Origin of the sequence: Chryseobacterium culicis (genome assembly GCF_900108365.1) — a bacterium.
Lineage (GTDB): Bacteria > Bacteroidota > Bacteroidia > Flavobacteriales > Weeksellaceae > Chryseobacterium > Chryseobacterium culicis.
Genome location: NZ_FNWQ01000001.1, coordinates 1,038,087 through 1,153,429 on the forward strand (window position 1 = coordinate 1,038,087; position 115,343 = coordinate 1,153,429).

Consider the following 115,343-nt stretch of genomic DNA (forward strand, 5'->3'; position numbering starts at 1 on the left):
ACGTGTATATATTTATTACTGTATTCAGAATTTTGAGTAACACTTAAAAGAACCAGATTTCCAAAAGCGTTTAGTAATTCCTCCTTTAATTTCATCGCTCCCGGTTTGGGAGTTTGCGGATTTAAATGTTCTACAGAGTTTTTTGATGAGATTCTATATCTTTTAAATTTTTCATCCTCCCGGTCTTTCCAGTTTTTCCAGAGTATATACTCTAATTTCTGAAACCAATAATGCTGAAATCTTACCCCATGCGATTGATATAGATACAATTCGTAATCCACGTGATAATCTATATCTTGCGAAAGTTGTGAAAAACTTGTATTCTTGTTCTTATCTTTAGTAAGAGACAATTCATTGTCTATTTCTTCAAGCCGTAATAAAGCCTTAGCCTTATCATATTGTGTTTTGTTTTCGAGAAGAAAATGCAGATAGGGTGTTAACCAATATTGTCTCAGATAATCCCCTGTAAAGTAAAGCATACTTTGTAGTTGGTGAAAATCATCCACTGCATAGTTGGTTTTGGAATAATAATCATTAGAATTTTTATTAAAATTTACAAGCTCCAGAGATTCCTGTTTTGTGCTCAAATCAACAACCCATTTTATAATATAGAGGTCAAAGACCTGCCTTACGTCCCAAAGCAGTTCCAGAAAACGTTTAATTTCCTCTTTATTGCTATTAATTAAAGGGTCAAAAATTTCTATAATCCTGTTGGCATGAAAGGTTCCTTCAAAATCAGCTTTAGACTCTTTTGCAAGGTGGATCCTGTAAGTATGTATCAGCAATTGAGGAAAAGAAATTAGTGACCTGCAGTAAATTTCATCTGATTTCAGATTATCTTTTTGATCCGTTTCTTCAGTTGTGGTTAACGCTATGCTTGTATTATTAATAATATCTGATATTGTAAGACCTTGTGCCTGTTCTTCTCTGTTTTCTGCATGTGCATAAAAAATATCCCTTCGAAATGCAACCCAGCTTGTAAGGTCCAGCTTTTTAGTGAGTTCTCCGCCAAATGAGTCCCTAACATTTTTTTCAAAATAAGAAAACATATTTTCACAAACCTCCCACAATTTACTGTAGAGCACTTTTTCGTCGCCTAAATGATTCAATAGTTTTGACTTGATAATATCCGTCTGTTCTAATTGTATTCCAGAGCTATTGATGGTTGTAAAAATCTTGTTAAGATCAACATTATCAGGCGTATTGTTTTTGACCAGATGTACATTTTCAAAAATAAAATCTCCAAAACCTGCCTGTTCATCTATAAGCCTCAGGTAACTTTCTATGGTTGATACCGCTTTGGCAATATGTTTTACAAATTCCTGCCGATTTACATCAGGGTAAACATTTTCAATATGTTCAGACGAATTATTCAATAAGTAGTAAAGATAATTTTCTACTTCATTTCTTATCTCGAATGACAGTTTCATTTGATCTCCCACTTTTAAAAATTCAGTCAATCTTGTAGAAACATTTAATTTTTTAAAACAATAGGCAATCAGCCATAATGTAGTAAATCTCTGTTGTCCGTCGACAAGTTCAATCTGGTTTGAGGTACTTTCCTCCTTGGTTATAATTGTGCCTATATAGTAGTTTTCATTAGCATTACTGGTAAACGAAAGATGAAAGTCATCCAGCAGACTTTTAATTTGCTCATCATCCCATACATAAGGCCTCTGATAGGTGGGAATTAAGAACTTATATGATAAAATATCCTTTAAAGTTATGATTGCAGTCCCAAATTTATTCTGAGTCATCTTAATTTTTCTTTAATTAGTAGTACAAATTGTTTATCAAAATCATAATTCTCCTGATAATCGGAAGCCTGTTTAAAATAACCGAAATAGCTTTTGAGTGTTTCTATATGTTTGGATTTGGAATGAGAACTTTCTGTATAATTTTTATTGAATTTAAAACGATCTTTCTTAAGTCTTTTAATCAAATCTTCAGGAGTATAGATGTCCAGAATTGTATCAATAAGATGAGTATCTTTTACCAGTTTGAATACGCTGTCTTCCCTTACGTTTCTGTCAAGGGTAATCCGTAATGAAAATATTGTTCTGTACATCCAAAGGGAAGTTTCATACAGCCGCTCATACCCAAACTTACTTACATAAGCAATGACACAGGCTTCAAAAAGATCCTTTAAAAATATCGTGCCGTCTTTACCATGAACTACATCTTTATAAAAAGTATAAAAATCTTCCTGAATGCTATGGTTATTTTGGTCTATAAACAACTCTGTATACAGTTTCAGATAGTCGTTTATATAATCCAGCGTATTATTTCCATCATGTAAGGGCTGTCTTACCTGTTTAAATCTGCTGAGAGTGGAAGTGTAGATGTTTCCATTCCTCTTTTCGCTGATCTGATAATGGTATGAAATATCTTGATCCGTTTTTTCCGTATCAATACAGAATTCATTGATTACCGTGTTTTTCTTTTCAGCTGGCATCCGGTATCCGGGATATTGCCTCCAGTATCTGTTGTCCCAATATCTAAGTTTACCCAGATAACCAATAATATCTTCAACATGTTTCTGATTTTCCTCCCAGCGTTTCGCCTGATAGGCAACTATTTTACGATTGTCCACAGCTCTCAAATGATGAGCTTTTATAATGTCACTTCCTGAAAGACGCACCCCTCCCGTATTTTGAGTTTCAAAAAAGGTATACGCCAAATCTTCACTTTTTGTAATGACAAGGGTTATATTAATGTTTTGAAATTGCAGGCTTTCCTTAACATCGACCAGATCAATGTAATCAAAATAGTCTCCATCAAACAAAGCCTTCAGAAATTCATAATTTGATTTTATCTGATGTATGCTAAGAGGATTAGAATAATGTACTGTTGTAATGTTGGTATTCAAAAACTGCTGTAGCAATAGCATGGTTGTTATTCTCTGCTGGCCATCAATAATCTGAAGTCCATCATTAGTTTGATGAATGATTATACTTCCCAGATAGTAAAGTGGCTTATCGCTGCTACAGTCTTTTTGTGATGCTTGCAGATCAGATAATAACTGTACTATCTGTTTTTGTGTCCATACATAGGATCTCTGGTATTCCGGAATTAAAATTTTTTGTGAACCCTCTAATCCTTCAATGGTACCGTTAAATAACTGATCTAAAGTAATGGAATAAACTTTTAAATGATCCATATTCATTATATGATTTGAGTACTTCCGCTAAAATGTCTTCCCAACATTCCTTCCAAAAGCTGAAATGCTCTTGATTCAGCAAACTTATTTCCGTCAGAATACAAAATAAACTTCAGTATACCTCTGGCATCATCTACCTTTACCTTAAAATAAATATGATCTATATACTGAGGCCCTTTATGATAAAAGATTTCATCCGTTTCATTATACATCCAAGATCGGATATTATTGTTGTTGATCTTATCAATAATCTCACTGATTAATGCATGCGGGTTTTTTGTTGAAACATTGAGTTCATCCATTGTTTGTTTTTTAGATTTATATTACAGATTTAAAGGACTCTATTAATGGGAAACAACTGCTTTTTTGAGAGCAAAAGTCAGTAACTAATCTTCTTCAAAAAAGTCCAGATCTATTTCTTTAATTTCGATTTTATCCTTTATTTGTACTCCTATATTATTTTGAACGGCCAGTTCGGCCAGTCTTTTCCCATCAATCAAAACAATCTTATAGTTAGGATTTTCTTTCGCAGTATTTATAGCGTCGGCTGTAAAGTCTCCTACAGTTAAAATTACTCCCTTATTAGAACCTTTATTGGCAATTGCCCCTATAAAGTTGCGGATTTCCGGTGATCCTACTTTTGCTTCCCATCTTTTTGCCTGAACATATATTTTTTCAAACCCCAGCTGATCCTGATAGAGAATGCCATCAATTCCACCATCTCCAGAGCGTCCGACTACTTCAAAATTTCCTTTTCCTTCTCCTCCATAACCCAGCTGATCAAGCAGCTTTACAACAAACAGCTCAAAATAGTCTGCCGTTTTGTTCCGCAAAATATTTAATAGCTCATACTCAAGATTGGAATTGATCTGGTTAATAGATTTACCAATAATCACTTCAGGAGTTTCACTGTCTTCATCCACTGTTGAAACTTCAGTCCTGTCTGCTGGTGAAGCTCCATTACTTTTATAGCTTGCTTCCCATTCCTTAAAGGGATCAAACTTTTTCAAAAAACTTATATTAATATAGTGAGCGGTGGCCATTTTTAGAGCTTCTTTTCCCAATGGTGTAATCTGATAGTGTGCTCTTGCCGGATAAGAAATTAAGCCTGCCTTTTGCAGGTAACTTCTGCTCCATCCTACACGGTTTCTAAACAGTGTCTGCTGGCCGCTGGGAACTTTAAGGGCAAGATCATCTTTAGTTAAATTAAAATGTTGTGTGAGAAGCTGCATCACGCGATCTAAAGAATATACTTTATTATCCTGTAATAAAGATAAAAACGGATACATTATGCTTTGAAAATCCGGTACTGGCATGGTTTATTGTTTATACTTGGCAATTATACCGAAATTATTTTAGTCATGCCTACGGGAACCCGTAATTTTCAAAAAATCATTACTAATTTTCGCCCCTTCCCAAGTGCCTCCAGATAGTCCCATAAGCCCGGTCAGGCACTTTCGAACGGCGCTTTTAAAAAATACCATCAGGTCTGCATATTAAATAAATAAAATTCTGGTATCTTAAAAACAGGCTGCTTGATACAAAATGTGCAATCATAAAAAAAGCACGTTTTCACGTGCTCTTGAGAAAAAAAAATTTATTTGCTTCAACATCATTTATTCAGGTGGTTGTTGTGGGCCGGGAGGGAGTGCCTGCAATTACTGAGGAGTATTGATGACGGCATAACTGTTTCATATCCTCATATATTTGTCTTCAGAATGGATTCTGACGCTGATTAAATTGTCTAATGCCATGCTATTGTGTTTTTATTACTGATTCAAATATAACAAGTAAAGTGATAGAAAATCAACACAAAGTGATTTTTTTGGTAGGCGTTCATGAGATAATTAAAACAGGATGAAGGAGTTTTGTTTTTATCACTTTTTAATGAAAAAAAGAGAGCGTAAAGCACAAAATTGCGAAAGAGTGAGAAATTTCAGTTTCTGAAGAAAAAAAGGAAGAGCAGATCTTGTAATTATACTCTATTTCAAGGGAAGTTTTTCTAAATATTTTTCTATATTTAAAACTTCATAAATGTTGATTTATCATGGAACATAAAATACATCAGGGACGCAATGTAAAACGATTCAGAGAAATGCTGGGCATCAAGCAGGAAGCATTGGCTCTTGATCTTGGGGATGACTGGAATCAGAAGAAAGTTTCTCTGCTGGAACAGAAAGAAATTATAGAAGACCCCTTACTGAAAAGAATTTCTGAAGTATTGAAAATTCCGGTGGAAGCGTTTCAGAATTTTGATGAGGAGCAGGCGGTGAATATTATTTCTAATACGTTTGGTGATAATGCTTGTGTTGGAAATCCTAATTCAATCTTCAATTTTAGTCCAATTGATGAGATAAAGAAGTTGCATGAAGAAAAGATTGAACTTTATGAAAGGATGCTGAAAGAGAAGGATGAGATGATGGGGAGACTGGAGAGGTTGATTGAGAATAGATAACTTAAGATATAGAAAAAGGTTCAGCATGTGCTGAACCTTTTTATTTTTTTAAGACTTTTACAAAAATACCTAAAACCTTAAAGTCGACTGTTTCTTCGTCTCTAAGAAATATTGGTTTGAAGTGATAATTATTTGATTTTGGTAATAATGTTATTTCTTCATGATGCCAGCCTTCTTCATCAATTACCTTTTTGCTTGAATATTCTTTAATAGTATAATTACTTCCAAATTCTAAATCGGTGATATTTCTTCCCTCCACCAGAGTGATTAGACCATTACGAGAACCTCCGGTATATTTTTTAAACAAACATATGCTTCCATTAGGAATAATTTTATTCATTGACTCACCAATTACATTACATGCAAAATAGTCATCTCGATTGTCAAGATTATCCAGTTCAATATATTTTACGTTTTCTAATTCTTGCAATTCAGAGAAAGTGCCTGCCGCAATATTTAGATCATAAAAAGGGATCGAACTTTCTGATGGAGTATTAGAAACTTGTATTAATTTGTCCTCTGTGGAAGAATTATAATTTTGAATAAACTGATGAAGAAAACGTCTCAGGTTTTCATTACATGCATAAATGTAAGTACCTTCTATTCCTCGTAACAATATGGTTTTATAAATATTGATAATAAAATCTAGCAATTCTTCTTCTTTATGAATAGAATTTTTACCATTTTTATCTTTATACTTTTGCTTATCAACAGTTAGTTTTCCAGATATAAAATCGTAGTCCAATTCCGGACCTATAATAACTCCTGTATAATTCAAATCATAACCTTGGGTTGTGTGAATGCATCCAACCTCGTGAATAGAATTGGGAGAGTTTACCCAATCTACAGAAATGCTGTTCCACTTTAAGTGATTGTCACCAATAATGATATCATAAGCTTCAGTATCTTTGTTTGAAACCCATTCCCATGCATATCCTGCTACCATTCTAGACAGACCATGTACCTCGTTTTTCTTTTTTATTCTTTCAATCATCTCTGACAAATCGTCGAAAAGATAAAGTTCGTAATCATCTGTTTTATAGTGTTGTAAGGGAGGGGTAGACGGTGCGTCAAAAATTTTATGAATTAACTTTATATAATTGTTTCCACCGCGTACTCGAAGCTGTGTTTTTAATTTTTCAGTACGTGTTGAAGATTGCGACTCTAACTTTTTAAAGCTTTCTTTAAGAGTATCCGAAGGTTTTATGGATTGGTACTGATCATAAAAAATAATAGATTTTTTACTTTGTAAAATAACCCAATCCAATTCTGATGCTGTAAATTTATCTAAACCTAGTTTTTCACAGTTGCGATCAAATGTTCCAAAATATGAACCTAAATTTACTCTTCTTCTTAGGCGATGCCCTTCATCCACTATAATAAGATCATATTTATTTTGTGCTAAATCTGATGGACCTATCACCATTTTATGTGATAATCCATTTATATTCTTAAACACGTTAGAAATAGTTTTTCTGAATGATGCCATCGGAATAACTAGTGCCATATTTAAATCAGTAAACTTTTCCTTTACTTTTTTTAATAAAATGAAAAGTTCATCATCATCCTCATCAAAATCAGCATAGTTAAAATCTTCTAAATTAGTTTTTAATAATTTAAATAAAAATATTGCTAAAATAGATTTACCAGTTCCGGCTCCTCCGTGAATAAGACTTACCTTCGCGTTATCATCCAACAAACAATTTAGAATCATTTTCAATCCCTTGATTTGTTCTTTTGAAAGAGATTTATAGGGAGAGTATTTAAAAAGATCTGAGTTATTAATAAAATCAAGAGAGTGTCGGGATATACCTAGCTGTCTCAGTTCATCCCATATATCTTTGAATAAATCCCAATACACTTTCTTTTCATGATACTGGTGATTAGAAATACCAAGGTTACCATTCTGTAAAGAGTATTGCCCGTCTGCAGAAATGTATTTGATAAGATTAGACTCTAAGTCTAATGTGGCAGATTTGTGGAATAAATCACTTAAAATAAAATTTACGGATGAAAGTTGTTTCTTTTTTTCTGACTTTAAATGTGTGTTTATCCTAGTTAATATATCTGTGGTTTCTCCAACGTAAGCAGTTTTGTTTTTTTTATTTTTTAAAAAATAGACTATTGGCCAAGATAAGTAATCTCTGTGATCTTCATTTATTTTTGCTTCTATGAGGTGATCAAAATCGTATTCCTCTGTAATTGTAAAATTCTTCATTCTTGTACTACAAATCATCGTACTTATTTGATTTTCCTTTTGCTTTTTCTACAGGATATTTTTCATTGTTTTTCTGTAATTTTTTTACGATAATGTCATTAATATCGATATTGTTTTTATTTGCAAGCAATAAACCAAACATAAATACATCGGCTAACTCTTCTTCTAATTTATCTTTATCAAAATCTTCATTCTTTTTCCACAAAAATATTTCTAAAAGTTCAGATGCTTCAATAGATAAAGCTAAAGCTAAATCTTTTGAATTATGAAACTGTTCCCAGTCTCTATCATCACGAAATTTTAGAAGCTTTTCTACTGTAATTTTATCTATCATGACTGTTATTTAATAAAGTGAATTTAATTCAACATTAAAAATAAAAAAAACTTTAGCATTGTAACACTGATAATTTAAGTTTATTATGCAAATTTTGAATTTTTGATTTACAAAATTTTCAGACACTAAGTATGATAATGATTTATACTCCATCATTTACCCCCCAAACTTCTTCACCCTAATCACCTTCTCCCTTACTTTAATCACAAAAGGTTCCACGTGTACTATTTTTCCGGCTTCCACTTTGAAGGTATCTGTGGAGCGTTCGCAATAGGTATTGGATGGCAGAGAGTTTTTGTTGAGCTCAATTCTGTAGTTTCCGGAGGGTAGGAAAGAAGCAAATTCGCCATTGTCATCCGTGATGATGCGCTGCACTAATTGGTCATTGCGGTAGATGTTGAAAAGGATGCCTCCGGTTTTGGGTGTGAAGTCTACCGCTGTTTTAGCATCGAAATCATAGGTTACTTTTCCCTGGGTTGTACCGTTTTGATGAAGCGGAATTTCCAGCGTGTAGTGGTGCTTGTTTACGGTAAATTCGGTTTCGTCATAATACCAGCCCTGCTGGATCACCTGCTTCAGGGCATATTTCCCGTAGGGGATAGAACGATAGCTGATAAAACCTGATGCGTCAGTTTTAAACGAAATGGTATTCAGCATGATGAGATAGCCAGCGGCCTCTTTGTCGCCTTCATCGTAGATATTGTTTTCGTTCAGATCATAATAAACAAATGCTTTGATGTCTCCTTTTTTACCCGGATCCAGCGTGCTGTTTCTTAGGTTGACGGTAACGCCGGCTTCAACTGTAAAAAAATTATTGGTGAAGCTGCCGGAAGAATAACTGAAATAGGAAGAATTCAGATAAAGAGCATATCTATCCCGGGCATATTTCAGATTCATAAATCCGGACGGCGATTTTCCGTACAGAACATCATTGGTGTAAGAGATTCCTGAAGTAACGTTCAGTTGATTATCAAAGAAATTTTTATTTACAAAAGCCGAAAGAGATAGCTTTTCGTAAGGAGTGCTTTTGTTCATCAGTCTTGAAAAAGCGTATTCGGAGAGGAAATAGCTTCCATGCTGATAAATACCGTTTACCGTAAGCCATCGGTAGCTGTAGGTTCCGCTCACTTTCATCTGATACTGCAGCTTATCATTGTCAGGATAACGTACCAGTCCGGTTTCCATGCTCAGGATAGAAGAGTGCTGCTTATCAGGGCTCAGCCAGGTAAGATATTCGGTAAGGCGTTGTGTTTTCAGCTGTTTGGTTTCTTCGTAAGGCTGCGCATTAAAGAAATTATTGTAAGAATTGGAATTTTCTTCCTGATACTGATAGCCAAGCCCCATTCCAACGTTTCCTCTTTTAGGAAAGTTGATACCCGTATCCAGCCTTATGTTGCTTGAATTCAGATTGTTGCTGTAAAAATAAAATTTAGGTGAAAAATGAGAAGCCATAATGTTGGCATATACATAATGGTCCTTGAAAATCATTGTAGAAAAATTCTGCTGAATCTGCAAAATTCCTCTTCTGTTTCCGGGATAATAATCTGTGCTGTAAAAGTAGTTTCCGTTCAGACTGATCTTTCTGATCATTCCTGAATACTGAGATTCCAAGGCAAGGGAGGGCTTGGCAGACTGACTGTTTTCATAAAAGCTCAGGCCGCCATATACTTTGGTGTTCGTTTTCCAGTCCTTTCCAAAGGCATACTGGAGGTCTGTTCCGGCTACATGATGCCGCGCTTTCTCATACGGGTCATTCCTGAAAATATAAGTTCCTGCAATGTTCCGGGAGGCGTTCTGTGCACCGATAATTCCTCTGGTATAAAATCCGTAGCCGTACTTCAGAAATGAATTTCTTTCTATCAGGCTGTAGGTCTGGTCTACAAATCCTGCTTCAATTTTTTTATTTTTATCGGGAGACGTGTAGGCATATTCCAGCCCTCTTCCAAACATAGAAAGCTCCAGCAGTTTGTTGATGTTCCCGATCGTAAATTCGTTGTTCTCTCTTTTATAGGTAAGGTAGGTATTGTTAACAATGGGATCACTCTGATGGGTCATTGTGTAGATGTTTCCACGGATGAAAACATATCCGGAAGGAAGATTGAAACCTCCGGATCCTGCCAGCTGGTACATATCCAGGTTTTCCCCGGCGTGCCTGTAGCTTGCGGTGATGCTGTTTTTGGTGAAATTTGAAAAGGCTGTGGATTCCAGATCTTCATACCGCTGTACCGAAGAAACATTCTGCACAGATACCGAAGTACTACCGAATATCTCTCTGTCTGGCTCCCTGAACCCTGCAATATTGACAGAAAGCTGAGTACTGCGCGATTTAATCCTGGACGGCATAAATCGGAATACAAATACCGAATCTTTCTGCACACCAATGCTTCCTTTTTTTTCTATGAAAGCATTCCCCTGATCAGCTTCCGGAATTTTGAACACCACGGTTACATTCTGTTTTCTGTTGCCCAGATTGGAAACTCTGGCTCTCACTTCTACAGAATCTGTAGCTTTGCTTACATAGATCACAGGGCTTTCCGCAGCGATTCTTATAGTATTGTTTTCAGCGACGGTATACAGCATTTCTTTCTCTGCAGCCATCTTATTCTGCAGATCCGAAAGTCTGAAAATCAGCCTTGCATCTCCGGAAACCGCATTGCTGCTCACTACAATTTTTACCGGCAAGAAAAGACGTTCTCCGGGTTGTATATCTACCTGAAGAGTATTTCCTGAAATATTCCTGAATCCCTGCGGAACAGCAATTTCTATTTTTCCTTTGAATGAAGTTGCCGCTTCGCTGCTCAATACAGCTATCAGATCAAGGATCCCTGCTTTATCTGCTCTGGATTCGTTGCGTATATCGAGATGTATTCCGGAACTGTTCTGTGCCGGAATCCAGATCTGAAATGCAATTAAAAAAATGAAAATGATTTTTTTGAACAGGTCCTGAAGCATCATCTATTGGGGGATAATCTCGTATTGAAGCGTTGTGGAATATTCTTCTGACTTGGCGTTGATTACCCTTTCATCATTGGCTTTTGTAGAATATTTTATATCATAATACACACTTGTATTTCCGGTAGAACTTCCTGATGCAATAAGCTGTGGAGAAGCACTCAGCAGAACAGGATATACATTACCGCTGTTTCCTGAAACGGGAACAAGATTAAGTTTTACGGTTTCCAGAGGAATAAAGTTGCCCGCGGGAGAACTGAACTGTCCCTGCAGAGAACGTAATTTGATCTGATACTGCGTATTGCTTTTTACAATCAGCCCGTTAGAATAGAGCACACTTACTCCGTTTACGTAATCTGACAGGCTTTTGAATTCCAGAGCGCCGTTAACCGCTTTCGAAGAAAACTGCAGAGACATTTCAGGCACATCAGTCGGAGTTCCGCTGAGTGTACCGATCTGAAACTGAAAATTATGATCTGTTCTTCCGATTATATTATTGTATTGGTCGTACGCTGTAAACTGGACAGGAGCAATAAAGCTGATCCATGCCGGATAGCTGCCCAGGTAGGAACCTCCCATTACATTCATGCTGAATTTTACCTGCAGGCTGTAGTAGCCGTTGGGCTGTACGGGCTGATTATACAGTGGCGCATTGGATTGTGGAATTAAAAAAACTTCCTGTTTTTCCTGAAGAAAGGTATTGAGCGGCATGCCGATCTGAGGAATGGTGGGCACAGGACCTGGATAAGCCTGTCCTGATGAGGAAACCGGCTGCAGTGATATTTTACTGGCTGGTATTGTATATTTTCCGTCAGTAGAGGTAATAGGCTGTTTGAGCCTCATGGATATTTTCCAGTAAGGAATATTAAAGGCGCCATTACCGGTCAGCATAAAAGTATAGGCATCCGGATTGGTATTTCCACTGTACGAGTTGATCTGAAGGTAGCTGTTTACCCAGGAGGTGTAATTTACCTGTGAAAAGCAGTTCAGGGAAATCAGCAGGAAGAGGCAGAAGAATTTTTTACTACTCATAGCTGAAGCTTAATTCTCCCAGTTCCAGGTTGTTATTGTCACCGTAATCAATCATGACCGAGGCCGTGTATTTTCCTTTTTCGAGTCCTGCCGGCAGCGGAATATTCATTTCCCTTTTGTTTCCCGGCATGGTATAAAAAATAACAGGGTCTAATGATATTTTTTTTCCGGTTTGTGTGTTGACAAAATCGGTGTATATTTTCCCGTCTGCCCACACATCACCATGGTTTTCAAAAAAAACATTGATGGTGCCGGTGTTTTTTCCGTAGACCAGATTCTGGATCTCAAGTTTTTTCGTTTTGGCTGCCGGAAGCTTGTGAAATAGCTTGATGCCGGAACGGATGCTTACCTTGATGTTGGCTCCTTTATGATCTACATCATCCACAGGATTCATCTGGCTTACATAGAGAACAGCCGTATGTACAGATTGTGCATCTGAAAGGACATTGGGAACCGTAAGAGTAACTTCAATATCTTTTTTCTCCCCCGGAGCCAGCGTGAAATAATTATCTTCCTTTTTTACAGAAGCCCAGCTTGCACAGGAAGAGGGAAGGGTATTGGCAGCGTACGTTACATTTTCTCCTTTGCCATCATACTCCCAGTCTCCCAAACTTACAGCAAGGTCCAGAGAATTTTTTGCACTTACATTGGTTACCGTTATTTTCTGGGTATTGCTGTTTCCGTTTCCCGATTCGAAATAAAGTCTGGGTGGTGAAACCGAAACTCCCGTTTGTGCTTTTCCGTAAAACGAAAGCGCGAAAAGAATGCTGAAAAGGAGAAAAGAGAGTCTGCTCATGACGGAGATTAGTTTTTAGAATGAAGATAAAATGCTGTGGTAGGTACAACACTTTATCATTGCATACTGCTGAATATTATTGAGAAATAATTGTATACGTCAGCTCAGTAGTGTATACCGTAGGATCCTGTCCCGCAATATAATTGTCCAGATATGTATTGGCTCCTGCACCTTTGTATTCAATATTGATTTTTTTGTCTACACCTCCGTTCGAAGAGCTTACCAAAGTAGTTTCATTAGGTGATAACTGTACGTTTTGTGCATACTGTGCTCCGTTTACGGCTTCAGAACCTGCACTTGCCTTAATCTGAATTGTGTTGGACTGGATGTTTTTTCCTCCGCTCTGTAATGCAGCGTTCGCACTTTTTACTTTTACCTGAAATCCTCCTGTGCTGTAAATACTTAAGTGGTCTGCATTCACGGAAGTTACACCATTTGCATAGTCGTCTTTAGTAACGTAGTCTAAGTTTACTGTTTTCTGAGCGTTGTTCACTACAAGGGTCTGAATCGGTTTCAGTCTTACGTTCAGCGTTACATTCTGTGCTTTTAAAGTTGCGAATCCCAAAAGGGCAAAAGACGCTAAGATCAAATTTTTCATAGGTTTAATGATGTTTTCTTGTATTAATAATTTTTAAAATTGCGGATGCAAAGGTAAATACAAAGACCATCAGCGCTTTTGTGAAAAAACACTTATTATTTGTGAATTTTTACGATGAAATCTCCATTCAGCAGAAATTGCTTTTTATGACTGGAAGCATAAAAAGTAGCAATAAGGCAATAATAAAATTGCCATAAAATAAAAGGAATGCTTTATTGATCTTAAATATCAGTTTTACTTACCATATTGATAATAAATAAATTGCAAAATTGCTATTCACTGCATATTTATTTTTTTAGCTTTCCATATTTTTTTACTGAGAAATTAGAGTTAATATTAAAAAATTATGGGCGTCATTGCCTTCGGCCTCTTCATTTTTTACGATGTTTTCTATTTCGTCAGCGATGGTATATATCTTTTGAACCACCCCTTTGTGATGGCTGATAAGACGATATTCATCTGAACCTTCTCTGTTGTTTTGGGAATTGCCGTTGATGTTTCGGTATTCATCATATTGTGCATTGAGCTGAAAGCCTGACGGACTTGAGATCGTCACAGACTGCAGCTCACGGAAGGAAGATCCGCTCCCGTCATCTGAAAATCCGTTTCCCACAGCGAGCATCTGTACCGGAAAAAGCCTTACATTAAGTCTTAAACCGTCTGTTGTCTGTGCAAATGATTTTGTAAAAGCAAAATATAATACAATGAATAAAATGTACCTTGCAAACATATAACCTGTATTTTTCCCCAAAAGGTTACTTATGTAAATATACAAATTATTTCATTTCCGAGGGATTTTTTCCGGTATGTTTTTTAATGAAATTTGTAAAATTTCCTTCATTGCTGAAACCCAGATCATAAGATATTTCAGAAATGGTGGAATTAGAGAAATGTAAGGCTTTTTTACACTCTGTGATCAGTTTTTCGATGATGATCTGCTTGGCAGTTTTGTCCAGAACATACTCTGTCATCTCCGTCAGCTTTCTTGATGAGATATTGAGCTCGCCGGCATAATAAGCTACTTTTTTAGCTTTTTTGTAATCTCTCTGCAATAATACCTTGAACCGGTTGACACAATACATATAGTCAAACTTGATATCTTTCTTGATTTCTTCGGTAGGAATATGTAGAAGCGCATCAAGCATCAGCCTTTCTATCGCATTATGGGCAGCAGCGATATATAAGCTTTCATCCTTTTCCCTGAAATTTTCCATCCGTTCCAAAAATACCACTCTCATCTGCTCTATATTGATGAAAGGAGCGATGAATATTTCAGCATTATAATTGTAAAAAAGCTGTGAATTGATAAACAGGCTGTCTTTGGTTGATCGCTCATAAAAACTTGATGAAAAAGCAATTGAATATACGTCTGATCTTTTGGTATCGCCAAAAACAATCTTTTTTTGCGGCCCAACGAACGCAATATTTCCTGCTTTTAACGGATAGGGAACATTTTCAACCGTTAATACGATATCTTCAAGAATGATATAGATACAAAAATAGTCTAAGGTATTGAATGCTCTTTTGTTTTTATTTCTAGTGATTAGATAATCTAAGCGATTGATACTGAATCCTATATTTTTTAACTGATCCGTTATTTTATACATACCCTGTGGCTAATGCTGTCCTGAGAAAAATTCTTAAAAATTATTTATATAAATATAAAAAATTTATCAAATATCCCATTTTAAAGGAAAAAATTAATTTGTGTTGCATAATAAAATAATGAATACCCTGATAATCAGCCGGACAATATCGCCTGCCTAGCAGGGACCGGATTCCTGTAATACCTGTCATCAAAGATACTGTTAATTCATTAAGAATTCAGATCTCCTGCAACGGTTTGTGTTCGCTCACACATCCATCGCTTTAATCTCCACACCGGCACATACACAAAAACGACAGACAAAATCCCAGCGAGAACACCTACCGCTAAAGCCATTGCGGTAGCGTCCAGCTTATAATCTTTTGAGAAATTGTACTGTCCTATAAAAAGCAGCGAGAGTACCAGCGAACCTGTTATCAAACCGTGTAAAATACTCAGCCTGGTCATGAGTTTTTTAATATTCAGCTGTTCATCTATTGTAAATTCTATGGCGTCCTGGCTGGCCGCATCCGTTACTCTTTTGATGATATCAATGGTAAGGACTACCGGAAGAAAAACAGCCATCGGCAGGGTAAGACGAGCCAGGTTTTGGGTTCCTGCGAAAAAATGGGTGTAGCCCAGCTCTTTGAAGCTGGCATATGCGATGATGAAATTAAAAAATACATTCGGAAGGACATAGTAAATCGTACGCTTGATGAGAAAGCGTTTCAGGGTTGTTTTTCTGATGGGTTTTGGCTTTGGAGGCTTTATTTTAAATTTCATAGGGAGGTGGTCAATAGCTCAATGGCTTTATCTTTTATCAGACAGGCTTCTTCTTTCGGAAGAAAATTTTCATTAGACATGAAGGTAAAATCCATTTGCTGGTTGTAGGTACTGGTCACCAGGGTATTGGAGTTCAGCCATGGGAAAGCCACGGTTGGACTGATTACTGTTTCCAGGGTAAAGTTTTTGTAATCATTCGGGATGTTCACTTTTCCCATATTGGATAAGGTGATATCATGCCCGCCTTCGCTGGACTTCAGCATATGGATCATACGTTCTACAACAGGGTGCATGTGTTCGCCCATCCAGAGAAGTTCACGTGCTTCCATCTTATTAATTTTCTCCGTAAGTTCTTTTTTGATCTGTTTGGCATTGTTCATTACATCCCTGCTGTTTTTTTTCACAGAAAGCTCTACCGTTGGGGCAAAAGCAAATAAATGGTCTTCTTTAATTTCAGGAATAAAATGGCGCACGTCTACCGGACTGATCACTTTTCCTTTTGCGCGCTCTCCCTGAACATCCCGGAAAGCCTGCATTACGGAAGAGCACAGCAATGCATGCACAGAAATTCCGTTGGATTTACATTTTTCAGTGATAAGCTTGGTGTCTTCCGGAGTCATTTTCCAGTGAATAGCATAGTTTCCGAGATTTCTCTTTTTGCTTTTTCGCTGGATAGAAAAAAATATTCTGGCCAAAAGGAGATAAATGCCGGCCTTATATTTTTTGATTCCTGCATTAAAATCCGAAGGCAGGAAATCATTTACCGATTCGAATGCAGCATACGGGATGAGCGGATAATAAGGATTGTCCAGTAAGCCAAGGAGTTCACGCATTAACGTAACTCCGGTTGTACCGTCTGCAATACAGTGAGGTATGATCCAAAGAACTTCGGAAGCATCCTGTCCTTTCACCCATACGAGTTCAGCTAAAGGCTTTTTGGGATCTTCAAACAGCTTAAACCATCCTTTTTCAGATTCTTTAAACCAATCTTCGTCTGTCTTTCGTTCCACAATACGAAGGGGAATAGGCTCAATATCCTTTTGCCCTACAAAATAAGGGTATCTGCCATTTTTTTGATCAATGGTGGCTCTCAGTATAGGATGTTTCTGCTGAATTTTGAGTAAGGCCGTTTTAAAATTTTCTTCAGGAATCTCTCCTTTTATTTTTGCTGTATAGACACAGTTTACAGGAGTTTCAGGATCTGCATACATGATCCTCTCTACCATCATTAAAGGTCTTTTGATCATAATACTGCCATTTGTTTTAATTGTGAATGTATAATCTGTATCACCTCATCACGCACTGCCAGAGCATCTGCGTAAGGCAGATATCCTTCGCTTCCCATAAATGTAAAATCCATTTCCCCACGGTAAGTAGAGGTTACCATTGTGGTGGTATTACCCAACGGACCTATCACTGTCGGACTGAAAATAGTTTCTACAGAGAATTCTTTGTACTCATGAGGAATCTGAATGCGTCCCAGATTAGAAAACATACAGTCGTTAGAGGATTTCCCGTTCTTTAAAAGTCTGGTGAAATTCTTCAGCGCATCATGCCCGGATTCCATCACCATCATGGTAATGTAAGGATTAAGCCTGCCTGTTTTTTGTGCCACAGATTTCTGCATCGCACGAAGATTGTCATCAAAGCTTAGCTTTTCATCCGAAGAAACCACAATCATAAGTCCGAAAGCAAAAATATGATCTTCCTTAATCTGATGGGCAAAACGTCTGATATCCACCGGACATGAAACCTTGTTGAAAGATTTCTCACCTCTTACTTTTTTAAAGGCCTGCAATACTGCCGCACTCAAGAAGGTATTTACAGTTACTCCCTGAGATTTGCAGTAAGCAATTACTTCTTTGCTCACCGTTTCATCCAGTTTCCAGTGGATCAGATAGTCGTTCTGTCTTTCTATAGCTTTTTTGCCTACCGGAATGCATTTAATTGCGGTAGCGGCAAGTCTTCCGATAAACTTAGCTTTGAGTTTCTGTCTTCGGCTGTTCAGGATTTTTGCAGGAACCACATCCTGTATTCCTAAGATGGGATTTTCTGTGCCGATATCAGCGGCGGGATGATCCAGTACCATTAGGAATTCTTTCAGAAAAGCCATTGCAGAACCGCCATCACAAAGACAATGATGGAATGTAAACAGCATGTCGGAAACATTTTCCCCTTTGATCCATACAAAACGGATCAAGGGCAGTTTTTCATAATTAAAGGCAGTGTTCCATTCTCTTCTGGATTCTTCCTGCCACTGGTCTTCATTCTGCCGGGTAATGATTCTTACAGGAATAGAAACAGGGTTTTCCGGAACATTATACCAGGGAATATTTTTTTCATCATGACTGATCAGTGCTCTCAGCCATGGATGTTTATTTTGAATCTGAGCGAGGGCATGCTGGATATCCTTAAGAGCAAAGGTTCCTCTCAGTCTGAACGAAATGATTGCATTAAAGGGTTCTGTACCGTCCCCCAGTAACATGCGTTCACCAAATAGCAGTCTTCTTTTCATAGGCAGAGTATGAGCTATACTGAAGTTAATGTTGAATGTTCCGTTACAAAATTTTCCAGCAGTTCTACTGCTTTGTCGTTACCGCCGGCAAGGGTAAATGTATTGCGGACTTCCTGGGCGGCTAATCTGTATTTCGGATTTTCCAACAATTCAAAAACTGTTTCACGAAGAGCTTCTGTACGAAGTCTTTTGTACCGGATGCTGATTCCGCAGCCTGCCTGTTCGATCAGTTTTGCAATATGGAAGTGATCATACGCGATAGGAGTAATCAACATCGGCAACCCATTACGGAACGTATCATTAACGGTATTGAACCCTCCGTGGCAAATCACCATGTCCATTTGCTGCATCACTGCAGACTGAGGAACAAAGCTGTTCACAATAAAATTCTCCGGCCATTCTTCAAAGATTTCCGGTGGAGTAGCGGCAATTACTGTAACAGGCTGGTCTTTAAATGCTGCAATGATTTTTTCGAAGAAAGCTTTTCTGATATCTACCAGCAATGTTCCCAATGATACAAAGATCTTTGGAGTTGTTGAGGCATTCAGTTTATCCCAGTCAAATGGAGCATCGTTGGGACGGCCTTTCACCGGGCCTACAAATTTCATATGAGAAGGAACCGTTTCAAAACCGGCAAATGCCTGCGATGTAAATACCATATTCAGTTTGTGAGAATGGATGTAAATTCCTTCTTCATGAATACCTACTTCCTTTTGAAGGTCTTTGATCAGGTTTTGCTGCCATTCCCAGATTTTAGGAGCACTTTTTTCCGTATCTCCCATCACATCCGGCGGAACAGGAGTGGTAGTTACGCAAGGAATATGATGTTTATGAGCAAAAAGAGCTCCTCCGAAAGTGATGCAGTCATTTACGATTACATCAGGCATCCAGTTCTCTGTAAGTCTGGTTAATCCCGGCATCATCATTTTCGCGAAAGGAACATACGTTTCTTCCAGTGCCAGTTTCATCACTTCAGGTCCTGAACATGCGGGTCCGTCATCCTGTCTTTTTAAAATGCGGGCAATTTCCTCCTGATAGGGAATAAGATCTTCTTCGGGATAGAAATAAGAACCTCCTTCAGGAATATGTTTGTTGTCTAAAGGCGTAATCCCGAACCATTTTACTTCGTGTCCCCGGGCAATTAAACTGGCTCCAACACTTAAAGTAGGGCTTACATGTCCGAAAAACGGCGGAACCACGAATAAAAATTTAGACGGCTTTTCAGGTTTTGAAGCCTTTGATATAGCCTGTTCCAATAGATTGGCTGCTGTAGCTGAACCTCCGGCTTCCACAAAAGACTGGCCTACTTTCTGAGCGGCTTCACGGTAGCTTGGGTTATTTAAAATCTGTTGTACAGCTTCTCTGAGATGATTGGCTTTAAATCGGTTAAAATTAAGACGTTCACCCGCTTCGGTACGTACTACACGTCCTGCAACATGCGACTGGTCATACGCAATCGGAATTACGACCAAAGGAATACCATGGGATAAGGTTTCAGATACGGTGTTATGACCGCCATGGCAGACTACGCCGTCAAGATGAGGTAACAGATCCAATTGCGGAACCTGCTGATACACCATAAAGTTGTTCGGCCACTGCTCAAAAAGCTGTGGATCGGAAACCACTACAACAGTTAAGTTTTCGTCTTTAAAGGCATCAATCACTTTTTGAAAAAATGCTTTTTTATGATCATGATCGAAGGTAGTTCCTATACTAACTAAAATCTTTTTGTTGTCTTTGCTTTTTAATTTTTCCCAGTCGAATTCACATGAAACACGTCTTTCTGTAAGAACCGGACCTGTGAATTGATACTGTGACGGCAGATCCTCCATTTCCCCAAAGAAATAATTCGATGTTAAAACAAGGGTCAACAGATCTGAAGTTGCCAAAGAGCGTTCTTCCGGGAAACCCAGTTCTTTCTGCAAGTCGATGATTTGATTCACTTCCCATTCGTGTACTTTCGGAAGCTCATTCATGATTTTGATGGCTGCCGGAGCAGTAACGGAAGTCGCATAAGGAATTTCAAGAGTTTTAGCTGCAACCGGAGCTGCAAATAACTGATGATCTCCGATAATCAAATCGGGCTTATATATTTTTAATAATGAAACAATACCCTTATAGCAGTGTCTGTTCAATGGGATAAGAACCTCTTCGTAAAGGAATTTCACGCTGTCTATGCCATACACTACTTTTTTGGAGATAATATCGAGATATTGTTCACTTTCTTTCTTTTCTTCGTCGGTCTGATCGTATTGGATCAGTAATAATTTTCCTCCCTCGGGAAGTTTAGCTTCTAACGTAGGGTCTAGGGTGATCCAGGCTACTTCATGTCCTCTTTCCAGCAGCGTTGCACCGATGCTTAGAGTAGGGTTGACGTGACCTGTCAATGGTGGAACTATAAATGCAAATTTAGCCATGGTTTTGTGTTAAAATTTTAGATAAAAATTGAGCAATCGTTTCAGCAATGCGCTGAGGTTCCTGGATAGGAATATTATGATCGCCCGGAATTAATTCAAGTTCAGACTGGCTGATTTGAGATTGCAGCCACTCACCGGTAGGTCTGCAGTTGGAATCAGCGCCATAAAGCAATAGCGCAGGAGCTGTTAATTCATTAAAACGGGCTTCACCAAGGAAATGTTTTTCCCTGATCATGTCTGCTTTAATGCTGGTCTGATTAAACAGAAATTCATACATACGGTGGTTCTTCTCCATTTGTCTTTTGCCCATCTGTACTTTGGTGGTGTCTGTAAAGTTGGCCACGTAATGCTCAAGAAACTCTTTGCTGTATTCATCAATGATGTTACGGGCTTTTTCGTCCTGGGGATCCGGCGCTTCGATTACCACTAGCTGATTCACGCGGTCCGGGTATTCTAAAGCTGTTTTTAAAGCAATAAGACCTCCGAAACTATAGCCGACAAGGTGTACTTTTTCCAGTTGAAGGTGATCTATCAAACCTATAAGATCGGATGACATGTTGTCAAGATCGTACCCATCCAGAAAACGCTCACTCATTCCGTGGCTTTTCAGATCGTACATCACCACATGGAAATGCTTTGCCAGCAAAGGGGCAATATTAAAATAATAAATGGACAGGTTGCTGAACATACCGTGGATGAGTACCACGGTTTGTTCGGCTCCTCTGTTTAGTTCCTGTATGTGAACTTGTCTGTTATTGACAGTGATTATTGGCATTCGTAGATATAATTGATGATCATACTAAGGTCAAGATTAATCAGCTGGTCAAGATCCATAGAAGATAACCAGCCTGTAAAGTCGATCTGATCACCAAAATGCGCCTTGATCTTTTCAGAGAAAGAAACAATCTCGATGCTGTCCATTTCAAGATCTCTGGTGAATGAACTTTGAGGAGTAATATCCATCTCTTCTACAAATTCAGCACCTATCACTTCAGTAATAAAACCTTTTAATAAAGTAAAAAGTTCTTCGTGGTTCATTTTTAATGTTGCGTTTACAGTGTCCATCCGATAATATAATTTTTATGTTTAATAGTTTTTATTTCAATGTTATTGATCCACAGGTGATCGTCTTTTATCATTTCGACTTCGAAGGCTTTAGGGTTTCCCTTCAGCCCTGTTCCCAGGAACTTTCCGCAGGCTTCCTTGGCTACCCAGAATCGGGTGGTCCATTCTGCCTGATCTCTGTCTTTTAATAAGATTAATTCTTTGTCCGTAAATACCATGTCGTAGAATCCTGAACTGCGTTCTTCCATCTGTTCCATATCAATGCCTACCGGTTTTCCATATCTCGCGATTCCTACGGCTTCTTTGCCTTTATGGGCCAGCGAAATATGAATATCTTCTGTGAAATCACTGATGAGGTAAGGTTTTCCCACTTCATCGGACCGGATTTCAAACGTGATCGGGAAGCAGGCGTGATCTTTTTCTTTCCGGAGAAGATTTCTTACAGCGTCTTTTACTGCTACCCGGCTTACCATCCAGTTTTTCTTTTTGTTAGGTAGTAGCTGCTGGTGATGCTGCTTTTCTGTCTGGTTGAAATATCTTTTCAGGATAAAATCCCAGGAAGCTACTCTGGTATACGCCTGATGGAAAAAGAAAACTTCAGGGGCAATCTCTTCCGAAAGGCGGTTGTGCAGCGGTGACATGGAAACATTCCATAAGGCGGTATCAATTTCCAGTCTTCTGTTCTGCCAGCCGGTAATGGCGCACCATACTTTTCCGTCTCTTTTCAGGATGATATCGGCGATGGCAAATTCATCATTCAGCTCGGTGAGCATGCAGGTACATTCAAAAATACCTTCCTGATCATGCATATCTCCGAAGAATTCAATATCTCTGATTTTCACAGGGAATGCAATACGGTCTTTCACCAAAGTAAGCTGAAGCCAAAGCCCGAACAGCTGTCCTGCATTATCAAGCAAAGAACCTTTACCACCATTTCCTTTTATTTTTCCGATAATACCTTTGTCTCCAACGGCTGACACTTCAGTAATTCCCTGGTACTGATCTCCATGGAACATGTGCATGTCGTAGATTTCTTCAGGGGTTCTTTCGATAGGTAAAAGATTACCGATGGAAAGATTGAAATCAGGGGTTGGAACAGGAGCAGATTTTAAAACCACTTCTGCGTTGGCAAAGTTTTCAATATCGAGATAAGCGTGATTCGGTGAGCGCCATTCTCCTTTTACGGTTTTTTCGAAAGGTTTAGCGACGTTCATCCATTGGAATACACTTACGTTCATGATTTTATGAACCAGTGTTCCCGGAATTTCCGCTTCTGCGATTTCTGCAAGCTGTTCAAAGATCATCGTCATCGGAATAACCGGTTCCATATCTGCTACATGAGCCCATCCTTTTGGCTGTCTCAGTAAGCTGTGGTCGATCAGGTAAGGATGACTTTCCAGGCTAACGGACAGGTCTTTTGAGAAGGAACTGCTTCGTGGTGCTGCCTGAGCAACAGTAACTACAGGTGCGGGGCTTTGAATTTTGATTTCCGGACGGTTTTGGAATAAAGTCAAGACTTCTTCCTGCATTCTGATCATCTCCGAAACATTTTCCTGAAATGCCTGTACCAGTGGATGACCGCTTTTAGCAGCAATGGCTGATGCTGTGGCTGTATATTGTTTTGGCGTATCAAAAGACTGAGCCAAAGCTTTCACTTCTATAAAATTACGGATAATAGGCGAACCTAGCTCAAGCTTAATACCTTTTCCTGATGCTCTTTGGGAATGATTCTGAATCTCCAGAAAGTCAAGAGCAATTGTTTTTCCTTCTACAAATAACGAAGCTACAACACGTTGTAACTGAGCTAAAGCAGAACGGGTTGGAACGCTGGAAGCGATGGTACTGAAAGCTTTTCCTTTCAAAGTATCATCAATAAATCCAATCAGACCGCCAGTTCCGACTTGAATGAAAACTCTTGCGCCTTCTTCATATAATTTGTCTGTCAGCTCACGGAAACGGACAGGTTCTACCAAATGCTCTGCACTCAGTTTTCTGATCGCTGCCTGATCTGCAGGATAAGGTTCTAAGGTGGTAGCAGACCATAATGGTATTTTTGTCTGCTGGAATTGTGCTTTTTCCATTCCCGCAAGGATCACATCCAGTTTATCTGCGATAAAAGGAGAGTGGAATCCGGACTGGAACGGCAGTATTTGATGGAAAATCTGTCTGGCCTTTAACAAAGGCACCAATTCATCCAGAGCTGCATTGCTTCCGCAAAGAATCACCTGATTAGGGCAGTTGTCATTGGAAATATATAGGTCTGAAATTTCTGAAATGAAAGGCTGTACCACGTCAATTCCGGCTCCTATAGCAATGAACCTGGAATCTTTTAATTCAAAAGTCTCAGGATTCAGTACATCAATTAAAGCTTTTACAGAGTTGGCCTCCGCTAATTCCGAAGAATAACCTGCCAGCCATTCTCCCAAACTGTGTCCGGCATTCATATCAGGAATAATTCCCAGTTTTTTCAGTGAATTATCAAGAATACTGCAGTTGTTGAAAATGTTCAAAGCATCGGTTAAAAGTCCTTCTCCTTCTGTTTCGATAGGTGCTGTTAATCCGAAATAACGGCCAGCCGTTTCTACTTCACCTTTTGCCAGACCATCTAAACCGGGGAATACGAAGGCTATTTTACCACCATCTTTTAATAATGGAGCAGCGGTGTACCAGATATCCTGTTTGTTCTTCCATGTGATATTTTTGGAAACAATTTTAATGGCTTTTTCCAGTCTAGCAGGGGTGGGATCAAATATCGCAACTCTGAAATCTCCTTCACCAATTGCTGTTTCATTATTTTGTAAAGCTGAAAGCAGTTCTTCATGGGTAGGTCTGGCCAAGATCAATACCTGATCTTTTTTAGGCATATCATACCCTTCCAAAACCACATGAGCATTGATTCCCCCGAATCCGAAAGCATTTACTGCGGCTACTTTCGGAAGTCCTGTTTTTGACCAGTTCTTGGCTTCCTGTACAGGTTCAAACCTTGTATTCTGCATCTCCGAAGTTGGATTTTCGCAATATAAGGTTGGCGGTAAAGTATCGTGATGTAATGCTAAACATGTTTTAATTAATCCTGCAATTCCTGCAGCCGGCATAGCATGACCGATATTGGACTTTACAGATCCGATACCCGCAGCCGGAGCCGCTTCTTCTTTTCCGAAGAATTGGGCTAAGGTCTGAAGTTCTGTTTTATCTCCAAGAGGAGTTCCTGTGCCGTGCGCTTCAAGATATCCCACTTTATTTTTATCTAAATCAGCGTTGATCCATGCCTGTTCCAGTGCTTTCAGCTGACCTTTTACTGATGGGCTCATCACACTGGTTCCGTTCCCGTCACTGCTTACTCCCACCCCTTTGATCACAGCATAGATTTTATCCTGATCACGTACAGCATCTTCCAGTCGTTTTAATACTACGAAACCACAGCCTTCGCCAATGAGTAGTCCGTCCGCATCCATACTGAACGGTTTGATCTGCTGCTGGCGGGACATGGCTCCCAGCTGGGCAAAAATACTCCAGAAAGCGGCATTCTGTCCTGTATGTACGCCTCCTGCGATCATGATATCAGAACGACCTCTCTGAAGTTCCTGTACAGCATGATCTACGGCGATAAGAGCAGAAGCACAAGCGGCATCTACCGTGAATGCAGCACCCCCTAAATTGAACCGGTTGGCAACAAGAGAAGCGACAAGATTAGGAATTAAACCCATTGCGGTATCGGCAGCAAAACGTCCTTTGCGCTGTTGAAAAGCATGCTTTACTTTTTCAATATCCGCAGAAGAAACCTGTGGCAGCAACTCCTGTAAGAGGGAAGCAATCTGTTCTCCTGTTCTTACAATTTCTATGGCACGGGTAGCACCCGGACCGGTGTAGTTTCCTTTACCAATGATGATTCCCGTTTTTTCAAGGGAAATATTCTTCTGAAATATGCCTGCATCTTCCAGTGCTTTCTGTACCAGATCAAGGGTAAGCAAATGATCAGGCTCCGTTCCTTCAACAGCCAGCGGCAGAATACCAAATGCGGTAGGATCGAAAGTATAATCAGGGATGAATCCTCCACGCTGACAGTAAAAACGGTCAACAAGGCTTGTGGCATCACTGAAATGAACCGGATCTATCCGATCCGCCGGAGCGAGCTCGGTAGAATCGACTTTATTGACAATATTCTGCCAGAAAGTGTTGGCATCCTGTGCCCCGGGAAAGACACAGGATAAGCCAATTACAGCAACATCTGTTTTTTTCATACTTTGTTTATACAGTGTTTACCAATTATTTCCTGACATGATCAGCACCTGGCTTTCCGTTCCGTATTTAATCTCGTTAAGGAAGATTTCTTTTCCCTCATCGAGTGGAATCATCGAAATACCTCTGCGTTCATATTCTGATTCAAGGGTAGAAGAAACCATTCCGGCTCCTTTCCAGGGTCCCCAGTTGATCGAGATTACTTTTCCTTTTAATCTTTTATTTAAGGCATTAGCGTAGTCATCCAGTACACTGTTGGCCGCAGCATAATCTGTCTGTCCTTTGTTACCGTATACAGAGGCAATACTTGAGAATAATACTACAAACTGGCAGTCTGAACGAAGCTGCTCTGCCAATACACGAAGAGGTTTCACTTTCGTATCAAATACGCGTCCGAAAGAGCTTGTAGTCTTTTGTTTGAATAACTTATCCTCTAAGAGACCCGCTCCGTGAATCACTCCATCAAGACGGTCGTATTTTTCATAGATACTGCTGATCAGTTTGCTCAGTCCTTCTTCATCACAAAGATCGAGTGACTGGTAAATGATGGTATTTCCAAGGTTTTCCATATCACGGATGGTGCGCAGGATCTGATTGTTTTTGAAAATCTTCGTGGTTTCTTTTTCTATTTCTGCCGGAGATGTGAATTGACCTGACTGGATTAAGAAGCTTCTGATTTCTTCTTTGGTTTTCATGCCTTTAAAGTCTTTAGCAGAAATATCATTTCTCGGATCTGCTGATCTTCCCACCAGAATATAAGTACAAGGATAAGCCTGAGACATATGTTTTACCAGTTCGGCAGTGATTCCCTGTGCTCCTCCCAAGACCAAAACCACAGATTTTTGATCTAACTGGATATGGGCCTCACGTAAGCTTGTAGATAATGGTGAAGGGATGATGTCTATTTTATGTCTCTGCTCATTTTTATAAATCACTTCAGCAGGTTTATCGTTGGTAAGGATTTCTTTTAAAGTAATTTCCGCGATTTGATTTACTTCCTGAGGCGTACCAAGACTGATCAGTCTGCAGGTTGTATTGTCAAATTCTCTTGCTAAACTTTTGAAAAGCCCCGGATATCCCTGATGATGGCGCAATATGCTTGCCTCTGTAATTTCCTGGAGGTGTGCCGGGATATCAGAGATCAGGTACACCCATTTTGCTTTATCAAAATCCAGTCTTTTGATCAAATCTACATGATCAATAATGCTTGGTTTATCAGCTGAGGAGAATAGATCCAGCATAATTAATCCATCAACATCGGAAAGATCTTTTTCTGTATCTGCAAATTCTACAATTGCTCCATGTTTTTCCAGTGCTTCTTTGATTGCTGAGGTTTGTCTGCTATCGTCCTGCGTAATGGCAAAACGTTTTCCCTGCAATACTTCTGTGTTTTGTACTAAAGAAGCATCTGTGGGAGTGATATCGAAGCGAAGACGTGAGAGTCCATTTTGAGCCGGCTCTGCCGTGTTCGTTTCTTGTGATACATGAGCAGTTTCAGTGGTTTCACCATTCATTTCGCTGATCCAGCCTGCCAGACCGCGCAGGGTTTTGATGGCAGCCAGTTTCTCCATCACATCATCAGCCTGTTCAAGATTTTGACCAAATCCGATCTTGGCTTTAAGATCACCGATAATTTCCATACGTTTGATGGAATCTATACTTAAATCCGCTTCCAGGTCAAGATCAAGACCCAGCATTTCTTTTGGATATCCTGTTTTTTCGCTTACGATACTGAGAATGGCATTTTGAAGGTCTTCAAGGGAGAATGCCGGCTGAGCTTGTGATTTTGAAACTGTTGGTTCAGTTGCTGATCCGTTTTTTTCAGGTACAGCAGTCGTTTCAGCTCCAGAAAATTCAGTAAGCCATGAAACTAATCCGCTTAACGTTTTTATTCCTGCAAGCTGTTCCATAACAGTATCTTCACTGATATTTCCGTTACCCAGAGATCCCAGTTCATTACGAAGTGTTCCGATGATTTCAACTCTTTTAATAGAATCTATACTTAAATCCGCTTCCAGATCCATTTCCATACCCAGCATTTCCTGAGGGTATCCTGTTTTATCACTTACTACCTGCAGTAATAAAGACTTTATATCTCTTGAAGGAGCTTGTTTTACAGCAGCTACAGCAACTGGTTTTTCCTGATGCACAGGCTGAACCGGAATGGTAGAGATAGGCTGTTGTACAGCAGCTGATACCGGTGAATGGTAGACAGGAGCAGGGAATGCCTGTGGATTCTGTCCCATAAAGGAAAGCATCACATCACGCTGTGCCTGTATCATTAATTTCATGCTGTTTAAATATTCCTGCATCATGCGTTCAGCAGTAGACTGAGCTTCAATTGCAGGTGTCTGGGGATTATGATTAAAGTTGTTCATGGGAATAGGGTTTATAAGTGGTAATGCACCGTTGGCAGGCAGATTACCGGTAGTTGGGTGGGCAGTTTGCCCGTTAACACGCCAGATGGCAGGGCTTTTTTTGTAAAGCTCAGGCTGGTTAAGATCAATAATCGAAACGCTTCTGCCGTCAAATAGTTTATCAATATTAAAGCTTCGGCCAGTTCCTAAATATTGCGCCAGCATGCAAAGCAGGTGGCTGAATTTATTGCGGCTGTTATCTTCTACATATAAGGTCAGCTGATCTTTTTCCAGACAGGATTTGGCTAATCCGGTAAGAACTTTTCCTGGTCCTACTTCAATGAAGATTCTTGCACCATCATTGTACATGGCCTGAAGCTGTTCTACAAATCTTACAGGCTGTACCAGATGCTCGGTAAGTCTTTCCTTTATTTCTGACGGATTTGCGGGATAAACTTGCGCAGTAGTATTAGACCACACAGGGATCTGCATTTCCTGGAAAGGAACGTCTTTCAAAACTTCAGCATACAATTCCTTGGATTTCGACAATAAAGGGCTGTGGAATGCACATGCAACTTCCAGCTTTTTCGCAGAAATACCTTCCTGTTTAAGAACGTCCAGCAGTTTATTGATAGCGTCAGTGCCTCCTGCAATGACACATTGGGTAGGAGCGTTGAAGTTTACCGGATAACATCCTTCTACTTTAGCAATGATAGGCTGTAAACGTTCAGCAGAAGCGCTTGCTGCCAGCATAGATCCCGGATCTCCTCCTTCTACTGAATTCAGGATAGATTGAGCTCTTTTAACACTTAAGTCTACCAGTTTATCTTCTCCAAATACTCCTGCAAAGCATAAAGCGGGTATTTCACCATAACTGTGGCCGGCAAGCATATCAGGAATAATTCCCAATGATTCAAGGAATTTAGCCAATGCAAGGTCTACAATTCCTAAAAGCGGCTGCGCCAGACGGGTATCTTTAATAGTTTCTTTCTGTTTCTTTACATCAGCTTCATTAAAGGTTGTAGACGGGAATACCACTTTTTCAAGTTCAGGATATTCATCAATAATTTTACGCATTGCCGGAAACACAACAAATAAGTCACGAGCCATGTTGATTCTCTGGCTGCCCTGTCCCGGGAATGTGAATGCCACTTTACCCTCTTTTTTATTAACCGTAAAAGTATCTTTTGTCTCAATCCCTAGCAGGACCAGTTCGAGCTTCATCATCAGGTCTTCAGCGGTGTCTGCTACAATACTGAACTGGATTGGCTTTTCTGAACTGATGCTTAAACTGTAAGCGATATCTTTTAATGGAATACCATCATTAATCTCTAATAAAGCTTTAACCTGGCCTGACTGCACTTTGGCTTCTTCATAGGTGTCTCCACGGAAAACAAATAATTCTGAAGGCCAGGCCTGCATTGCAATTGAATGATCCTTCTTAGGATGATTGGCAATAACAGTATGGAAATTAGTGCCGCCAAATCCGAAAGCACTGATTCCTGCATAACGGTTCTTTTCACTCCATAAGCCGCTTTCCGCATGAAAGGCAAATGGGCTGGTTTCAGCATTATAATAAGCATTAGGCTGCTGAAGATGAAGGGTAGGTGGTTTTACACCATGATATACTGCAAGGGAAGCTTTGATTAATCCAGCTAATCCTGCTGCACACTTGGTATGTCCAATCTGTGTTTTCACAGAACCCAGATGCGTCTGTCCGGGCAAAGCTCCCGAACGGCTGAATAAGTTAGTCAGTGCACTTAATTCGGTTTTGTCACCTACTACTGTTCCTGTACCGTGAGCTTCTACAAGACCTACCGAGGCAGGACTGATCCCAGCCTGGGAATAAGCACGCTCTAAAGCTCTTACCTGGCCTATTTTTCTAGGAGCCGTTAATCCTAACGCTTTACCGTCACTGGATCCTCCAACTCCTTTGATCACTGAATAAATACGGTCTCCGTCATGTACAGCATCTTCATATCTTTTTAATACAAGAATGGCAATACCTTCTCCAAGAGCAATACCATCAGCATCACTGTCGAATGTAGCGCATCTTCCTTTTCGGGATAAGGCGTGCGTGCTGGAGAACATTAAATAGTCATTGATTCCGTTGTGTAAATCTGCACCTCCCGCCAGAACCATATCGGATTTTCCTAATACAAGTTCCTGGCAGGCAAGATCAATCGCTGCCAGAGATGAAGCGCAGGCGGCATCTACGGTAAAGTTTCTCCCCCCAAGATCCAGCCGGTTTGTAATTCTACCTGCAATTACATTAGCCAGAATGCCCGGGAATGAATCTTCTGTTGTATGTGGGAAGGCTTCTTTTACCTCTTCGTGAAGTTCTCCGAAAACCTGCTTATAATATCCTCTGAAACTATAGCTGTTGGCAAGGTCATTACCTCCTTCAGCACCTATGATCACAGAAATGTTATCTCTGTTGATGTGTTTTTCACCATATCCCGCATCTTCCATAGCACGTTTTGCTACCAGTAAAGTCAGTAATTGCGTAGGTTCAATGGCTGCAAGCGATTGTGGCGGAATACCAAATGCAAGCGGATCGAAATCAATTTTAGGAATAAATCCTCCCCATTTTGAATGAGAAACATCCGGCTCACCGGAATCTGGTTTATAATAAAGATCTTTGTTCCATCTTTCATCAGGCACTTCTGTAACGCTGTCTTTTCCCAGAATGATATTTCTCCAGTACTCATCAAGATTTTTAGCGCCGGGGAAAATACATTCCATTCCCACGATAGCAATGTCCAGAGGTTTTTCTACAGAAACAGGCTGTTCCGGAAGCGCTGCCTCCTGAATATGTTTGTCATTATCTATAACATTTTGATGAAGAGCTGCCAGTGAGATCACGCGGTTGTGCATGGTGGCTACCTGTCCTATCATGTACATTCCCAGATCCAGTTGATCGTCCTTTGGAATAGAAACCAATTTGTCACCCTGGCGTTCTATGCCTTTGGCGGCAATTCGTAAACGGCCTACATTTAATTTTTCGAGCTGTTCCCATACCTGCTTTTTATCCATTCCTGCAGCAAGAAGTTTTGCTTTTTCCGTATTAAAGTGGTTAGCAAATGCTGTGTTGAGACAACGGGTTTCATGTCCCGGAGCTGTTTCCAGTAAAACAGTATCTTTCGCCTGCATAGCCTGAGACTGAAATTCTTCCTGAATAGCTCCTGTCTCTACAGCTTCATGCGTATACAGATAGGCTGTACCCATCAGTACTCCGATTTTTACTCCTCTTGCAGCTAATGGCGCAGCCATGATAGAAACAAACGCGGCTGAAAATGCGTTATGAATTCCTCCTGCAAAGAAGACACTGATATTTTCAGGATGATCTTCCTTTAAAATACGTTCAATCTGTTTTTCCCAAAGAACCATGCTGGAAAGGGGGCCTACGTGTCCTCCGCACTCGCGTCCTTCAAAAATAAAGTTTTTAGCTCCTTCTTTCAGGAAAATATCCAGAAGAGCAGGGGAGGGAACATGTAAGAATGATTGTATTCCCGCCTTTTCAAATACTTTGGCCTGAGCGGGTCTTCCTCCGGCAATCAAAACTACAGGAGGTTTAGCTTCTAATATATATGATGTTTGTTCTTCTCTTAATTCTTGCGGAGCAAATCCTAAAATGCCAACACCCCATGTTTTTTCACCAGCCAGTTTCTTGGTATCCATCACCAAAGATTTTGCAGATTCTCCTTTTAACAGGGATAAAGCAACAAAGGGTAAAGCACCTGCCTCTGCTACTGCATTGGCAAATGAAGGGACATCGCTGACACGGGTCATCGGACCTTGAGCAATGGGGTATTGCAGACCAAGTTCCCGGGCTAACGAGTTATTTTTATCAATTACTTTTAGTGCTTTTGCCTGCTTCAGATGTCCATACATTGCTTCTTTAAATCCGAAAATAAGTTTTTTCAGTGTTTTAAAATCTTCATACAGATCTGTAGCCAATGAAATATCTTGTCCCATAGGAATATAGCAGGTGCTGAGATCAAGTCCGGTAAAATATTGTCCAAGATCTTCGGCTGTAGGATTTTCAGGTAAAGCCGGTGAATTGGGTCTTACCAATACACGATGGTTAGCAATCACCTTAGTTTCGGTACCATTCAGTTTTGAGCATACTTCCTTCAGGTCCTGTGGAACGGAACTCTCAGGGAAGAGGGCAAGCTGGCTGTCCAGTACAATTCCTGTAGCTCCTAATGCTTTGGATGCTGCTGCGGTATGGAGCCCTATTCCTCCCTGTACCCACACCGGAATGCTTTGGATTTCTTTGATCACACGCTGGAACAATACAAACGTGGATTCATACCCTACTAATCCGCCTGCTTCATTTCCTTTGATAATGATTCCTTCTGCTCCCGACTGTTCAGCTTGTCTGGCTTCTTCCAAACTGCTTATCTGATAAAATGCAGGCAGAGTGAAAGGATTAGACATTCCGGACGGAAGAATCGCAAATTTTACCTTCTCAGAAATTTGAAGAGAGGCGAAGCTGTCCTTTGAAAAATAAATACCATATGATGGTACGTCTATCTGGTCAAGTTGATGTAACGCTTCCTGTGCAGCTGTAATCTCATTTCCTAAACTCAAAACGGGAAATGCACCCGCCTGGTACAGTTTAGTAATAAGGGTAACGTCTGGTTTTTCAAAAGGCGTCAATCCAATAATGGTTAAGTTTTTCATGGCGTGATAATTATTGAATGATAGCAAAAGATTCATAGCAAAACGCTTTGTCTTTCGGTAATAAGACAATGGCTTTTTGTTATGATATGATAAAATTGGTTTTTGTTATATCGTTAACGATTTGAATCGTTTTTTGGTAATTATTCAACATTCTATTGTTTGGCAATAGCTGGGTTGATGTTAGGGTGATGTCCGGTTTTTCAATAGGCATTAGCCTGATTTTAGTCAAGTTTTTCATAGCATTTACGGTATAGAATGGTTAATGATATCTCATAACAAAACATTAATATCACCGATGTACACAGTGATTTCGTGTTATAAGTATATAAAAATAATAAAATGCTGATATATCTTTAATCATAAATACAATTTGATAATAATTTATTAATATAAAAACATCAATTGTTCAAATGTTATTAAAGTATATTTATTGTTTTATTATTCTTAGAAACGTGACGATACAATCTTGGTAATTTTAACAATAAATAGTTATAGTTAAAAAAATGTTAAGCAAATATAGGAATAAAAAATAAAATATTTCAAAAAACGGAGATTTGTTTTTCGGTATATTACAAAAAGATAATATACGGGAATAAGTTTCTGAAATGTGAAAATTACCTTTATCAATCTGATAAAACGGATGTGCTAATGTAAGTAAAATTAATCAATATACTGTGATTTAATTTAAACTTTTTATGAATTTTTTCTATCTTTTTGATAAATAAACAGATAGGGTATTTTAAGAATAATTAATATATGTTTCCGAAATTCATAAAAAAAAGTAAAATATATAAGATTTAGTGTTTTTTTATTTAAGGTAAAGTATCTCTTTATTACTGTGTTATTATCTTTAGGATTTAAAAACACTGCATGTCATTATAATTTGATAATATGAGTATTTTAAAATTTTTTGTATTTTTGCCCTCTCAAGAACTCAATCATAATTCAATAAAATTATGATGTCTATATGCCTGTGTTTATAAGAGTAAGCTCGTTTTCTATTTTTTCAATAATGATGATCTAGAAAGAGTTTCTAATCCCTCCATTACTTATTCGTATTAACTTTCTTTTTTGAAATTGATTAATTTCCAGTCGATCTTGAATAACTGTGATCAGATTCCAGAGAGCTGACTTTTTGATCACGTAATACAGAAATCTGTTTTGGATTAAAAAAATACAACAAAATAAAACAGGTAAATATGAAACAGACAACAGTTTTCAGATCAGAGATTCACAAAAAAAGGGTGCTGGAGCACTATGATAATGCGTTAGCAAATTTTAAAGGAAATATCCGTCAGCAAATGGTCTCCACAAACTTTGGACAAACTCACGTTCTGAGTTATGGAAATGAAGATCATCCTAAACTTATATTACTTCATGGAGCTAATTCTAACGCTGCATCCTGGATGAAGGATTTTGCTTTGTACAGCAAAGAATATAAAGTGTATGCTATTGATATTATCGGGGAACCAGGTAAAAGTGAGCCCAACCGGCTTCCTTATGATGGTAATTACTACAGTAATTGGCTGAATGAGGTTTTCCGACAGCTGAAAATAACAGAAGCCTCTTTGGTGGGACTGTCTCAAGGCGGATGGCTTGCGGTAAAGTTTGCTGCCAGATATCCGGAAAAAGTCAGTAAGCTTGTTCTTCTTTCTCCGGGTGGAATTGTAAAAACAAAGCTTAGCTTTGTGTTAAAAGCGATATTCTTTTCTCTACTTGGAGCTGCCGGGAAGAGAAAAATCAATAAGCTGATCACTGGTTCACAAAAAATAGATCAGCCTGTTCTGGACTTTATGAATCTTATGCAGTCTTCTGTGGATGCAAGGATCGATAAGGAGTATATTTTTTCTGATGAAGAATTGAAAAGTATGACCATGCCTGTCTTTTTTATAGGCGGAGCAGATGATGCGGTCAGGGATTCCCGACAAATAAAAGAAAGACTTGAAGGGTTGCTTCCTGATTTTGAATGCTATATTGATCCTGACAAAGGGCATGTGCTGATTGGTCTGGCGGACACAATAAATGCATTTTTACTAAGGAGAAGGAATGATTAATTCTTGATGCAAAGGCTCCAAAACAAAATGTTTTGGAGCCTTTGTGATATTGTATGTACTTGAATTTTTAAAAAATACTTAATCCGTACTGTTTTGCCAGATCAAGAATCATATGGTAACCCGCCAGTGAATTACCATGCTGGTCCAAAGCAGGACTGAATACCCCGATCCCCATTTTTCCCGGAACACTTACGGTAATTCCGCCTCCTACACCGGATTTGCTTGGTAATCCTACCATTCTGGAATATTCTCCGCTGAACTCGTACATTCCGGCTGTCAGCATTTGTGATTCTATCAGTTTGGCCATATCCGTATTTTTATAAGTGGAGTCTCCATCAAATCTTACACACTGGTTGGCAAAGAAATACCCGATTTTTGCAAGGTCTTCTGCAGTAAGTTCAATAGAGCACTGCTTGAAGTAATTATCCAGCTGATCTTCGTTCCCTGAAATCAGTCCGCTGTTTTTCATAATATAAAACATGCCGCGGTTGCGGTGTCCTGTTGATTTTTCGGATTCATAAACAGATCTGTTGTAATCTATTGAAGGGTTTTTGGTGATGTATCTTACCATATCCAATATTTTCAGGAATGGTTTTTCTCCGTCACCGGAAATGAGTGAAGTAGTAAGAATTGCCCCTGCATTCATCATTGGATTAAGCGGTTTACCTGTAGTTTCCAGGTTTGAAAAATGGTTGAAAGGTTTGTCGGAGCCGAAATATCCCATTTTATCAAAGATATGGGGTTCTCCTTTTTCATTGACAGCCACCATTAATGATATGATTTTGGAAATGCTCTGCATGGTGAATTTTTTACTTACATCTCCGGCATTGAATACTTTCCCATTTTTGTCTACCACTGAAAAGGCTATGGCTTTAGCATCCATTTTTCCCAGTTCAGGAATGTAATCTGCCACTTTACCCTGGCTGTAATAAGCTCTGTTCTTCTCCAGGATGCTGTTTAGGGTTTTGTCTGAAATGGTTGGGATATCTGCGGTTTTCTGAGCATAAACAATTGTGTTTAAGGAAATAAAAGCTGCTGTACAGATTCCTTTTGCAGAAAATAAAAAGCTGTTGTTTTTCATAGGTAGGTCTTCAAGTAAAAATGTTTATGATATGCCTGATGAAACAAAGATAAAATATTTTTGATATTCTGAATCATTCTCTTTTTGAGCATCCAAACGAGCTAATGCTATGCTGGTGCATTAAATAATGCAATATATGTAAAAGGATATCGCATTTGTCTGAAGCAGTGTAAAAATGTTTCAAAAAGAGTAGAATTTCATTTAAAATTTTTTTTCAATTCAAACTCTTTTCAGGTGTGATTAATTTTAATTCTTTGTTGATTTTTGATTAATAAAATTCACAATTTATATTTTTGTTGATTATTTTGGTTATTGATAATGCTAAAAATGTGGTATTTTATTTATTTTATACAGGTGGAAGACTTTTATTTTTTTATCAAAAGTTAAATTTTTCATAGAGCCGATACGCGCTTGAAATAACATATAATCAGGAATTCTTATATATTGTTCGTTTTCAATTGTGAAATTGTGTTATTTTTTCACTATTATATGATTTTTGTATTATTTTTTTTGTTAATTTGACAAAAAATTAATAACACTTTTTTAATAACTATGAAAAACAACACCTATTTTGGCAGGCAGCACGTCTTCAGATGGCTCCTGCTATGTTGGCTTCTGGTACCTTGGGTACTGCAAGCACAAGCTCGAATTACATGGACCGAAGAGGTAGGATGCCAGGAATTCCGCGGCGAAAAAGAAGGTCAGGTTCCTGACAACGGCATCGCCAGTTCCTACATCAATTCTGCGCAGTGCCTCCGCGTCTGCGAGAAATCATTAGACCCTGTTAAATATCTGGTTCAGGGATCCAACGTTTCTAATGTACAATGGTCAGTTTCAGGAGGAACTGCCACAATTTCCGGAACCGGAAATACCTTAGCGTATGTTACGTGGGGTGCCGCCGGTAATGGATCTTTACAGGCTGTTATTACCTACAATGACGGAACTGTGGAAACACAGACCATCTGTATTGAAAAAATCAACAGACCTATTGCTAAGTTTGAATTGCTTAATCTGGATTACACAGTATGTAATAATACAACGGTGTATTTTGATAACCTTTCCGAACAAAACGGAGGGTCAGATATTGTCAATTATTTCTGGCAGTTCGGAGATGGAACTACTTCCACTTCCACCGCTTTTGAGCCGTCTCATATCTACACTAATCCTGGTACTTATACCATTCAGCTTACCGTAACCAATAAGTGCGGATGCCAGAGCAGGTACAAAAAGGAAATCAAGGTAGTGAAATCTTATCCTGTACAGATCAATTGTGCTTCTGTAGTATGTGAAGGAAGTACCGAGAAATACAATGCTCAGGATGGATGTAACAAAGGACAATGGAAAGTTATTGGCGGAAACATTATAAACAATAACGGTAACGAAATTGAAGTAGTTTGGGATCAGGTAGATCCTCTGGACGGTTTCGGATATGTAATGTACATGTCTGAATGTGCCTGCCCTGAATGGACTACAGTTAAAATCCCGGTGATTTTAAAGAATGCAAAAGTTAAAGGACAGGATAAAGTATGCGCTGGGAAGCAGTATACCTATTCTATTCCTCAATGGCCTACAACAAAAGTTAACTGGAATGTATCCGGTCCCGGAACAGGTCTGCTGGTCAATACCCAGCAGAGAAATGAAATTGTTTTCTCGGCTACCCAGCCCGGAACATATCATCTTGAGGCAAGCTACTACAACACTTTATTAGCATGCGAAGGAAATGCTTCTATTGATATCACTGTTGAACAGCCGGTAACGATAAGCGGTGGTGCGGATGAAATCTGTGCGGGAACTAGCCAGACATTTACAGCTAGCCCTAACGTACCTGTTATCTGGAAAGTAACTACCGGAGGGTCTACTGTGACTTCGGGAGTAGTATCCGGACCATTCAGCTATACTTTTAACACTGCAGGAACTTACACTATAGTTGCTGTGAAGCAAGGAGGAGGTTGTGAAAGTAACCCGAGAATTATTAAGGTATTACCAATTCCGCAGCCACCTGCAGGAACTATTTCAGGAGAGAAGAAAGTATGTCCTGGAAAACCTTATGTGTATACCATCAGTTCTGTTGATGCAGGGATGGTACCTGTTTGGAGTGTTACCAACGGAACCATCCAGGGCAGTAATGCAGGATCTTCTGTAACGGTTATCTTTAATACGGGAGCTTCATCGTATTCAGTATCTGCACAGAATAAATCGATGAGTAATGCAGGATGTCTTTCTGCTCCAATTTCGTTCAGTGTAGCGCCATTGGATCTTAATACCATCACGGTTAATCCTAATCCGGGCGGACCTTTCTGTCCGAGCAGCACTCAGACATTCACTGCAAATCTGAACGGTATTGTTCCTGATTTTATGGAATGGACATTCGCAAGTCCTAACTTCGGAAGTGTTGTAGGAGGGCAGGGCACCAGTAACATCACGATAAACTTCAACGAAATCTCTACAACAAGCAGCACTATGCTGAATCTGAGAGTTGTAAAATGTGGAGTTACAAAAATCATCAGTGTTCCGGTATCGTTATTACCGCTTCCTGTGGTAAGCTTCACAAATGTTGGAGGAATCTGTTTAGGTTCCAACCTTACCTTCTCTGTTAACCAGGGATCAATCACTTCAGCAACGGGGGTAACTTTCACTTTTGCGAACGGAACTACTTATAATACCTCCTATAATCCAGCAGGAAATTACAGCTTCCCGAATAACGGATATATTCAAAACGGATCAGGAAGTAACGTTTCTCAAACGGTTACAGTAACTTATACAGGAACTAACGGATGTAACTATAAGCCTACTGCAAGCGCAAACTTTACAATCTATCCTGAAACTATTATTACAGTTTCTCCGGTATATAATATCCTGGTATGTGATCCTGCAACAATGACGCCGTATACGCTTACGGCAAATAGTTCTACAGGACTTACCAATATTACTTCTTGGCAGTGGTTCAAAAACAATTCACCTATATCAGGTGCTACAACCAACTCATACACCATAGGTGGTGCAGGTGCTTTTGGAACGTACAGAGTACAGGCTGTAGATATTAACGGTTGTGTGGTTTCTTCACAGAATATTAATGTGAGCCAGCTTTGCCCAAGCAGCGGAACTTGTAATGCAAACCCTCAGATCAACTTTACCGCTACGTGGTCAGGTTGTAATACAATTTCAACATCAGGGTTAACGTATAACGGAACTCCTGATCAGATAGAATGGTCATCAGACAGCGTACTTACTTTAACTTCTCCTCAGGGACAGCCTACAGCAACGTATCAGACTACACTTGCAGGAGCACATATTGTTTTTGTACGTTTAAGATATGGTTCTTGCTGGTACAGCAAAGCAGTAGAAGTAAGAAAGAACTACGAGCCTAAATTCAGTGTAAGCACGGTATGCAGCGGAGGCGGATATAACGTGACTCTGTTTAACAGCTCTACTATATTTGAGATTAACCAGTCATCTATTACGTATACATTCACCAGCCCGGGTCAGCCAACCCAAACAGGGCAGACGGCTACTTATAACAATCTTGCGCCAGGTACTTATACTTTCACGATTACAATGTCTGCGCCGGGAAAACCAGCGTGTACCACTACGCAGACGATCACATTAGCTCCTGTTCCTAGTACCAGCTTCCTGGTTCCGGCATGGCTATGTGTACGTGAACCTATTACATTCACTGCACCGGGATACAATTCGGCTAATACATACACATGGCTTTTTGACGGTACAGCGTATGTAGCTTCGGGAGCAACTGCTACCGTGACCTACAATACAAGTGGTGCCAAGACAATACAGCTAAAAGTAACTACTCCTAACGGATGTGTATATACTTCACCAATTGCAAACATTAGCGTGAATGAAGCTTTCATTGATGGTAATATTTCGCCTGTTAACGTAGTTGCCTGTGCAGGATCTGTTCCTACACTTGTATTTAACGGTTCGGTAGGAACTGCCAGCCAGTATATCTGGATGAATGGTTCCCAGCCAGTGTTGGGGGCACCAAATTCAATGACATTTACACCTACTCAGTCGGGAACTTACTGGCCGGTATTGGTATCACCTGATGGTTGTAAAACAAGCATCATGAGTACTAAACCTGCAACGGTAACGGTTAAAAATGCTCCATATGTAAATATTTCTGGTAAGGCTAATATCTGTGCAGGATCTTCTACTATACTGACTGGTCTTGTAACAGATAATACATTAGAATACCAATGGAAGAAAGCAGGTTCAGTAGTTATACCTTGGACTTCTGCTCCTTATCCGATCACTCTTAATACAGGATCATTAACTGCTGGTACCTATGTTTATACTCTTGAAGTAAGAACTCCGGGTACATCAGGATGTGTAAGCTCTAAAAACTTTACCCTTACGGTAAGTAATCCGCCATCATCTATTACGGCAACGTACAGTTTGGTGAGCTGCCAGCCTTATAAAATTCAGTTAACTGCATCAGGACCATCTACAGGAAATTATAACTGGAGCAATGGAATGTCTGGTCAGACAATTACCGTCAATGAAGGTGGTGTATTCCAGGTTACTTATACTGCGCCAAGCGGTTGTAAAGTATCTAGCTATGTGGAAGTACCATTAAGCCTTGAAAGCCTGATGTGGGTATTCCCTACAGGATGCTACGATGAATGTCTTAGAGAGAAGAATTACATCATAGGACCAAAAGGGGTATTTGATCATCATGATTGGATGTTGTTCGGAAACAGTATTCAGACCGGGAACAATGACTTTATCTTCCCGTTATACATTGGCTCTGCTGGTACTTACCAATTACAGGTAAATCACTTAGGATGCCAGTATACATCAGGAACCATGAATTACTATCCAGGTAAAGAATGCGGATACGAAACAGATTGTAAGATTGAAGGAGACATTAAACCAATGAAGTGGGTAGGAGACCATTACTCGGTTTCTGGTGTTATTCACAATGCTGGAGGACAGCCAATAAGTCTTAACGTTTCAAGTGTTAATGGATACGGAACTTATATTCCGTCTATTATTACCATTCCTGCAGGAGGGGTGTATGATATGAATGTTAATCCATTAGCTTTCTATCCAAATCCAAACTTCCAGGGTACAGACGAGGTCTTATTCTATAATGAGACATGTAAGTTTAGTACCAAGGCGGTAGATCCGGAATGGATGGGCATGAGAAGTGCATCAAGAAGTGTTACCGCTACTGCAGTTTCTTCTCTGAAAATGATACCAAATCCTGCGAAGGAAAAAGTGAAAATCTCATACAATACAGGTAACGAAAAATTACTTGCAAAACAGATTACAGTTTTTGATGCCATGGGCAATGTCAAATTCCGTAAAGAAGTGAAAGCGGCTTCCGGAGAGGTAGACGTGGAAGTTTCCAGCTGGCTGCAAGGCGTTTATATCGTTATTGTACAGACGGGAGATACATCATTACAAGGGAAACTAATTAAAAATTAGTGACTTATAAATCAGTGTTCTCTTCGGAGAGCACTGTTTTTTTATAGTATGTGATAATTAAATGAATTTATATGATACAACTAAAAAACAAGCTTTGGGGATTGCTATTGATGTTGCCGGTATTATCTTTTAGCCAGACTTACCAGTGGCAATGGGCAAAACAGGCCGGCGGACAATCTGGTTCTGCCGATCCGGGATTTAATTACCAATTTGATGAATCCATACGGGATATTGTTGTAGATAACAATAACAACACCTATTATCTCGCAAGTGTATGGAATGGAGATCAGAATCTGAATGGTGTGGCTGTACCCAATTACGGACTGCGTGATCTTATTTTGTTTGCTACAGACTGTCAGGGTAATGCACTGTGGTCTACCGTTATTGGTGGATCAGAAGATGGTGAAAATGCCTGGCATATTGAAGTGGATAATAATGGTGGTTTATATGTAATGGCTACTCTTTATAATAATTCTTACAGCGGCGATCCTACCGCTCTTCCTATGCATTTTGATGCGACTCACACCATGCCTTTGTATACCTATTATGATCAGACAGTAGAACCAGCACATAAAGCGGCATATCTGCTTAAATATAAAACTTCTGACGGAACACTGGATTGGAGTAAACCTTTGCAGGGAGATGTCAGCTATCTCAGCAGACGCTGTGATGTTCAGATGATGTATATGGATTCATCCAAAAATATCCATGCTGTTATGGGTTTCAGAGCAGGAACTCATTTAAATGGTTTAATTACCGTGCCTTCAACTTTCACTACTTCTTTTCAGTACTATCTGGTTAAGTTCAACTATGATAATGGGAGTATGACACCTGCAACGCCACTATTGCTTCCTATTAGTGGAGGATTGACTGCAGGAGGAACTGATGGTAAAGTAAATCTGCTGTACGATGAAAGCTTAAACAGATATTACCTGGCAGGTAAAAGAATGGTAGGAAACTACAGCAGTAACATGGAAAGTTTTTCGTACAATAATATTCCTTTTACAAAAAATGCCTATATACTTGCATTTAACGGAAGTACCGGAGCTGAATTATGGAGAAAAGAATTTGACAATAGCTTACCGGCATTTATGGATGATGAAATTCATTCCGTAATCAAAGGTCCAGGTTCTTCAGATATTTATATTTCCGGACGTTATTTTTCAGGAACAGTTCCTACCACTTTCGGAAACTATTCTTTTCCCGTACAAAATTATCAGGGACAGACTCCTTTTGTGATGAAGCTGAATGCTGATGGAGCTGTACAATGGGCAAAAGTTCCGGATGGGCTTACAAGCTTTTCTGCGTACCGTTTCATGAAAGGAAAACTGGCACTGAACGGAAATGAACTGGCCTTTGCCAAAGGAAGCTGGAATGAGATTTGGGGAAGCTTTTCAATGACACGTCCTAATTCAGATTTATCAGATCCTTTGCTGGTACGTTTTAATAAAGATACGGGTGCAGTAATTGGTACCGGAGAAATTCATAGTAATTTTCAGGTTCAGGATGAATTTACAGCCATTGCTGTAGATAAAGATGGAAATTATGTATTAGGCGGTCTTTTTCATGACCAGCTCTTTACAGATTCCAATGATAATGTCAATACCATGACAGTAAATGTGACGGGAGGAAAATCCCAGTCTTTCATTACAAAATATTCTAAATCAGCATGCAGTCAGATGTCGGTAGAGGAAACAGCCGTACAGGCAGGAATTCAATTATTCCCGAATCCGGTTCAGGATGTGCTTACCATCAGAAGCAAAGAGCCTTTGGTTTCTTACGAAATCTATGGAACTACGGGACAACTTGTAAAACAGGGAGCTTTGAGCATGTCGCAGGAACAGATAATAGTATCCTCTCTTCAGACAGGAGTATATTACATTAAACTTAAAACAAAATCTTCCACAGTAACAGAAAAAATACTAAAGAAGTAAAAAAATAAAACTGAAAATTAATAACCTTATATATAAACAGTGTTCTCTGATTGGGAACGCTGTTTTTTTATGCCGCTTTCACTTTGTCTTATTTATATCCTTGTAGTTTTATAGACTTTTTGAACAAGCTATTCCGTATTTTTGCAGAATATTGAACGATTTAAATCTTTATTCCGGCATATGAGTAATATATTTTCCGATAATGGTCAGATTGAGGTAGTCTCCTCCTTTTCTGAATTAATAGAAACCCGTTTTCGTGGAGCCACGAATGCCATCTGCTGGCAGCGGGACCTGAGCGGAGATTTTAAGGAAATCGTAACAAAACTTCAGCTGGAAGATAATATTACAGAAATTTTTCCGGAAGATCTTTTAGTCTTACCGCTTTCAGAACAAGGAATCATCGCAAGAGAAACAATCTTACATGATATCAGGTTATTGTCAGATTTTGGTGCTTCCCCATCTCTTAATCTGCTTAAAAATTATGATCGGGACACCGAGCTGGAATTTATCTCAACAGATGTATATTCATACCACGTAGATCGTTCACCCATTGCAACAGATACTTTTTTATGTACCTATCACGGAGCTGCCAGTGACATTATTGCCAATGATCAGGTTGAGCAGAAGATTTTGATCCCTGAAATCCGTGAAAAGCTGAGAAAACTGCATAACGGCCCCGAGGAAGAATTTGAAAATTTTCTGAAAGAGTATTTCTTCGATTTACACTATCAGCCAAAAACCACTGCAGAACCCGTTAATTTAGGAACAGGTCATCTCTGGCGTCTGGCGGTAGATCATCCCGGTCAGAAAGCCTTACCATGTGTGCATAGAGCTCCTGTTGAAAATGATAATGAATACAGACTGCTGTTGATTTGCTGATGTTAAGGACCCGCTGCATGGAAAAATCCATATTGATCATCATAAAGAAGGATTGAAGTGATAAAGCACCGTTCATACGGAAGCATTTTTTGTTCAACTTTCAAACAAACGGCTGTGATAAAAATATAATAATAATACTTATTTATTTCGATTTATATAATCCTTATATATTCTGCTTTTATATGAAAAATATCAATAATGACATCAGTAGTGAATAAAGGTTATATTTGTAACTTATTTGTAATGTGCATGTTGGTATCAGGAATTCGATCGCTTTATTCCTATTTATTGCATAGTTTTTTTGGTTAAAAAGTGTGAGGTTTCTTTTGCGAAATTTCTAAAAATGAAATTAAAAATATACTTTTGCACAAACACAAATGCATGGCAAAAATATATTCTATTTTTATTATGCTCTTATTTTTTGTCCCTACAAAAGCTAATAGTCATAATAAAAGTGATTCTCTGAGTTTATACAAAAACTTATCTTTTCCGTATCAACCTGATCTTCATTATTCTCTGTCAGAATTTCCCTCAGACCAGTTTTTTGCAGTTTCAGAGAATGATCCGGATACCGATCAGGAGATTGGCAAAGCAACAGCAGCATTCGATGCCCTAGAACAGACTGGGAATTTTACCAGTACCATCAATCCCAATGAACTTACCGAGTTTCCTATCGGGCTTAAAGAAAATATTTCCAGTGTAGAATACAGTCTGGTAGTGACCAAAGCAAAGTTTACCCCAGAATATGCCCTTATTAATGTCTATGGAAGAATAACGACTCCACAGCAGGGAGCAGAAGGGGGAAAGAAAACCTTATTCTTTGGTGCAGAGGGTATTAAGCTTTCCTATAATGGAAAAATCATTGGAGATGCCAAACTTTCTCTGCTGGGAGATGTCAGCATGCCTTTTAACCAGAACCAGTGGATGCTTACCCTTGAAGGGGGAAGACTTAACAGGTCTAATGGTGAAAGCGTAAATGATAATACCTATATCGTGATGGATTGTGATGGAATCAAAGAGCTTTCTCTGAAGGGAAATGTTCAGATTTCCAGAAATGTGCTGGTTCCTTTAGATGGTAATGGAGCTGTATTGCCGGAAATAGGATCGAACGGAATCACAAACAGAGTTAGAGGAGATTTTTCTATGAAGGCAACTGACTGGAATGATCTCTTGGTGAAAGTAAGCATAAGCCCTTTTGCCATTACTTCACAGATTAAAAATCAGGATAAAGGATATTTCTCTTTCTTCGTCAACAATGCTGTGCTGGACTTAAGTGATCTCAGAACAGACCCTGACGTTCAGTTTCCTCAATATTATAATACCCATGGTTATCTGATTAGTGGAACGGAGTCCTGGAGGGGGCTTTATGTACAGACTTTAAAAATAGGTCTTCCCCAGGAATTCAAAACAGAAGATCATATAGATAGCAGGGTTTCTTTTGAAGCCAATAATCTTTTGATTGATTCCTATGGAGTCTCCGGAAATTTTGCGGCCAACAATCTTTTTCCGATAGACAGAGGAGTTACCAACAAAGAAAATGCATGGAGATATTCCCTTGATAAGATAGGAGTAGATTTGGCCGCCTCTAAAATTGTGGGTGCAAATTTAGAAGGTACCATTCAGCTTCCGATTCAGAAAAATAATGATAATCAGAATACAGGTATTCCAAAGTATTTAGGATACAAAGGAATGATAACAGAAGAAGAATATCTGATTTCTGTTACTACCCTTGATCAAATTAAATTTGATATCTGGAGCGCAAAAGCACTTATTGATATAGGATCAACTATTGAGTTGAGGGTGAAAAACCGCGAATTTTTACCTAAGGCCATTCTTAACGGAAGCCTCGATATAGGAGCTAATGCTAAATACGCAGAAAGCAGTGACCCGAATGAGAAAAAAGATGCTGATTTTAAAGGATTAAAGTTTCAGGGTTTAACCCTTCAAACAAAAGCTCCTTATATCACTGTTGACTATTTTGGCGTGAAGGGAGAACAGAAACTGGCTAATTTTCCTGCAAGTATCAAAGATATAAAGGTTATAGCAGACGGGTCGCAGGTGAGCTTAGGGTTTGATATATCTGTTGGATTGCAGGAAGACCGTTTTTCAGCCACCGGTGGAATGATCATCAGAGGATTAATTACCAATGAGAATAACAGACAGCGATGGAAATATGATGGTTTTACTTTAACTAAGCTTGGGCTTCATAAGGTTGATATAGGCGTTGCTATTGTAACCGGAGAATTTCAGTTGATGAGAAACGATCCTTTGTATGGAAATGGTTTTACAGCATTCCTTAAGGCCGAACTTACAGCAGTTAAAGGAATAACAGTTAGTGTTAATGCAGCCTATGGATATAGTACTTTCAGATACTGGGGATTCGAAGGATCGGTAAGAGGACTTACCATTCAGGCGTCTGCCCTTAGAATTACAGGATTTACAGGAGGTGCATTTTATCATATGGTTCCGGACAGAGATTTGTCTATAGATCCGAAATATGCAGACAGAGCATTGGTCTTAAGACCTGATAACACAATCGGACTGGCTTTAAGAGCAGGAATTTATGGTTCGATACCCAAAGAGAATACCATTGATATCATGGCTGGGTTCAATATTTCTACCAATCCGAATGGAGGACTGGCCAATATCGGATTTGTAGGAGAAGCGGTTGTGATGGCTAATTTATCAAAATTAGTTCCTGGCGACGCCATGGCCGGACTTAAAGATAAGTTTAAAGAAATGGTTGGTAAGCCTGCCTTTCTTGACAAGCTTAAAGGCAAATGGGGTACTTCAATGTTGGATGTAGCAGATGTGGATAAAGAATACCCTGTTACAGAAAATATGGAAGGAGCCATCCGTGCAAAGCTTGCTATGAATTATGACTTCAACAACAGCGTTTTTCATGCCAGTTTAGATGTTTTTGTAAATATTGCGAACGGCATTATCAAAGGAATCGGTCCAAACGGAAGAGCAGGATGGGCGGTTGTACATATTTCACCGGATGAATGGTATATGCACATCGGCACCCCTACAGATATGATTGGTCTTAAAGTAGGTTTCGGAAATTTCTACCTGCAGTCGGGAAGCTACTTTATGGTCGGAAACAGAATTCCGGGAAGCCCGCCGCCACCGCAGGAAGTAGCTGATATTTTAGGACTTCAGCTCAATGATATAGATTATATGAGCAGCCTTAATGCCTTAGGAGATGGTAAAGGATTTGCGTTCGGAACCCACCTGAAATTTGATACGGGTGATATGACGGCATTGTTTTTATATGCACGTTTTCAGGCAGGTTTAGGAACCGATATTATGCTTAAAGATTATGGTGAGGCCAAATGTTCCAACCGTGGAGGAGATCGGATCGGAATCAACGGTTGGTATGCCAACGGACAGGCCTATGTGTATCTGCAGGGTGAACTTGGTATTAAAATAAAACTTTGGTTTATCAAAAAGAAAATCCCGATTATCAAAGCAGGTGTCGCTTCATTATTACAGGCAAAAGGCCCGAACCCATTCTGGGTGCGTGGATATCTTGGGGGATATTATAACCTGTTGGGAGGGATGATTAAAGGGAAATTCAGATTCAAGATGGAATTTGGAGAAGAATGTGTATTGGAAAACTCTTCCGTTCTGGGAGGCATGAAAATCATTTCAGATCTTACTCCTAAAAAAGATGAAACCGATGTGGATGTTTTTGCCATTCCACAGGCAACATTCGCTGTACGTGTCAATGAACCGATTGTCATTCCCGAAGACGACGGAGATCATACCTATAAAGTGGTGGTAGATAAAATGACCATTATAGATGATCAGGGCAAAGAAATAAAAGGAGTTGTTGAATATGCCCCATCTAAAGACGTTGCCAATTTCATTTCAGAAGATATCCTTCCGCCTAATAAAACATTGAAGGCTGTTACTCAGGTAAGCTTCATGGAGAAAAAGAACGGAATGTATGAAGTGGTGATGGCAGACGGACAAAAAGCAATAGAAATTGAAGAAAGAGTATTTACCACAGGTGGCGCTCCGAATGTAATTCCTCTACAGAACATACAATATGCCTATCCGGTTCCTGAACAGGAAAATTATTATACGGGCGAATCCAGTAAAGGATACATCAAGCTTAAGCGTGGACAGGATTATCTGTTTGACGATCCAAACTGGAACACAGTAACTGCCTTCGCAGCAGAATCACCTACAGAAAGTGATTTCTCTTACAATACCAATGATAATACGGTGAACTTCAGTACACCGAATCTTGGAAAAGAGAAAGAATATACATTTGCCCTGATCGCAAAAAATAAAAATGGCAACAGTGATGCCGGAGGAAATCAAACTGTAGAACAGACGGTGAAAAATGAAGAAAACCAGGACGATTCCGGCGTTTCTGTAACAACGGAAGTGAAAAAAGCTCAGAGTCTTTCCAAAAACGGAGAAATTGAGAGACTGGCCTTTGTTTTCAGAACCAGTAAGTATAACACATTTGCCGATAAAATGTCCGGTTTACGTTTCAATCCGCTGTGGATAAGAGTAAGCTCGGATGTGGTTACCCTTCAGAATAATATGAATGCAGATGAATACTTTGATGCTGTTGAAATTTCAGGGTCAAAATATACCGATAACCTGCCATTGATAAACCTGACAGCAATGATGGATGATTCTTTTGCGAATAAATTTAAAGGCCTGATTTATAACAATTATCCTTTTGATGAACTCACGCTGAACAGAGCAGAAAACGAAGATGATACCACTGGAATTCCTCCGGTAAAAGCATTCCCGGTTTTCACTTCCTATCTGCAGTATTTGGGTAATGAAAAAGGAAACGGATTCCTGAAGCAGACCTTCCCGTTCAAATATGATCTGTTCAGTTATTATAAATCAGACTGGTACGAGCTTATTTCAAAAGCCGCATCCAAATATGTGGGCGCTCCGGCCAATACAAGACCTGCGTTGATCAACACTTTATTGCAGTCAACGTATGGAGTTATTCCGGAAACAAAATACAATGTAAAAGCAAAATATATCCTTCCAGGCAATAAACCGGGAACAGAAAAACAGATCAACTATGAATTTAAATAGCTATAAGCGCTAAGCAATAGGCTATAAGCTTAAAAAACATAAAGATGATTAATAAAATAAAAAATTATTTTCAACGATATAGAAGCAAAAGACAGAAACTTACTGCTCATAGTATGAGGCTGTTGACATTGCTTTTGCTTACAGCTTACAGCTTATTGCCTGTAGCTGTGAAATCCCAGCAATACCCCGTTAAGCTGGTTCCTGTCGTAATGCCTCCATACAGTTTAAGAATTGGAGATTACGCTACCAGTACAGATAATAAGCTGCAGTTACAGGTTTTAATGACAGATTTGCTGGAACCCCAGCATCAGACGGGAATTAAATTTTCTTTAGAAGCAGGACTGAATGCCGTACCTCTGGCAAAATCCAACGATTTTGTTGTGGGGATGAACCCGTTTACGCTCTATCCGGGCAATAATATCACCCTTACCAATGTAGATCTCAGGTCTTTATTTGAGCTGCAGAACTTATCGGGAATCAATGCGGTACAATATTCAAAACCATTGTCAGATGGAGTATACCAGTTCTGTTTTCAGGCTTATGATTATTATACCAAAAATAATCTTTCTGCTAAAACGTGTGCTCCTGTATTTCTGGTTCAGTATGATCCGCCCATGCTTACCCTTCCGCAGAATGCAGAGAAAGTACAGACATTGTCACCATACACGGGAGGAGCCGGAATTGTTTTCCAGTGGATGCCAAGGCAGATTGCTCCCAATACCAGGTATATTTTTACTTTAAAAGAACTTTGGGATATGGGGCAGAGCCCTGTTTCAGGATTTCTTTCCGCATCGGCTTTGTGGACCGAAGAAACCTATGCTCCCACTTTGTATTACGGAATTGATAAAACCCAGTTAATACCCGGAAAAAGATATGCATGGCAGGTGCAGGCAAAATCCGGAAACCCTGTTTTGGGAGCCAATCCTACAGATGATAACGGGGTCTATAAAAATAACGGATTATCTGAAATCTATTATTTCGATTATGTAGAAAACTGTGCCGTTCCAACACTTTTAACAGCTAAAAATATTGGACGTGGAAGAGTAGAACTGAACTGGAGTATTGCAGGCCAGCCCGCTGGTTTATACAATGTGCAATACCGTAAAAAAGGAAGCACAGCAGAATGGGTAACCCAGCAGAGTTATCAGCCTTCAGCCATCCTTACAGGGCTTGAAGACCAAACCGAATATGAATACCGTATTGGTTCCGTATGTGGAAATGTACAGACTTTTAACAGCACCAATCCATCGGAAAATGGAAATTCCGGAGGGAATGCCTATTCATACAGCGGAGTGCAGTATTTTACCACAGATTCCAATGATGTAGACAATAACTACCAGTGCGGGATTATGCCTGCCATTGATATTGCGAATAAAACGCCGCTGCAAGATCCATTAAGAATTAATGATGTCTTTATGGCAGGTGACTTCCCTGTTACCATTCTGGAAATATCTGGCGGAAATGGTACTTACAGTGGAAAAGGATGGATTGATATTCCTTACTTATCTGGTGTCAAGGTAAAAGTTGATCTTAATAATATCCAGCTTAATACCGATAAAAAGCTTATTGGTGGAGTAGTTGAAACTACTTATGATCCGGAGGAAAAAAATGTTGTCGGTTTAAGTAGTGGATTAAATGATTTAGGCAATTTATTTACTGAAATTATCAGTGCAATAAACAATGCTTTAGGTAATGGGGGAATGACCAAAGCGGAGTGGGAAAAGCTATATGATGACATTAATACTTTTACCGATGAAGGAGGGCAGACCGCTTCCGGATTATACGAACAAGGGTTAGTAACCGATGAACAAAAGGAAAAGCTTGATAAGCTGAAAGAAGAAATTGATGAACTGCTCAAAAATCTTACCTGTGCTGTAAAAGAAGGCGAAAAACAGAAAGGTTCTGACGGTATTATTGAAAATGAATGTGAAGAGAAAGAGAAAGAACTAAAAGAAAAAATAGGGCAGTATAATAATGAGCTTAAAGAAACAGCAGAAAATGCCTGTATCTGGAATGTTGGAGAACGTGAAGAACTAAAAGGTAAAACCTTTTATTTCCAACAGAAAGTAGAAGGTAAGGCATTGCACAAATTAAAGTCAGGTGATTTCCCATTATCATTTAACAGGTTTGGAAACGTATATACTTTTAGCAGTAACGGGCAGGTTTATTATCCTGAAGCTGGCACAGGTAAATTTACCACCAAAGATGTTGTTAAATATTACCAGTTTGAAAATGCAGGTGATCCAATATCAATAAGCGTAACTGAAAATACAGATGATCAAATTACGATAGACGGGCAAAAGGAAATTGCCATGAAAGATTGTTCTTCTGATAATAAAGATAAAGGAAACGGCTTAGGCAAAGGAACACTTTATACCAAAAATGTAGAAGGCAGATACAAAGTCACGGTAACGGAGAACAACGGGAAAATATCTTCTAAGTTTGATCTGACAGGGTCAGGCAATTCTAAAACGGCATCTCAAAAAGTAAGAATAGAACAAGAAGTACAGAACAGTATTAATGATGCTCTGAAAGATCTGAAAAACCCTAAAGATATTAATAGCCTTTCTGCGAAAACTCAGGTTAATGATTTCGGTTTCTCTGTAAAACAGATGTCGGGCAAAGAATGGATAGAGACCTTATCCGAGCTTGGTGATAATGTTTGGGAAAATGCTGCTTTACCTAGATCATACTGGAACGAAGATGAAGGCAGTAAAACATCTAATGTGCAAATGCCTGCTTTATTTAGTGGTGTTGCAGATGGTGTCATCGGGGAGGTTACCGAATATCCGCAATTGATAAAATTAGGATATGATGTTTCTACAAAATCCGAAGTAAGGCAAGGATTGTGGAATAGTATTAAAAACATTAACCCTGAAAGCATAAAAAATGCTTCCCTAGAATTCTACGAACAGAAAAAAGCAAATTATACCAGCTCAAAATCTTATATTGTTAACCATACGGTTGGACAAGATGGTGTTACGGTAGTTTCTCTAGCAATGGGCGCTAGTTTCTTCAATACAGGAACGGATGGGCTTAAAGATGGTATTGAGGATACAGGTGAGAAGCTTATTAAAAAAATTAGAAAAAAGCTTAATTTGCTTGATGAAGAAGCTTTAGGAGGGCATTCTATTGCTAGACACGGACCTCAATTATCATTACTCGAGATGGAACAAAGAGTTTTGGGTACTCATCCTAGTATTCCTCAATCAAGGTCTGCACTTAGATTTGAAACAAAAGCAATACATGAAGATGCGGTTGAAAAGGCCTTCGATCAATATGCAGATGATATAGAATCTTTTTTTGCTGACCCGAACAATACATATAAAGAGTGGACGTTAGATTATGGATCAAAAGTTGGGAGTGGTTATACGAATACAGGTACTTTAAGAAATCCTGTTTCTCAACCCGTTACCTCAAATAAAGTTACTATTTCATTTAAAAGAGACCCAAATGCAGCTAAAGGTTATAGATTAGAAAGTGCATTTCCTGATATTAGATAATTATTATGAAAGAATTAGAAATACTTAAATCCTTGCTAGGAGCAAATTTTCAATATAACTTTTATATTGATGCAATTGTTTCAGTAAGAAAAGAACTTAGGGATAATGAATATTACAAAAGCAAATTTGTTGATATTATAAAACTTATCATTTATAGACAGCTACAGAATGGGGAAGCTGTGAAATTGATAAATGAAACAGCAAATTTAATGCTATTTGATAATACTGAAGAAGAAGCTTACAGATGGTTAGATTTATTCTTGATTAATGTTATTAATGAAGGTGAAATTATACCTTATGAAGATATTGCACAATAATATACAATATTAGGATCTGAATTAAGTAGAAAGTAGTAACCACTTTTAACATCATTTACCATGAAATGGGTAAAGATGGTGTTACGGTAGTTTCTCTAGCAATGGGTTCCGGTTTCTTCAAAAAAGGGAACAATGGATTTTGTTAGTTAGAAAAAACAAATGCGTATGTCCATCATATTTATAAAACTAATTTATTTAAAGAGTTTGATAATGGAAGAAATTTCAAGGAAATTATACGAATCTTCGCCTTTAAATAGGTTTAGAAAAATTGACGTAAAGTTATTAAATACAATTAATGAATTATCATTAAAAGAAAAGTTAAATATATTGTTGCATTCTTTTAAAAACTATGATAAAAACTACAATTATGAATTATGTTTATCCTTTCCAACATTATGGAATGAGTTTGAAGGTCATGATTTGAAATTCCTTATAAAAAATATGTTTCCTAGAAATTTTAATATTTATCATGATAAAATAAAGTATTTGAATACAGGTGAGTTTTTTGATATTATACTTCTTAATGGGATTTTTGGAGTTTCACCATTCAAATATATTTTTGAAGAATTATTGATAGATAATGAAGAAAGAAATGAATTTTACGACTACTTCAAACTATTTGGAGAAGTGAATTTTTATCCCGATTTAAGAGAATTAATGGAAGATATAGTTGATTTTTATGAAATTCATGTTATTGAAGATATAATGAATATGAAAAATAAATTATTACAACAATCTTCATTCGAATTAGTAATACCACATTCAATTATCTTGGATAAATACAAATAAATTAAGATGAAAATGTGTTTGTAGTTTTATTGTAAACAGAGATAATATGAAAATAATAATAATTTATAAAGATATTATTGTACCTGCAAGAGTTGTTATTGATTCTTACAAAAAAAATACAAATTTTTTTAATTTTCGGAAGATTATTAAAAATAATATTGAGCAGAAAAAACTCAATTTTAGTAGTGAAACTTTATTGGATGATAATCAATTATTAGATTTAATTTTTTCTGAGATTATATTATCGAATCGCGAAGAGAATGTATTGTTCGGTAATGGATTAAATATCAAACAAATATATCTTCTTATTGAAAAACTTAAGTATACAGCATATAAAAAATTATGTTTCACATATTTTCATGCAAATGAACAAAATCTAAGTTCTGAATTAGTAAATAAGTTTTATATCAAAAATTATAATGTATCATTAACCCTAGAAAAGTATGAAAATGTTGTAAGTGAGATATATAAAATGTTAAAAAAATTTAAAGAAATAAAAAAAATTAATAGTTCATCAATTTTTTTAGAATGGGAATATATTGATTATGACATATTAAATTAAAATTATGATAAACACTCTGGAAATAATTTTTGATAGATAAAAAACAACACAAATGATGAACACAAAAATTTTCGTAATCTCCACCATGCTGGTGGGTATTTCCGTATTCTCGCAGGAAATAAAAATAAAAAAAGGAGAGCTGCTTCTGGATGATAAAGTAGTTGCTAAAGTGGAGGATAAGAACAGGGTCTATAGGTTTAGCGATATGAATGATAAATTTCAGTTTAGCGCTGCAATTATTAGCCCAAAAACAAGTGGTACACAACCGGATCGTGGCTGGATTGAATGTATAGGAGCAAATGGTAATGTAAAAGAAATTGAATTTTCTGATAATGTGACTTTTACTTTGAGTGTAGGGAAGTTATTGGTTCAGAATATTATGGCAAGAGATCTTATCACAAAAGACGGTATTGATGAAGCCAAAGTAAATGAATTTTTCCTGACTGCAGATCGTTCTCTTTCTGAAAAAAGAAATGAAAGTACTGCATCCCAAAAAGCAGATGCAAAAAATGAAGATGATCTGGGACTTTCGATAGATTTTAAAGATAATATCAAAAATAAAAACGGAGAAGTTATAGGAAGTATAACCAGAGTAATTGTTGATCCTTCACAATCTAAATTTTTTGGAAGTCCAATGGTGCATAAGTTTTTAGAATATCGTGTATTTGATTTTAACAGAGTACTTATTGCTAAACTGCCATGTACTGACAGTGATATCAATAACGAACAGGTCGGCTTAAAAATTTACACTTTTGATAATAAGGTAATCCCAATGGCTGCTAAAAATGGTTGGGATTATACAAAGCCTCTTTCAGTAGATGATATCGCAGATCGTTTGGTGAAGAAGCTTTATGCCAATGGATATTCTCTGGGAGATATGAGACCGGTTTTTGAGGGAATAGAACAAGAAAAGAGAGATGCAGTCAATCAGAAAAATCTGAAAGCTGAAAATCAGGCAAAAGCCAATTCTATAAACATCTACAACACTCCGGGATATGTTATCGACAAAACCGGAACCAAAAAAGAAGGAAATATTACCATAGAATTTGAATCTCTTGATGCCAAAATGGGAAGAGAAAAAGGAATGGGTGACCTTACCAATTACGGAGGATCTGTAACACTGAATGTAGAAGGTAAAAATGAATTTTTTAAAGCCAAAGACGGAGTGAAATTCTGTGCAGGTGAAAGATGTTTTATAGGAGTTGCAGGAACTGATATGTTTGGAAGTAAGTTTACAGAAATTCTTTCCGAGAATAACGGAAGCTATGTTCTCGTGAATCTCAGAACTCCCAACTACTATTATTTGAAACTGGCTGATCAGCCAAAAGCTGCTTACTTGGGTGAAAATGGTGATTTTGGAACAAGAAAACCGGAAAAAATGAAAAAAATATTCGATGAATATGTCAATTGTCCGGCTATGAATTTTTCCAACTATGATACAACAACCAAAGATGGGCTCATCAAAATTCTGGACGATTATCAAACCAGCTGTAAAAAGTAAATAAACCATTCATCTTCCTGTTTTATAGAGCAGGAAGATGATATAAATAAAATGATATTGAAGCAAAACTACATTTGATCCGGGTTTCTGAAAAATACCCAATGACAAAAACCATGTGAATCATCTTACATTAAACATTTAAAAGCACAATTTTGAAAAAATATTTATTCCTTCTGTTTTTCTGTAGTTTACTATGGGGACAGCAAAAGAATAGTGATAAAACCATTATTCCTCACATTCGTCTGAAAGTAGACAATAAAAAAGACCATATCTCCTTACGATGGGCGGTAGATGAACCTATTGCCTGGCAAAAAGCCAATAAAATGGGTTTTTCCCTAAAAAGATTCACGCTTTCCCGTGACGGAAAAGTGCTGGAGAAAGCCGAAGAAAAAGATCTGGGAATATTCAAACCCGCCTCCGAAACCGAATGGAAGAAATTGGTTCAGGAAAACGACAATGCAGCCATTGTAGCGCAGTCCCTTTTCGGAGACAGTTTCGAGGTTGAAATGGGAGAGAAGCAGGGGAAACTGGAAGGCGTTGTAAACAAATCTCAGGAAGTTGAGCAAAGATTTGCCTATGCATTAATGGCGGCCGATCTTGATTTTAAAGTCGCAAAACTGGCAGGCTGGGCATATACAGATACCAGCGTAAAACCAAACGAAAGATATCTATATACCGTAAGCATCAATACCTCGGAAGGAAGCCTTTTGGTACAGAAAGGCGATGCGCTGGCCGCTGTTTCAGCCAATACGGAGCTTCCAAAACCTTTAGATTTTATAGGGATTTTTAAAGATAAAACCGTTACGCTTTCCTGGGAATATTTACAGCTAAGAGATATTTATACCGCTTATTTTGTTGAAAAGGCACAGAATGGAGGAAGCTTCAAAGCTTTGGGGAATCTTCCGGTGATGAATATGAATGATAATGAAGGAAGACAGGTTCAGGGAATGACTTTCGTGGATTCATTAGCTCAGAATACTACAGAATTCAGCTATCGTATCCGCGGGAAAACAATCTTTGGAGATTATGGACCTTATTCCGATATCGTTTCAGGAGCAGGGAAAAAAAGCCTTGAAGCCACACCAAGAATTTCAAACGTTATCATTGATGAAGATGAAACCATAAAACTTGAATGGGAATTTCCTAAAGAAGATGAAAAAAATATTGAATCATTTGAATTACTGCACTCAGAAACCGATTTACAAAACAGCTATAAAGTAATCAAAAATAAGATTCCTGTCAGTGACAGAAGTCTCATTACAAAAAGTTTAGCTCCATCCAACTATTATAAAATCCAGGCCATTGGAAAAGCCGGAGACAAGAGAGAATCGTTTTCGGTTCTTGCGCAGCCTAATGATATGACGCCTCCTGATACTCCGTTAGAATTTAAAGGAAAAATAGACACGTTGGGAGTAGTCCATCTGGAATGGAAAGCCAATACTGAAAAGGATCTGGAAGGCTATCATATTTTCAGGGGAATTCAGAAAGGAGACGAGCTGGTGCGTGTTACGCCCCAGGCGATCACAGAAAATCACTTTGAAGATAAAGTGGTGCTGGAAAATCTTAATTCAAAAGTATATTATTACGTTACAGCAACAGACCGAAGAAAAAATCAATCCAAACCATCCATTATCCTTGAGCTGGAAAAACCGGATAAAGTAAAACCTCAGACTCCTGTTTTCACAGAATACAAACTGGAAGAAGATGGGAAAATTACCATCAGCTGGATGAGAAGCCACAGTGATGATGTGGTGGCTCATCAATTATTCCGACAGTCAAAAGAAGGAACCGATAAGAGCTGGAAAATGATTTATGAAACAAAAGAGATCCAGCCGGCTTATACCTATACCGACAAAGACGTAGAAGCAGATAAAAGCTATACTTATTATTTACTGGCCATTGATAAAAGCAAGCTTAAGTCTGATAAATCCCAGGAAATGACCCTCAGAAGCAACAGAATTGAAGCTTTATCCATATTGACCAATCTTTCCGGTGCGGCAAACAGAAATAAAAAGCAAATTGAGCTGAACTGGAAAATTAGCAGCAAGGATGTAGGAGAAATTATCGTCTACCGTCAAAAAGGAACCGAAAAGCCAACCATGTGGGGAACCCTCAACGGAGCTCAGAATTTTCTTGAAGATAAAGCCGTTCAGACAGGTAATTCTTACTCCTATCTCATCAAACCCATGCTAAAAACTAACCAACTGGCTAAAACAGAAAAAATTACAATCGAATATTAAAAACACAAAAAGGAATGAAGAAAATTTTAGTATTACTACTGATCATGTTTCATGTTTTTCTCTGGGGACAGGGAGGGCAGGCGGAATATAAAGTTGAATTGAATAATTTGAGTTATGAATTAACTGCCGGGATAAAAAATGGTACTGATGATACTTATGTTTCTGTTGAAATAATTTATTCTGATGGGTCTAGAGAAAGTTTATATCTCAGATATTTCAATGATGAGGATGATGATGTCTACGGCTGGAACTTAAATCCATCATTAATAACTTCTAAAAAACCAGTAGCAGTCCGTAGCTCCGGTTATGTAAATTTTAGAACCGGGACAGATGCAGAATTTGATCAGACTAACAATGTTTCATACTGTAATGTAATGGGTTTGAATATAAATACAAACTCACCTAGAATGTCGGCTCTTACTTACAATCTAAAAATTACTCCGGTACATACGCTTATCTCTGAAAATCTTCCCGACACCAGCCAGCCCAATACCATTTTACCCTCAGATGATAAAGTGAATTTATATGCGAAACAAGGATTTGATGCCAGTCTATACCATTACCAATATAGTTTGGACAATGTAAACTGGGTGGATATTGATCCTTCTCTATCTACTTTGAACAAACTGAGTGTTTCTGCTAAAGATCTTTTTGGAAACAACTATTCACAATATCTGGGACAGAATATTTACTTCAGAGCAGCTTCGTGTCTTTCAAATGGGGTTTATGAAGCGGTTTCTTCTCCTGTTGTTTTAACTCTTTTAAAATCAGCACCTCATATCCCAACAAATACGGTAAGTCCAACCAAATGTTCAGACACCTCCGATGGAAGCATCACTTTAAATTTTGACAGAACATTAATTGCAGGTGAAAACTTAAAAGTTTCATTATTAAATACAGACACAGGGGCAGCAGTCGATTTATCAAATTCAGGTTTCCCGAATGGAGATCTGGCCCCATTTTTACAGACCAATACCACACTTGTTATCCCGAACCTTCCACCGGGTAAATATAAGTTGGGACTGTTAGGAACTTATAATGCTAATGCTACTTATACCGATGCCTCAAGCCACACCGTTGGCTTTGAGATCACCAAGCCAACGCCAGTCACTTTTTCCATGACTTCACAAACCAATGTGCATTGTTTTCAGGGCAGCGATGGGAATATCTCTCTAACAGCTGCCGGCGGACAGAATCAGTATCAGTATTGGGTTACAAAAGACGGACAGCCTTATGTAGACTGGACGAATTTCAGTAGCGGAAACACAACAGTGATTCAGAGTTTAAGCGCAGGAATCTATAAGATAAAAGTAAGAGATTCTAATCTCTGCGTAGCAAAAGATAACGGTAACGAAAAAGAAATAACGGTAACAATCACGCAGCCTTCTCAGGCCATTGCATTTCCGGCAGCAGAAACAGAAGTTTCACAGCCTACAGGATATGGTTTAAGCAATGGATATATTTCCGTAAGAGTTACCGGAGGAACGCCCAATGCAGATGGATCTTACAATTTTGAATGGAGAAAAGACAGCCCTTCAGGAACTGTGATTACATCAGGAATCACTACTGATGCAGTAAACAATCCTTATACTATTAAGCTTGAAGGACTTCCTGCGGGAACCTATTATTTAACAGTAAAGGATAAAAACTATCCGGCGGCATCAAGCCAGCTGGGGAATTGCGGAATTATAGCTCAGGAATTTATTGTAAATCAGCCGGATCCTCTGGTGGCTAATATTCAGCTTGAAAAACAAATATCCTGTAATATAGCCAATAATTATCAGTTCAAACCGGACGTGAATAATAACGGTATCCCGGATGAAGCAGAAGACGGAATCCTTAAAGCCGTAGTCACAGGTGGAGTAGGAACCTACTATTATAAATGGCAGATTTTGAATAACGGGTTGTTTCAGGATATTCCGGGAGCCAATCAGGTAACACTGGATAATCTGACAACCGGAACCTATAAAGTTTTAGTAAGAGATTCCAAAAACAATACAGCAGACGCACAATATGTTCTTGTTTTCCCATCTGAATTAGCCATTACCCTAGCGGCCAATACCATTTCATGTTACGGACAAAATGGAGGGCAGGTTTCCGTTACAGCCACTGGAGGTACAGGAGCCTATTCTTACCAATGGAATACCAATGATACAACGCCTTCGGTTACAGGATTATCTGCCGGCAACTATTTCGTTCTGGTGAATGATGCCAAAAACTGTAAAGTTAGTGGAAGTGTACAGATTCAGGGACCAAACCAATTGGCAATTGATGATATTTTAGTACAGAATCCCATTTGCTATGGAGCAGCTAACGGTGAAATTAAAATTAGTGTTTCCGGAGGAAAAGCACCATATACAATTGTCTGGACCAACGGGATATCGGGAGAAAATAATACAGGTCTTGTTGCAGGGCAATACACCGTTACGGTTACGGATGCTAACGGATGCAGTATTTTCAGACAGTATACTTTAACAGATCCTGTACAGCTTACAGTAGATTTAGGCAAAGACAGAACACTGTGCCTAGGAGATACCCAAACCTATAATGTAACGATAAATGATCCGGCTGCTACCTATCAGTGGAAAGACCAGAACGGAAATATAATCTCTAAAGATCCTTTCATCACAATATCTGCTGCTGGCACTTATACAGTGATTATTACAGATTCTAAAGGATGTACAGCAACCGATACCGTTGTGATTAAAAATTCTTCAGAAGTCCTGAACCCTCAGTTTATGCTGACCACTCATGCCTACAGGGAAGCTACAGTAGTATTGGTAAATACATCTCCTACAAAGCCTCAGACAGTAGAATGGGTGGTTCCTGATACACCGGATATTCAGATAATCAATAAAACAGACGATTTTATTGAATTGAAATTCTTAAAACTGGGCGCTTATGAAATTGGCCTTAAAGGGACACAGGGAGAATGTGAGAAAACATTTTATAAAAAAGTAATTGTAGAAGAAAATACAACCGGAGTAAATCTGAATCCTGAGAAAGCATCTAATGTAAGAGAGTTTACCATTCTTCCGAATCCAAATACCGGAGTATTCAGCATTTTGGTAGGGTTAGAAAAAGCGGCGATTATCAATGTAAGAATTATTGATATGGTTTCTCATGAAGCCTATCCGGCAGTGAAGAAAACACCATCTACCTACTTTACCATTCCTTACAATACTTCGCTTCCTGCGGGATCTTATCTGATTATCCTGGAAACAGGAAATGAAGCGCTGGTAAAAAGAATGCTCGTACAATAACAACTATGAAAAACACAAGAAAAAAATAATGAAACTCAACAAAAACCTAAGCTGGTCTACTTTCCTTATTACTGTAATAGCATGTATTTTCAATGCATGCGCAGTGGAGGAAAGTATTCCTGTAAAGGCTGATTTTAGTATAAAAGTGATCAATAATGATTATTCAGTTCCTGTAAAAGTAGAAATTACCAATAAGTCTACAGGCGCAGAAACGTATGAATGGTCATTTGACGGAGCATCAGTTACAAGCTCTACAGAAAAAAGTCCGCAGCCCATCACTTTTGCTGCTCCAGGAGTGTATAAGATAACATTAAAAGCCTCCAATAAAGACGGAAATGTAGATACAAAAGAGATCGAAGTAAAAGCAGATGCAGCTGTGAGTGTAGATTTTGACTGGCAGATGCAAGGAAGTGATATCTCTCCGGTTACCTTAAAAATGATCAATAAATCACTGGGAGCTACTCAATATCTCTGGGAATTTGATGGAGGAAGCCCAGCCACGTCCCATGAAGAAAACCCACAGGTAGTCTTTACAACACCCGGAGATCATATCATTAAGCTTACCATTTCCAACGGATTGGAAACCTATTCCACTCAGAAGACTGTCAACGTGAAACCCGCAATGACCATTGATTTCAATTGGACGGTAGATGCAATAGATAATGATTATCAGGCACCGGTACTGCTTCATCTTAACAATCTCTCGACCAATGCCACTACCTATGAATGGACCATTGCAGGAGCGGTTCCGGCTGTTTCCACAGCTCCCAGTCCGGATATCAATCTGCCTGCTGCAGGAACTTATACGATCATTTTAAAATCAACCAATGATAAAGAAACCAAAACGTTACAAAAACAGGTGACGGTTTTAGCAGATACGAATCTGTTATCATTTTCAGATATTAAACTGGGGATAAACAGTGCTCACGCTGCGGTAGGATGTTTCTTTTCATCAGAACTAGGTACGGTAATCAAACAGGGAGAAGTGGATCAGACCAACGGCTCCAAAATAGATTTTGCATTCTTTGGGCTCAATTCATCATTCCTTTACAATCAGTTTGTTTCACCGGATGAGGTTCAGAATACAGGTTTCGTAGCCATTCCCAATGCTATCCATACGAAAGTAATCAATTCCCAGGAATCTGTAGGAGTACAGCTTTCCTCTGCTGGTTTTGATGCGCTGGATTCCGGGGATGATTTTGCTGCTATCAATGTTTTGGAAACCAATGCAGGAAAGTCACCGTTTACCAATTCAGCTGTTCCGAGAATCGTTCTGTTCCAGACCACAGATGGAAGAAAAGGAGCCATTAAAATCAAAAATTTTGTGACTAACGGGCCGGGCTCTTATATCGTGGTGGATATCAAAGTACAAAAACAACCTTAAGGCTTTTTTATGAAGAAGATGTATACAAAAAGCACGGTTTTATTACTTTTAACTTCAGTTATTACAATGAGTAACGCACAGGAAGTAGATCTCGAAAATCTGGGAAAGAGAACAATGGAAGAACTGAAAAAGAATCCCTTTAAAATAAGCGGGGGAATTTCTGCCAATTCAGTTTTCTACAATTCTAATGTGTACAACGGAAGGGCTCCGTTTACCTATTTTCTCAATGGAAATCTCAATTTAGGACTTTATAAATGGACGATGCCGGTATCCTACAGCTTTACCAATCAGGGCAGCCAGTTAGGATATCAGGTTCCTTTTAAGTTCAACAGAATAAGCATTGCACCAAAGTATAAATGGATCAAAGCCTATATCGGGGATGCTAATATGGCCTTTTCGCCCTATACCTTTAATGGGCTGTTGTTTACAGGAGCGGGTGTAGAACTTACTCCGGATATTCCTCTGAAAGTGGCTTTAATGACAGGAAGGCTTAACAAAGCGGTGGAAGATGACGGAAATCCAAGTACAATTCCGGCGTACCGCAGAATGGGCTACGGAGCACATATCAGGTGGGAAAAAGAAAAATATAAATTAGGGTTAATAGGATTTTATGCAAAAGATGATGTAAGTTCTTTATCCGTTGCTCCCGATGCAAAAGGAGTTTTGCCACAGGAAAACCTTGTACTGTCTTTAACAGGAAGCTTCATGATTGATAAAAACCTGGAAGTATATGGAGAATATGCCAATTCTGCTTTAGTGGAGGATTTAAGAGCTTCCTCAAATTCGGCTGTGAAAAAGGGAATTGCCTCTAAATTTCTTGCTTCAAATTCTTCGCTTCAGAGCTATTCTGCCTATAATGGCGGGGTTAATTTAAAACTCAAAAAAGGAATGATCGGAGTGAGATATGAAAGAATAGATCCCGGATACCGAACGTTAGGAGCTTATTATTTTAACAATGATCTTGAAAATATTACACTGAATGCTGCTTTTACTTTTTGGAAGGATAAACTGGCTCTTTCCGGAAATGTAGGCCGGCAGAGAGATAATCTTGACGGACAGAAATTCAAGCAGACCAGCCGTTGGGTAGGTGCTGTGAATGCCAATCTGAAAGCATCTGATAAGCTGATGATCACGGCCAGCTATTCTAATTTTACCATGTTTACCAACAGGCAGCTCAACCAGTTTAATACAATCAATAATAACCCACTGCTGATCCAGCAGCCCAAAGATTCTATAGACTATAAGCAGATCTCGCAGAATACCAATTTCAATGTCAATTACATGCTGTCCGGCACCAAAGAAAAGGTACAGAATATTAATATTAATTATTCACTCAATGATATGGTAAGCCGGGAAAACGGGATTGTTAGAAAAGGAGGTTTATCCAGATTTCATAATGCCAATATTAATTATACATTAGGATTTCCGGAGAAGAAAATGAATATTGGTACTTCCTTTAACTATACTCATACATTTGCTGCTTCGCAAACCTCCGCAATCTGGGGACCTGCTGTGACGGTGACTAAGGCATTTCTTAAAGAAGATAAACTTAAAACCAGTTTTGGGACTTCCTATAACCATTCGGGAAGCCGTACAGCTCATATTAATGTCACCAGTTTTAGATTAGGCGCTAATTATATTCCCTGGAAGAAGCATAGTTTTGATATGAATTTTATTCAGATGTTCAGAAACAGCAATCAGCCTGTCGAAAACCCAAACGTCAGTGAAATGACCTGTACTGTGGGTTATAATTACAGTTTTTAAAATTGAACTGATATTTACTCAAAAAATACTTAAAAATGTCAGGACGGATATTGATGACCCGTCCTGATTTATTTTGATACCCGATTCACATCCTGTTTAAGAAGAGAGACTGTACTTCTTTGGTTTCATCCCTATATGTTTTTCAAATATTCTGGAAAAATGACTGAGATTACTGAATCCTAATTGATATCCCGCTTCAGAAACAGATAGTTGTTCTTCCCTTAATAATCTGGCCGCCTCCTGCATACGCAGGGTTTGAAAATAATTATAAATACTGTCTCCAAATACCTGCCGGAACAATTTGACCAGTTTGCTCACACTCATATGGTGCTGCTTTGCCAATAGAGTTAATTGTGGAGGCTGATCCAAACACAAGGCCATTTCGTTCCGAATAGAAAAAAGACTTTTTGCATCCGTAGCATTAAGTATGTAATTTGTGATTGGTATTCTTCTGAAAAACGATTTCAAAAATTCATAAAGGAGCTCTTCGGCTTTGATCTTAAAAAATAAGAGATTGAAAGGAGCTTTTTTATCTTTGAGAAAAACATCTTGAGCAATGTCGCGGATTTTTGTAGAAATAAATTCTTCATAAAAATAAGACTGATGCTTCAGATTGCTAAAAAATTCTCGTTGCACCTCATTTTCCATCCAGGAGCTGAGGTAATCTACCGTAACGCCAATGATGATGTTGCTGGAATGCACGTGAGGAAACACATCAATCTCCAGTGCCAGGTCAGAAGAAGAAATCTGCACCGATGAACGTAGACTGTCAGGATGGTGAGAGGCGGGGAAAATATTTCTGAAGCTGAAGACAACCAGCTCCCTGTTTACTTCCAATTGACTTCGGATTATTTTTACCGGCTTGGTAAGCGTATACTCCTGCAGCATCATTCTCATCTCTGAAAAAAGTTCGATCCTTTTCATATAGCCGCTTCCCAGTTTATCCGGTATCAATACGGAACCATCTGCGTCACTTATTCCGCCGTTAGCGATAATATATTGCAACAAATCATCTGTAACTATAGGTTGAATTTCATTTTTCATAATACCGGATAGAACTATTATTCTGTTAAATATAGCTATTTATATTCTTATATGCTCAATAAATTTGTTGAAAATAAAATTAAAATGATAAATACGATGAAAGCAGGCTATGACGTAATTGTTGTTGGTGCAGGACCAACAGGATTGATGCTGGCAAGTGAGCTGAAATTGCAGGGTGCCAGCGTGGCAGTGATAGAGAGAAGAGCACATGGAACTTCCAGTGAATCACGGGCTCCGGGTATTAATGCCCGCACCATGGAAATATTGGGGATGCGCGGATTGGCAGAAGATTTCAAAGCCCTGGGCAAACCATTAGAAGCAGTATTATTTTCAGGGCTCATGATGATGCCTAAAAAATGGGATGATCTTTGGCCTGACGCATTGATTTTGCCTCAACATCAAACCGAAAAATTATTAAGAGAATATGCTGAAAAGCTGGGTGTTATTTTCCATTGGTCAACAGAACTCATAGATTTTTACCAGGATGAAAATGAAGTGAAAGTTCATGTAAAAAAAGATAATGAAGTACAGCAGCTGAATGCCCTTTATCTGGCAGGTTGTGATGGCGGAAGAAGTAAAGTTCGTGAAATCTGCGGTGCTTCGTTTACCGGAGAAGATCCTCAGTCGCATTGGATTGTTGCCGATGTTGAACTTAAGAATCCACCAGCAGAAAATCAGCGGTTCGGACGAAACAGCCGTATTGGCACCTATCAGGTTTCCAGTGTGGAAGAGGGCTGGTTCCGTGTAAGCTTAATGAAAATACAGCCGCCTCTGGACCAAAGGGCAAAAGTGACCCTTGAAGAGCTCCGTCAGGCCATGCTAGAAGGTATAGGTACTGATTTTGGTTTAGTGTCTGCGAGATGGATGTCTCGTTTTACCGACAGTTTCAGGCAAGTTTCACAATACCGTTTTCAAAGAATCTTATTATTGGGAGATGCTGCCCATACCCATTCTCCAATTGGAGGGCAGGGACTGAACCTTGGCATTCAGGATGCTGTGAATTTGGGCTGGAAATTAGCATGGTCGGCAAAAGGGCTGGCTGATGAAAAGCTTTTAGACACCTTTAACGAAGAACGTCATCCTGTTGGTGCTCTGGTTTTGAAAATGGCCAAGGCGCAGACCGCGCTCATCAAACCCAATCCACAAATAGAAGCTCTGCGCTCTGTTGTAGGGGACCTGCTCATATCGCCCGAGTCAACTTTGAAAATAAGCCGTATTTTAAGTGGCTTAGGAATACAGTATTCTTTTGGCGCAGGCCTGCATCCTCTGGTTGGTCAACGTATGCCTGATGTGGAGCTGGTGGTAAATGGAATTCCAACCTCTTTGTATGCACTTATGCATTCTGGTAAAGGAATAGTTTTGAATCTTAATGATGACATCTCTTTTTCGGTTCCGGAAATATATAAAAAGCAGGTTGAAACCATCAGGGCAGTTTCTCATATTTCCACAATAAATAATCAATGGAAATTATCTGCTGTAGGTGAAGTACCCGTCGTCTCTCAACTACTGATCCGTCCGGACGGCTTTGTGGCCTGGACCAATGCGGATGAGACTACAGGACCGGAAAATATTTTGGAAAGTTGGCTTTCAAACATAAAATAACCTGATGTGTATTCTAACGTTCCTAAAAAATTATGAACACAACGATTCCCGATTGCATCAGTTTTAATCTTCTAAAATGATAAGAAGCCTTTAAAAAGCAGCACATTTCATCATTTTGAATAAGCAGATTTCGGGTGAAATTTTCAGCATGATGAGTAAACTTCTGCGTCAGAATAGGCAATGTGCTTGCTTTATTTATTGGGATAAAATATGAGATAATTAAACCATTTTAAAAAATCTTTACTTGAAGCTTATAACAATTTTTGTGCATTGGCTATTTTGTAGGAGGTATCGCTCAGTTTCCTGATGATCCTTTTTCCATCAATTGTTTGCTGCAAAAAAGATACACCACCGCTTACTCCGTATAAATCAATTGAATTAAGCATTTCCACATCCAGCCCAAGCCACATCACATTGAAAATGCTTAAGGTCTCACCGTGGGAGACGATAATGATGTTTTCATCCGGACTTTGTACTACTTTTTCATAAAATGGCTTTAATCTCTGCCAGACATCAAATCTTGACTCTGCATTGCTGAAGCATTTATCGTACATACTTTTTTCTTCCTGCTCTATATTGTCCTTGAGCCACTGCACAGATTTACCGATAGCTTTTCCCAGGCTTCTTTCCTTGAGAGCATCTGTAAATTCGGGAACTGTATCAAATGTATGGCTTATTATTTCAGCGGTTTCTCTGGTTCTGATGAGAGGTGAGGTATACAGAACAAAAGATTTGCCCTGAACCTCACTTTGTAAATTATACGCAATGTTCTCGGATTGCTGAATACCCTTTTCCGTAAGATTCCAGTCAGTCCAGGAACCCACCATTCCATTTAAATGATGTATGGATTCAGGATGCTGTACAGTAATGATATTTTTCTTCTGAAACATTGAAACTTTTTAGATTTTATGGGTTAAATAAGCTTTCTCATGCTCATCATATACCCTAAGTGAAGTCCTTCGTGAAAATTATTCCACTCAAACGCTTCCCGGATCGTTGTTACATGAAAGCCACTGCCGGTAGTACGCTCGTTATACGTAACAAATATGTTATTCTGAAAATCGTTAACAGTGGGTTCCATTTGTGAAATGAGCAAATCCTTAAGAAGATCAGCTTCTGCCTGAGATACAGGCGATGTAGGTCTTGTACCGGACTGATACTTATTAAATATGTCTTCAGGAATATGCCCCTTCAGAGAAGAACCTATATAAATTAACTTATGATGTGTGGCAATTATATGGCCGATGTTCCATATAAGGTTATTGTTAAAGCCTTCAGGAACAATGTTCAGCTGTTCCAATGAATAATTTTCAAAAAACTTCAGGTAAGCCGCTCTGCTTGTTTTCCACACTTTAAAGACTGCATCCATCCTCTTGTTACTTTTATTGAAAGAAGTTAATAAAATACTTTATTTTACCCCAGTTGGAGTATTCATTACAAAGCTACAGATATTATAAAATAAGCCAAAGCATCACTGAAATAAATATTTTTCTTAACCTGTAAAATATTGGAAATTTATCTTTTCGGACGGGCACTGTCAGAAACAGCTGCATTAATATTGCCCTCGGCATTGCCTGTATTATTATTGCTTGTTTTTCTTCCTCCAATATGATCTTTTGTATTGATGCTGTCCCGGCCTGAGGTACTGTCAGTCTCTTTCAGTGCAGAGTCAGTAGGGGAAGAATCTTTAATTATTGTGGTTGAATCGGAAACGGATGTTGTATTTTGGGTTTCATATTTTTTTTGACATGCTACTATGCTGACAGCCAAAGCGCATAGTGGGAAAAGTAAATTTTTCATAGAAATTTTGTTAATTGGGTTTATTCTGTCAAAATTCGATTTTTTGTTTCCGATATTCTATGAGTACAATCACAATGCAAGCAGATTCTTAAAAATATTCTTTTTGAAACCATAACTTTTTCCTCTCCACGATATCTTTTTTTTAATTGCTGAGTTTTCAACCGTTACTTGAATAAATGGTTATGATGCATACTAATTAAAGAGTACAATATATGAATGTGTACGAAGTAATTAATTAAAATCAAAAATAAAACATTATTATGATAAAGATCATAAACTGGCAAGATCTAAGTGTATACCTTTGAATACACACCACAAAATTTATCATTATGAAATTACTTATTCTGTTAATGCTGTTTACAGGATTTCTCCTTAGCAGCTGTAGAAAAGAATCCCAGCCACAGCAGACTCACATAGACAGTCTTAATACAGGGGACAGTATGGTTTCCGGAACAGCCCAGATTACACCGGATTCCGGAGACAGTACGCTTCCTATGGATAGTACTGCTTATGATGTAGACTCTATTAAGAAAAGCAAATAGCCTTTTGATACAATCACCTGGTGATGCTTCCATTTTTTTGGAGGCAGGGTTGATGTTGTCCTGCAGTGAGTATTAGCACTCCGGAATTACCTATTAAAAATAATCCATACACTTTTGTCATGGCAGAATCGTCATTGTTTAATCAGACCGGTATACAGCTTACCTTGTTTTTGATGTTAATCATTATTATAGCAGGCTTAACGGTCCTTGTCTTTAAGTTTTTATCGGTATATTCAGCTATTTTAAGGCGAAGGGAATATCTTGAAGCTCAAAAGAAAATCCAAGAATTAAGCCTTTCAGAAATAGAAGAATACCAGAAAAGAGAAGCCGAGCTGAAATTTGAGCTGTCAGAAAATGAGCTATCGGGAATACGGCCTCCTGCAGATGAAAAAGGAGTAGTCCAGAACATCAATTTCGTTGAAGAATTCAGATTCTTTCCCAATAAAAGGAGAACCTCCTCTTTTGTCAATTATGTATCCCCTCAGCTTACCCGGCTTATTTTGCTGTTTTTAGGAACTGCGGCATTTTGGCTGATAATAGGTACCTCCTTTGGGCTCTATGCCGGAATAAAATATGTAGCACCGGATATAGATCATATAAGCTGGTTAAGCTTTGGCAGACTAAGGCCGGCACATACCAATGCCGTATTTTGGGGATGGGCTTCGCTTGCTATGGTTGGGCTGTCCTATTATGTTGTGACCCGCGTGAGCAATATAGAGAATTACAATTTAAAATTAGGATATACTTCTCTTATTCTGATGAATATTGCAGTGCTTTCCGGAACAATATCATTGCTGGCAGGAATTAACAACGGCGGGGGAGAATACCGGGAGTACATCTGGCCAATCATGATTACATTTGGGACCGGAGTTGCTTTTTCCACCTACAATCTGTTTAAACCTGTTGCAGAAAGGCTCGTGAAGGAAATTTATATTTCTAACTGGTATATCATTGCAGGTTTCATGTTCATCGTTATTGTCATTGCGGTAGGTTATTCTCCTATATGGCAGGATGGGATGGGAGAGACTATTACACAGGGATATTATATGCATCAGGCAATCGGAATGTGGTTTATGATGATCAATCTGGGACTGATGTATTATTTCCTTCCTCAGCAGCTCAATAAGCCTATTTATTCCTACAGTTTGGGAGCCCTTGCCTTTTGGACTCATATTCTTTTTTATACTTTAATAGGAACTCACCACTTTATTTTCAGTGCCATCCCATGGAGGTTACAGACTACAGCGATCATTGCCAGTGTGGGAATGCTTATCCCTGTAGCAGCGGGAACAACCAACTTTTTGCTGACTTTCAATAATGCCTGGTATCAGCTTAAAACAAGCTATACACTTCCTTTCTATTTTATGGCCATTATTTTTTATTTCACGGGATCTTTTCAGGGAACGGTGGAAGCTTTCAGATACACTAATTTATTGTGGCATTTTACCGATTTTACAGTATCTCACTCGCATCTTACTATGTACGGAATTATCACCTTTATGCTTTGGGCATTCTCCTATACGCTCATTCCAAGGCTTACCGGAAAAGAACCTCCGAAAATACTTGTTGGGATCCATTTCTGGTTTGCTTTGCTGGGGCTTTTGATGTACGTGATCGCCCTGATGATAGGAGGAACGCAAACCGGGCTTATGTGGATGAAGAAAAAACCCTTTATTGACGGGGTGATCAATATGTTTCCGTTCTGGTTGTGGAGAGCTATCGGAGGTCTGTTTATGTGGATTTCACATTTGATTTTCGGATACAATTTCTATAAAATGGTCAGATTAAAAGAAAATATCAGAATTCCGCGGACCCCTTCCGAAATTCTGGCAGCGAAAAAACAATTCAGCAATACAGATTTACACGCTTAAAACAGGACAATTATGATACTATTAAATGATCATAGAATATTATTTGGGTCAGCTCTCTGTCTCTTTGTTTTCCTTACCCTGTACATCGCAGTATTGCCTGCACTGGATAATCAGAGAATCAACAGGCCTTTGCCAAGACAGTCCAAAGTACTGACGAGAGATGAAAGAGCCGGAAAAATGGTCTATATAGAAAATGGATGTGTAGCATGCCACACTCAGCAGGTCAGAAATGTTGAAATGGATAATGTTTTTGGAAAAAGACCCAGTATACCTGCAGATTTTGCAGTTAACAAAAGAACAGATTTCTGGCGGAACACAGCCAATCTGATGGGAACCCAGAGAGCAGGGCCGGATTTGACCAATGTCGGAGAAAGGCAGCCCAGTGCGGAATGGCATCTTATCCACCTGTTTCAGCCAAGAGCCGCAGTAGAGGCTTCCATTATGCCTTCTTATGAATTTCTTTTTATAGAAAGAGATTATCTGCAGCCGGGTGATGTAGAAGTGAAAGTACCGGAGAAATTCCTTAAAAATAAAAGAAAAAAGGTGGTAGCTACCCCGAAAGCACTTCAATTGGTAGCATACCTGAAATCTTTAAAGCAAACTGATTTTACAGATAAGTCTATAGTGCCTCCGTTTTTATACAAGCAGCAGAAAAAAGAAGAAGGTAATGGACAGGCATCAGGTAATCTGCCGGATGGAGGAGAACTTTTTACAGCGAACTGCGCTTCCTGCCATCAGGCTAACGGAGAAGGTGTTCCGGGCGCATTTCCGCCCCTGAAAGGCAGTCCGGTTGTGAACGGAGGAGATCTTGAGCTGTATGTTACTATCATTATGAAGGGATATGACCCGAGACCGGAGTTTGCAACAATGCCTCCTGTAGGAACCAATGCGAATTTCACTCCGGAAGATGTTACGGCAGTCATGAACCATGAAAGAACAAGCTGGGGAAATAATGCCAAAAAAGTAACGGTGGAAGAAGTAAAAGTGATAATGGATAAAATAAAATAATTATGAAAGTTTCATTAAAGTATATCATAACAATGGCTGCTGTGTTTTTTACCATCTACACGTTTGCGTGCGATACCTGTAAACTCAGACAGCCCAAAGTAACTCAGGATTTTACCCATGGAACCGGGCCTGAAAGCGACTGGGACTGGTTTATCGTGGGGATTGTTGCTGCAATAACGATCGTAGCCTTTATCTATTCTCTCAAATATCTGATCAGACCCGGAGAGAAGAATAAAAGCCATATCAAATATTACTTTTTAAAATAAAACCCATGACAAAAGATAAAAGCAAAGTCTTTTTGTTCATAGATGATGGTGAAGTTCCCATTGCAGAACTTGAAACCCCCATTGTCTTTGATTTGGACACGAAAAAACTGACAGATGGAGAACATATTTTAAAAATAATAAGCCATTCACCATCAGGAAGAGAAGGAATCCGGAAGGTCAGTTTTATGGTCAGTAATGGCCCGGCAATACGGATTGAAGGACTAAAGAACAAGGATGTTGTAGACGGAACAATATCGCTCATGATCAATGCCTACGACAAAGGAAATCAAAAAAGCTTTCTCATCACGGGCAGCGAGACACCGCAGACAATCCCGTTCTGGATATGGATTATCATCATTTTATTTTCCGGATGGGCACTCTATTACGAGATAACAAGTGCCAATATGCAGTAAGCATGCAGAGAAAATGGCTGTTATATGACAGCAGCTTTTAGCGAAAGAATTTTAAGAATATAGAAATATAAAAAAAAATAGTATGGTTATCAGTGAAAAGTTTTTAGATGCCGCAGGAGCAGAAATCAAGGAATATTACCATGGAGAGCTCATTTTTAGCGAAGGTAGTGCGCCGCTTTACTATTATCAGGTTGTTCGTGGAAAAGTAAAACTGAGCAATCTTCACAAAGACGGTAAAGAATTTCTACAGAATATAATGTCAGAAGGACAGGCTTTCGGTGATGCTTTATTATTTAATAACAAGCCTTACCCAATGGATGCAGTCGCTATGGAGCACTGCGTAATTATGAGATTGTGCAAAAACAACTTTTTAAGTATGCTGCAGTTGTATCCGCAATTGTACGCATCAGTATGCAAATCTTTGTCAGACCGTTTATATTATCAATATATTATGCTGCAGGCCAATTCTTCACAGAATCCTGCTGAAAGGATAATGGGAGTACTGGAATATCTGAAGAGTTCTCAATCCAACCAGGATCCTTTTTCTTTTAAAATCCCGCTGACAAGGCAACAGTTGGCCAATTTAACAGGCATATGTGTTGAAACAGCAATCAGAACTATTAAGATAATGGAAAAAAAACACCTTGTCATTATCAGAGACCGTAAAATTTTCTTTTAGTTTAGAAATACATCATAAAATAAAGAAGTGAATAACCAATAAATGGTGTTGTTATGAAGAATTTAAAGCAAAAAAAATAATATAAAAACGCCCTATTATGACTCGGGTCATAGCACGGCCGGTTTTTCATTGGTATCTTTGAATAGAGATTAAATCATATCTCTTAACAGATCTTTTTGAGGAGCGTTTTTCGGATCCGGCGCTTCGCATTCATTACAATATACTCAACTCTTATTGCTGTCTAATACTAGTCACGGCCAGCAATAATTATCACTAAATATTAATATAAAAAATTCAATTATGAACACTAGAAATTCAAGAAACCGCAGTTCAAGAGGAGGTTCAAACTCATCAGATAATAATCTGGAGGAAGTGTACCAATTAGGATATGATCATGGTTATAACGATGCATCGCAGGATGAAGATTATGACGATGATTTTTCAGAGTACGAAGATTACTTTGATGATGAATATGATGATGAAGATTACGATGAAGACTATGATGATGAAGATGATGATTATGAAGACTATGATGATTATGACGATGATGAAGATTACGACGACGATGAGGACGATGAAGATGATGATAACAGAGGCGGAAGAGGCCGCGGAAACAGAGGAAACGGAAACCAGCAAAGAGACAGCCAGGGTAGATTTACTTCCGGAGGAGGAAGAGGTGGTTCCCGTGGACGTTCTGGTTCAGGCTCCGGCTCCAGATCTGGGTCCCGTTCAGGCTCCGGCTCAGGTGGCAGGGGTAGATCATCTTCATCAGGAAATGGTACCTCAAGAAGAGGTTTTGCATCAATGAGCAAAGCAGAACGTACAAGAATTGCAAGAATGGGCGGTGAAGCTTCTCACGGAGGCGGAAGATCATCAGGCTCAGGTTCAAGATCAAACTCAAGTTCAGGTTCTAATTCTGGAAGATCAGGCTCAGGCTCAGGATCTGGCAGAGGAGGATCAAGATCTGGATCTGGCAGAGGTGGTTCCGGATCAGGTTCTGGTAATAACAGCAGCTCCGGACGTGGTTCCAATTCCGGAAACGGAACTTCAAGAAGAGGTTTTGCTTCTATGAGTAAAGCGGAACGTACAAGAATTGCAAGAATGGGAGGCCAGGCATCTCACGGAGGAGGAAGATCATCCGGTTCCGGAAGATCCGGCTTCGGAGGCAGACGTAATAATTCATAATTCACTTTTATGATTACCTCTTTATAATGAATAAGGAGGTAATCTTTTCCCAATCAAATAATCTGAATATATGGCAACGAAAACATTAGATACCAATAATAAGGGAGCCTCTGAAAATACTTCAGCAGCCACTTCAAAAAATTCAGCAGCCAATACGAAAGCTAATGAAAGTGATAAAGAAAATTCAGGTCTTCATCAGTTTTTCTTATCGGCGCTTAAAGATATTTATTTCGCGGAAGATGCAATTATAAAAGCTTTGGACAAAATGCAGGAAGCGGCTACTACAGAAGAGCTTAAAGACGCATTTGAAGACCATCAGCTTCAAACAAAAAAGCATGTCAGCAGACTTGAGAAAGTATTTAAGCTTCTCAACGAAACACCTCAGAAAAAAGAATGTAAAGCAATTCTTGGAATTATTGAAGAAGGTGAAGAGGTCATCAAATCCACTGAAGACGGCTCTATGACAAGAGATGCAGCATTAATTATTGCAGCACAAAAAGTTGAACACTACGAAATCGCCACTTATGGAGGATTGGTTCAGCTGGCGCTCACAATGGGCCATGATAAAGCAGCAGATCTCCTTGAAGAAACACTTCAGGAAGAAGAAGATACCGATTGGAATCTTACGGAAATTGCTGAAAATCATATCAATTTTGACGCAGAACAGGAGGATTAATGTTCATAACTGTAAACCATATGTCTTTTCAAGATATGTGGTTTACTTTCTTAAGACTTTATCATATACTATTCAGTAGCAGAAGGTGTTACTTCGGGAGCTTTACAGTTCGCTTTTTTACACGTGCCTGGCGCGTCCCTTTTTCTCAGGGAGGCAGAACAAATGTGGCTGTTTTTCCGAAAACATAGCTAAAGCAGCGGCATACAGATACAAAAGCTTTGTGAAGCAGACCTTTCTGTGGCTGCCAAAGGTTATTGTACACCTTTCAGGCATTCGGCACATATCATTTTGCCTGTTTCTCCTCTGTCTGCACAGGAGAAATTAACCTTACAAAAAAGTTGAATCGGTTTCCCGAAACGGATGCTTTAAAAACACAACTCTACTGAATGTATTCCGGGCTGTTTTAAAGAATGAATTCGGCCAGCTTTTAATGTAAAAAAACATACTATGGAACGTAAATATCAATATGCTTTAATTACAGGAGCAACAAGCGGAATTGGGTATCAGCTTGCAAGGCAGTTTGCTAAAAACGGCTATGACCTTGTAATTGTCGCCCGAAGCCATGAAGAATTAAAAAATAAAGCTGAAGAATTCAAAAACTTTGGTATTAATGTTATTGCAATTTCAAAGAATTTATTTCTTCAGGATGAAGTATACTCGCTTTATTCGGAATTACAGCTCAATGGTATAAGTCCGGAAATTCTTGTCAATGATGCAGGACAGGGCGTATACGGTAAATTTCAGGATACCGATATCCATCGTGAGATCAACATTGTAAACCTGAATATTATTTCAGTGATTCTTTTAACCAAGCTTTTTTTAAAAGACCGGCTGCCAAAGGGCTCAGGAAAAATATTAAATCTTGCATCCATTGCCAGTAAAGCTCCGGGTCCCTGGCATTCGGTCTATCATGGAACAAAGGCCTTCATACTTTCGTGGTCTGAAGCCATCCGCGAAGAACTGAAAGATTCAGGGATTAGTGTAACGGCTCTTCTTCCGGGACCTACTGATACCGACTTTTTTAATAAAGCGGATATGAACAGAAGCAAGATCGTGGAAGACAGAGAAAACCTGGCAAATCCCGAAGAAGTGGCCATTGATGGCTACAATTCCCTGATGAATAATGAGGACAAAGTAATTTCGGGCCTCAAAAACAAACTTACGGTCGCAATGGCCAACCTTGCAGCAGACGATAGAGCTGCTCACAGAATGGGAGAAATGCAAAAACCTATAACCGAAAGTAAATTATGAGAAGGCTGCAATTAAAAAATAAATCTGTTTTGCTTACCGGTGCAGACAGTGGTATCGGAAAAGCTGTGGCGCTGCTTTTTGCCGAAGAAGGTGCCGATATTGCCATCATTTATCATCATGAAGATCAGGATGCTGAAAAAACAAAAAATGAAATACTGGCCCTGGGCAGAAGATGTATCCTATTTCCCGGAGATATTAATGATTATGAATTCTGTGAGGATACCGTTAAAAAGGTCATCGCGAAATTCGGAAGAATAGACATTCTGGTTAATAATGCAGGTGTACAGTTTCCTTCTGATAATATCGAAAAACTGGAAGAAAAAAAGATCCGAAAAACATTTGATTCTAATATTATCGGAATGATTTTGCTGACAAAAATTGTTTTTCCTCACCTCAGACAAGGTTCAAGTATTATTAATACAACGTCAGCAGTTGCCTATCAGGGGCATGAAGAACTTTTAGATTATTCAGCAACCAAAGGGGCAATCGTTTCTTTTACCAGATCGCTGGCTCTTCAGGCGAAACCAAAAGGTATTCGTGTCAACGCAGTTGCTCCGGGCCCGGTGGCAACACCACTTACTGAAAAAACTTTTGGAGAAGAGGAAGAAGATATGAGCAAGCCTCCTTTTGAAAGAAATGCGAGTCCTGAAGAAGTAGCGGACAGTTTTCTGTTTTTGGCAGGCAGCGGATCTGCCCAGATAACAGGGCAGGTTCTTCACCCGAATGGAGGAATAATCGTCAATGGATAATATAAAATCATTAGAAAAAATACATGAAAGCAATTATTTTATTAGCAATATGTGCAGCGAGCTTGGTAGCCTGCCGTTGTGATTTACCTGATGATGATGATGACAAGGGTAAAAGTGAAACGAAACCAGTGCATGATACCTTAAAAATAAAATGAATATGAACAGGGATGGAACCAGAAAAAGCATATGGCAGGAAAAGAGTAAAATAGTTTCTGCAGAACCCGCTTTGGAAGAATGGTATGATGTAGCAGTTGTGGGCGGTGGTATTACAGGCATTTCTACTGCGTTAAGGCTGCAGAAGGCAGGACAAAAGTGTATTATTCTGGAAGCTTCCAATATAGGCTTTGGAACAACCGGCGGAACAACGGCTCATCTGAATGACTTCTTTGATACCACCTATGCTCAGGCCATTAAGGATTTTGGTCTGCAGAATGCCAAGCTTTTAAAATATGTAGGCATAGAATCAAAAAATATCATTCGGAACAACATCCGTGAATTTAATATTTCCTGTGATTTTCAAAGTAAGCCGGGTTATTTGTTTGCTTTGGATGATGAACAGGAAAAAAAGCTGGATGCTATTCTTGAAGGAGCAGCTCAGGTAGGGCATTCTATGGTGCAAACTGCTGATACTCCTTTTCCTTTTGCTTTTAAGAAAGCTGCTGTTATTCCTGATCAGGCACAATTTCATCCTTTAAAATATATCAGAAGTCTGGCAGAAGCCTTTATTCGTCTGGGCGGTGTATTGGTTGAAAACTGCTTATGTGAAAGCCATGATGAGAATGAAGAATGTGTAGTACTACAGTCCACCAAAGGAACTGTTACTGCACGGTCTGTCATTTATGCTACCCATATTCCTCCGGGTATTAATATGCTCCATTTTATGAATGCCCCTTACCGCAGCTATGCTATAGCCTTCAGGCTGAAGGGAGATTATCATCCTAAAGAGCTGGGGTATGATCTTGCAGAACCTTATCATTATTACAGAACACAGCAGATAAACGGGGAAAGTCTGCTGATTGCAGGAGGCGAAGACCATAAAACAGGACATGCTGATAATACCGTTGAATGTTTTTCAAAACTGGAAAACTATGTAAGACAACATTTTGATGTTGATACCGCAGTTTACAGTTGGTCCAGTCAGTATTACGAGCCAGTGGATGGGCTCCCTTATATTGGAGTATTGCCCGGAAGTAAAGGAAAAATATTTACAGCAACAGGATTTCGCGGTAATGGGATGATCTTTGGGACTATTACTTCACAGATCCTGGGAGATTTAATTCTGACAGGTTCCAATAAGTATCAGAGACTTTTCGATCCCGGAAGAATACGGCCAATAACAGGTTTTACCAACTTTGTAAAAGAGCAGGCTGCAGTAGTCTGGGATTTTGTGAAAGACAAAGTATTTGCAGAAAAAGTTAAAGCACTTTCGGAGTTATCCGAAGGAGAAGCTAAAGTAGTGAAATGGGAAGGAGAGTCATATGCTGTATATAAGGAAAAAGAAGGCAAACTGCACCTTCTGAAAAGTAAATGCCCGCATGCAAAATGTGAAGTGCGTTGGAACAGTGCAGAAATAAGCTGGGATTGCCCTTGCCATGGATCAAGATTTACTGTAGAGGGTAAAGTACTCACGGGACCTTCCGTAAAAAACCTTCTGAGAATTGAACTGTAATAAATCCGGCATCAGGACAAAGATAACTTTTAAAAAATATGAAAAAAAAGCATTTTGTACCCATTCTGCAGGGATTGTATTTTATCATAACAGGGATCTGGCCGATTGTTCATATTGAAAGTTTTATGCAAATAACAGGTTATAAGACGGATATATGGCTGGTGAAAACTGTTGGCCTATTGATCTTGCCCTATAGTATTTTGTGTTTTTATACAGTAATCAATACGAAAAGGAATGCTGCAATTGCAATAGTTAACATAATGTGCTGTCTGGGACTGGCATGGATAGATCTCTATTATTATCTCAAAGACACCATCAGCTGGGTTTATCTCATTGATTGTGCTTTGGAAATGATATTTTCTGCCTACTGGCTTTTTTATTTGAATTATTCTAAAAGAACCTACAGACCCTGATGTAATTCTAACAATACCATACACTATGAAAATCAAAGAAATTCCAGGAATCCCGCCGCAAAAAAAAGGTGGTTTTCATAATACGGAAAGTATAAAGAAGTTTGATAATCCTGAAATGACCGCTCAGGAATTTGTCATACTCAAGAACAGACTCTATTCGGTGAATCAGTGGAAAGATTTTTGCGGAGAAGGATTCGCTGATTTTAAGCTTTACGATTCATCCGGTAACTATGTAGACCGTATTCCGGTTAAAGGAGATTTTATAAGAATTGACATTCCGGGGCCCGGCACGCTTGAAGCCGGTTTTGACTGGGTAAAAATTACAGATATCAGTGATGACCATACTAAAGAAGATGAATTTGAAAATATTTCTATGACCTGCAGGCCATCCAAAGAACCGGCTAAGTCCGGTAAAAGGTATACCGCCCATTTTTATTCTTCAGGTGCCACTTCTACCTTCATGATTTCAAGGGGAAATACTTATATCAAAGCTGCGGTGTACGGAAGAAATGAGACCGCCAATCTGGATGCCAACTTTTTGGATACCATAAGAAATGTGGTGATTGCTCTGGGAGGAATGATAGGAATCTCGAAGATTCAGTGGAAGCGACTTACCGATGCGCTGTTAGATTTTTAAAAGTAAAAGTATCATTATGAAAAGCAATTTTTTTGACAGATTTGCAGATAAGGCTGTCTGCTTTACAGGAAGTGCCGCTGCCTTTATTATCGCAGTCCTGCTGATTATCATCTGGGCAGCTGCCGGGCCTTTATTTAATTTTTCTGAACCATGGCAGATTGTTATTAATACCGGCACTACAATCATTACTTTTCTGATGGTTTTCTTAATTCAGAAAGCGCAGAATAAAGATTCCAAAGCGATTCAGATTAAATTAAACGAACTGATTCAGGCCCATGAAAAAGCCAATAACAGATTAGTAGATATCGAAGATCTTACAGAAGAAGAATTAGATAAAATTCATAAGCTGTATGAAAAAAAAGTCGGGTTATGGAAAAAACAGGATCCCAAAGAGCCCCATTCCGATGAGATCTGTAATCACCGGTACAAATAATCATAGTAAACTGAAAACCAAATACAATATGAATGGAGTTATTATTCAATTTTTCCATTGGTATCATGAAGGTAATCTCTGGAATGAATTTACAGAAAGATGCAGCTATCTGAAAGGCCTGGGATTTACGGCAGTGTGGTTTCCGCCCGCCACAAAATGCGTATTGGGAAAAGAGGGCAGGGGATATGATGTTTACGATTCCTATGACCTGGGAGAATTTAATCAGAAAGGAGGTGTTGCAACAAGATATGGTACCCGCGAAGAATACCTGCTCGCCATTGACAGGGCGCATGAGTTAGGGATGTCGGTCTATGCTGATATCGTAATGAACCACCGGATGGGCGGTGATGAAATGGAAGCAGTTACGGTGCATCAGGTAAAAGAAGAGAACCGGAATGAACGGATTGGTGAACCTTTCGAAGCTAAAGCTTTTACCCAATTTACTTTTCCGGGAAGGAATGGCAAATATTCTCAGTTTGTATGGAATTATACCTGTTTTAACGGAATAGATCGTGTTCAGAAAGATGGCGAAGAGCTGAAGGGTATTTTCAAGATCCATAATGAATTTGGAGAAGATTGGAATCAAACGGTAAGCCGTGAATTTGGGAATTACGATTATCTGATGGGAGCCAATGTAGAATACCGTAATCCGTATGTTGCCGGAGAAATGAAAAAATGGATTAAATGGTACCTGGAAACTACGAATGCAGATGGTCTGCGTCTGGATGCCGTAAAGCATATTTCAGTGGATTTTCTGCAGGAATGGATTGCTTATGTAAAAACAGAGCTGAAGCCGGATTGTTTTATATTAGGAGAATTCTGGAAAGACGAAGCGGAAAAGATATCTCATTTTTCTGATCAGATACGAGAAATGATTTCCTGTTTTGATGTACCCCTGCATTATAATTTTTTCACAGCGTCCGAAAAAGGGAAAGACTACAATCTCAGTGAAATTCTAACGGGTAGTTTTCTGGAAAAAAAACCTGTTTTTTCCGTTTCATTTGTAGAAAATCACGATACGCAGCAATTGCAGTCTTTGGAGTCAACAGTACAGGATTGGTTCAAACCTTTGGCTTACGCAGTCATATTACTCATGGAAGAGGCCTATCCCTGTGTATTCTATCCCGATCTTTTCGGCGCTGAGTATACGGATCTAAAAGAGGGGAAAGAGGTGAAAATTATAATGCCGAAAGTTGAAATTCTCCCTCAGCTTCTTGAAGCACGTCAGAAATTCGCTTATGGGGAGCAGATCAATTATTTTGACCATCCTAATTGTATTGCCTGGATGAGAAAAGGTGATAATGACCATGCCGGCTGTATCGTGATCTTGTCTAACAGTGATGAAGGATGTAAAGATATAGAGCTGGGAAAGGAAAATGCGAATTCTGTATACAAGGATTTTACGGATCAAAGTGATCATGAAATCCGGACAGATGAAAACGGAAAAGCCAGATTTACTGTTAATGCCCGATCTGTAAGTGTGTGGATCAGAGCTTCAGGTATTACCAGGATACAATAAATACTGACGCTGTTTATAACGAGAAAAAAAAGAAAAATGAAGACGCTGAATAATAAAAATATTGTATTTTTTGATGGAGACTGTGGATTTTGTAATTTTTGGGTGCAGTGGATATTGGAGCATGACAGGAGGGATCAATTCTTATTTTCTTCCCTTCAGTCAGAATTTGGACAAAAATTTCTCTCCAGCCGGGGGCTGGAAACATCACAGTTTAACACTTTATACCTGTTAAAACCAGATGGAAAATATTTAGATAAATCCCGCGCAGTTCTGGAAATTGCCAAAATATTAGGCGGAATATATTCTGTTTTTAGAATCGGAATAGTGCTGCCCGGAGCCTTAAGGGATCTGCTGTACGATATAATTTCGCGTAACAGGATGAAAATTTCTTCTCAAAAGTGTTTTCTGCCTGATCAGAATCAAAAAAAGAAATTTATAGAAACAGATCCCTTCAATTCGCTTTTACAATAATTAAAATAATTTGTTACTGCAAATTTGTGCAATCAAAACACCCAAGATATACCGCTTCAATGCTTATACAATAAAGGTGGGTATTGTTTATCTCACGTTTATTTATTCGATATCTTTATCGCGAAGGAAATTCCTGATATGGAAATTCAGGCTGTCTTCTACAGTAATAAATTCATAATGTAAAGTTTTTACAATTTTCTCATTTGACATTTTCTGGAAAGACGTTAAGAATTCAATATTGGGTTGCGTTAGTAATCTTAATGCAGGAATCAACCCTCCCGAAAGGATATTTAAAATTCTCCCAATCTTTAAAATGTTTTCAGACAGGATAAAAGAATTACCCCTTTTTTTAATCAGTCTCGACAGATCGCTGTATTTTCTGTTCTCTGAAATAATGATGAAACGTTCTCCGAAAATATTTTTTTCCATGAGTCCGATGGCCGTTGCTGCCACATCCCTTACATCTACAACTCCCGTTCCACCAGGGAAAGAATACCATCGGTTACAGAAAATCTGTAAGAATTCGCCGCTGCTTTTTTGCCAGTTACCACTTCCGATAATCATCCCGGGATTAATAATAATGGTATTTAATCCCTTATGAAATGCTTCAAGGACCGCTTTGTCTGCTTTATATTTTGAAATGGCATAGATGGTATTATTTTCACCGCTGATAAGATCTGAATTTTCATCAATTGCTTTGCCGTCTTTCCTTTGTTTAAAAATAGCCCCGGAACTTACATAAAGGAACTTCATCGCCGGAAAATACAGGCAGCAGTCAATAATGTTCTCAGTTCCTTCCACATTTACTCTGGTAACATCTTTCTGTTTTTTCGGGTCATACGTAACATGTGCTGCACAATGATAAATCTCCTGAACATCTTTAAGGGCATTTTGAATACTTTTTTTGTTATTCAGATCCACGGTCACCCATTCTATTTTATTAAAATAGTTTTCGGCATTTTCTGTATAATATTTCAATGATTGCTTTACCTCTTCCAAATCACTGGAATCTCGTTTTGCGGCACGCACTTTTTTGCCCCTTTTGAGAAGCTCCAGAACAAGCACTCTGCCAAGAATTCCAGTGGCTCCGGTTACTAAAATCATTATAAACAATTTAGATTAATGTTAGCATCCTGCATTATTCTTCACTAAGCCATGCGTTGATGTACTCTCTGTTCATTCTGGCAATAGTATCCAGTGAAATATTTTTAGGGCATTCGACTTCACATGCTCCAATGACAGAACAATTTCCAAATCCTTCATCATCCATTGCTTTTACCATATTTAAAACCCTTCTTTTTCTTTCAACTTTCCCCTGTGGCAGTAATGCAAAATGAGAGACTTTAGCACCTACGAAAAGCATCGCAGCACCATTCGGGCAACAGGCTACACAAGCTCCGCAGCTTATGCAGGCGGCGGCGTCCATTGCTTTATCAGCATCCGCTTTGGGAATGGGAACAGCATTGGCATCCAATGTATTTCCTGAGGTATTGGCAGAAATAAATCCGCCTGCTGCCATAATTCTGTCAAAAGCACTACGGTCTGTAATTAAATCTTTAATAACAGGAAATGCAATACTTCTCCACGGCTCAATGATAATAGTGTCACCATCGCTGAACATTCTCATGTGGAGCTGGCATGTTGTAATTCCTGTATCCGGGCCATGTGCTCTTCCGTTTATATACAAAGAGCACATACCGCAGATTCCTTCACGGCAGTCATGATCAAAAGCCACAGGATCCTTATTCTCATTAATTAGCTGTTCATTAAGTATATCCAGCATTTCCAGAAAGGATGAATCAGTAGAAATACCCGAAATTTCATAAATTTCAAATTTTCCTTTGCTTTTCCTGTTTTTCTGGCGCCAGATTTTCAAGGTGAGGGATAAATATTTTCTTGTATTCATAGCATCTTTGAATTGGATTAGTAAAGTAGGATTATTATCCTTTACGCTTTTATGAGTGTCCTCATATGATGGCTGATGATCAGCTGAATATACTTAATCAGGTAAAAGAATCCCGTTTTCTTACTGGTTGCTGCTACTTTTCTTTGGCAGATGCCCCCACAAATACATTGTTGATAAAATCAATTTTACATCCCTCAGTCAATATATCAGCTTTAAGATTTTCAGCATAAATAGGATAGCCTTTTTTCACCGTTTCTATATTGGTACAGCCGATTTCCTTTGCATTAAAAATCCAGGTCATTCCGGAGCCGTAGCAGGTTCCTTTAGATCCTTCTTCTATTAAAAGAGCCGTATCTTCTCCTAAGCCGATTCCCCAGCAATCCCGGTGGGAAATCACAGCATGTGCCAGTCTTCCGAATCTTGCCCGGTGTACAAAATGAGTATCAATAATATAGTTTCCTATTAACCCTAACCCGGTATCAAATTCAATATCATTTTCCAGGATGGCTTCTCCATTTAGGGCTTCCAGAATTACAATATCAGGCATGCACATGGCTCCCGCACTTGTTCCTGCAATCATAAAGTTTTCCTCATTCTGAAATTTTTCTCTTAAAAGATCTGTAAAAACAGATTGCTGTAAATTCTGGCAAATTCTATTCTGGTCACCTCCCGTAAAAAAAATGGTAGATGCTGCTTCAAGTCTTTTCAGATGATCATCTGTATGGATCTGATCATCCCTGATATCGAGAAAACCAAAATTTGTATATCCGATTTCTTTAAATGTCTTTGTATAGGTCTCCTGCATACTTTCGGGTTCAGCAGTTGCTAACGTAATTACTTCAATCCTGTCGTCTTTTGATTTTGCTAAAAGTTTGAGGATTTCATGAGGTGAAAAATCTTTATTCTTTTTTTTCATTTCAGAGGTATTTCCCTCTCTATCTTCTTTGCCGCCAATGATGAGTATTTGTCCTTTTGGTTTCATATTGAATATTTTGTAGAATTATCTAATGGTATTTCGGTTGGTAAAGTGTAAGCTGTAGGTATTGTTATGGTGTTTAATCAGTTCTCCGTTCAGTAAGCTGATCACTGATCCATCGGTAAGAATATGTCCTTTCAGATTCCTTTTATATACGGAGTCTCCTGTTGTTATAGGGTTGTTTTTAACATTTTTGGCATTCACCACCATTATAGAATTATCGCCAAAACATGATGCTATATATCCTTTTTCAACAAGTAATGCCGTTCCTTCATTGATTCCCAATCCTAAATATTCCTGCCGTCCAATAACTGTTTTTACTAAACTTTTAAATCTTGCTCCATGCATAAAACTGGTGTCAATAATGCAGTTATTGATAAAGCAAAGACCTGCATCGGTACCTCCGGTATCATTGAGTATCAATCCTGAAAGATTCATTGCTCCTGCATTGATTCCGACGATGGTAAAGTTTTCTTCCTCATGATATCTTTTTCTTAGAAGCTCAAGCATTGCTGAGTTTCTTAAAAATGCACAGATTTCGGGCGTATTATTATCAAAAACAACCACTTTTGCCTCCAGTATTCGTCTGTAATAATCATCCACATCCTGTTTTTTTTGAATATGTATATACCCTGTATTATGATACTGCTGCTTTTCCAATATCGCAGAGGACTTCTCTTTTTTGCCTGCTCCTTTGTTGGCTGTCATAATAATTTCAATACGTACATCTTTTTGCACAGATACCAACCCAAAAGCTTTTGTTAATAAGTGATATGATGTTAACGCACAGTCTGATTCTTCTGTCGTAATTTTATCATTACCCCTGATGATAATTAATCTGCCTTTTGAAATCATACATAATTATTCGTTAGCAGTTTTTGTATGGTTATCTTTTTTGATCTTAACTGTATCTGATGTTTCTTTTAGCGTCCGGATAGTATCCGATGCTTTGTCATTCACAGTTTCTTTTTTATTGTTCTGATCAATATACTGGGTCTCGGATTTCGTGCACGCAACGACTGTGCATAACAAGAAAAAATATCGTGTTAAATATTTCATAATAATTAATTTGGTCATCAAACTTAGCGATCAAAAAATGAACGTTTTATGATGATGATCACAACTACTACAGAATTATTGTAACTTTTTTTACATCATTGTTGATGAATCCCGAAAGCATAGACAGTAGCAGTGGAAACTATGCTGATAGAGTAGTATGAGAAAGCAAGTGGCAGTAAAAGAAAGTGTTTTGATCTCTCCGTTGTGAAAATCAAATTAACAGGTGAGAAAAATGTTTTATGACTACATTTTTTGATAGATCATTATAAAATAACAACAGAGGCAAAAGTCTCTCAGGCAAATACAACTGGAGGATAAAATAAAAGAAGAAATTGGGAGCACTTATAAAAGAGATATTCTGAACATGAAAGTCGCAGAACGCACAAGGCAAGATCCGGACCTACAGCATTGACTATAATAGTGCAATTACATATGGACTGCTTACTATGATTCCAGGTTTATACCGGCAGATTCGTGAATTCTTTTGATAATCAATGTTCTTAACCGATCTTCATGCTGATCAGCCCATTGACCTAAAACACCTATTACAGGAATCAGGCTTTCACCAAACTCCGTTAAACTGTATTCTACTTTCGGAGGTACAACCGGGTAAATTTTCTTTGTAACCAATTCGTGGCCTTCCAGTTCCTTTAGCTGAATATTCAGAACCCGTCGTGTTGCATCCGGTATCTTACGCTGTAATTCAGAAGGTCTTTTATGTCCCTGATTAATAAACCAAAGCAAACGTATTTTCCACTTACCATACAGTACTTCACCGATCAGATCAAGACCGCAGTTTAAGTTAGGTATTATTTTTCTCTCGTACATTTTGTAAAGGTAAACGTATGTCCCTTTTAGTACAATAGGGGAATAATTTATCCCTATGTGAATCGTAATTCCGTACTTGTACAAACTGTTTTTATACTCCAATTTTGTCCTATAAATAATTTAAAAAAATGGTACAATTTAATTTCAACAATGAGTTATCAGGTAAAATCGCACTGGTAACGGGAGGTACAAAAGGTGCAGGAAAAGCAATCGCAGAAAGATTGCTTCAGGCTGGCGCAACAGTTATCATTACGGCTAGAAATGCCCCTGAAGAAGAAAACAGCAATCTGCATTTTATCGCCTCAGATTTGAGCAGGGCAGAAGGCACACAAAAAGTAATCAGAGAAGTTTTAACTGCTTATGGACAGCTGGATATTCTTGTCAACAACCTTGGAGGATCATCTACGCCAGCAGGCGGCTTTGCTGCATTAACGGATGATGACTGGGAATCTACCCTGCAGGCAAATCTTTTCGCTCCGGTTAGGTTGGATAGGGGATTCTTACCACAAATGATTGAACGAAAAACCGGTGTTATTATCCATATTGCTTCAATTCAGGGGAAATTGCCTCTTTATGATTCCACTTTGCCTTATGCGGCTTCGAAAGCAGCATTGAGAAACTACAGTAAAAGTTTATCGAATGAAGTTACTCCCAAAGGGGTTCGTGTGCTGACTGTCTCTCCAGGGTGGATCAATACGACAGCATCGGAAGCATGGCTGGGTGAAATTGCAAGAAACGCGAACAGTACTGTAGAACAGGCACAACAAAGTGTAATGGATGCTTTAGGGGGGATACCTTTCGGGAGACCTGCTGAACCAAAGGAAGTAGCAGAATTGGTTGGCTTTCTTGTATCACCAAGAGCCGGTTATCTAACAGGAACTGAATTTGTAATCGACGGCGGGACCGTTCCAACAGTTTAATAATTAAAAATAATAAAAAAATGAATTTACCTACAGTAATCACAGATTTAGTGAAAGCCCAGAATGATTTTGACAGCGCTGCCTACGCCAACTGTTTTTCTGATACAGCTGTTGTTTTTGATGAAGGAAAAACACACAATGGAAGAAAAGAAATAGAACATTGGATCGCAGATTCCAACGAGCGCTACAGATCGGTTATGAAGCCTGTAAGCTATGAAGAGATTGGGACAGAAAAGATTCTAAAGGCAGAAGTTTCGGGTACTTTTCCGCAAAGTCCCATTGTATTAAAATTTCATTTTGATATTGCTGACGGACAAATACAGCGTTTAAAAGTAACTGATTAAAAAAGAGGCTGTCTCACTTCTGAGACAGCCTTATATATGTGCTGGAAAAGTAAAACTTTCCATACTGCGCTTCTTTTAAAAATACAGTGTTATAGATGATACTGTTTACCTATAATCAGATAGCTATTGAAAGGTTACGGTTGTGGCAAGCATCTTTAGAATCACTGGAAAACCTTTAATCATGCTATGGATATTGTATAAGTTTATTTCCCGATACAGCATCTAAAGAAGCCTTTATTAATGATACTTTAAGTCCTTTAAGGTGTACAAAAGTAGTACTTTTTTAAGATGTTCCAATATTTGTTGATTAAGCTTTATTTATTATGTACTTGATAAACCAGTTTGGGAACTTTGATTCATCAATATTAATTGTAAGTTCTCCATTGCCAATTTCAGCCACCACAAGCATTTCATCCGAGTTGTCAAATAAATAAGCACGATCTAAAAGTTTTAGGGCTGGATAAAGATTTTGAAGAGTGTTTATATCTCTTGTTACTATTTTATCTGGATCTGCCTTATGTCTACCTTTTTGAACCCTGTGATTAACTCTTGACACATTCAAGGTAGCTTTATCCAAACAAAGGAAATATAGGTAGACTTTGTAGCCTTTTTTTAGCGTCAATAATTTCATCGAGTTTTGAAGGGTGGCTCATTGCAGTTTCGAAAGCAGAGGAAATACCTTTTTTAAGAAGATTTTCTCTTATAAAAGAAGTTATTAAGGCCGCTTCGTAACTATGAGTATCTCTAGATTTATCGACAAAAATATTTACTTTTATTTCTATATCGATTTTATGTCCAGATTTTTGAGATTTATCTAAAAGAGCTTTTGCACTTTCAGTTTGATAAAAATTAATAAGGTCATCTTGAGTAAGGTCAAGACCTTGTGGTAATAAATCAAGAAATCCTTTTTATATTCTTCATAAGTTTGTTATTTCTTTGATCACAAAATAGATAATGTTATGAAGGAGGGTAGATAATTATAACTTTAATTGAAATTTATTCTATGTTGACTTTATTAGACTTTTTGCTATACTTAAATTCTCTTCTATTTTTAATATAAGTGCAACCAAAAGCTTAAGCAAAGTTTTATAATCATCTTCCTTTTCCTCTTTATTGTGACTATTAGTTGCATGAACATATTTATTCCGAAGCCATAAGCCATTAGAGAACCTATTGTTAAGGCAATAATCAAAATACTCTTGTTCGGCTACAGTTAGCAATTTGTCAGAAAATTTACCATTTTTTGTTCACTCATAAGATCAATTTCTTCACGAAGAGATTTTGGAAGACGCCAATAGCTTATAACATCAAAATCTGTTAAATAATTTTCGTCAATTAATTTTTGAACATATTTCTTGTCAACATTTTGCAAGTCTTCTAAACATAATGTTTCATTTTTTATAACAGAGTAAAAATTTTTATATTTCACTCATTATTTTTCATAATCAATTAAAAAACTCATACTACTGAAAAAAGTATGTTTTTAATTTTAAATATTCTTTTCCAAAAGGATAAACATATTTTTTTGTAAAAAGAAGGAATACTTTTATGCTTCGGTCTTTTAGGACTTACCAGTGTAGTAATTCATAATCAACGATATCATCTTCAATATAAAGTTTATATTGCTCAAGCAATGATTCAAACTCATGTGCCAATAATCTGATTTTCTCTAAATAGGTACTTTATTTGCTAGGCAAGTGCAGTTTCAAATTGTTGATGATATAATTTCTATTCAAATATTCATTCACAAAATTTTCCATAATATCTTCTAAACTTTTATCAATTGCATTAAAAAAAATCATAAATATGAATTTTCAAATGCCCTTCTAAAGATTTTTGCCAAAATACAGAATTCTAGTCAATAAGCTAGACGGGTTAATTCTCAATATGTTTTTATATGATTGATATCATTATATTCCTGCCATTAATAGGGATGTCCTATAAGGACATCCCTGGGTGTAATTAATTTAAAAAAAATTACATAAAAAAATATTAAAAATACTTAATTGTTTGTCTTGAGGCTTACTAAAGAAAATAGATATTTATTCATATTGTTCTTGCAGTAAAAAAGATTGTGGTAGATACCAATTTTATTTCTAGTTATTTATAAGATTTGTAAAATAGTTTTAATTATAACTTCATAGTTTTTATGAATTCTAATGTTAAAACAATATCCCTAAGGGAATTATAGCTTTCAAATTATTAGAATTATCAATTTTAAATTGTACAAAATTAATTACTAATAAATAAAAGTTATCTTTTAATTATTATTTTTCTTTGTATTAGGCCTACACTTTTTTCTCTTGCATAAATTTCATTCTTAACTGTATCTTCAACAATAACCCACAAATTGTTTTGTTTCCAAGTAATATTTAGAAACCTTTCATTTGGATATAGTTTTAAAACGCGTGTATGTTCATATTTTTCTATTTTATGCTTATTACATGAAATAAATATTAATATTATTGATAAAATTAATGTGACTGCTTTCATCATATCAAAAACGCTTGAGATTAGTATAGTAAAAAGAAATGATTTTGAAGGTTATATCTGGAAACCAAACTTAAAGACATAAACTTTAAATCTTTATTTTTGTGCTTTATTTATAGATAATATGTAACTATCTAAATGTTTATGTTTAGCAATAATTGAATCAGTTTATATTTATTTTTTAGTAAAAACTTTTGTTATAGACTTTCCCATTTTATCCGTAAACTCAATTATATAAGTTCCTTGAGCAAGACTTTCAACAGAAAGCACGTTATTATATACTTTGAAAAAATCTATTTTCTTTCCTTCAATTGTATAAATCGATGCGGAAACAATATTTTCAGAAGATCTAAAATTAAGTTCTTTACTTGTTGGGTTTGGATACATGCTTATTTTGCCCTTTCTTAATTCACTATCATTTACTGCAAGATTCGACGTTGATGAATTTGTTATATTTAAAGTGTAAGATACAGTTTGGGGTGTTGACCAAGAAGATATAAGTACATAGTAAGTTTGTCCCGCTGTTACAGCAAAATTATCAATGGTTATTACACCATCTTGTGTTGTGGTTTGGCAACCTGCATAATTTTGACCAATATTTGAACAACTTGTGTAAACAAATATCCCGGTCCAAGCGGTAGCATTAGGTATTTCTATTTTTATAGTTCCACTCACAGATGGTGTATAGGAATAAATTACATCATTTCCACTATGATAATAGTTCCCATATAGTCCCATAAACGAGCTAGTACAATTCGGCAAATTGGATCCTGAAGTGGGTGGGTCGTAGTTATCAGCATAATTAGCTGTATCATCAGTTGTGGTATATGGTAATGAGTTAATTACAATAGGATTTTCACATGTTTTTCCTACTTGTGCTGAACTAAATAAAAATGTAAAAATTAAAATTAAAAGGAATGTACTTTTCATATAAATTTATTTTTAGTAAAGATATATTTTTGGCGAAATTATGAAGTTAATAATACATCTTCAGTTTTTAACTAAAAGGAGTTATATTTATTAATGATTATTCAGAAGTTGTAATGTGAAATTTGTATATGCAGCAGAAATAATTTATTAGTCCAACAGTTTTTAAAAGCATCTGGTATCTCTTAAGAGAAGCATCTGACGTTTTCTTAATGTATTAGTTTTTCCAACCATACCCAAGATTTCATAATCTTCTGATAGTGTGTTTGGGATAAAGCTCATTTCTCTCAGGGGTCGGATAAACTTTAAAATCTCCTTAGGTATTTTGTATTCTCAATAACTCCTTTTTCTGAAGAAAAAATATTAAGAGTGTAATCTGCAAAACATCTATAAGAGAGGGAAAGCTTTGCTTCATCATTCTCATTTTTTTAGAACTCCAAGTTGGATTAATGTAAATGGCTTAATCATTTCTTCTTGTAATATTGCTAGAAACTGATGTGACATTACTAATCCTGTAGTTCCAATAGAAATGTTATTAATAGATCTGAATATTATACTTTAAATTCTTTTATCATCGGTTCTGGATGCAGAAGAGAAAGAAGACACAGTTTCCTAGGTAAAGGTTAGTAACTCTTACTTTAGCTTTAACAAAGAAGGAATATTTAGTTGCTGGAGAAAGCCTTGTACAGTATAATTAAAGCTGTGGATCCTATAAATGCAGCACTTTGATAAACGCTATATCCTGGGTCTCCTTCATTTCCCTTAGCACTTTACTGAAAGATTATTTTTTGTAGTAGTAGTTCCAGAATCGAAGAAAGGTGATGAGGAGCTACTATGTAGTTAGTGGTTTTGGCTGGATATACAGAGAGGATGGCGTTCTTCACATCAATGAAATATGATTCGATACTTTTAGTATAAGTCTTTCGGTAGTTGTTATAGAATTTTGAAATCGTTGCAGCCTACAATCATCATTTGGATTTCCTGCCAACAGAACGATCCATATGTTTCCATTATCTGCAAAAGCAGTTCCTTTTGATATGGGTCTATGGATGTATTGGCGCAGATTACAGTATAATTATTTGCAATCGGAATTATTAATGTCACGAAGATTTTTTGAAAAACACTATTCAAAAAAGGCATTGCGATATTCATTGCTGACAAATCCACTTCTATATTTCCACATAATACTTCTCGTTTTTTAATGGATATTTACATTGTTATATTTAAGGAAACCTATGGTAACAGCAAAACTTTAACTAAATAGAATGTAATCGCTCCAGTACAAGTACTGACAGTTAAACAGCATAAATAGCACAAATATTTTAACAGGTTGAATAAATAAATAAATAAATAAATAAATAAATAAATAAATAAATAAATAAATAAATAAATATGTTCATTATCATATACTGTGCTAGGTATATTTTTTTGGGTACGTTAGTAATGCATAAAGCAATATTATTAAGTTTATAGTAATAATTCGCACAAACCACAGTCTGGTTCTAGATTGTAAGGATTATTACACTCTGCTGTTCAATCTAATGTATTGTATTGTATTGTATTGTATTGTATTGTATTGTATTGTATTGTATGTTAATGATTCAATTTTGATGATACTCATTTGAACTATCTATTTGTTTTGCACAATTATAAGGAATGTTTAGAATGTAAATTGTTAAAATAATTTTCTTTAATTTATATTTATTAAATACTTGAAGAGCTAGTTTACGCACATTCATCTTATTTCTCAAAGTACTAAATTTTGAACTATACAATTAATTTTTGTTTTTTCGTGCCAGCAAGCTTGAATAATCAACAGGATTGTCACTAATTTTATCTGTAAGATAGACTTTATAACAATATTCATCAGTAGTTAATCGAGCCCGCGACCGAAGCTTTTTGATATAGAGCTTTGTACTGAGATCCTGACAGTTATTTTCCATCTATCTCCAAAATACTACTTGCAAAATATTTCCTACTTGATAATAGTAATGATATCACTTACTCATACAATTACTCATAGCAATGACTGTGGAAAAAGCTTTACATAATGTACTTTTCAGACTAGCAAGCTTCCAATGTTTCTTGCCAAACTGAAAATCTTTTATTAAGTACGTTTTGAAAATATTTGGGTTTTTGAGGCCGGACAGTTGATCGTATGAATTTACCTTTAAGACACTATTTAATTTTAATACATTAGTTTTAATTAATGTATTATTTGTTGAGTACTTGTGTGCTATAAAATCTAAATGCAGAATACTTCTCTAGAAAATAAATTAATTACACATAAGTACCTTGATGTGACACCAATTTGTTTTTAAACCAAGTCAATATTACTTTCTTTGTTGCTGTACTTTTAAATTTATATTCATCAAATTATTGTTTATTCTTGACTGATATAAAATCATATGTTACTGAAAAAAAACAAACAAACATACAGCAAATGACCAGTTTAATTTCACCAGTTACACTTAATGAATTTAAAAAAAAAACAGAAAAAAAATTGTTAATCGAAGATTTTTTTGCAATCAGTTGTACAAAAAATAATTTTTATTTTGAATGCGATAGGTGTTATCGTGCTGATTACTTATGCATTATTGTTGTTAATGAAGGTTACTTAAGAATTTTAGTTAATAATATAGAGAATATATTATATGAAGGTGATGTATTAGCGACTAAACTTTCGGAAGTCTTTATAGTAAGAGAGATATCTGATAATTACAAAGCGAGGTGTATTTATTACTCTTTTGACTATGCGTCAAATGCTGGATTCGGATTTAGATCATATATAACCAGAAGTTTATCAAAAAAAATTCCTGAAATAATAAGCCGGCAGTCTAATTTATGTGATAAGTTAAATTCTCATATCGATGCACTCGAAAAAATAAATAGTATTGAAAACCAATATTATTATTCAATTGAAATTATTAGACATTATTTTTCGTTAATAATATATGAAATAGGTAATTTTTTAAAACAAGAAAAATTTGATTTAGCAGTCAATTCGCGAGAAGTAGAAATTACAAACCTTTTTTTCAAACTGGTAAGGGAGAACGCAATACAACAACATAATGTACAATATTATGCAGACAGAATATTTATTAGCAGAAAATATTTGAGCCGAATTGTAAAAAAAACTGTTGACAAATCACCAAGAGATATAATTAATAATATTTTGGTTACCGAAGCTGAGCACCTATTAAAAAATACATATGCAAATATTAATGAAATTACAACTTGTTTGAATTTTACAAGTCAAGCTGTTTTCTACAAATTCTTTAAAAAAAATACTGGAATGACACCATCTCAATATCGAAACACCTATTAATATCGACATTAATTAAAATATTGTGCAGTGGTATTAAATTGTAAATAGTGTGAACTTACAATCCCTACAAAAAGATTGAATACCGTATTTTCCAACTAGTTTGCTACAGAATTTAGCCAGTATTGGATGTTTTAAGATATTAGTTAAACGCGATAATTGGACCTTGCCTTTACGTGAAGATCATTATTAGCAATGAAAATTTGAAAGTTTAGAAAGGCATCACCAAACACCTACATAATAATAATAATAATAATAATAATAATAATAATAATAATAATAATAATAAGCATTTTTTTAATTAAACGAATAGTTAGGTATATAATTTGCAACAATTTTATGCCACGTTATCACACCATTACAAAAATATTAACTAAACTAATTATTTTATATTGATTAGGTTGAGATCATGTAAAATACAGTTTGATAAGTACTTATAGTAGGTTCTTGTATTATAAATAACTAATTTATATTTAATATTTTTTTGTTCTTATGTCAAAAGTTATAATGATTTTGTTGTTAATCTTTTCGGTCAATTGTATTGCTAAAAAAAACAATGCAAAGGTAGACAGTCTTTTAGTTCTTGCAGATTATTATGTTGATCGGGATTATTCAAAAACTTTATTTTATGCGAAGAAAGCGATCTCTATTTCTGAAAAAGCTTACGATTCGGAGAAAATAGTATGGTCATATTATTATGCTGCAAAAGCGTCAGCATGGCTAAAATTAACTGACCAGAGTTTACGATATATTGATATGGCAATCAAACAAGATATTCGGGATCCATTGCTTCATTCAGTGTTGCTATATGTAAAAGGGGTTAATTACGGCAGAATAGGAATGCATAAGTTAGCTATTGATGAATTCAAAAAAGTATTGGAAATTACAGAAAATGAAAAATCAGCTGAATGTAAACTCGTGAGAGCGAAAGCCTATTACGCGTTGGCAGATGAAAATACTTCTAATGTGTATCTTCATAAAGCAATGAGAATAATAAATTCAATTCCGAAAGACCAATTAGCGTTAACCAGAAGAACTTTCAGATTTCAATCATCCTTATATCAGGTTATGGGGATGTATTTTTTGCAAAAAAAACAAATGGATTCGGCTAGTTACTATTTTACAAAAGCATATAAGCAATCATTTCATGATGATGTAAAGCCTAAAAGTGAATTTCTAGTATCCTTTGGAGATTATTATCAGAAACTTGGTGATGATGACAAAGCATTAAAGTATTATTTACTTTGTATGGATGAAATAAATCGAAGTGATACAGCTGCATTTACCAGGGATGGTCCCGGATTGTTAGAAAAAATCTATCTGATTTATCATAAGAAGGGAGATAAAAAAAATGAAGAAAAAATAAGGGGTAAATATTATCAAGAACAGCATGAATTTGCTAGAGATCTTAACCATAATGTTTTAAAAACAGTTAATCTTGAATTAAATAAAAAGATGAAAGAAAGTTATGAGCATAAAAAGAAATCTCAGCTAGCTATCTTTTGTATCATAATTTTTGTCATTTTAGTAATAGTTACATCTTCTTACCTTTACATAATAACACATAGAAAGAAAAATGCAATAATTACTGAGAAACAACAAATGTTAATATTGAAGGAAAGACAGACGGTTAATTTATCATTGAGAGTTGAAGGTGCATTAGATGAAGTAATAGATGCAGCAAAGAAAAATAAGATTCAATTTTGGCCCCTTTTTCAAAAGCTGCATCCTGATTTTGTGAAAATATTAACAGGAGTTAATCCGGATTTAAAAACTACAGAATTAATACTATGTGCCTTTATATTTCTTGGGTTCAATACGAAGGATATTGCTGAATATACATTTAAAGCAGTGCAGACTGTTAAAAACAATAAACATAACTTGAGAAAAAGACTGGGTTTACCTCCCAAACAAGATTTAAGCATATGGATTAGATCGCTATATCATAACAATATTAATGAGTAATATACAAGAAGTAAGTCAAGAGGTGCTAAAACCCTTACCAATACTAAGGTTATAAAAGAAATTGAATCTATTATCCTCAATTTAAGAAGAAAATAAAATGGGGAGCTGCAAGAATCTCAATTCATCTATTTCGAATGGGAATCATGCTTTCAGCAATGGTTGTTTGGTGGTTACTAATCCTGTAGCAAAAAGGAATAAAAATTTGATTACGAAAGGTACAGCAAAGATATTCCAGGAGATAAATTCCAGCTTGATGTTGCTAAAATCAGGAATAAGGCTTATCAATTTACAGCTATTGATGAATGTACAATAGTGGAAGTTGTTAGAATCTACTCTAATAAAAAGTAGAAAGTACAATATATTTTTTTAGGGGAAATTTTGGATACATTTTATTTTCCTATACAACATATTCAAACCGATTGGGTTATGGGATTTTTTAATTACTCCTTGCAATATGGGCTGCATGAACATTTTATCAAATACAGACCCATAAAGTCCAGATCCCCTCATCTAAATGTTAAAGAAGAAAGAGCCCCACAGACTGACAAATCCGAATTTTGATCGCTAGTCGATTTATCTGATCCATATCTTTAATTAAATGCTTTAGCTACCCAATGCAAGAGTTTTACAATAAAGCAAAGACCAGACTCTTTTTTGAATAGAAAAACGCCTTGGGAAAAGTAGCAGTCTTTGGAATATTTTATCCTTATTCAGCCTGATGCTACTGCCAGATTTTGGAACTCAAATGAAGAAATATTGCCCAGGAATTATACGTATTTAAGTTACATAGGAAAAAAATATTAATTAAGTCTCAAAGCCCAAAACCAGTAGGCTCTGCTGGCGAGCAACCAAGCAGCAATAGGCTTTTAGCTATACGGAAAGCGAGACCCAAAGGCCTCCTCTTTATATTTTCGGTATCTTTGCCTAAGAAAATCCTCTCCTAATTTGTAGCGGATATATTTTTGTACCAAACTTTAACTGACTACAATCTACTTTGTTAAATATTAGATTAAAAGAATATAGAATGATGTTGCTTATAATCTCTTTTTTATCTTTCTTTTTTTTCTCACTATAAAGTGAGATACAATTTGATGTTTATCAAAATATATTTGAAATTGCAATTTCTTACTTCCTGCTCTGTTCATATCAATTTCATAGACCCAAGTACCATTAGAATAGATTAAAGGATCATTTCCTAAAATTTCTAGAATTTGATCTTGGCTTTTTCCAATAGGAATATTGTTTTTGAATATGTATTTTAGATATTGCTTTTTTTTTCTCTGGTTAATTCCAGATTTACTGTTGAAAGTTTTATGAATGTTATCAAAAAGAATAAGTATCTTACAAAAAAGTTTTTTCATAAATTTATTACTAAATTTTTTAATACAGACTCATTTAAATAATCCAAACTATTTAGGTTGAATGCGCCTAATGTAATTACTATTAAAAATTTATAAAAAAAAAAGCCTTTTAAGCTGTTGTTTGATTTGTATAAGTACGCTTATTTCTATCCATATTATTATTGTCAATTAGTATGTTTTATAAATATGATTTAGTTATTTTCCATTTTTAGCATTAATATACAGATCTGACTTTGCCAACTGGATTTGTACTAATAATTAAGTCAATTTCACATTTTCATCTCCTACAAAAAAATTGATGGTAGTAAGATAGCGTTATTTAATAATCTTCAGTTTGTCCAAATCCTATCCGGGGATTTTGTACTGCTGCGCAATCACAAATAAAGATGACAATAAATGTCTAAAGTGGTTTTTCTTCCATATTTTATTATTATTAAAGTTATATCATATTAAATAAAGTAATAATCGTGTTTAATCAATCTTTCATGCCATTATGAAAAATTATTATTTAGGACTCTTTAAATTGAATCATAAAATATTTTTTTCCACTTTGCAACCGAATTTCTGCTTAAGTGAAAATGGCTAGCCAAATGGCTATTACTAATCTTATGTTTTTTTTGATATTGTAAAATTTCAAGAATGTCTGATTCAGAATATGAATGATGCTTACGATTTTTTTGCTGCGATGCATAATCCTGAGTTCCGAATATCATATTATTTATTTTTATTATATCCAGTGCAGACCATTTTTTCTTTTTGCTGACGAATTCGTATTTTTTCATTTTATCTTGATATTTATTTCTTATTATATCTGAATAAATTAATCCGTAGTCTGGCTTCATAATTATACTTTAGTTATTTATATTTATCAAGCCACTTATACAATGTCGTCTTTGGAATTCTGTACAGCTCTATTACATCAGTCTTACTCATTGCTCCAGAATTAATTTGTTCAATAATATAATTTATTATTTCTCGTGTATATATATTCTTTCGGAATCTAGGAAGTTTAGTTTTTATATTTTTAACCTCAGAAGAGGGCGGAGCATATAAAATTAAATGCTGACAATAGATTCTGAAAAAATCATATTCTAATAGTTTACTCCATTTTAAAAGAAGTTCTGTATCCAAACTTTTAGCTTTATACATTTTACTAATAGCCTCTTCTTTACAATGAAGAAAATTAGAGATACGAGATATTTCTATCTCTCTCTCCTTAACCTTTATCTCAATCATTTTTCCTATTTGAATATTTTTAAAATTCATATTTTTTATAATGTATATTTTATCTCTTTGTTTGAAATTATAATTATATATTACAATACATTCAATTTGAATAATGTCAAATTATAATTCAAACTTAAAAATAATTTCAGATAATAACGTATTAATAGATGCACTATTGGGGTACTTTACAACTAGAATTAATACTATATCGTAAAAAAAATTAGTAATCATAAAATCTGGTATCAGCATTCTGGTACAATTAAAATTAAAAAGCTACAGTTATTCATCTTTTTTATGCTTAGGATTGTAGATGCCTTTACGATATAAAAATTTTTGTAAATAATTTTTACTTTATATTTTCGATAAAGTATAGTCGGTTACATTAGTTTCTTATAAATATGAAAACTTGAATTTATTTTTAGGTTGTCATCTCATATGATATTTTAAAATTTAGAATTTAGAATTTTTAATTTTATACTTATGATAATAAAAAATATGTTCATGTTTTTAGTGATTAAGTATATGCTTTGCACATATTTTATAACGAATCTGATAATTACTACGGGGATAAAAAATTAATTATTATTTATACAGAACGATACTTTAATAATATATTAATACGTCAATTTAAAAGTGTGTTTTATTAATTATTAAAACAGTACTATATAGGTACTTGTTTTTTTTATTCTTTTTTTATTTTATTTGTAATATTGAACTCAATTAATTATGTCAATAAAGTGTAATGGAAGGAATCTTTACTTATTTATGTAAATAGTATTAATGATAAACAAGTATTAATGTACTTTCATGCTTTTCAGAATGGTGATTTTACATATCGTGCAAAAGATGTTGGTTTTAATAGTTTGAAAGGATAGCCTTAAAGTGGTGTATCTTAGATGAATGCTAAGAAATGCTGATAATTTTGCAAGGCTTTATAATAATAAAATTAATAATCCTCTATGTTTTTATAATCTGGATTTTGAATAATTTCATAATTGATTCTTTACTATTGCTAAATTTCTAACTTACCTATTATCTTCATAGACAAAAAATGCTTGTTAGACTTGAATAATATTAGTGAAAAATTAATTCACTGCAACTCAATCATAGTATTTCATTTAATATGTAATTACACAATATCAAATCACTTTAACATGAGTCATAAAATTAGTGTTCTATTTATTGGATTTTGTTTTACTTGTAATTTTCTTTTTGGTCAAAACTGTTCAGCAAGCTTTTTGCCTGATTTATCCTTACTTCCTAGTACATCTTCTATTCAATTTGAGATCAGTCAGATTTACAATAACGCGAAAAATGGTGTGTTATCAAATAATACACCTTCAGCTGGCGAGCTAAGTGCTGCCGTAGTAAATTATAATAATTTGAATATCATTGTAAATGGAAACAGCATTACGGGAAATCCGATAACAAGTTATGAAATGGTTTACTTTATGGAAGCATTTTCTAAGCGCCTAAAATCTAATCCAAACGATTTATCCATAAGAGAAAAAGTAAAAAATACCCTCTGGTGGGTATATATGAACGCATGCAACGGTACCTTACCCTCAGATAATGCAGGGTATATGTTTAGGAGATTCGGATTGTACACTGCATTTTGTTTAGAATACTTGGAAAGTATTGATAAAGAAAGGTTTTTATATATAATTGAAAAAAACTCTTCAAACTGGAATGTATTTTGGAAGCCACACTTAACAGATGGAGAATTCGATAGCGATTTTATTTTTAATAATTTAGATACTCTAGTTGCAACTGTAAATGCCTTTCCAACTACAGATGAACAGTATAGATATTTTTTAACATTGAAAAGATATATTAAAAGATTTGTTTCTGAGTATACAGATGGCACTCGTGATGGACTAAAACCTGATGGAAGCGGTTATCATCATTGGAATAATTATCCTGCTTATATGTATGCTTATAACACCGTTATTAGGGTCCTTAAATATTTAAATAATACTAGTTTTCAGATTAATGTTTCTTCTTATAAGATATTCAGGGATGCTATCCTTCAGAAACAATTAATAGCAAATGATCAAGATATTGTTCCTTTACCTCTAACTGGTAGATCCGCGAAATGGGATCAAAACACATTAGATAGTTATTTGTTAAAAGATATAGCTAACATCGGAGGTAAAATTTTAGGTTTATCAACCGCAGACCCTATCCTTGCTGGAATATATAATAGGAAATATGGTGTCGACGTCTCCTTTAATTATTCGGATATTACACCTTTCGAAACTGGATTCTACCAGGTTAATCATCATAATGCAGCCATTTTTAGAACAAATAACTGTGTAGTCGTTAATAAAGGTTTCAATAATCAGCTTTGGGGTTCGGAGATTTATCTTTATAATCCTTCTACTGCAAATAACCCCTCAAATCGTTATGGAAGATATCAAAGTTACGGTGCTATGTATATAGTATATCCAGGTAATGAAACTTCTAATGGTTTTGATAATACTAAATGGGATTGGAATTACAATCCGGGAGCTACTACAAAAGTACTTCCATGGAGTAAATTAATAGCCGCATGGAATAGAATAGATGAATATTCAAATAAAAGATTTGCAGGATCATTAGCATTTGGATTAAAGAATAACGGAATATTAAACAAGGTTTTAGGAACATATGGAGTATTTGCTATGGACTTTCAGGAAAAAATAAACTTAGGTTTTGGCGGGGTAACTGCTACTGATACTCATGATCCAACTTTTACGTTTAAAAAATCTGCATTTTTTTTTGACGATATCATAGTCTGCCTAGCTTCAAATATTAATAATTCTGATAATAATCATACAACAGTAACAACTCTTTACCAAAATGTAACGACACCAGCAGATATTACCGTGAATAATGATACCTACTCTGTTACTGAAAACACAACTAGCTACTCTATGAATAATGATAATTGGATATTAGATAATTTTGGTACAGGTTTTTATATTACAGCAGGAAGTGGAAGCTTAAAAATCCAAAGAAAGAATCAACAGACGCCTTCTCAGTATCAGCTAGACCCATCAATTTTAAACCCGCCGGCTCAAGCCGCAATTGGTTATATAGATCATGGAACAGCTCCACTAAATAAAGGATATGAATACGTAGTTGTTCCAAATACCACATTAAACAATATGCAGGCTTTATCAAGTTCTTTTAACAGTCCAGTTACTAAACCGTACGAAATAATTAATAAAACAGAAAGCTCTCACATTATAAGACATAAAGCAACAGGAATTTATGGCTATGCACTTTTTGAGGCTAGTAATTCAATTCCGGGGAATACTAATATAACGTCTATCGATTACCCTTGTTTAGTTATGTATCAGTCGAATAATACCAATACTGAAATGAAATTGAGTGTTTCCAATCCCGATTTAGGTCTGCCTGGACGAAGAAGCATCATACCGTTTACTTTTAAAACTATACGCATCTCTCTTAAAGGGAATTGGATGCTAGCAGAGCCTAACATAGATATTACATTTATATCTTTTGACGGGACGAATAGTATTTTTGACTTCAAAACCTATCAGGGACTGCCGATTGAAGCAAAATTTAAACACAACGATCAAACCTTATCTGCTAGAGAATATGATATAGCCAAAAAGACATTATACATATATCCAAATCCTGTCAATGAAGTTTTACAGGTTAAAAGGTTAAAATCATCTTTTACAAAATGGAAAATTATTGATTTAAATGGTATTGAAGTTTTAAAAGGAACTAACATGGGTACTCAATTTCATATTCCAGTGAAAAATTTGTCTCCTGGAGCTTTTATTTTTTCTATTTATCCAGAAAGAGAAATTATAAAATTTATTAAAAAATAAATATTATAAATATCAGGAATGCGTCAGAATTAGCTGCTTATTGAGTTTTAATTCTATATTATGCATAAAATACCATGTTTTCGATTTAAAAAACCAAAAACAGTTACTGAAAACTATAAACGAGTTTAAAATACTTATTCATTTTGATCTGAGCAGAAATGTAGTTACAAACGTAGTAAAAAGTATTATTTGTTATTTAAGCTAAAAGATATTAATTAAAACCTTCTAACTATGAACCTAAAAAGATTTATTTTAACGATAATATTAATGTGTAGTATTGGCTGCTTAAAGTCTCAAGTTGGTATTAACACAGCCAAACCCAATCCAAAAGCTGGTCTCCATGTATCTGAAAGATCAGATCCAGCAAGCACAAATTTACCGGATAAATATAATGGAGTCATTATACAACGCTATACTATGGTAGAAAGAGATGCTAATTTTAGCCCTACAGCTACTGAAGATGGTTTGTTAATTTATAATACTACAGAGAAATGTTATAATTACTGGAATTCCCAAGAAGCAACTTGGAAAAGTATTTGCGGTGATTTAGGTAAGGCTACCCTTAGCTGTACTAGTACATTAGTTAGTGGTGCATATGTACAAGGTAAACCACTTACAAATTCTAATTTTATATCTATTACTTTAAATGTAACTAAAGCAGGTAGCTACAATATTACAGGTATTACAAATAATGGATATAATTTTTCGGCTTCCGGGAATTTTTTGGCAATAGGAACCTATACTATCGTAGTTATTGGTCAGGGCAAACCTATAGCTGCGCAATCCGATAATGTAACATTGACGATAAATGGTGCGATATCTTCAACCTGCGTGCCTGCCGTTACAGTATTTTCATCTTCAGGGACTTATGGATTGTCTTGTGGTGCGGCAATAGTAAACGGAGTCTATAGTAGAAATATTCCTCTTACAGTTAATAATACCATTACATTACCTGTAACAGTAACTTCTTTGGGAAGCTGGAGCATCAATACTAATACAGTAGATGGAATATCATTTAGCGGGTCAGGTACATTTGCTTCAACGGGTAATCAGAATCTAACACTAAATGGATCAGGAATTCCGACTTCCACAGCAGATAAAATAATTACCATTACAGCAAATAGTGCAGATGGTACAAGTACATGCAGTGTGACAGTTTGTATTACAATACCAGGTAAAAAGATAATAGGTATTGGAATTTTTGGTGGCACTTATGGTTATCATTTGGAATCAAGCGGATCAAGTGCCATGTATAATTCGTCAGCAAACTTTGGAACATTGGCAACAAGTACTGTAAAATATAATAAAGCAACGGCAATCTATACAAATTATACTGAAGATCCTACAGATGCTAATTTTAATGCATACTTAGCTACGAAGCCTGACATTGTAATTATAGGTTATTACATGAACTGGAGTATCAGTAAAGCTAATGCTATGGTAAACTATTTAAATAATAAAGGTACTTGTATTATGATGCAACAAGACCCAGCTAATGCTTCTCTTCTTTTTCAGGCACTTTATGGAGATAATACCATATCATTTAGTGCTCCGTTTGGAGGCGGAAGTATCTATCAGTTATCTTCTGTAAATGACCCTATTTTAAATGGTCCTTTCGGTGATGCTAGAGGTAAATTATGGGGAGAAGATGCTGGTGGAGGCTCTTATTTAACGAATATACCAGCAGGAAGTATAACGAATTATTCTGCTGCGAACCCAATTACATCAACAAATACTTTTGTTGGTGTATCTGCTTTCAGAGATAACACACACAATTTTATTTTCTTTGGTGACGGAGGCTTTATTTCGAATCCTAATAATACCACAGGTCCTGCTGGAAATGGGAGTCAAGTGATATGTCCTTTTGCAATTGATAGTAATGGAAAGCCGATCGCCCGTACAGGATATGGTAATGGTGGTAATGGTACAGTAGCTGGTGCATATACTGTTTACAATTCTATTGTATTTGCCAATGCATTAGCGTGGGCAATCAAGCAAGCTGAATTTAACGGTATCAATACTAAGTAATTACGTTTTTGAGATTCATCAAAATTTCAAAAACGTAATTATCTCTACTATGTCACAAATTATACGTCAACTTTATATTTGAAAGTAACAATCAACGTATAGATGACATACTTATTTTAGTTACAAGAACTAGAAGATGGTAGCTTTCCGCAAACATCTAAAGACGGATTAAAAAAAACATCTATTTTATAAATATCATTTCAGAAATTATAATTTTTCTATAGGAACTGAACACATGATGCTTTACTTTATCGGTATTTTACGGCCTGAAGCTTTGGAGAGGTTTATTGAGGCCTTGCTGGACAATCAACACCTCAGCTTTTCCAATTTATCACTACCTATCTAATCCTTCTGCAATAGTTACAAAGGTAAAATCAACAGGTACGCTTGTGATTTCATTGTTGTTTCAAGCCTTTAGATGAGGAACTCCAAGCTCATGCAAGATCTCAAGGCTTTACCAAAATTCCGAGGTTATAGCTAAGTTAACAATCCCGGTAGAATATGTATTTAAAATAAAATCAAATCTTATGTATCTAATGTAGATAAATATTAAGATAAAGAGCACGACTGCTAAGGTACTTGCAGATACATTCTTTATATTTGTAGCGACAAAGGTAAATGCCAATGCGGAAAGAAATATTTCAATAAGATGTTCTCCGTATTAACAAGCTGTTGATTGCTAGGACTTGTACATAGACATTGATGTTTAAACCTTAGATGTTTTAGATCTAACTGTTACAAGCTCCGTATTATATAACAACAACGTGACTTGTTTATCCTTCCAGGAATCTATAGATTCAGTTTGACAATTACCACACTTACTTGTGTAAGCTCATCTTACTAAGATGTAATTTTAACCAGTGTCTTTTCTGAGCTTGTTTAGATCTGAAAATATATTTCATTTGAATTAATTCCAAATTCTAAAGCTTTGTGAATCTTTTCATCTTCTCCGCAGCCAGTATTTCAATTGATCTTTTTTAATACTTTAATTGATTAAAATCTTTTTGATTTTCCATAACTAAATCCAGATTAACTAAAGCACTATAATGTTAAAACGCGTAATGCAATACAATAATAATGAAGCAATAAGCGATGATTTCGATTTCATAACTATTGTAAAATATCTATTTTAAACTAGAAACTAAATCACTTATAATTTTCATTAGTTGATATAAAAATATAAAAATGGAGGCTTTGAATGTTCTCTATAAAGTCTAATAGAGATTTACTTATTATAATTATCATGCATAAAATTTTGTTCTGGGTTTTATAAGACTATCAAGGTGATCAATCTACTTGTATACTTTAGTTCTTCCGGGATTAGATGTATCAAGCATTATATTTTTGCATTTTTGTTCAAACCTAACTAATTCCAAATCTATGTTTTGTATTTCAAATTTATTCGTACCAATATCAATAAATGGATTTATTTCAAGGCATAATTTTAGTGATGAAGGTTTGACGTTTATCTTAGCTAATCCGGCACAAAATTCATTTCTATTTTTTAGCTTTTTAGACCGTTGATGAGACAGATATTCATCTTCTATGCAATATTTCCAACGAAATTCTATTTGATTGGTAACATCCTTTAATGCAAAACTTTGCTTTGTGAAAAATTAGCATACTTAAAATCTTGAGCATTATTATCAAATGTTTCAAAATTTATTACCATTTTAGTTTACTATTACAGACAGATTGATATTAAATTTAGATTACTGTTTTAATTTCTGAGAGTTCAAAGTTTTGATATATCATCATGAAATTTTTATTCTTTCTTGTAAATTTCGATCTTCTTCATAACATTTTTTTCCATTGAGAGAATTTTAGAGCTTATTTGCAAAGATTTATATATTCTTTAGTTGTGGGAGTTGTAAACCTTTCATACTACGATAAATCTGTTTACAGAATTTTCTTTACTGTTTGACAAAAGTTAAGAATACAAAACTTAAAAGCAAATTTTACAAAGATTATAATATGTAAACTATTGAAAATGAATAGAAATCGTTTTCGTTTTGGATCTAAAGTCCTTGAATAGGGTGTAATTGCTCATTGAGAATATACTATAATAATATGTATTTCATACTAACCTTTAAAAAGTATTTCTGTGCTCGAACTCCGTAGCCCCATAAAAAATAGTATAGCATTGATACATTGATAATACAAAGGTGGTAACTATCGTGTTAACAAATAAATTTTTAACTTCTGACCTGAAAAAAAAAATAGCAAAAGGTACAGTAGTGGAGCTGTAAAGAATACCAAAGGCTCAAATAATAATCCCTGTAACAAATATTGCAGGGCTTTGCTGCTAACTTATAAAAAATAATGCGGCTTTTATTTTATACTTTTAAAATCAGTTTTACAATTTTGTATATTGATAATCAAAAAGTTATTAAAGTTGCGAAAACTGCGCAAATCATTTTTTAGAACTTTCAAAAATTCAGTCGTTTTTTTAAGCAAGATGTGTCTTTGTACCCACAATTTTTTTCAAAAATTTTGAGTACAAAAACTCTCTTGCTTTTTTTCAAAAAGGATGAAAAACTGCGGAACTTGTTTTTCTTTTTAAATGTGTATGTCTAAGAATCCAAATCAGTACAATTTATTCTTTTTTAATCTATTATTCTTCCAAACTAATCCAAAGTAGTCTTATCTAATCCAGCGGCTTATAATACTATTGTTTTCATGGTTTTGATGCGTCAATTTTGTACCAGAAACTAAACACGAAGAACAGAATGAAAACAATAATTTATTTATTTCTGCCATTTATTGGATTCTCAGTTCAGGGAGAGGTCGGTATCAATACTTTAACACCGCAAGCCACCTTTGATGTCATGAAAAATAATGTTGATATAACAAAACCTGACGGGATCATTGCCCCTCGTTTAAAAGGGTCCGAGGTAAAAAGTAAAGATTCACTCTATAACACTGCTCAGAAAGGAACAATTGTTTATGTAACAGAAGGGCTTGATATAGGAAATACGACACTGAAAACTGCTAATGTGACTCGTGTGGGGTATTATTATTTCGATGGAGAAGTATGGCAGCCCTTTGAGCGTGACACTTTAGAAACTGTTGTAAAAAGAGGAAACTATTCCCCAAAGTATATCACTTTTTCAGGGAGCGCACCATCCCCCACCAGAGAGGGCGCATTAGGTATGAATGAACAGACCAGCTCGATGTATTTTGGTAATATGAACCATAATCATACCGGTAGCTATAATCTTTCTTATGGCGTTGGAGCATTACAAAATTTGACGGCGGGTTTAGGTAACATTGCTGTCGGCGCTTACAGTTTGAACGGATTGACTTCAGGGCAGTTCAATACTTTTTTAGGTCACACTTCCGGTTATAACGACGATATTCCGGACAAGCTTATTACCGGAAATGTAAACGTTGCTGTTGGTAATGCATCATTAAGTAATATTACCACCGGTTATAAAAATATAGCCATTGGCCAGTCGGCATTACGCGATCTGAATACCGGCAGCTACAATACTATTATAGGACAGTCTTCAGGACAATCTATAACCAGTGAAAACAAAAATGTAATGCTTGGTGTACAAACAGGGGTGTACGTAAAAGGTGAAAATAACATTTTTATCGGTACGGGAGCCGGACACAGCAACACTGTTAACGGCGTTGAAACTGTTAACAACAGATTGGTTATTCACAGCAATGTAAATCTTGTGCCCTCATCTAGTATTGGAACTGAAAATAATGTTGATTACAGCGCTTCCTGGACTAATGGTCTCATTATCGGGGATTTTGCTCTTAGGTGGTTAAAAATTAACGGAAGTTTTATAATTAATCCTTCCTATACTACATCCGACTCCACGTATACTAAAGATGTTATCGAAAAACCAGACGGAACTTTAGGATTTACAGATAGAGTATCCGTTCCCATTCCTCCTGCTACCGGAACTTATAATTTACAAAGTGTTGACGGACAGCTAAAATGGATAGTTCCATAATTCCATGGAGGGTAAAACAGCTGTAATAAAATTCAGGATCGACAGCAGTAGGAAAAAAGACTGGAAGACCTTTTGTAAAACAAAGCACATATCTCTGACAGGTTTAATTATTAATTCGGTGGAAAACAGACTCATGGATCATGAGAGGAAAAAAGTACTGGGCTTCATTGAAAGACAAGACAACATCTTTGTAAAAATAGAAACCAATATCAACCAGATTGCCAAAATAGTGAACGGGCAAAAGTTTATTTCACAGCATGAATTAGAGAAGTTTTCTGTGCAGCTTGCTGAAATGATAAAGCTTAAGACCCAGCAGAATGAGATATTTCTCAAAATTTACTCAATGCTCGGAAAATGATTATTAAGTTGATGAAGCCCGCAGGACCTAATTTTCCGGGGGTCAACTATAACGAAAAAAAAATAGATAAGGGAAAAGGTGAGCTGATGCTGATGAAAAACTTTCCGTCGTTCATTAACGAATCGAGTGGAAAGGAAGAAGTGAAATCTTACCTGGCTTCAGTTTCCAAAAACGAAAAAGTTAGAAAGCCACAATTTCATGCCGCTTTATCCACAAAATTCAGGGAACACTCCAAAGAAGAGATGACAAAAGTAGCTGAAAAATTTATGGATGAGATGGGTTACGGATCACAACCTTTTATTGTTGTTTTTCATAGCGATACAGAGAACAATCATGTTCATATCGTATCAACAAGAGTTGATAAATCAACCGGGAAAAAGATAAACGACAGTTATGAAAAACTGAAATCACAAGCTGCATTATCCAAAGTGTTGGAAAAGATCTACGGATTTAGTAATGGGGAGAATCTTAATAAACTCCTGAATTACCGGATCAGCTCCTTACAGCAGTTGGAGATCTTACTAAAAAGAAACGGTTTTAGTTTGGCTCAGAACAAACGGGACGAAACCAAGCTGAATATTCTCAAAAACGGAGTCCTGGAAAAAACGATCTCCGGAAATCAAATTGTTTTTGATAACAGAAAAAATGAAAGCAGAACAAAACAAATCAAAGCCATTCTATCGAAATACAAGGAGCTTTATTCGTGCCATGTTTTCAAGGTCGAAGACCATCGAAAAAATGAAGCAATGCTTGCGGATGAAAAACATGATAAATACCTTGAGCCGAAAATAGAATTTGAAAGTGAGCTTCAGAAAAAACTGAAGGACATTTTTGGAATTGATCTCATATTTCATCATAAGGATGGGCAAGCGCCCTTTGGGTATTCTCTGATTGATAATAAGGAACAGAAAATGTACAAGGGAAGTGAGATCATGAAAATGAAAGAAGTATTTGAATTCACTTCTGAAAAAATTGACAAAAGGCTTTTTGAACGGTTGAAGGATTTCAATATCCGGGATCAGAAAACTAAGGGTGTGCTTTTGGATTTTTTGAAAGCAAGATATCCGGAGAATGGGCTAAAGGAGTTTATGCTATTTGAGAATAGAAAACTTAAAAGCAAAGAAATATTTGATGCTGCCAGAACTCATGTGAAAGAGTACCTCAAATCGCAAAACAATGCTGATGTCAGTATTGTAAGATCTGATGATGGGAAATATTATGCTATTCATTCCAGGCTCCATTATATTGGGGAACTTGAAAAACTGATTGGTATAAAGGAGGTACAAAATTTTGTAAGTCCATCTGCTGCTAATGCTATTCAAAAAGATGAAGGTTTGGTAAAAATATTTGATGAATTCTTATTTGATATGATGCATTCTTCTGCTGCTTCAAAGGATCCCGCAGAAGAAGAACTTAAAAAAAAGAAAAAACGGAAAAGCCGATAGGCTCATGTACAGGTTAATATAAAAAAAATGAAAAAAAGAATAGAAAAAACGATGATCATCACATTCGGTACACAAAAAGGGGGAGTAGGAAAGACCACTCTCGCTATAGCTTTTGCCAATTACATTTCAGGGGTGTCGAAAAGGAAGATCAGGGTTTTTGATTTTGATTACCAAAAGTCTTTTTACAAAAAGTGGAAAGAAGATGAATTATCGGATTTGCCGAAGCTCTATGAGGTGGAAATTGCCGGAGAACAAGGTCAGCTTTTTTCAGATTTTGAACATCTGATTGATCTAAAGCAAAGTAATGATATCCATATTTTTGATTTGGCCGGAACACTCGATGAAAAGTACAGTGACCTTCTAATTTACAGTGATCTAATCATTATTCCATTCGAATACTCAAATGTCTCTGTAAAATCTACACTGGTTTTCAAAAATATTCTGGGAATGCTTGAAAGTGAGGCAGAGCGGGTGTTTATCCGGTCCAGATATGATAAAGGATATGGCTATCTCAATCAGAGGGAAATGGATGCAGAGATTTCAAAGTATGGAATGCTGGTTGAGAGTCCTGTATTCAAAAGAAACAGCCTGCAGACTATTGATACCAGGCAATTGACCTACTATCAGAAAGACGCGGTTCAGAAGCCTTTCAATGAAATTATAGAATATATTAAAACAGCACTAAAAATCACTCTGTGAGTTAGAAATGATACAAAAGATTAAGTAGTGCTTACCAGCCATAACAGTTTAAAAAAACGTAAAAAATGATAAAATTTTCACTCCTGCTTCTATTGGCTTACGTACTTTATTATGCAGGAAATTTTATATATGACCTCTTTCTAAAGAAAGACCCTGCCCGGCAGGATGAGCCAGAGGTTTATTCACTCTCAGATATTTCTGATATCAATCTAGAGCCGTTATCGGTGAACATTGAAGATGTTGAAAGCCTCATTATGCCGAAGTCTTTCAGTAAAAACGAAGTGATACCGCAGCATTCTCCGGAGAACGAAGAGAGGTTCAGCCTGGATGAATTAAGAAAGCGTTTCGAATCCGAACTGGACCTTGACGATTACGGTAAAAAAGAACCTGAAAATATAGAAGGATCTGCAAAAAGTAATCACAAGGGATGGGATGATATTCTTCAACTATCGGAAACAATGGTTCAGATGGTTGCCAACATTGAGGGCCACAAGGTGTATCATTCCATGGTGTAAGCATTATAAAACTTTATAAATAATCACATAATCCTTTCCAAAAATAGATATGACATATCTTTTACAAGGTCTGAATACAAAGACCTCATTTTAACTATAAATATTTAATTTTTTATGAACAACAAATTTCAACGCCGTGAGGCAGGGAAAAAACTATTGACGCTTTGTATGATTCTTCTTGCTGTCACTCCGGTTTTTGCTCAGGGAGGAGCAACCGCCATTTCAAATGCTGCAAATGACATTAAGGAATACTGGGACCCCATTAAACTTATATTGAAGGCCGTTGGCGGTCTGGTCGGCTTTATTGGAGGTCTAAGAGTCTATAATAAATGGACCAATGGTGACCAGGATGTCAACAAAGAAATCCTTGGCTACGGAGGAGCGATGATCTTTTTGATTGTAGTACCTGAATTCGTAACTGCATTCTTTGCCTAATATGGGATTTTATCTCTACAAGGGGCTGAAAAAGCCCCTTGTATTCTTTGGGCTTAAGGGCAAATATATTTTTTATGCAGTAGGCGTAATAGGAGGCGGTGTTATTGCAGCGCTGATATTATCCAAATTCGGATTGCTCGGCTCTTTACTGGGGCTTGTTGTCACAGGAGCAGGAGTTTACCTGATTTTTAAAAGGCAGGATAAACATGGCCTCTATGACAAAACTAAGAATTTCGATGAGATATTCATCTTTCCCAAAAAACTTAGCAATAACAGACTTTTGAAACATTTCGAATCCGAAAATTCCCACTTGTCCAATAAATAATACACTCAATGAAAACAAAAAAACAGGCATTCCATATACCTTTTATAGGATATGATTATGGAAAAAATTCCGGTTGGGATTTTGATGTCCTTTTCGGGCAATTCGGTAATCCTATTATTGGTATACGAATCAAAAACAGTGTTGAGCAATATTCTGCAGATCCGGATAACTACCTGGATTTTCATACGGTTTTAAACCAGGTGGTCTCTATTATTGGTGAAGGAAGAGTTGTTCAGAAACTCGATATTTTCACAAAAAAAAGGTATTCAGCTGAAAAATCAAGTCAATTTTTGCAGAAGAAGTATTCTGACCATTTTGATGGTAGACTTTTTAAGACAATTGAAACAGTACTAATTTTTACTGATATCATTGATGACAAACTTAAAAAGAAAAACAAACATTACGGGTATTCTGAAAAGAGCTATAAAGAACTTCGCGACAAATGTCAAAAAGTTTTTATGCTCCTCAGTCAGAGCGATTGTGAACCCCAATTTCTATTGGAGAAAGATTTTGAATATTATATATCAGGGGTTTTGTCGATGCAGTTTTCTGATCTGCCTTCCTTTAACAATATTAAAAGCACACATGAATATTTACAGATAGGTACCCGTTTCGTTAAGAATATTTCTTATGTGGATGTAGAAAATATTGATCTTCCATCTGAAATAGAGCCTTATTCCCTCTTAGGAGGAAATGGTGCGGCTGCTGAAACAGCGGTGGATAACTTTACCTTCATCAATGAATTAGAAGATTATGAAACCCTTGTTTATAATCAGGTGATCAGTATTCCACCACAGGCACAACAGCAAAGAGAGCTTGATAAGAAAAAGAAAAAGCATGAGGGGGCTGCCAATAATTCGCCTTCCAACGCTATTATAGCTGAAGAAATTCAGAGTCTGCTCAATAATATTGCCATTGATGGGCAGTTTGTGGTGAATGCGCATTTTTCAATTCTGTTTTCGGCGCATACACAGGAAAAAATGGAGAATATACAGTCTATGATTGAAAATAAGCTTTTTACCAAAGGAATTATAGTTTCTAGGAATGCTTACAATCAGCTGGAGCTTTTTCGGTCAGCAATACCCGGTAACGGTACGGAGCTCAGGGACTACGATTTATTTATGACAACAAGCGAAGCCGCCTTGTGTTTTTTTTTTAAAGAAAGTTACCCATTGAGCGAAG

The 115,343-nt window shown here is 37.0% G+C and carries 84 protein-coding genes (2 of these 84 cut by a window edge); 47 read left to right on the forward strand and 37 right to left on the reverse strand.

Features of this window, described 5'->3' with window-relative positions:
- From BLW74_RS04695 to BLW74_RS04710, 4 genes are all read right to left on the reverse strand, one after another.
- A protein-coding gene (locus BLW74_RS04695) for a DUF262 domain-containing protein (RefSeq protein WP_089690269.1) crosses the window boundary here: on the reverse strand, nucleotides 1–1,757 show its 5' portion. 199 nt of this gene lie to the left of the window's left edge; the window shows 1,757 of its 1,956 coding nt (coding positions 1–1,757); it begins with the start codon at nucleotides 1,755–1,757; the stop codon falls past the left edge of the window.
- A complete protein-coding gene (locus tag BLW74_RS04700) occupies nucleotides 1,754–3,160 on the reverse strand; it encodes a DUF262 domain-containing protein (protein ID WP_167358371.1) in 1,407 nt (468 codons plus the stop codon). The genes BLW74_RS04695 and BLW74_RS04700 overlap by 4 nt, the downstream gene beginning before the upstream one ends.
- Nucleotides 3,161–3,165: 5 nt before the next feature.
- The gene (locus BLW74_RS04705; protein WP_089690271.1) at nucleotides 3,166–3,462 is read right to left on the reverse strand and encodes a hypothetical protein; all 297 of its coding nucleotides are present in this window, start codon (nucleotides 3,460–3,462) and stop codon (nucleotides 3,166–3,168) included.
- Between the two features lie 84 nt (nucleotides 3,463–3,546).
- Complete coding sequence (locus BLW74_RS04710) at nucleotides 3,547–4,476, reverse strand: restriction endonuclease (RefSeq protein ID WP_089690272.1); 930 nt, start codon at nucleotides 4,474–4,476, stop codon at nucleotides 3,547–3,549.
- Nucleotides 4,477–5,207: 731 nt separating this feature from the next.
- Between BLW74_RS04710 and BLW74_RS04715 the strand changes: the two genes are divergently transcribed.
- Nucleotides 5,208–5,615: a helix-turn-helix domain-containing protein gene (locus BLW74_RS04715; protein WP_089690273.1), complete on the forward strand. Its 408-nt coding sequence runs from the start codon at nucleotides 5,208–5,210 to the stop codon at nucleotides 5,613–5,615.
- Between the two features lie 40 nt (nucleotides 5,616–5,655).
- On the opposite strand, the gene BLW74_RS04720 is transcribed toward BLW74_RS04715, so the two are convergent.
- From BLW74_RS04720 to BLW74_RS04795, 16 genes are all read right to left on the reverse strand, one after another.
- Complete coding sequence (locus BLW74_RS04720; protein ID WP_089690274.1) at nucleotides 5,656–7,833, reverse strand: DNA/RNA helicase domain-containing protein; 2,178 nt, start codon at nucleotides 7,831–7,833, stop codon at nucleotides 5,656–5,658.
- Between the two features lie 7 nt (nucleotides 7,834–7,840).
- Nucleotides 7,841–8,167, reverse strand: coding sequence for a nucleotide pyrophosphohydrolase (locus tag BLW74_RS04725; protein ID WP_185116337.1), 327 nt, complete (start codon nucleotides 8,165–8,167; stop codon nucleotides 7,841–7,843).
- 156 nt (nucleotides 8,168–8,323) lie between these two features.
- On the reverse strand, nucleotides 8,324–11,122 hold the full coding sequence (locus BLW74_RS04730) for a hypothetical protein (protein ID WP_089690275.1): 2,799 nt from the start codon (nucleotides 11,120–11,122) through the stop codon (nucleotides 8,324–8,326).
- Complete coding sequence (locus BLW74_RS04735) at nucleotides 11,123–12,151, reverse strand: hypothetical protein (RefSeq protein ID WP_089690276.1); 1,029 nt, start codon at nucleotides 12,149–12,151, stop codon at nucleotides 11,123–11,125.
- On the reverse strand, nucleotides 12,144–12,947 hold the full coding sequence (locus BLW74_RS04740; RefSeq protein WP_089690277.1) for a fimbrial biogenesis chaperone: 804 nt from the start codon (nucleotides 12,945–12,947) through the stop codon (nucleotides 12,144–12,146). The genes BLW74_RS04735 and BLW74_RS04740 overlap by 8 nt, the downstream gene beginning before the upstream one ends.
- Nucleotides 12,948–13,023: 76 nt before the next feature.
- Nucleotides 13,024–13,545: a hypothetical protein gene (locus BLW74_RS04745; protein WP_089690278.1), complete on the reverse strand. Its 522-nt coding sequence runs from the start codon at nucleotides 13,543–13,545 to the stop codon at nucleotides 13,024–13,026.
- A 313-nt stretch (nucleotides 13,546–13,858) separates the two neighbouring features.
- Nucleotides 13,859–14,275 (reverse strand): hypothetical protein, encoded by a 417-nt coding sequence (locus tag BLW74_RS04750; protein ID WP_139265694.1) that lies wholly within the window; start codon nucleotides 14,273–14,275, stop codon nucleotides 13,859–13,861.
- 46 nt (nucleotides 14,276–14,321) lie between these two features.
- The gene (locus tag BLW74_RS04755; protein WP_089690280.1) at nucleotides 14,322–15,152 is read right to left on the reverse strand and encodes a helix-turn-helix domain-containing protein; all 831 of its coding nucleotides are present in this window, start codon (nucleotides 15,150–15,152) and stop codon (nucleotides 14,322–14,324) included.
- A 209-nt stretch (nucleotides 15,153–15,361) separates the two neighbouring features.
- Nucleotides 15,362–15,913, reverse strand: coding sequence for a hypothetical protein (locus BLW74_RS04760; protein ID WP_089690281.1), 552 nt, complete (start codon nucleotides 15,911–15,913; stop codon nucleotides 15,362–15,364).
- On the reverse strand, nucleotides 15,910–17,160 hold the full coding sequence (locus tag BLW74_RS04765) for a phthiocerol/phthiodiolone dimycocerosyl transferase family protein (protein WP_089690282.1): 1,251 nt from the start codon (nucleotides 17,158–17,160) through the stop codon (nucleotides 15,910–15,912). The genes BLW74_RS04760 and BLW74_RS04765 overlap by 4 nt, the downstream gene beginning before the upstream one ends.
- Nucleotides 17,157–18,428: a condensation domain-containing protein gene (locus BLW74_RS04770; RefSeq protein ID WP_089690283.1), complete on the reverse strand. Its 1,272-nt coding sequence runs from the start codon at nucleotides 18,426–18,428 to the stop codon at nucleotides 17,157–17,159. Before BLW74_RS04770 ends, BLW74_RS04765 begins: the two co-directional genes overlap by 4 nt.
- 14 nt (nucleotides 18,429–18,442) lie before the next feature.
- Entirely contained in the window at nucleotides 18,443–20,845 is a 2,403-nt protein-coding gene (locus BLW74_RS04775; protein WP_089690284.1) for a glycosyltransferase, read from the reverse strand.
- Nucleotides 20,838–21,620 (reverse strand): alpha/beta fold hydrolase, encoded by a 783-nt coding sequence (locus BLW74_RS04780; RefSeq protein ID WP_089690285.1) that lies wholly within the window; start codon nucleotides 21,618–21,620, stop codon nucleotides 20,838–20,840. The genes BLW74_RS04775 and BLW74_RS04780 overlap by 8 nt, the downstream gene beginning before the upstream one ends.
- Entirely contained in the window at nucleotides 21,611–21,910 is a 300-nt protein-coding gene (locus BLW74_RS04785) for an acyl carrier protein (protein ID WP_089690286.1), read from the reverse strand. Before BLW74_RS04785 ends, BLW74_RS04780 begins: the two co-directional genes overlap by 10 nt.
- Nucleotides 21,898–26,151, reverse strand: a complete 4,254-nt coding sequence (locus BLW74_RS04790) for a type I polyketide synthase (RefSeq protein WP_089690287.1) — start codon at nucleotides 26,149–26,151, stop codon at nucleotides 21,898–21,900. The genes BLW74_RS04785 and BLW74_RS04790 overlap by 13 nt, the downstream gene beginning before the upstream one ends.
- A gap of 18 nt (nucleotides 26,152–26,169) precedes the next feature.
- On the reverse strand, nucleotides 26,170–33,195 hold the full coding sequence (locus tag BLW74_RS04795) for a type I polyketide synthase (RefSeq protein ID WP_089690288.1): 7,026 nt from the start codon (nucleotides 33,193–33,195) through the stop codon (nucleotides 26,170–26,172).
- Between the two features lie 1,199 nt (nucleotides 33,196–34,394).
- Here BLW74_RS04795 and BLW74_RS04800 point away from each other — a divergent pair.
- Complete coding sequence (locus tag BLW74_RS04800) at nucleotides 34,395–35,249, forward strand: alpha/beta fold hydrolase (protein WP_089690289.1); 855 nt, start codon at nucleotides 34,395–34,397, stop codon at nucleotides 35,247–35,249.
- A 67-nt stretch (nucleotides 35,250–35,316) separates the two neighbouring features.
- Here BLW74_RS04800 and glsA read toward each other — a convergent pair whose 3' ends face one another.
- On the reverse strand, nucleotides 35,317–36,330 hold the full coding sequence (glsA, locus tag BLW74_RS04805; protein ID WP_089690290.1) for a glutaminase A: 1,014 nt from the start codon (nucleotides 36,328–36,330) through the stop codon (nucleotides 35,317–35,319).
- A gap of 552 nt (nucleotides 36,331–36,882) precedes the next feature.
- Between glsA and BLW74_RS04810 the strand changes: the two genes are divergently transcribed.
- From BLW74_RS04810 to BLW74_RS04870, 13 genes are all read left to right on the forward strand, one after another.
- Nucleotides 36,883–41,775, forward strand: a complete 4,893-nt coding sequence (locus BLW74_RS04810; protein WP_089690291.1) for a PKD domain-containing protein — start codon at nucleotides 36,883–36,885, stop codon at nucleotides 41,773–41,775.
- A 71-nt stretch (nucleotides 41,776–41,846) separates the two neighbouring features.
- A complete protein-coding gene (locus tag BLW74_RS04815; protein ID WP_089690292.1) occupies nucleotides 41,847–43,709 on the forward strand; it encodes a T9SS type A sorting domain-containing protein in 1,863 nt (620 codons plus the stop codon).
- 180 nt (nucleotides 43,710–43,889) lie between these two features.
- Nucleotides 43,890–44,588, forward strand: a complete 699-nt coding sequence (locus BLW74_RS04820; RefSeq protein ID WP_089690293.1) for a DUF1826 domain-containing protein — start codon at nucleotides 43,890–43,892, stop codon at nucleotides 44,586–44,588.
- Between the two features lie 381 nt (nucleotides 44,589–44,969).
- Nucleotides 44,970–49,664 (forward strand): hypothetical protein, encoded by a 4,695-nt coding sequence (locus BLW74_RS04825; RefSeq protein WP_185116338.1) that lies wholly within the window; start codon nucleotides 44,970–44,972, stop codon nucleotides 49,662–49,664.
- A 44-nt stretch (nucleotides 49,665–49,708) separates the two neighbouring features.
- A complete protein-coding gene (locus BLW74_RS04830; RefSeq protein WP_089690294.1) occupies nucleotides 49,709–53,167 on the forward strand; it encodes a fibronectin type III domain-containing protein in 3,459 nt (1,152 codons plus the stop codon).
- 5 nt (nucleotides 53,168–53,172) lie between these two features.
- Nucleotides 53,173–53,484 carry a hypothetical protein gene (locus BLW74_RS04835; RefSeq protein ID WP_089690295.1) on the forward strand — a complete coding sequence of 104 codons (312 nt, stop codon included), beginning with the start codon at nucleotides 53,173–53,175 and terminating at the stop codon, nucleotides 53,482–53,484.
- Nucleotides 53,485–53,694: 210 nt separating this feature from the next.
- Nucleotides 53,695–54,273 carry a hypothetical protein gene (locus tag BLW74_RS04840; protein WP_139265695.1) on the forward strand — a complete coding sequence of 193 codons (579 nt, stop codon included), beginning with the start codon at nucleotides 53,695–53,697 and terminating at the stop codon, nucleotides 54,271–54,273.
- A gap of 46 nt (nucleotides 54,274–54,319) precedes the next feature.
- Entirely contained in the window at nucleotides 54,320–54,835 is a 516-nt protein-coding gene (locus tag BLW74_RS04845) for a hypothetical protein (RefSeq protein ID WP_089690297.1), read from the forward strand.
- 52 nt (nucleotides 54,836–54,887) lie between these two features.
- Complete coding sequence (locus tag BLW74_RS04850) at nucleotides 54,888–56,336, forward strand: hypothetical protein (RefSeq protein WP_139265696.1); 1,449 nt, start codon at nucleotides 54,888–54,890, stop codon at nucleotides 56,334–56,336.
- Between the two features lie 152 nt (nucleotides 56,337–56,488).
- Nucleotides 56,489–58,576, forward strand: a complete 2,088-nt coding sequence (locus BLW74_RS04855; protein WP_089690299.1) for a fibronectin type III domain-containing protein — start codon at nucleotides 56,489–56,491, stop codon at nucleotides 58,574–58,576.
- Nucleotides 58,577–58,590: 14 nt separating this feature from the next.
- Nucleotides 58,591–61,839 (forward strand): hypothetical protein, encoded by a 3,249-nt coding sequence (locus BLW74_RS04860; RefSeq protein WP_089690300.1) that lies wholly within the window; start codon nucleotides 58,591–58,593, stop codon nucleotides 61,837–61,839.
- Between the two features lie 28 nt (nucleotides 61,840–61,867).
- Nucleotides 61,868–63,223, forward strand: a complete 1,356-nt coding sequence (locus BLW74_RS04865; RefSeq protein ID WP_089690301.1) for a PKD domain-containing protein — start codon at nucleotides 61,868–61,870, stop codon at nucleotides 63,221–63,223.
- Between the two features lie 66 nt (nucleotides 63,224–63,289).
- The gene (locus BLW74_RS04870) at nucleotides 63,290–64,987 is read left to right on the forward strand and encodes a TonB-dependent receptor (protein WP_228424772.1); all 1,698 of its coding nucleotides are present in this window, start codon (nucleotides 63,290–63,292) and stop codon (nucleotides 64,985–64,987) included.
- Nucleotides 64,988–65,083: 96 nt separating this feature from the next.
- On the opposite strand, the gene BLW74_RS04875 is transcribed toward BLW74_RS04870, so the two are convergent.
- Complete coding sequence (locus BLW74_RS04875) at nucleotides 65,084–66,031, reverse strand: helix-turn-helix transcriptional regulator (protein WP_089690303.1); 948 nt, start codon at nucleotides 66,029–66,031, stop codon at nucleotides 65,084–65,086.
- Nucleotides 66,032–66,127: 96 nt separating this feature from the next.
- On the opposite strand from BLW74_RS04875, the gene BLW74_RS04880 reads away from it, so the two are divergent.
- Nucleotides 66,128–67,633, forward strand: coding sequence for an FAD-dependent oxidoreductase (locus BLW74_RS04880; RefSeq protein WP_228424794.1), 1,506 nt, complete (start codon nucleotides 66,128–66,130; stop codon nucleotides 67,631–67,633).
- A 251-nt stretch (nucleotides 67,634–67,884) separates the two neighbouring features.
- Here the strand turns inward: BLW74_RS04880 and BLW74_RS04885 are convergent, their stop codons facing one another.
- From BLW74_RS04885 to BLW74_RS04895, 3 genes are all read right to left on the reverse strand, one after another.
- Nucleotides 67,885–68,523, reverse strand: a complete 639-nt coding sequence (locus BLW74_RS04885) for a histidine phosphatase family protein (RefSeq protein WP_089690305.1) — start codon at nucleotides 68,521–68,523, stop codon at nucleotides 67,885–67,887.
- Nucleotides 68,524–68,546: 23 nt separating this feature from the next.
- Nucleotides 68,547–69,002 (reverse strand): DinB family protein, encoded by a 456-nt coding sequence (locus tag BLW74_RS04890; RefSeq protein ID WP_089690306.1) that lies wholly within the window; start codon nucleotides 69,000–69,002, stop codon nucleotides 68,547–68,549.
- 146 nt (nucleotides 69,003–69,148) lie between these two features.
- Nucleotides 69,149–69,433 carry a hypothetical protein gene (locus BLW74_RS04895; protein ID WP_089690307.1) on the reverse strand — a complete coding sequence of 95 codons (285 nt, stop codon included), beginning with the start codon at nucleotides 69,431–69,433 and terminating at the stop codon, nucleotides 69,149–69,151.
- Nucleotides 69,434–69,762: 329 nt separating this feature from the next.
- Between BLW74_RS04895 and BLW74_RS04900 the strand changes: the two genes are divergently transcribed.
- From BLW74_RS04900 to BLW74_RS04975, 17 genes are all read left to right on the forward strand, one after another.
- Nucleotides 69,763–69,975 (forward strand): hypothetical protein, encoded by a 213-nt coding sequence (locus BLW74_RS04900; RefSeq protein ID WP_089690308.1) that lies wholly within the window; start codon nucleotides 69,763–69,765, stop codon nucleotides 69,973–69,975.
- A 119-nt stretch (nucleotides 69,976–70,094) separates the two neighbouring features.
- Entirely contained in the window at nucleotides 70,095–71,846 is a 1,752-nt protein-coding gene (locus BLW74_RS04905) for a cbb3-type cytochrome c oxidase subunit I (RefSeq protein ID WP_089690309.1), read from the forward strand.
- 12 nt (nucleotides 71,847–71,858) lie between these two features.
- Entirely contained in the window at nucleotides 71,859–72,854 is a 996-nt protein-coding gene (locus BLW74_RS04910) for a cbb3-type cytochrome c oxidase subunit II (RefSeq protein WP_089690310.1), read from the forward strand.
- 2 nt (nucleotides 72,855–72,856) lie between these two features.
- Nucleotides 72,857–73,120: a hypothetical protein gene (locus BLW74_RS04915; RefSeq protein ID WP_228424774.1), complete on the forward strand. Its 264-nt coding sequence runs from the start codon at nucleotides 72,857–72,859 to the stop codon at nucleotides 73,118–73,120.
- A 5-nt stretch (nucleotides 73,121–73,125) separates the two neighbouring features.
- Nucleotides 73,126–73,533 (forward strand): cytochrome C, encoded by a 408-nt coding sequence (locus tag BLW74_RS04920; RefSeq protein WP_089690312.1) that lies wholly within the window; start codon nucleotides 73,126–73,128, stop codon nucleotides 73,531–73,533.
- Nucleotides 73,534–73,615: 82 nt separating this feature from the next.
- Nucleotides 73,616–74,212 carry a Crp/Fnr family transcriptional regulator gene (locus tag BLW74_RS04925; RefSeq protein ID WP_089690313.1) on the forward strand — a complete coding sequence of 199 codons (597 nt, stop codon included), beginning with the start codon at nucleotides 73,616–73,618 and terminating at the stop codon, nucleotides 74,210–74,212.
- Between the two features lie 300 nt (nucleotides 74,213–74,512).
- Nucleotides 74,513–75,397, forward strand: coding sequence for a KGG domain-containing protein (locus BLW74_RS04930; RefSeq protein ID WP_089690314.1), 885 nt, complete (start codon nucleotides 74,513–74,515; stop codon nucleotides 75,395–75,397).
- A gap of 70 nt (nucleotides 75,398–75,467) precedes the next feature.
- Complete coding sequence (locus BLW74_RS04935; RefSeq protein ID WP_089690315.1) at nucleotides 75,468–76,073, forward strand: ferritin-like domain-containing protein; 606 nt, start codon at nucleotides 75,468–75,470, stop codon at nucleotides 76,071–76,073.
- A gap of 447 nt (nucleotides 76,074–76,520) precedes the next feature.
- Nucleotides 76,521–77,324: an SDR family NAD(P)-dependent oxidoreductase gene (locus BLW74_RS04940; protein ID WP_089690316.1), complete on the forward strand. Its 804-nt coding sequence runs from the start codon at nucleotides 76,521–76,523 to the stop codon at nucleotides 77,322–77,324.
- Nucleotides 77,321–78,073, forward strand: coding sequence for an SDR family oxidoreductase (locus tag BLW74_RS04945; RefSeq protein ID WP_089690317.1), 753 nt, complete (start codon nucleotides 77,321–77,323; stop codon nucleotides 78,071–78,073). Before BLW74_RS04940 ends, BLW74_RS04945 begins: the two co-directional genes overlap by 4 nt.
- 23 nt (nucleotides 78,074–78,096) lie before the next feature.
- A complete protein-coding gene (locus tag BLW74_RS22780) occupies nucleotides 78,097–78,228 on the forward strand; it encodes a hypothetical protein (RefSeq protein ID WP_262487311.1) in 132 nt (43 codons plus the stop codon).
- A 2-nt stretch (nucleotides 78,229–78,230) separates the two neighbouring features.
- Nucleotides 78,231–79,742, forward strand: coding sequence for an FAD-dependent oxidoreductase (locus tag BLW74_RS04950; RefSeq protein ID WP_167358373.1), 1,512 nt, complete (start codon nucleotides 78,231–78,233; stop codon nucleotides 79,740–79,742).
- Nucleotides 79,743–79,780: 38 nt separating this feature from the next.
- Entirely contained in the window at nucleotides 79,781–80,155 is a 375-nt protein-coding gene (locus BLW74_RS04955; protein ID WP_089690319.1) for a hypothetical protein, read from the forward strand.
- A gap of 25 nt (nucleotides 80,156–80,180) precedes the next feature.
- Complete coding sequence (locus tag BLW74_RS04960; RefSeq protein WP_089690320.1) at nucleotides 80,181–80,792, forward strand: hypothetical protein; 612 nt, start codon at nucleotides 80,181–80,183, stop codon at nucleotides 80,790–80,792.
- Nucleotides 80,793–80,808: 16 nt separating this feature from the next.
- Nucleotides 80,809–81,225, forward strand: coding sequence for a low affinity iron permease family protein (locus tag BLW74_RS04965; RefSeq protein WP_089690321.1), 417 nt, complete (start codon nucleotides 80,809–80,811; stop codon nucleotides 81,223–81,225).
- On the forward strand, nucleotides 81,143–82,744 hold the full coding sequence (locus tag BLW74_RS04970) for an alpha-amylase (protein WP_228424776.1): 1,602 nt from the start codon (nucleotides 81,143–81,145) through the stop codon (nucleotides 82,742–82,744). Before BLW74_RS04965 ends, BLW74_RS04970 begins: the two co-directional genes overlap by 83 nt.
- 36 nt (nucleotides 82,745–82,780) lie before the next feature.
- On the forward strand, nucleotides 82,781–83,215 hold the full coding sequence (locus BLW74_RS04975; protein ID WP_089690322.1) for a thiol-disulfide oxidoreductase DCC family protein: 435 nt from the start codon (nucleotides 82,781–82,783) through the stop codon (nucleotides 83,213–83,215).
- Nucleotides 83,216–83,317: 102 nt separating this feature from the next.
- On the opposite strand, the gene BLW74_RS04980 is transcribed toward BLW74_RS04975, so the two are convergent.
- The 5 genes from BLW74_RS04980 to BLW74_RS05005 all read right to left on the reverse strand — a co-directional run bounded on the left by BLW74_RS04980 (nucleotide 83,318) and on the right by BLW74_RS05005 (nucleotide 87,984).
- Nucleotides 83,318–84,319: an SDR family NAD(P)-dependent oxidoreductase gene (locus tag BLW74_RS04980; protein ID WP_089690323.1), complete on the reverse strand. Its 1,002-nt coding sequence runs from the start codon at nucleotides 84,317–84,319 to the stop codon at nucleotides 83,318–83,320.
- A 34-nt stretch (nucleotides 84,320–84,353) separates the two neighbouring features.
- Complete coding sequence (locus tag BLW74_RS04985) at nucleotides 84,354–85,121, reverse strand: succinate dehydrogenase/fumarate reductase iron-sulfur subunit (RefSeq protein ID WP_089690324.1); 768 nt, start codon at nucleotides 85,119–85,121, stop codon at nucleotides 84,354–84,356.
- A gap of 133 nt (nucleotides 85,122–85,254) precedes the next feature.
- A complete protein-coding gene (locus BLW74_RS04990) occupies nucleotides 85,255–86,103 on the reverse strand; it encodes a cyanophycinase (protein ID WP_089690325.1) in 849 nt (282 codons plus the stop codon).
- An 18-nt stretch (nucleotides 86,104–86,121) separates the two neighbouring features.
- The gene (locus BLW74_RS04995; RefSeq protein WP_089690326.1) at nucleotides 86,122–86,952 is read right to left on the reverse strand and encodes a type 1 glutamine amidotransferase family protein; all 831 of its coding nucleotides are present in this window, start codon (nucleotides 86,950–86,952) and stop codon (nucleotides 86,122–86,124) included.
- A gap of 648 nt (nucleotides 86,953–87,600) precedes the next feature.
- A complete protein-coding gene (locus BLW74_RS05005; RefSeq protein ID WP_089690328.1) occupies nucleotides 87,601–87,984 on the reverse strand; it encodes a winged helix-turn-helix transcriptional regulator in 384 nt (127 codons plus the stop codon).
- A 128-nt stretch (nucleotides 87,985–88,112) separates the two neighbouring features.
- On the opposite strand from BLW74_RS05005, the gene BLW74_RS05010 reads away from it, so the two are divergent.
- Both BLW74_RS05010 and BLW74_RS05015 read left to right on the forward strand, forming a co-directional pair.
- Nucleotides 88,113–88,904: an SDR family oxidoreductase gene (locus BLW74_RS05010; RefSeq protein WP_089690329.1), complete on the forward strand. Its 792-nt coding sequence runs from the start codon at nucleotides 88,113–88,115 to the stop codon at nucleotides 88,902–88,904.
- Between the two features lie 20 nt (nucleotides 88,905–88,924).
- A complete protein-coding gene (locus BLW74_RS05015; protein ID WP_089690330.1) occupies nucleotides 88,925–89,248 on the forward strand; it encodes a nuclear transport factor 2-like protein in 324 nt (107 codons plus the stop codon).
- A 307-nt stretch (nucleotides 89,249–89,555) separates the two neighbouring features.
- On the opposite strand, the gene BLW74_RS05020 is transcribed toward BLW74_RS05015, so the two are convergent.
- The 4 genes from BLW74_RS05020 to BLW74_RS05040 form a co-directional block, all read right to left on the reverse strand.
- Nucleotides 89,556–89,879, reverse strand: coding sequence for a hypothetical protein (locus BLW74_RS05020; RefSeq protein WP_089690331.1), 324 nt, complete (start codon nucleotides 89,877–89,879; stop codon nucleotides 89,556–89,558).
- A gap of 582 nt (nucleotides 89,880–90,461) precedes the next feature.
- The gene (locus tag BLW74_RS05030; RefSeq protein WP_089690333.1) at nucleotides 90,462–90,677 is read right to left on the reverse strand and encodes a hypothetical protein; all 216 of its coding nucleotides are present in this window, start codon (nucleotides 90,675–90,677) and stop codon (nucleotides 90,462–90,464) included.
- 824 nt (nucleotides 90,678–91,501) lie between these two features.
- The gene (locus BLW74_RS05035; protein ID WP_089690334.1) at nucleotides 91,502–91,744 is read right to left on the reverse strand and encodes a hypothetical protein; all 243 of its coding nucleotides are present in this window, start codon (nucleotides 91,742–91,744) and stop codon (nucleotides 91,502–91,504) included.
- Between the two features lie 168 nt (nucleotides 91,745–91,912).
- Nucleotides 91,913–92,668, reverse strand: coding sequence for a T9SS type A sorting domain-containing protein (locus BLW74_RS05040; protein ID WP_089690335.1), 756 nt, complete (start codon nucleotides 92,666–92,668; stop codon nucleotides 91,913–91,915).
- 2,440 nt (nucleotides 92,669–95,108) lie between these two features.
- Between BLW74_RS05040 and BLW74_RS05050 the strand changes: the two genes are divergently transcribed.
- The gene (locus BLW74_RS05050; protein ID WP_139265697.1) at nucleotides 95,109–95,993 is read left to right on the forward strand and encodes a helix-turn-helix domain-containing protein; all 885 of its coding nucleotides are present in this window, start codon (nucleotides 95,109–95,111) and stop codon (nucleotides 95,991–95,993) included.
- Nucleotides 95,994–96,482: 489 nt separating this feature from the next.
- Nucleotides 96,483–97,955 (forward strand): tetratricopeptide repeat protein, encoded by a 1,473-nt coding sequence (locus BLW74_RS05055; protein ID WP_139265698.1) that lies wholly within the window; start codon nucleotides 96,483–96,485, stop codon nucleotides 97,953–97,955.
- Between the two features lie 1,034 nt (nucleotides 97,956–98,989).
- Here the strand turns inward: BLW74_RS05055 and BLW74_RS05060 are convergent.
- From BLW74_RS05060 to BLW74_RS05070, 3 genes are all read right to left on the reverse strand, one after another.
- On the reverse strand, nucleotides 98,990–99,316 hold the full coding sequence (locus BLW74_RS05060) for a hypothetical protein (RefSeq protein ID WP_089690339.1): 327 nt from the start codon (nucleotides 99,314–99,316) through the stop codon (nucleotides 98,990–98,992).
- Between the two features lie 518 nt (nucleotides 99,317–99,834).
- Nucleotides 99,835–100,158: a transposase gene (locus BLW74_RS05065; protein WP_089690340.1), complete on the reverse strand. Its 324-nt coding sequence runs from the start codon at nucleotides 100,156–100,158 to the stop codon at nucleotides 99,835–99,837.
- Nucleotides 100,159–100,171: 13 nt separating this feature from the next.
- The gene (locus BLW74_RS05070) at nucleotides 100,172–100,582 is read right to left on the reverse strand and encodes a transposase (protein ID WP_089690341.1); all 411 of its coding nucleotides are present in this window, start codon (nucleotides 100,580–100,582) and stop codon (nucleotides 100,172–100,174) included.
- A gap of 1,115 nt (nucleotides 100,583–101,697) precedes the next feature.
- On the opposite strand from BLW74_RS05070, the gene BLW74_RS05075 reads away from it, so the two are divergent.
- The 10 genes from BLW74_RS05075 to BLW74_RS05120 form a co-directional block, all read left to right on the forward strand.
- On the forward strand, nucleotides 101,698–104,388 hold the full coding sequence (locus tag BLW74_RS05075) for a polysaccharide lyase family 8 super-sandwich domain-containing protein (protein ID WP_089690342.1): 2,691 nt from the start codon (nucleotides 101,698–101,700) through the stop codon (nucleotides 104,386–104,388).
- A 231-nt stretch (nucleotides 104,389–104,619) separates the two neighbouring features.
- The gene (locus tag BLW74_RS05080) at nucleotides 104,620–106,416 is read left to right on the forward strand and encodes an autotransporter outer membrane beta-barrel domain-containing protein (protein WP_139265699.1); all 1,797 of its coding nucleotides are present in this window, start codon (nucleotides 104,620–104,622) and stop codon (nucleotides 106,414–106,416) included.
- Between the two features lie 2,729 nt (nucleotides 106,417–109,145).
- The gene (locus BLW74_RS05085) at nucleotides 109,146–110,384 is read left to right on the forward strand and encodes a hypothetical protein (protein WP_089690344.1); all 1,239 of its coding nucleotides are present in this window, start codon (nucleotides 109,146–109,148) and stop codon (nucleotides 110,382–110,384) included.
- A 4-nt stretch (nucleotides 110,385–110,388) separates the two neighbouring features.
- Complete coding sequence (locus tag BLW74_RS05090) at nucleotides 110,389–110,742, forward strand: plasmid mobilization relaxosome protein MobC (RefSeq protein WP_089690345.1); 354 nt, start codon at nucleotides 110,389–110,391, stop codon at nucleotides 110,740–110,742.
- A complete protein-coding gene (locus BLW74_RS05095; protein ID WP_089690346.1) occupies nucleotides 110,739–112,187 on the forward strand; it encodes a relaxase/mobilization nuclease domain-containing protein in 1,449 nt (482 codons plus the stop codon). The genes BLW74_RS05090 and BLW74_RS05095 overlap by 4 nt, the downstream gene beginning before the upstream one ends.
- Nucleotides 112,188–112,238: 51 nt before the next feature.
- A complete protein-coding gene (locus BLW74_RS05100) occupies nucleotides 112,239–112,886 on the forward strand; it encodes a ParA family protein (RefSeq protein ID WP_089690687.1) in 648 nt (215 codons plus the stop codon).
- A gap of 92 nt (nucleotides 112,887–112,978) precedes the next feature.
- Nucleotides 112,979–113,401 carry a hypothetical protein gene (locus BLW74_RS05105; RefSeq protein ID WP_139265700.1) on the forward strand — a complete coding sequence of 141 codons (423 nt, stop codon included), beginning with the start codon at nucleotides 112,979–112,981 and terminating at the stop codon, nucleotides 113,399–113,401.
- A 114-nt stretch (nucleotides 113,402–113,515) separates the two neighbouring features.
- Entirely contained in the window at nucleotides 113,516–113,836 is a 321-nt protein-coding gene (locus BLW74_RS05110; protein WP_089690348.1) for a DUF4134 domain-containing protein, read from the forward strand.
- 1 nt (nucleotide 113,837) lies between these two features.
- The gene (locus BLW74_RS05115; protein WP_089690349.1) at nucleotides 113,838–114,161 is read left to right on the forward strand and encodes a DUF4133 domain-containing protein; all 324 of its coding nucleotides are present in this window, start codon (nucleotides 113,838–113,840) and stop codon (nucleotides 114,159–114,161) included.
- Nucleotides 114,162–114,169: 8 nt separating this feature from the next.
- Nucleotides 114,170–115,343: the start of a TraG family conjugative transposon ATPase gene (locus tag BLW74_RS05120; RefSeq protein ID WP_089690350.1), read on the forward strand. 1,877 nt of this gene lie beyond the right edge of the window; the window shows 1,174 of its 3,051 coding nt (coding positions 1–1,174); the start codon lies at nucleotides 114,170–114,172; its stop codon lies off the right edge, out of view.

Coding starts and splice junctions, on each gene's coding strand:
- BLW74_RS04700 (WP_167358371.1), bottom strand. CDS start 3,160: ATGGATCATTTAAAAGTTTATTCCATTACTTTAGATCAGTTATTTAAC.
- BLW74_RS04705 (WP_089690271.1), bottom strand. CDS start 3,462: ATGGATGAACTCAATGTTTCAACAAAAAACCCGCATGCATTAATCAGT.
- BLW74_RS04710 (WP_089690272.1), bottom strand. CDS start 4,476: ATGCCAGTACCGGATTTTCAAAGCATAATGTATCCGTTTTTATCTTTA.
- BLW74_RS04715 (WP_089690273.1), top strand. CDS start 5,208: ATGGAACATAAAATACATCAGGGACGCAATGTAAAACGATTCAGAGAA.
- BLW74_RS04720 (WP_089690274.1), bottom strand. CDS start 7,833: ATGAAGAATTTTACAATTACAGAGGAATACGATTTTGATCACCTCATA.
- BLW74_RS04725 (WP_185116337.1), bottom strand. CDS start 8,167: ATGATAGATAAAATTACAGTAGAAAAGCTTCTAAAATTTCGTGATGAT.
- BLW74_RS04730 (WP_089690275.1), bottom strand. CDS start 11,122: ATGATGCTTCAGGACCTGTTCAAAAAAATCATTTTCATTTTTTTAATT.
- BLW74_RS04735 (WP_089690276.1), bottom strand. CDS start 12,151: ATGAGTAGTAAAAAATTCTTCTGCCTCTTCCTGCTGATTTCCCTGAAC.
- BLW74_RS04740 (WP_089690277.1), bottom strand. CDS start 12,947: ATGAGCAGACTCTCTTTTCTCCTTTTCAGCATTCTTTTCGCGCTTTCG.
- BLW74_RS04745 (WP_089690278.1), bottom strand. CDS start 13,545: ATGAAAAATTTGATCTTAGCGTCTTTTGCCCTTTTGGGATTCGCAACT.
- BLW74_RS04750 (WP_139265694.1), bottom strand. CDS start 14,275: ATGTTTGCAAGGTACATTTTATTCATTGTATTATATTTTGCTTTTACA.
- BLW74_RS04755 (WP_089690280.1), bottom strand. CDS start 15,152: ATGTATAAAATAACGGATCAGTTAAAAAATATAGGATTCAGTATCAAT.
- BLW74_RS04760 (WP_089690281.1), bottom strand. CDS start 15,913: ATGAAATTTAAAATAAAGCCTCCAAAGCCAAAACCCATCAGAAAAACA.
- BLW74_RS04765 (WP_089690282.1), bottom strand. CDS start 17,160: ATGATCAAAAGACCTTTAATGATGGTAGAGAGGATCATGTATGCAGAT.
- BLW74_RS04770 (WP_089690283.1), bottom strand. CDS start 18,428: ATGAAAAGAAGACTGCTATTTGGTGAACGCATGTTACTGGGGGACGGT.
- BLW74_RS04775 (WP_089690284.1), bottom strand. CDS start 20,845: ATGGCTAAATTTGCATTTATAGTTCCACCATTGACAGGTCACGTCAAC.
- BLW74_RS04780 (WP_089690285.1), bottom strand. CDS start 21,620: ATGCCAATAATCACTGTCAATAACAGACAAGTTCACATACAGGAACTA.
- BLW74_RS04785 (WP_089690286.1), bottom strand. CDS start 21,910: ATGGACACTGTAAACGCAACATTAAAAATGAACCACGAAGAACTTTTT.
- BLW74_RS04790 (WP_089690287.1), bottom strand. CDS start 26,151: ATGAAAAAAACAGATGTTGCTGTAATTGGCTTATCCTGTGTCTTTCCC.
- BLW74_RS04795 (WP_089690288.1), bottom strand. CDS start 33,195: ATGAAAAACTTAACCATTATTGGATTGACGCCTTTTGAAAAACCAGAC.
- BLW74_RS04800 (WP_089690289.1), top strand. CDS start 34,395: ATGAAACAGACAACAGTTTTCAGATCAGAGATTCACAAAAAAAGGGTG.
- glsA (WP_089690290.1), bottom strand. CDS start 36,330: ATGAAAAACAACAGCTTTTTATTTTCTGCAAAAGGAATCTGTACAGCA.
- BLW74_RS04810 (WP_089690291.1), top strand. CDS start 36,883: ATGAAAAACAACACCTATTTTGGCAGGCAGCACGTCTTCAGATGGCTC.
- BLW74_RS04815 (WP_089690292.1), top strand. CDS start 41,847: ATGATACAACTAAAAAACAAGCTTTGGGGATTGCTATTGATGTTGCCG.
- BLW74_RS04820 (WP_089690293.1), top strand. CDS start 43,890: ATGAGTAATATATTTTCCGATAATGGTCAGATTGAGGTAGTCTCCTCC.
- BLW74_RS04825 (WP_185116338.1), top strand. CDS start 44,970: ATGGCAAAAATATATTCTATTTTTATTATGCTCTTATTTTTTGTCCCT.
- BLW74_RS04830 (WP_089690294.1), top strand. CDS start 49,709: ATGATTAATAAAATAAAAAATTATTTTCAACGATATAGAAGCAAAAGA.
- BLW74_RS04835 (WP_089690295.1), top strand. CDS start 53,173: ATGAAAGAATTAGAAATACTTAAATCCTTGCTAGGAGCAAATTTTCAA.
- BLW74_RS04840 (WP_139265695.1), top strand. CDS start 53,695: ATGGAAGAAATTTCAAGGAAATTATACGAATCTTCGCCTTTAAATAGG.
- BLW74_RS04845 (WP_089690297.1), top strand. CDS start 54,320: ATGAAAATAATAATAATTTATAAAGATATTATTGTACCTGCAAGAGTT.
- BLW74_RS04850 (WP_139265696.1), top strand. CDS start 54,888: ATGATGAACACAAAAATTTTCGTAATCTCCACCATGCTGGTGGGTATT.
- BLW74_RS04860 (WP_089690300.1), top strand. CDS start 58,591: ATGAAGAAAATTTTAGTATTACTACTGATCATGTTTCATGTTTTTCTC.
- BLW74_RS04865 (WP_089690301.1), top strand. CDS start 61,868: ATGAAACTCAACAAAAACCTAAGCTGGTCTACTTTCCTTATTACTGTA.
- BLW74_RS04870 (WP_228424772.1), top strand. CDS start 63,290: ATGAGTAACGCACAGGAAGTAGATCTCGAAAATCTGGGAAAGAGAACA.
- BLW74_RS04875 (WP_089690303.1), bottom strand. CDS start 66,031: ATGAAAAATGAAATTCAACCTATAGTTACAGATGATTTGTTGCAATAT.
- BLW74_RS04880 (WP_228424794.1), top strand. CDS start 66,128: ATGAAAGCAGGCTATGACGTAATTGTTGTTGGTGCAGGACCAACAGGA.
- BLW74_RS04885 (WP_089690305.1), bottom strand. CDS start 68,523: ATGTTTCAGAAGAAAAATATCATTACTGTACAGCATCCTGAATCCATA.
- BLW74_RS04890 (WP_089690306.1), bottom strand. CDS start 69,002: ATGGATGCAGTCTTTAAAGTGTGGAAAACAAGCAGAGCGGCTTACCTG.
- BLW74_RS04895 (WP_089690307.1), bottom strand. CDS start 69,433: ATGAAAAATTTACTTTTCCCACTATGCGCTTTGGCTGTCAGCATAGTA.
- BLW74_RS04900 (WP_089690308.1), top strand. CDS start 69,763: ATGAAATTACTTATTCTGTTAATGCTGTTTACAGGATTTCTCCTTAGC.
- BLW74_RS04905 (WP_089690309.1), top strand. CDS start 70,095: ATGGCAGAATCGTCATTGTTTAATCAGACCGGTATACAGCTTACCTTG.
- BLW74_RS04910 (WP_089690310.1), top strand. CDS start 71,859: ATGATACTATTAAATGATCATAGAATATTATTTGGGTCAGCTCTCTGT.
- BLW74_RS04915 (WP_228424774.1), top strand. CDS start 72,857: ATGAAAGTTTCATTAAAGTATATCATAACAATGGCTGCTGTGTTTTTT.
- BLW74_RS04920 (WP_089690312.1), top strand. CDS start 73,126: ATGACAAAAGATAAAAGCAAAGTCTTTTTGTTCATAGATGATGGTGAA.
- BLW74_RS04925 (WP_089690313.1), top strand. CDS start 73,616: ATGGTTATCAGTGAAAAGTTTTTAGATGCCGCAGGAGCAGAAATCAAG.
- BLW74_RS04930 (WP_089690314.1), top strand. CDS start 74,513: ATGAACACTAGAAATTCAAGAAACCGCAGTTCAAGAGGAGGTTCAAAC.
- BLW74_RS04935 (WP_089690315.1), top strand. CDS start 75,468: ATGGCAACGAAAACATTAGATACCAATAATAAGGGAGCCTCTGAAAAT.
- BLW74_RS04940 (WP_089690316.1), top strand. CDS start 76,521: ATGGAACGTAAATATCAATATGCTTTAATTACAGGAGCAACAAGCGGA.
- BLW74_RS04945 (WP_089690317.1), top strand. CDS start 77,321: ATGAGAAGGCTGCAATTAAAAAATAAATCTGTTTTGCTTACCGGTGCA.
- BLW74_RS22780 (WP_262487311.1), top strand. CDS start 78,097: ATGAAAGCAATTATTTTATTAGCAATATGTGCAGCGAGCTTGGTAGCC.
- BLW74_RS04950 (WP_167358373.1), top strand. CDS start 78,231: ATGAACAGGGATGGAACCAGAAAAAGCATATGGCAGGAAAAGAGTAAA.
- BLW74_RS04955 (WP_089690319.1), top strand. CDS start 79,781: ATGAAAAAAAAGCATTTTGTACCCATTCTGCAGGGATTGTATTTTATC.
- BLW74_RS04960 (WP_089690320.1), top strand. CDS start 80,181: ATGAAAATCAAAGAAATTCCAGGAATCCCGCCGCAAAAAAAAGGTGGT.
- BLW74_RS04965 (WP_089690321.1), top strand. CDS start 80,809: ATGAAAAGCAATTTTTTTGACAGATTTGCAGATAAGGCTGTCTGCTTT.
- BLW74_RS04970 (WP_228424776.1), top strand. CDS start 81,143: ATGAAAAAAAAGTCGGGTTATGGAAAAAACAGGATCCCAAAGAGCCCC.
- BLW74_RS04975 (WP_089690322.1), top strand. CDS start 82,781: ATGAAGACGCTGAATAATAAAAATATTGTATTTTTTGATGGAGACTGT.
- BLW74_RS04980 (WP_089690323.1), bottom strand. CDS start 84,319: ATGATTTTAGTAACCGGAGCCACTGGAATTCTTGGCAGAGTGCTTGTT.
- BLW74_RS04985 (WP_089690324.1), bottom strand. CDS start 85,121: ATGAATACAAGAAAATATTTATCCCTCACCTTGAAAATCTGGCGCCAG.
- BLW74_RS04990 (WP_089690325.1), bottom strand. CDS start 86,103: ATGAAACCAAAAGGACAAATACTCATCATTGGCGGCAAAGAAGATAGA.
- BLW74_RS04995 (WP_089690326.1), bottom strand. CDS start 86,952: ATGATTTCAAAAGGCAGATTAATTATCATCAGGGGTAATGATAAAATT.
- BLW74_RS05005 (WP_089690328.1), bottom strand. CDS start 87,984: ATGTACGAGAGAAAAATAATACCTAACTTAAACTGCGGTCTTGATCTG.
- BLW74_RS05010 (WP_089690329.1), top strand. CDS start 88,113: ATGGTACAATTTAATTTCAACAATGAGTTATCAGGTAAAATCGCACTG.
- BLW74_RS05015 (WP_089690330.1), top strand. CDS start 88,925: ATGAATTTACCTACAGTAATCACAGATTTAGTGAAAGCCCAGAATGAT.
- BLW74_RS05020 (WP_089690331.1), bottom strand. CDS start 89,879: ATGAAATTATTGACGCTAAAAAAAGGCTACAAAGTCTACCTATATTTC.
- BLW74_RS05035 (WP_089690334.1), bottom strand. CDS start 91,744: ATGATGAAAGCAGTCACATTAATTTTATCAATAATATTAATATTTATT.
- BLW74_RS05040 (WP_089690335.1), bottom strand. CDS start 92,668: ATGAAAAGTACATTCCTTTTAATTTTAATTTTTACATTTTTATTTAGT.
- BLW74_RS05050 (WP_139265697.1), top strand. CDS start 95,109: ATGACCAGTTTAATTTCACCAGTTACACTTAATGAATTTAAAAAAAAA.
- BLW74_RS05055 (WP_139265698.1), top strand. CDS start 96,483: ATGTCAAAAGTTATAATGATTTTGTTGTTAATCTTTTCGGTCAATTGT.
- BLW74_RS05060 (WP_089690339.1), bottom strand. CDS start 99,316: ATGAAAAAACTTTTTTGTAAGATACTTATTCTTTTTGATAACATTCAT.
- BLW74_RS05065 (WP_089690340.1), bottom strand. CDS start 100,158: ATGAAGCCAGACTACGGATTAATTTATTCAGATATAATAAGAAATAAA.
- BLW74_RS05070 (WP_089690341.1), bottom strand. CDS start 100,582: ATGAATTTTAAAAATATTCAAATAGGAAAAATGATTGAGATAAAGGTT.
- BLW74_RS05075 (WP_089690342.1), top strand. CDS start 101,698: ATGAGTCATAAAATTAGTGTTCTATTTATTGGATTTTGTTTTACTTGT.
- BLW74_RS05080 (WP_139265699.1), top strand. CDS start 104,620: ATGAACCTAAAAAGATTTATTTTAACGATAATATTAATGTGTAGTATT.
- BLW74_RS05085 (WP_089690344.1), top strand. CDS start 109,146: ATGAAAACAATAATTTATTTATTTCTGCCATTTATTGGATTCTCAGTT.
- BLW74_RS05090 (WP_089690345.1), top strand. CDS start 110,389: ATGGAGGGTAAAACAGCTGTAATAAAATTCAGGATCGACAGCAGTAGG.
- BLW74_RS05095 (WP_089690346.1), top strand. CDS start 110,739: ATGATTATTAAGTTGATGAAGCCCGCAGGACCTAATTTTCCGGGGGTC.
- BLW74_RS05100 (WP_089690687.1), top strand. CDS start 112,239: ATGATCATCACATTCGGTACACAAAAAGGGGGAGTAGGAAAGACCACT.
- BLW74_RS05110 (WP_089690348.1), top strand. CDS start 113,516: ATGAACAACAAATTTCAACGCCGTGAGGCAGGGAAAAAACTATTGACG.
- BLW74_RS05115 (WP_089690349.1), top strand. CDS start 113,838: ATGGGATTTTATCTCTACAAGGGGCTGAAAAAGCCCCTTGTATTCTTT.